A 115,343-nucleotide genomic window follows, 5' to 3' on the forward strand; every position below is an offset into this window, starting at 1 on the left:
AGGTCATTCCTGCGGTGTGGTCTCCTCGCGGATGACCTGCTGGGCCACCTTGAAGGCGCTGTTCGCGGCCGGTACGCCGCAGTAGACGGCCGCGTGGAGGAGCACCTCCTTGATCTCGACCGGCGTGAGGCCGTTGCGCAGAGCGGCCCGGGTGTGGAAGGCCAGCTCGTCGAGGTGGCCGCCCGCGACCAGGGCGGTGAGCGTGACGCAGCTGCGCGAACGCCGGTCGAGGCCGGGCCGGTCCCAGATCTCGCCCCAGGCATACCGGGTGACGAACTCCTGGAAGTCCCCGGAGAACTCGTCGGCCTGGGCCAGCGCCCGGTCCACATGCGCGTCCCCGAGCACCTCACGGCGGACCTTGATGCCCGCGTCGTACGGGTCGGGTCTGCCCAGCATCGGCTCGGGCTGCACGGCGGGGGCGATCTCGGCGACGGGGGACATCTGCGGCGGCGCGGCCAGGGCCGGGTTCGCCTGCGGCACCACGACCGCCATCTGCCCGGTGGACGAGTCGTAGGCGGGCTGCTGCCAGGCGGTGGAGAAGTGCCGTACGAGGAGGTCCGTGACCGCGGCGGGCTGCTCCACGGGGACCAGGTGCGAGGCGCCGGGCACGACGGCGAGGCGGGCGTCCGGTATCCCGGCGACCAGGGTGCGGGCCTCGGCGGGGCCGGTGACCTGGTCGTCGGAGCCGACCAGGACGAGCGTCGGCACCCCGATCCGGCCCAGCTCGGCACGGATGTCGAACGAGGCCAGCGCCTCGCACGCGGCGATGTAGCAGCCCGGGTCCGTGGTGCGCACCATCTGTACGGCCCACTCGGTGATCGCGGGCTGCGCCGCGGCGAACCCACTGGTGAACCAGCGCTCCGGAGACATCCGCGCGATGGGGTCGAGGCCGTTCGTCCTTACGATCACGCCGCGCTGCCGGAACTCGTCGGCCGTGCCGAAGCGAGGCGAGGCCGCGATCAGCGTGAGCGACGCGAGGCGCTCCGGGTGGCGCAGCGCGAGCTCGGCTCCGATGGCACCACCGAGCGCGCAGCCCGCGTATCCGAACCGGTGGACGCCCAGCCCGTCGAGCGTGACGAGCAGCCGCTCGGCCAGCTCGGTGACCGAACCGGCCGGGTGCGCGGGCGCGCCGCCGTGGCCGGGCAGGTCGAAGCGGAAGATCCGCCACTGCTTGGCCAGCTCCGGGACCTGCCGGTCCCACATGTGCCATGTCGTACCCAGTGAGGGGCCCAGGATCAGCACAGGTGCGTCTTCTGGCCCGTCAAAGCGGTATTGAAGGGTGTTGGTCGTACTCTCGCTCACCCGGCTCACGCTCCCACATCTCACGATTTCTCACACGCTTGGGCCGGATCCCCATGCAAGCCGTCCCACGTTATGGAAGCCTCGCGAAGATTCTCCGCACCGGGCTTCACACACCACCGCCGCGCTCCGGCACTCCGCCGTCGGCCAGGTACATCGGCCAGGCACATGAGTCTCGATGCGCGTGCATCGTACCGACGCATCCTGTTCACGCCGTTGACGAGCAGTGCGCCGCCTGCTCCACCCAGCCCGCTCTCCGTCGTCACAGGTCGGCCGGGGAGCCCAGGCCCGTGAGGGCGCCGACCGGGTCGAGGTCGGGGGTGCCTCGGGGCCACCAGTCGTCGTGGCCCGGTTCCGACTCGTAGGCGTACCAGAGGCCGTCGTGGCCCAGCCGGAGCTGTATGTGGCCGCGGGGGTGGGTGAGGTGGTTGTGCCAAGGGCGGAAGGCGGGGAAGTCGGCGGCCAGGAGCAGCGGGCGGGCCCGGTCGAAACGGCCCGCCGGCGGGTCCCAGGGCTCTTCGAGGACGGCGAGCCCTTCCAGTCCGCCCTGCCGCCACGCGGCGACGGCCCGCGCCAGCTCCGCCGGGGTGCGGCCGACGGCGGTGGCCAGGGACGCGTACAGGGCGCGGGTCGTGGCGGTGAGGCCGGAACCGGGGCGGATGGCCGCGAGGCGGACAGCGTCCTGCCAGAGGGTCAGCTCCGCCACGGGGTCACGGCCCGTCGTGAGCAACGCGTGCGCGCGGGCTGCCGCGTCGGTGGCCAACTGGTCCAGCGCGAACGGGTCCGGGCCGCCGGGGGACGCCGGGTAGGCCGGGGGCTGCCCTGGGTGCGCGGGCGGCGGCAACGGGGCCGGGAGCGGCGGCAGTGTGCGGGGCGCGAGGGCGTCGGCGGCTCGTACGCCGGGCAGTGCCGGTTCCCGCTCGGACCGGGCCGAGCGCGCCGCCAGGGTGGCGCTGCGCCGGGACAGCGCGTCCAGCAGCTCGCGTTCGCCCCGGCCGCGCGACAGGAGGAGGACGAAGGGGTCTTCGTCCAGCAGCCGCGCCGTCTGGTAGCAGAGCGCGGCCGCGTGTTTGCAGGGGTGGCCGGAATCGGGGCAACTGCACTGCGGTACGAGGTCGCCGGGGCCGGGGAGCAGACCCACTCCGCTGTCGGCGAGCGACTGGGGCAGGTCCTTGTCGAGCAACGCCGCGATGTGCCCCGGCCGTTCGGCCGCGGCGTCGAGGAACCGCTCCCAGTCGTCGTCCGAGAGCGTACGCATCCGGATCTGCACCCGGTACGGACGCGGTCGGCTGCCGTGCACGTAGGCGAGCACGAGCCCGGGCGTGACGGTGATGGCGTCCACGTGCCCCTCCCGCGCGTACGCCTTCCCCCGGCCGAGCCGTGCCGCGTCCAACGCCATCTCCTCCAACGCGGCCACCCACGCGTTCCCCCACCACGTCTCGGCGAATCCGCCCGTGCCGTGCGTGCCCTGCGGCCGCGCGGGCAGGGCGGGGAAAGTGCGCCGCAGCTCACCGTCGCGGCCCGGGGCGGCCATGGAGCGTGCGGGCACCGCGGTGCGGGGCTGTTCGGGAGCGGGGTGGAGGGCGGGGGCGACTTCGGAGGGAGATTCCGGTACGGAGGTGACGTCGGCATGGGGTGCGGGTGCGGGTGCGGGCGTGACACCAGGGTGGGGCGCGGGCGAGGCGTCGGCGTGAGTCGGGGGCGCGTTGTCCGAGCGGGTTACGGATGTGGGTGCGTGGGTGCCTTGAGAGTCACGGGCTGCCCTGGCCATGGCGGCTCGTACGGCGTCGGCGATCGATCCGCCGCCTGTCGACGACTCTGCCGCGCCGGAGGATGGCGCGGGCTCGCGCTCGGGCTGCGGCTCCGACTGGTGCTTCGGCCGGGTCTTCAGCGGGGTGTTCGACTGCGGCTCGACGGACGGCAGGTGCTCGTCGCCGGAGACCGGTTCGGCGTCGGGCTCGGTGGCGGCGGCGTCCACGTCCACGTCCATGTCCATGTCCGCGTCCACGGGCCCTGCTGTGACGGCCGGGAGCAGCCGACCGACGGACCGAGCCTCGGGGTCGGGAACCGTCCCTGGAGGTGTAGTGCCCGGCCCGGCGTCGGCCTCCCTTTCCAGCCGGGCCGACAGGTCGAAGGCGTCGCCCAACCGGTCGGCCAACTCCTGGACGTGGGCCGCCGCGCGGCGGTTCGCCATCGTCGAACGGGACCCAGGGGCCCCGGGGTCAGCACCGCCTTGTCGCCTCCGACCCGTAACTCCCTTGTCCCGGGCGGCGGTTCGCTCCTTCTCCGCCTGGACCCGCGCGGCACGCAACGCCTCGCGGGCCACGTCACCGGGGCGCGGTGATCCGGACCCCGCATGGGGTCGACCGGCCGCGGACGCCTCGGCCTCCGGCTCGGAGCCCTCGACTCCACCTGCGTCCGGTGCCCCATGCGCGTCCGGCATCCCACGCACGTCCGAAGTCCGCTGAGTGTCCGCCACACCCTGCCTGCCTGGCGTCCGTTGCGTTGCTGACGCATCCTGCGCGTCCGGCATCTCGTGCACGTCCGGAGTCCGCTGAGTGTCCGGCACGCCCTGCCTGCCCGGCGTCCGTTGCCTTCCCGGCGCATCCCACATGCCTGGCTTCCCCTGCATGCCCGACGCATCCTGCATGCCCGGCGCCTCCTGCGCCTCCTCCGCCCGCGGGGCAGTACCGCCACCCGTGCGACCGGCCGCCGCGCGCCGCAACGCCTCGCGTGCCTTATCACCCGGACGGGGCCCCTGCAGCGCGGTCCCCTCGGCGGCTCGCCCTGCCCTGCTGGGCCCCGTCGGACGCGCGTCCGCCGTCGTGGGGCGCCCCTCCCCCGCACCGGCCGCCGCCCCGCTGACGTCCCCCCGCCGTGCCGCCCGCAGCGCACGCCGGGCGGCGTCAGCGGGCCGGGACCCACCAGCCGGAGGCGTTTCGGACGCCAAGGGCATCTCACCTGCCGGGAACACCTCATCTGCCGAGGACGTCTCACCGACCGGAGCCGCCTCGGCGCCCGGCGACTCCCCCTGTTCTGGCCGATCCACCTGATCCGGACGGCCGGACCCCTCGGGCCGGTCGGACCCCTCCGGCCCCTCCGGCCGGTCAGGCCGGTCAGGCCGGTCAGGCCGGTCAGGCCGGTCAGGCCGGTCAGGCCGGTTCGTGGAAGACATCACGTCGGCCTCCTCAGCGAGACCAGGTCGGACAGTTCGCGGTCGGTCAGTTCCGTCAGGGATGCCTCGCCGGAGCCGAGGATCGCGTCGGCCAGGGCTCGCTTGGCGGCGAGCATCTCGGCGATGCGGTCCTCGACGGTGCCCTCGGTGATGAGGCGGTGGACCTGGACGGGCTGGGTCTGGCCGATGCGGTAGGCGCGGTCGGTGGCCTGCTCCTCCACCGCGGGGTTCCACCAACGGTCGAAGTGGACGACATGGCCCGCGCGCGTGAGGTTGAGGCCCGTACCGGCCGCCTTCAGCGAGAGGATCAGGACCGGTGTCGCTCCGCTCTGGAAGCGGTCCACCATGTGCTCGCGCTCAGCCACCGGCGTACCCCCGTGGAGGAGTTCGACGGGGACCGCGCGCGCCGCGAGGTGGTGGGTGATCAGCTTGGCCATCCCCACGTACTGCGTGAAGACGAGCGCCGAGCCGTCCTCGGCGAGCAGCGTGTCCAACAGCTCGTCCAGGAGGGCGAGTTTGCCGGAGCGGGCGGCCTGGCGGGAGGCCCCTCCGCCCCCGCCGGGGTGCCCGCCGGTGTCCTCCTTCAGGTACAGCGCGGGGTGGTCGCAGATCTGCTTGAGCGCGGTGAGGAGCTTGAGGACCAGGCCGCGCCGGGCGATGCCGTCGGTGGTCTCGATCGCGAGCATCGACTCGCGGACCACGGCTTCGTACAAGGAGGCCTGTTCGCGGGTGAGGGGGACGGGGTGGTCCGTCTCCGTCTTGGGAGGCAGTTCGGGGACGATGCCGGGGTCCGACTTCTTGCGGCGGAGGAGGAAGGGCCGGATCAGCCGGGCGAGGCGGGTCACGGCCTCCTCGTCCTCGCCGTTCTCCACCGCGCGCGCGTGCCGGGCGCGGAAGGACTTCAGCGGGCCGAGCAGTCCCGGAGTCGTCCAGTCGAGCAGCGCCCACAGTTCGGAGAGGTTGTTCTCCACCGGGGTGCCGCTCAGGGCGACCCTGGCCGGGGCGGTGATCGTCCGCAGGGCTTTGGCCGTCGCCGAGTACGGGTTCTTGACGTGCTGGGCCTCGTCCGCGACGACCATGCCCCACTTCTGCCGGGAGAGCTGCGGTGCCGTCGACCGCATCGTGCCGTACGTGGTGAGAACGAAACCACTGTCCGTGTTTTCCAGGAACTCCAGGGATCGGCCCGGTCCGTGATAGCGGCGCACGGGCACGCCCGGGGCGAACCGCTCGATCTCCCGCTGCCAGTTGCCGAGCAGCGAGGCGGGGCAGACGACGAGGGTCGGCTCGGGGCGCGCCCGCTTCAGGTGGAGGGCGATGAGGGTGACGGTTTTGCCGAGCCCCATGTCGTCGGCGAGGCAGCCGCCGAGGCCGAGTGAGGTCATGAGGTCGAGCCAGGCCAGCCCGCGGAGTTGGTAGTCGCGGAGGGTGGCCTTCAGGGCGGGCGGCGGTTCGGCGGGGCGCAGTCCTGCCGTGAGGCGGTCGCGCAGTGCGGCCAGCGCGCCGACGGGCACCGCCTCGACCGTCTCGCCGTCGACCTCCGCGGTCCCGGTGAGCGCCACGGAGAGGGCGTCCACCGGGTCGAGCAGACCCAGTTCGCGCTTGCGCGCCTTGCGGACGAGGGCCGGGTCCACGAGCACCCACTGGTCCCGCAGCCGTACGACAGGGCGGTGCGCCTCGGCGAGCGTGTCCATCTCGGCCTCGGAGAGCGGATCGCCGCCGAGCGCCAACTGCCAGCGGAACTGGAGCAGTTCCTCGCTCTCGAAGAAGCCGGTGCCGTCCGTGGCCGAGCCGGGCGCGGGACGGACGACCGCCGCCGCGCTGAGGTCCTGGGCGAGGTCGCGGGGCCAGTGCACGGCGACCCCGGCCGCGCCGAGGCGGGTCGCGGCGACGCCGAGCAGGTCCGACAACTCGTCCTCGGACAGCGCCAGTACGTCCGGCACGTCCTGTGCGGACAGCCGGTCCAGGGGCGGCCATACGCGGGCAGCGCGACGCACGGCCAGCGCCGCGTCGACACGGGCGCGCGGCCCGAACACCGCGTCGGAGGTGCCCGCCCACAGGGCCGCGGCGTCGATGACGAGGGTGGGGTCGGCGAGGCTGTGCACCTGGACGACGGCGGCGCCCGCGCGCCGCGCGCCCTCGCTGTCGTCGAAGAGCTCGTACGCGGACAGGTCCAGGCGCAGCGAGATCCGTACGCCCGCGTCCATGCCCGCGGCGACCTCCGCCGCCCAGTCCTGTGCGCCCGGCAGCCGCTGGGGCCCACTGGCCGCGAACGGTTTCCCGGTGGCGTACGGCGCGGCCGCGGTGCGGGGCAGTGCGTCGGCGACCGCGTCCAGAAAGGCGCGCATCAGTGCTTCCGGCTGGGGCACGTGAAGCGGGCCACGGCCCGGCAGCGGTACGGCGTGTCCCTCGTACGGAAGGGCCGCGGCCACCGCTCTCAGGTGGGCGATGTCGTCCGGGTCCAGAGGGCCGGCCCGCCACGCGTCGTATCCGTCGGGTGTCAGGCCGGGCAGCAGCCGCCCGCGCGCGACGAGGCGCAAGGCGTGCAGCGCGGCGGCGCCCCAGCACGCCGTGGCGGGATGCGCGGCGGGGTCCCGCCGGGCCCGCACCAGCAACGGCAGCGCTTGGACGACCGGCAAGGTCAGCGCGGGCGCCGATCCCCGTCGTACACCCGCGCCGTGTCGTCGTACGACCGTGAGCTCGGTGTCCGGTCCCGGGAGCGGTGTCTCCGCGTCCGGGTCCCAGAAGGCGATCCGGCCGTCGCGCGGCAGGGCGGCGGGCAGGAAGACGGCCGCCAGCCGCACGGACACCTCGGGCACATCGAGCACGTCGAGCACGTCGAGCACATCGGATGCGGCGGGTTCGGCGCCGAGAGCGGCACGCGTCTGTCCCACACTCATGCTCCCGGCCACCTCCCTCACGCCCGGTCCGCCCCGCCCTGGTCGGATCTCTCGTGCCCGCCCACCCTGGTCGGATCACGCGTCTTCGACTCTACGGGCCAGGTCTGACAATGCGGCTCGGCGGCGGAGCGTGGCAGGGCGGGGAGCGGATCAGGGTGTCGTTCTGGAGACCACGTAGACCATGGGGTGACCGGGCTTCGACCAGTTCACGACGATGTCCTGGGTGGGCGTCGGATTCTTGTGGGTGTGGCTGAGGCCCGACCAGGGACCGGAGCCGGTGAACTCCCAGCCGACGACCCGCCGGTCGCGGGCCCCGATGGCGATGTCGTCCTTCTTCAGGGCGCCACGGCGGGTGCCGATGGTCTTGAGGAACTTGTCGAGGCCCTCGTCGCTGGTGAGGAACTGGGCATAGAGACGGCTGGTCTTCCAGTTGTTCGTCTCGTAGTACGCGACCTCGGCCGAGGCCCCCGGGATGGGGATCCGGTAGAGGCGGCGCTGGACGCGGGAGGGCCAGCCCGGGGTGAGGCCGGTCGCCGAGTACTTCTCCTCCTTGTCCTTGCCGCTGTCGCGGCTCTGGTTGGCGGAGATCACTAGGTAGCCGGCCGGGACACCGATGAGCAGCCCGATGATCAGCAGCGTCAGGGCGCGGCGGCGGATCATGTGGCCGCGGTCCTCGGGCGGCGGCTCGTCCGGGGGCGAGGCCTGGCGCGGCAGTGAGGCCGTCACAGCGAATCCGGTGCGGAGCGGCGCGACTCGGCGTAGCGCTCGTACCGCTCGTAGCGCTCCACCCGGCGCCGGTTGGCGCGCCGGAAGCGGCGCGCGACGAGCCGGGCGAGGTCCGCGGCGCCGACCATGCCGGCCTCGGGGCCGAGCTGGGCGCGGGCGATCCGGGCCTCGGGGCGGTAGCCACGGCCGGTCAGGTGCCGTCGGAAGGCGTCGCGGGCCGGGCCGATCAGCAGGTCGTCGGCCGCGCTGACGCCGCCGCCGATGACGAAGCAGGAGGGGTCCAGGGCGGCCGCGAGGTTCGCGATGCCGACGCCGAGCCACTGGCCGATGTCCTGGAGGAGCTCGATGCACATGGCGTCGCCCTCGCGGGCCAGCTCGGTGATCATCGGGCCGGTGATCTCGGAGATGTCGCCCTTGACGTGCTCGATGATCCCGTACGCCACCGGGGAGTCGGCGGCGGCGAGCTCGCGGGCCTCGCGGACCAGTGCGTTGCCCGAGCTGTACTGCTCCCAGCAGCCGCGGTTGCCGCACGGGCAGCGGTGGCCGCCGGGCACGACCTGCATATGGCCGAACTCGCCGGCGACGCCGAACTTGCCGCGCTTGACCTGGCCGTCCTCCAGGATCGCGCCGCCGATGCCGGTGCCCAGCGTGATCATGACGAGGTGGTCCTCGCCGCGGCCGGCGCCGAAGCGCCACTCGGCCCAGGCCGCGGTGTTGGCGTCGTTGTCCACCAGGACGGGCACGGCGAGGCGGCCCGAGATGCGGTCCCGGAGGGGCTCGTTGCGCCACGACAGGTGGGGCGCGAAAAGGACGCGGTTGCGGTCCGCGTCGACCCAGCCGGCCGCGCCGATGCCGACCGCGTGCACGTCGTGCCGGTCGGAGAGGTCCAGGACCAGCTCGACGATGGTGTCCTCGACGACCCGGGGGCTCTTGGACTTGTCGGGGGTCTCGGTGCGGACCTTCTCCAGGATGTTGCCGTCCGCGTCGACGACGCCCGCCATCACCTTCGTACCGCCGATGTCGATACCGACGGTGGGAACACGCGGCGCCGTCAGGTGGGAGCGGCGCTCGCGCGTGCCCACGGTGCGCAGGACGGTGGCCCGGCGGGAGCCGATGGGGGCGCCCGCGGCTCTGGCGGAGCCGAGCGCCCTGGGGAGTGCGAGGTCGCGGTAGGTGCTCATCGCGCCGATTCTGCCGCACGTAGGGGTTTGGCTGCACGGCGGCGTCCCTCGCCGCGCCTGGAGCCGCCCTGGAATGCTGCCGGTCGTTCGCTGTCTGCGGGACCGCCGCGGCTGGTCGAGCCCACGATGGGGGTCCCCCCGCTCATGGGGGTCCCCCCGCTCGAGCGAAGCCGAGAGTGGGGGAGAAGCCGAGAGTGGGAGAGGAGCCGCGAAATGTGACCGCCCCGCGCCCCTGAAGGAGGCGCCCTGGTGTGCGGAGTTCTCCAGCTCGTGGCGCGAGTCTTCCGGCGCCGCGCCTCCCGCCATTCGGCGGGTGGAGTGGCACGACAGCATCGGAGTCGTACGAGGTCAGGGGCGTACGAGAAGACTGGAGTCGTACGAGGTCAGGGGCGTACGAGAAGTTGGAACTCGAAGGAGTAGCGCGAGGCGCGGTAGGTGTGGGTGCCGAATTCGACGGCGCGGCCCGTGTCGTCGAACGTGGTGCGCTGCATGGTGAGCAGCGGGGCCCCCTCGGGCTCGTCGAGGCGCTCGGCCTCCACGGCCGTGGCGGCGCGGGCACCGACGGACTGGCGGGCGCTGTGCAGGGTGATGCCCGCGGCGCGCATCAGCCGGTACAGACCCGTGGCCTCCAGCTGCGAGCTGTCCAGGTCGAGGAGCCCCGGCGGCAGGTAGTTGCAGAGGTACGCCATCGGCTCGCCGTGGGCCAGACGCAGCCGCTCCACCCGGTGCACCTCGCTGCCCTCGGCCACCGAGAGGGCGGCGGCGACCTCGGCCGACGCAGGGACGACGGTGTTGACGAGGACCCGGGTCGCCGGGCGCTGGCCGGCCGCCTCCAGATCGTCGTAGAGGCTGCTCAGCTCCAGCGGTCGCTTGACCTGGCTGTGCACGACCTGGGTACCGACGCCTCGACGGCGTACGAGGAGGCCCTTGTCCACCAGTGACTGGATGGCCTGGCGGACCGTGGGCCGGGACAGGCCGAGGCGTCCGGCGAGCTCGATCTCATTGCCCAGCAGGCTGCCCGGAGTCAGGGCACCGCGCTCGATCGCCGCTTCGAGCTGCTGGGCCAGCTGGTAGTACAGCGGCACCGGACTGTTCCGGTCGACGCTGAGCTGGAGTGGCACGGTCGGGTCCACGTCTGGTTTGGGCACGGGCCGAGCGTAGCTTCGGTGCATGTTGACGGGAAGTTGTGAAGTTCGATTGTCCGGACAAAGCGTTGACAGGGTGTATGGTCCGCCCTCAGTTTGGTCCCATGCGCATCGGACTCATCGGGACGGGTCGTATCGGTACATATCATGCGACCGCCCTCAGCCGGCACCGCGAGGTCGGCGGCTCTCTCATCGTCACGGACGCGGACACCGCGCGCGCCCGGCGACTCGCGGACCGCTTGGGCGCCACGGCGGCGCCCGGCGTGGACGAGATCTTCACCTGGGGTGTGGACGCCGTGGTGATCACGGCGGCCACCTCGGCACACAGCGAACTGATCGGTCGGGCGGCGCGGGCCGGGCTTCCGGTGTTCTGCGAGAAGCCCATCGCACTGACCCTGTCGGACACGTTAACGGCGATCGCGGAGGTCGAAGCAGCGGGAACGATCCTGCAGATGGGCTTCCAGCGGCGCTTCGACACCGGGTACACGGTCGCGCGGGAGGCGGTGCTCTCCGGCCGGCTCGGGCGGCTGCACACCGTGCGGGCGATGACGTCCGACCAGTCGCCGCCGTCGGTGGCGTACCTGCCGCTGTCCGGCGGGCTGTACCGGGACACGCTCGTGCACGACTTCGACATGCTGCGCTGGGTGACGGGCCGCGAGGTCACCGAAGTGAGCGCGATGGGCTCGGACGCCGGGCCCGCGATGTTCCGCGACGCGGGCGACATCGACACGGCCGCGGCCGTCCTCACCCTGGACGACGGCACGCTCGCGACGGCGACGGCGACCCGGCTGAACGGCGCCGGATACGACGTACGCATGGAGCTGGCCGGCGAGCTGGACCAGATCGGGGTGGGGCTCGACGACCGTACGCCGATCGCCTCCACGGAACCGGCCGGGCCGCCCGCCGCGACCAAGCCGTGGACCGGGTTCCTGGAGCGGTTCGGGCCCGCGTACGAGGCGGAGCTGCACGCGTTCGTCGAGGTGGTGCGCGGGGAGCGGGCCAATCCCTGCGACGGGCGCGAGGCGTTGCAGGCGCTGCGGATCGCCGAGGCGTGCGAGTTGTCCCGGCGCGAGCGCCGGTCCGTGCGTCTGGGGGAGATCGCGGGGGGTCGGGACTGAGGGGATTTCGCCCCCGCCGCCCCTACCCTCCCCCACTCTCGGCGTCGCTCGAGCGTGGGGACCCCCATCGTCCCCTGGGGGCTGCGCCCCCAGCCCCCTATCGGCCTGAACGGCCCCGTCCTCAAACGCCGGACCGGCCGAGTGGCGGGCTAGTGGCCGTCGTCCTCCAGGAGGCCGGCGTCGTACGTCAACAGGGCGATCTGCACACGGTTGTTGAGGTCGAGCTTGGCCAGGATCCGGGAGACGTGGGTCTTGACGGTGGCGACGCTCATGAACAGCCCGGTGGCGATCTCGGCGTTGGAACGGCCCCGCCCGACGGCGACGGCGACCTCGCGCTCGCGGTCGTTGAGCGTGGCGACGCGCGTACGGGCACTCGCGCGCCGGGTGTCGGCGGAGGTGCCCGCGGCGTGGGCCATCAACTGCCGGGTCACGGTGGGCGAGAGCACGGGATCGCCCGCGGCGACCCGGCGTACCGCGTCGAGGATCTCCACGGGCGGGGTGTCCTTGAGGACGAAGCCGGCCGCTCCGGCGCGCAGCGCCCGCAGCACCTGGTCGTCGGCGTGGAACGTGGTGAGCACGATGACCTGCGGGGCGTCCTCGCGGCTCCGGAGCCGTTCGGTGGCCGCGAGGCCGTCGACCGTGGGCATCCGGATGTCCATGAGCACGACGTCGGGGCGCGTGCGGTCGACCAGTTCCTCGACCGCGCTGCCGTCGGCGGCCTCGCCCACGATCTCCAGGTCGTCGGCGCCTCCCAGCATGAAGGAGAGACCGGCCCTGACCAGTGGGTCGTCGTCGACGAGGAGCAGGCGGATCGGAGTCATGGCCCTACCGTAGTGACAGCGCTCGACCGGGCCGCGCGCTTTAACCGGCTCACCGGGCTCATCCGGCTCTCCCGAGGAAAACGGCTCATTGCTCCACCGTCTCGGCGGCCGTGCGCCCGGCTCGCGCTCCGGCGTCGACCGAGGGCGCGCTCAGCCGACGCGCTCAGCCCCAGGGCAGCCACGCACGCACCTCGAATCCTCCATCGGCCGCGGCCCCGTGCGCGAGCTGTCCGCCCGCGAGCATGGCCCGTTCGGTGAGGCCGATGAGCCCTTGGCCGGAACCGGGGACGTGGGGCACGTCGCCCGGCGGCGCCGGGTTGCGTACGGAGATGGTGAGACCGTCGCCCTGCACCCCGGACACCTCGACCGTGACCTCAGCGCCCGGGGCGTGCTTGCGGGCGTTGGTCAGTCCCTCCTGGGCGATGCGGTAAGCGGTGCGGCCGACCGAGGAGGGGACCGTGGCGGCGTCCGTGACGCGGTTGTCCATCGTGACCTTCATGCCGGCCTCACGGCTCTCGGAGACCAGCCCCTCCAGGCCCGCGAGCGTCGGCTGCGGCCGCCCGGACTCGTCCGCGCCGTCGCCGGACGCCCGCAGTACGCCGATGATCTCCCGCAGATCCTGCAGGGCCTCGTGGGCGCTCTCCCGGATCACCCCGGCGGCCCGCGCCACGTCCTCCTGGGGCGCGTCCGGACGGAACTCCAGCGCCCCGGCGTGCACGCTGAGCAGGGTCAGCCGGTGGGCCAGGACGTCGTGCATCTCGCGTGCGATCGCCTCCCGGGCCAGCCGCTGGGCCTGCTCGGCCCGCAGCGCCGCCTCCGTCTCCGCCCGGCGGGCCCGGTCCCTCAGACTCAGCATGAGCTGACGCTTGGAGCGCGCGAGCATGCCCCAGCCGACCACCACGGCGGTCAGCAGCCAGCCGAGCGCGATGATCACGGGGTACGGGAGCTCGGGGTCGGGCCGCAGCCAGTAGAAGACGGGGAGCAGGGCGGCAGAGGCTCCGCCGGTCCAGGCGGCGTACTTGAAGGGCCGGTGCACGGCCAGTGTGAACAGGGCGACCAGGCCGGCGCCGCCCGCGGTGTTCGAGATGAAGCAGACCGGGACCATCGCCACGGCGAGGCCGACCGGCCAGCGCCGACGGAGCCAGACGGCCGCGCAGGCGAGGGCGCCGAGCCACTGGTCGGCCGCCGCGAGGGCGGGCGGGATGTTCGGGTCGCCGGACATCTCGTCGGCACCGATCAGCCCCACCCCGACGGCGATCAGGAAGCAGGCGAAGTCGACGACCCAGTCGCGGGCGGTGCGTTTCGGTCGCCCCTTGCGGCCGACCTGGTCGGGGTCGGGGTCGAGCTCGGCGGTGACGGCCGACGGGAGAAACCACCGGCGCCCTGAGTCGGGCGGGGGCTTCGGCAGCGGCGCGGCATCACTCACAGTCGACAAATCTACGCATCGCCGACCGCTCACACCGCCCCTTGGCGCCGATCACCGACCAAAGTCGCCGCGCGAACGACTTTGGACGCGAAACCGCCCGACCGATCAAGGACTTCCGCCACCCATACCTCGCCCCGCGGCCGATGAGAGTGGGGGGTCCGCGGGGCGAGGATCCTTGTATGAAGCAGGTGCTGGAGTTTCTCGGTGTGATCGCCCTCGTTCAGGGCGTGGCGGGCCTGGTGTACGAGTTCACCGGCTGGCTGCGCGGTTGGGGCCTCGTACAACGGCTCGACTTCCTCGACGGCCGCGAGATCTACGGGAGCATCGCGCTGCTGGTGCTGTCGTTCGCGCTGTTCGCGGCCGCCGAGAGCCGGAAGACCTGAAGAGCACACACCGGACTTCCGGCTTCCGGCAAACGTCTCGTACGTCTGCTACCTATGGTCAGCAGCTGTAGTTGACCAGCTTGAACGAGACGTAGTGGTCGGCGGTGTAGTAGTCCTCCTGGCTCCTGTTGCCCGTGACGATGCGACGCGCACCGCGCGTGGACGAACCAGGCGTGATCACCGTGTACTCGTGGTAGTAGCCGGTGCTCTGCGAGGGCAGGACGCCTTCCCTGTTCTGGAAGACCGTGCCGTCCTGGGAGAAGGGGTAGGGACCGCCCTGCTCGATGAGATCGAGCGTGTCGTGGGCCTGGGACGGCAGCGAGCCGTAGCAGATGTTGCCGACCGCGGTCACCGCCGCGTTCGCGGGGACCGTGGCGGCACCGCCGATGAGCAGGGCGGACGTGAGGGCGACCAGAGCGCCGATGCGAGTGGTGCGTGGGGGGAATCTCATGCCTCTAGCATGACGCGCGTAGACCATGGCATGTCAATGTCAAGGACGGTGATTTCGTCCCGCAAGTCGGATGAGTTTTCCGGGAGTTAACCTGCGCCACAACACCCCCGCACGGAGCGCCGCGGAGGCCTCGGCGCACTCGGCCTACGCGCTCCCCTCCGGCAGTTCGAACGTGCCGTACTCCGGCCGTCCGGCCAGGTCGTACGTGTGGATGGCGACACCCTTGCTGGTCACCCGCGCGCCTGCGTGCGTGAACGCGGTCGGCACGACGCCCTCGGCGAAGAGCCGGCGACCCGTGCCGAGAACGACCGGGAAGGACAGCAGGTGCACGGTGTCGACGAGGTCGAGCGCGAAGAGGGACTGAGCGAGGGCCGCGCTGCCGTGGACCTGGAGCTCGCCTTCGGTGTTCTCCTTGATCGCGGTGACCTCCTTGCCCAGATCGCCGCTGATCACCGTGGTGCCGGCCCATGCGGCCTCGGTGAAGCTCGACGAGGCGACGTACTTCGGCAGGGCGTTGAGCTTCCCCGCGACCGGGTTGGCCGGGTCGGTCACCTTCGGCCAGAACCCGGCGAAGATCTCGTACGTGTGGCGGCCGAGCAGGAAGGCGCCCGCGCGGTCGAAGACCTCGTTGACGAACTGTCCGAAGTCCTCGTCGTCGTACGGGAAACTCCAGCCGCCGTACTCGAAGCCGCCGCTGCGGTCCTCGTCGGGGCCGCCCGGGGCCTGGTGGACGCCGTCGAGGGTGACGAATGCGGTGAGGGTGAGCTTGCCCATGACGTGCCTTCTTTCGAACTTTCGAAGCGGGGTGTTCTGTCATCAGCTCAGACCCGTTGGGCGGCCGCAACTCATCGGTCCCGTCAAAAACGGCCCGGCCGTCGGGCCCGGCTCTCGCGACCTTGGTGTCCGTTCGCCGCCAGCGTTCGGGCGGCCCGGCCGCTGGGATGGGTTCATGACCTCACAAGCGACCATGAACGGAACAGTGGCCCTGGTGACCGGCGGCAGCCGCGGGATCGGTGCGGCGACGGCCGTGCGGCTCGCCCGCGAGGGCGCGGATGTCGCCCTGACCTACGTACGCGACAAGGAGGCCGCCTGCGGTGTCGTGGACCGGATCCGGTCCCTGGGGCGGCGGGCGCTCGCCCTCCGCGCGGACTCCGCCGACGCGGAGGAGGCCGCCGGCGCCGTGACTCGCGCGGCGGAGGGGCTCGGGCGTCTCGACATCCTCGTCAACAACGCGGGCGTCGGGCTGCTCGGCCCCCTCGACAGCCTCTCCCTCGCGGACGTCGACCGGGTTCTCGCCGTGAACGTACGCGGTGTCTTCCTCGCCTCCCAGGCGGCGGCCGCCCGTATGGAGCGGGGCGGGCGGATCATCACCATCGGTACGTGTATGACGCAGCGTGTGCCGGGGCCCGGCGGCACGCTGTATGCCACCGGGAAGTCGGCCCTGGTCGGGCTGACGAAGGCGTTGGCGAGGGAACTGGGTGAGCAGGGGATCACGGCGAACATCGTGCATCCGGGGCCGATCGACACGGATATGAATCCGGTGGGCGGGCCGTTTGCGGCTGGGCAGGCGGCGATGACCGCGGTGGGGCGGTTCGGGACGGCCGAGGAGGTGGCTTCGGCGGTGGCGTATCTGGCGGGGGTGGAGGCGGCGTATGTCACGGGGGCGGAGTTCTCGGTGGATGGGGGGCATGCGGCTTGACTCCGGCGGGGGTTGTTTCGCCCCCGCCGCCCCTACCCATTCCCGTCACTACTCGGGGGCGCTGCCCCCGAACCCCCGCTCCTCAAACGCCGGAGAGGCTGAAATACCCAGCCCGTCCGGCGGTTGAGGACGAGGCCGTTCAGGCCGATGAGCGGGGGTCTGGGGCGCAGCCCCCAGGGACGGGTAGGGGCGGCGGGGGCGAGTAACTCCCCGCCTCAGCCCCCGAGTTCCTGGTGGCGCGCAGCCAGCCTCGCCTCGCCCTCCCCCGTCAGGGAGCCGAACAGCCGCAGGCGGGAGATGCCCCCGTCCGGGAAGATGTCCACGCGCGCGTGCGTGCCGACGGACGGGGATGCCAGGACGAAACGGTGGTTCGTGTCGGGCTGGAGGCGGGTCCGGGGCAGGACCTCCGTCCACCCCTCGTCCACACCGTCCCCGACATCCCCTCCGTCCCCTCCGTCCCGCACCGAAACCGACGCCCACCCCGCCGAGTTGCCCTTCAGATACGCCGTATCGATCTCGACCGCACGGATCTCGGACTGCGCGACCAGCTGGTAGCGGATCCAGTCATGCCCCTGGTCACGCCGCCGCCGCGTCTCCCAGCCGTCGTCCATCTTGCGGGAGCGCCCCGGCTGGATGGTGTTGGTGGCGGGCGAGTAGAAGAGGTTGGACGCGTCCTCGACCTGTCCGCCGTTCTCCAGGGCGACCACGTCGAAGGTGCCGAGGACCGACAGCCACCGTGGGTCCGGTACGACCTCGCCGTACACCCGAAGGCGCGCGATGCCACCGTCCGGGTGCTGGTTGACGCGGAGGTGGGTGATGCGCTGCTCCAGGTCGACGGCGAAGCCGTTGGCCGCGTGGCCGCCGACCGCCGTGCGCGGTACGAGCGTCGTCCACTTCACGTCGTCCGCGAGGAGTTCCTCGGGCGACGGGGAGCCGGGGACCGAGGCACCCTCGACGGACACCGCCTGCGGGTAGTTGCCGCGGAAGTGGGCGGTGTCGACGACGATGCCCCGTACGACACCGGGCGCGCCGAGGCGTACGAGCGCCCAGTCGTGGTCGTCCGCCGTGGGCCACGGGTGCTCGGCGGAGGCACCCCGTCGGCGCCGGGTCTCCCAGCCGTCCATGATCTTGCCCTTGTGCCCGAAGTGCTCGGGGTCGAACTCGGCCCGCCCGGGCAGGAGCAGGTTCTCGCGCTGGGCGAAGAACTCGTCGTTGGCGGCGATGACCCCGGCACCGAGCTGCCGGTCGGCGAGGTTGGCGTACTGCGTGAAGGGGAAGTCGGCGCTGCGGTGGTCCGCGTACGGGTCGCCGCCTCCGTAGGGGTTCGCGTCGCCGGTGAAACGGGCCGGGGGGTTCTGGTGCTGCGCCGTCACAGTGATCAGGTCTGCCTTTCGGGAGTCGGCCGCCGCGGGTACGGGTGCGGAGTCGTGCGCGAATTTCGGGTACAGGTACCGGCCTTCCTTGAGGGGATGAACCAGGGACTTGAGCGGGAACCAGGGACTTGAGCGGACGGGAACCAGGGACTTGAGCGGATTGGCCTGAGCGGCTAACTACCCTCGCCTGGACAGGAGCTGCCCCCTCGGCTCGGCGAACTCACCCTCAGACACGATGCGTTCACCCCGCAGCCACGTGGACTTGACGACTCCCCGCAGGGTCCGGCCCGCGTACGCGGTGACCCGGTTTCGGTGCTGGAGCGCGGCGGGGTCGACGGTGAAGGTCTCGTCGGGCGCGAGGACCGCGAAGTCGGCGTCATGGCCGACCGCTATGGCGCCCTTGCGGTCGTCGAGTCCGACCAGCCGCGCCGTGCGCGAGGACATCCAGCGGACCACGTCCTCCAGGCCGTACCCGCGCCCCCGGGCCTCGGTCCAGACGGCGGACAGGCTGAGCTGGAGGCCGGAGATGCCGCCCCACGCGGTCGCGAAGTCGTCGGTCTTCAGGTCGGCCGTCGACGGGGAGTGGTCGGTGACCACGCAGTCGATCGTGCCGTCGGCCAGCGCCTGCCACAGCAGGTCCTGGTTGGCGGCCTCGCGGATGGGCGGGCAGCACTTGAACTCGCTTGCCCCGTCCGGGACTTCCTCGGCCGTCAGGGTCAGATAGTGGGGGCAGGTCTCGACCGTGACGCGTACGCCCTCGGCCTTGGCGGCGGCGATCAGCGGCAGCGCGTCGCTGGACGACAGATGCAGCACGTGGACGCGCGCGTTGAGGCGCTTGGCCTGGGCGATGAGGTTCGTGATGGCGGTGTCCTCGGCGTCGCGCGGTCGCGAGGCGAGGAAGTCCGCGTACCTCTGGCCGCTCTTCTGCGGCGCCGCCGCGAGGTGGTGCGGGTCCTCCGCGTGCACGATCAGCAGCCCGTCGAATCCGGCGATCTCCGCGAGGGACAGGGAGAGTTGCCCCTGATCCAGCTCGGGGAACTCGTCGACCCCGGAGGGCGACAGGAACGCCTTGAAGCCGAAGACGCCCGCGTCGTGCAGTGGCCGCAGGTCCTTGACGTTGTCGGGCAGGGCGCCGCCCCAGAAGCCGACGTCGATGTGCGCCTTGGAGCGGGCGACGTCCTTCTTGGTGCGGAGGTGGTCGACCGTCGTGGTCGGCGGGAGGGAGTTGAGGGGCATGTCGACCAGGGTCGTGATGCCGCCGGCCGCCGCGGCGCGCGTGGCGGTCCAGAAGCCCTCCCACTCCGTGCGGCCCGGGTCGTTGACGTGCACGTGGGTGTCGACGAGGCCAGGCAGCAGGACGTCGTCGCCGAGGTCCTCCAGCCGGGCCCCGGCAGGCACCTCGGCGTCGTGCGCGAGCACGGCCGTGATCTTCCCTCCGGAGACGGCGACCGAAGCGGCGCGCGTCCCTTCGGGAGTGATGACGCGCGTCGAGCGCAGGATCAGTTCGACCCATCCGTCGTCGGACACCCGGACCCCTCTCCATGCCGCACGTTTACTTCCACGTAACGGAATTCAACGTTCTGTTGAAAGAGTCTTCACTCCCTGCTCCATGCCGTCAAGAGTCGGCCTCTCCACCGCCTGCCGCGAGCGCACTCCCTGGACGTTTCCGTAAAGCGGAATTACACTTCCGCCACGCAGAACGTAATCACACCGAGCCGTGCAGTCAACCAACTGCCGGGTAGGCTGCCTCCCTGCCCGCCTGAAAGGACCGCCTCCGTGCCGACGTCCAGCGCCAGCACCACCGACGCCAAGCCGACCTCCTCCGCCGGCGGCGTCCAGTCTCTTGAGCGCGCCTTCGACCTGCTGGAGAGGATGGCGGACGCGGGCGGCGAGGTCGGGCTGAGCGAGCTCTCCGCGAGCAGCGGGCTGCCGCTGCCCACCATCCACCGTCTCATGCGCACGCTCGTGGCCTGCGGTTACGTACGCCAGCAGACCAATCGGCGGTATGCGCTCGGCCCGCGTCTGATCCGGCTCGGCGAGTCCGCGTCCCGGCTGCTCGGCACCTGGGCCCGCCCCTATCTGGCGCGTCTGGTCGAGGAGACCGGCGAGACGGCGAACATGGCGCTGCTCGACGGCGACGAGATCGTGTATGTGGCGCAGGTGCCGTCCAAGCACTCGATGCGGATGTTCACCGAGGTGGGCCGCCGGGTGCTGCCGCATTCCACGGGCGTCGGCAAGGCCCTGCTCGCGCACCTCCCGGCGGACGAGGTGCGCGCCCTCCTGTCCCGTACGGGCATGCCCGCCGCGACGGAGAAGACGATCACGACGCCGGACGAGTTCCTGGCCGCGCTCGACGAGGTACGGCTCGCGGGGTACGCGGTGGACGACAACGAGCAGGAGCTCGGGGTCCGCTGCCTCGCCGTCTCCGTGCCCAACTCCCCCACCGCCGCGGCGATTTCGATCTCCGGCCCGGCCGGCCGCGTCACGGAGTCGGCGACGGAACGGATCGTGCCCGTGCTCCAGCAGGTCGCGGTGGAGTTGTCGGAGGCCCTGGCGAGTTCGGGGTCGGCGACCTGAGTGGGCAAGGGAGTTGCCGGGCCGGTGCGCTCAGCGCCGCGGTGGCTCCCCGAAGAGTTCCACCGCGCTGCGTACGCCCGCGAGTCCGGCGGACAGCGCGCTGACCGAACCGATGGAACCGGCTATCAGGAGCAGTGAGCGGCGCAGGCGGGGCACCTCGGGCATCCCGGTGACGGCCATCGCGGCGAGTACCGCGAGTTCGTCCTCCGCTATGCCGCGGTCCGGGAACTCGGCCGGATGCGCGGCGAGTTCGCGACGCAGCTTGGACACCGCGGTCCGCAACTCCGCCACTCTCGGATCCTCGTCGCTGCCGGTCACTGGCCTCTGCCCCAAGCTCCGCAACACAGCTCTCCCCCCTCGCACGCCCTTGTGCGCGATTCGTCGTGCCTGCTCCGTGCTCTCGCCGCAAACATCCCATGGCATTGGTCAGGCGCCCAGGGACGCGGGCCAGTAAACGCCACCCGGTGCGGTGGGCGCCACTCCGAGGACCGAAATTCAGTCCTTGGACACCGGGAGGCCCCTACGGGTTTCAGGGCGTGTCCCGCCCGGGTCCGGTATGCAGGGGGAATGACGGAGAACAACGAGCAGGTCGCCGGGCTGCTGCTGGCCGCCGGCGGGGGGCGGCGCCTCGGCGGACGCCCCAAGGCGCTCCTCACCCACCGGGGACACCCTCTCGTCGAACACGCGGTCGGAACACTGCGGGCGGGCGGCTGTGCCCGGATCCATGTGGTGCTCGGCGCCGAGGCGGAGGCCGTGCGGGAGCGGGCCGTACTGCCCGGCTGCGTGCTCGTGGACAACCCCGACTGGACGCGGGGCATGGGCTCCTCGCTGCGGGCCGGTCTGGAGTCACTGGCCGGTACGGGCGTCCGGGCCGTGCTGGTGTCACTGGTGGACCAGCCGGGGATCGGGCCGGAGGCCGTGGCCCGCGTCCGCGCCGCGTACTCGTCGGACGAGTCGCTCGCGTCCGCCGCGTACGACGGGAAGCGGGGGCATCCGGTGCTCTTCGGCGCACGTCACTGGGCGGGGATCGCCGCCACCGCGACCGGCGACCGGGGAGCACGCGCCTACCTGAAGGCGCATGAGGACGAGATCGCGCTCGTCGAGTGCGGGGACGTGGCCCAGCCGTACGACATCGACACGGAAAGCGACCTGGTCCACCTTGAGTGAACGGGGTGGCACCGCGCGCCACGTTGCCTCGAAGTGGAGAATCTCGACGTCAACAAATTATTGAACTTCCACCATGAGGAAACTAGTATCCACTGTTCAGAAGCGTCTGGCTGTCCTCCGGGTCTCGTCGGCCGCTTCCGGTTCCGTCGGCACCCGGTGCCGCGGCGTACTCACGTCAGCTCGCTGAAGGAAGTGACAGTTCATGTCCGCACCAGCGCCGTCCCCGCTGGCCATCATCGACGCCGAGCCCCTGCCGCGGCAGGAGGAGGTCCTCACCGACGCGGCCCTCGCCTTCGTGGCCGAGCTGCACCGGCACTTCACGCCCCGGCGTGACGAGCTCCTCGCCCGCCGTGCCGAGCGCCGCGCCGAGATCGCCCGCACCTCCACCCTCGACTTCCTCCCGGAGACCGCCGCGATCCGCGCGGACGACTCCTGGCGGGTGGCCCCGTCGCCGGAGGCCCTGAACGACCGCCGCGTCGAGATCACCGGCCCCACCGACCGCAAGATGACCATCAACGCCCTCAACTCGGGTGCGAAGGTGTGGCTCGCGGACTTCGAGGACGCCTCAGCGCCCACCTGGGAGAACGTGGTCACCGGCCAGGTGAACATGGCCGACGCGTACACCCGCAGTATCGACTTCACGGACGAGCGCACCGGCAAGTCGTACGCCCTCAAGGCCCCCGAGGAGCTGGCGACGGTCGTGATGCGCCCGCGCGGCTGGCATCTGAACGAGCGTCACCTCGTCGACTCCGAGGGCACTCCGGTCCCGGGCGCCCTCGTCGACTTCGGCCTGTACTTCTTCCACAACGCCCAGCGCCTTCTCGACCTCGGCAAGGGCCCGTACTTCTATCTCCCGAAGACGGAGTCGCACTTGGAGGCCCGACTCTGGAACGACGTGTTCGTCTTCGCGCAGGACTACGTCGGCATCCCGCAGGGCACCGTCCGCGCGACCGTCCTGATCGAGACGATCACGGCGGCGTACGAGATGGAGGAGATCCTCTACGAACTCCGCGACCACGCCTCGGGGTTGAACGCGGGCCGCTGGGACTACCTCTTCTCCATCGTCAAGAACTTCCGTGACGGCGGGCAGAAGTTCGTCCTCCCGGACCGCAACGCGGTGACGATGACGGCCCCGTTCATGCGCGCGTACACCGAACTCCTCGTCCGCACCTGCCACAAGCGCGGCGCGCACGCGATCGGCGGCATGGCGGCGTTCATCCCCTCGCGGCGCGACGAAGAGGTCAACAAGGTCGCCTTCGAGAAGGTCAAGGCCGACAAGGACCGCGAGGCGGGCGACGGCTTCGACGGATCGTGGGTGGCCCACCCGGACCTCGTGCCGATCGCGATGGCGTCCTTCGACGCCGTGCTCGGCGACCGGCCGAACCAGAAGGACCGCCTGCGCGAGGACGTCGACGTCAAGGCCGCCGACCTCATCGCCGTCGACTCCCTCGACGCCAGGCCCACGTACGACGGACTGGTCAACGCCGTCCAGGTCGGCATCCGTTACATCGAGGCCTGGCTCCGCGGCCTCGGCGCGGTCGCCATCTTCAACCTCATGGAGGACGCGGCGACGGCGGAGATCTCCCGTTCGCAGATCTGGCAGTGGATCAACGCGGGCGTCGAGTTCGAGCACGCCGGGAACATGGTGAAGGCCACGCCCGAGCTGGCCCGCGAGATCGCGGCCCAGGAACTGGCCGACATCCGCGCCGAGATCGGCGAGGAGGCCTTCGCGGCCGGCCGCTGGCAGCAGGCCCACGACCTGCTGCTCACGGTCGCCCTCGACGAGGACTACGCGGACTTCCTGACCCTGCCGGCCTACGAGCAACTGGCCGGCTGAGCCGACCCAGCGGCAGACGCCTCACTTCTCCGAGTGGCCCAGGGACTTGTCCGGGGCCACTCGGTCGCGTACGAGGCGCTTGACGGCCGTCGGCTCCGGGAAGCCCTGCTCGCGGCGGTCCCAGACCACCTCGTCGTCGACCCGTACGACGAAGACGCCGCCGGTGCCGGGCTTGAGCGCGAGCTCCGTCAGCTCCTGCTCGAAGGTGGTGAGGAGTTCCTGGGCGAGCCAGGCGGCGCGGGGCAGCCAGCGGCACTGGGTGCAGTACTCGATCTGAACGCGGTGCGTGTTCTCGGTGGTCACGTTCTCAGTAGTCACGTGACCATTCTCGGCGGTCATCCGAGGTGTACCGACCCGTCGTGTTCCACCGCCGGTTTGCCGTGCAGGTCGGGGACCTGCTTGAGCCAGTTCGGCCGATCCCGCTGCCTCTTCGCCGCACGGTCCGCATCCTCCGCGGCGAGTTGTTCGCGGGTGGGGAAGTCCGTGGGGAGCCAGGCCGCGGAGGCTCTGGCACGGGCGAGGAGGTAGCCGACGTACGCCTCACGGGCCTCGTCCGGGGTGGCGAAACCGGGCTCGTCGGCGAGCCAGGCGTCGGGCACCTCCGCCGTGATCGCGCGCAGCAGTTCCTCCGTCACCCTGGGCGCGAGTTCGGCGTCCGCCGCGCGGGTGTCGGGGGTGTGGCCGCCGAGCGCGTGCCGCCGGAAGTCGTACGCCTTCTCCGGCTCCGACGCGTCCCAGCGGTGGTGGAAGACCAGGGCGGCGCCGTGGTCGATCAGCCACAGCCGCGGGGGTGCGACGCCGAGCGTGGGCCAGATCATCAGGTTCGAACTGTGCGTCGTGCGGTCCACGTTGACCGTGAGGGCGTCCAGCCAGATGATCCTGCCCGCCTCCAGCGGGTCGACGGGGAACGTCTTCGCGACCTGCGGAGTGAAGTCCTTGGCGCCGGACAAGTAGTCCATGCCGAGATTCAGTCCCGCGCTGGCCCTCAGCAGGTCCTGGACCTCCCAGTAGGGCTCGTGCCCGCCGATCGCCGGGTCGAAGTGCACCAGCACCAGCTCGGGGAACCGCAGCCCGAGAGCGCGCGCCAGCTCCCCCACGATCACCTCGGCGACCAGCACCTTGCGCCCCTGCGCGGAGCCCGTGAACTTGACGACGTACGTGCCGAGGTCGTCGGCCTCGACGACTCCGGGGACGGAACCGCCGGCCCGCAGGGGCTCGATGTAGCGGGTCGCAGCGACCTCTCTCAGCATTGCCTCGGGCCACCTCCCCTTCTGGAGTGAGCATAGTAACCAAGGGTGATCACCGGCGCGGACTGGTTTTCCTCAGTCGCGCTTGTGTGGGCCGCGGCCCGCGTCCGCTGTGATCCGGGCCGCGATCCGGGCGAAGTTGGCGGCGGATCGAGGCGCGCCCTCGCGGTGGACGACCGCCACCTCGCAGTCGTCCATGCCCTCGATGGGGATGTAGCGGACGCCTTGCCGGCTGTAGAGGCGGGCGACGGATTCGGGGACCACGGAGAGGCCGCGGCCGATGGCCACGGACTGCAGCTCGGCCTCGAAGGTGGCCGCTTCGTGGGTGATGTTCGCCGGGGTGCCGCGGTGGGAGGCGAGGATCCAGTAGTCGCGCCAGGCGTTGTCGCCGGGCGCCGCGACGATCGGCTCGGCCAGGAGTTGTCCGACGGTCACCCGAGGCAGTTGCGCGAAGGGGTGCAGCGTGGACACGCAGGCCATGCACCGCTCGCTGAGCAGGGTGGTGGTCACCGCGTCCGGCACTCCGTACAGCGGCGGCCGGACCAGGGCGACGTCGGTGTCCCCGGTGTCCAGACCGCCGTTGGGGGAGGCGAAGTCGTACTCGGTGATCTCAAGGGTGACGTCGGGGTAGCGGTCGGCGAACGCCCGCAGGATCGCGGGCACGTGATCGACGGCGGCCCCGATCAGGTAGCCGACGCGCAGCCGGCCGAGTTCACCGCTCGCCATCCGTGCGGACCGCTCCATCGCCGCGTCGAAGCGTTCGAGCACGGCCTGCGCCTCGATGAGGAAACGCTCGCCGTCCGGCGTGAGGGCGGTGGAACGGGTTGTCCGGGCGAAGAGGCGGAAGCCGAGCCCCGTCTCCAGCTGACGGATGGTGTGGCTCAGCGAAGGCTGCGCGATGTGCAACTGCTCGGCGGCCCGCGTGAAGTTCGCCGTCCGGGCGACGGCGACGAACGCACGCAGGTGCCGGAGCTCGACATTCATAGATGCCATCTATCAAGTCTACGGAATTTGGTCTTTCACATCAGCCCGGCCCCGCTCCTAGCCTGCCGAGACACAGCTCACACCGCGAGACGGAGATACCGTGACAGACACCCTCATCCACCAGGCACAGGCCCGCGCCCGGGGCCGGGAGGTCCTGCTGCACGAGCCCACGGGCGGCGATCCGGACAAGCTCACGCTCGTGAAGGCGCGCGGCTCGCTGGTGTGGGACGACGCGGGCAAGCAGTACATCGACTGCACCGCGCAGGCGTGGTCGAACAACCTCGGCGCCAATGACCCGCGCGTCATCGAGGCGGCGATCGAGCAGACCCGGCAGATCACCCATGCCCGGCCCACGTTCCACACCCCCGCCCTGCTGGAGCTCGCCGAACTGCTCGTGTCCATAGCCCCCGACGGTCTGGACCGCGTCGGCTTCACGCTGCACGGCTCGATGGCGGTGGAGATGGCGCTCAAGCTCGCCCTGCGCAACCGCCCGGACGCCCGGCACGTGGCCGTCCTGCACGACGCGTACCACGGCCGCTCGATCACCACCATGGCGGCGAGCTGGCCGCACCCGGGCAACGTCTTCGGAGTGCTCCAGCCGCAGTTCCTCCGGCTCCCGCGGCCCGACCTCTACCGTCCGCGCCCCGGCCTGACCGCTGACCAGGACACCGAGCTGTCGCTCCGGCTCGTCCGCGAGATCCTCACCAAGGGCACCGAAGGCCCCGTCGCCGCGCTGGTCTACGAGCCCATCCAGGGCAACGGCGGCCACAACGGCTTCTCCGAGCGCTGGCACCGCGGTATTCGCGAGATCTGCAACGAGCTCGGCATCATGCTGATCATCGACGAGGTGCAGACCGGCCTCGGCCGGACCGGCCGCATGTGGGCCAGCGACTACTACGGCATCGAGCCGGACGTCCTGGTCTTCGGCAAGGGCGTCGGCGGCGGCTTCCCGCTCGCCGGAGTACTGGCCAAGAACCGCTTCGCCGCCTTCCTCGCCGGTGACGACCAGCTCACCTTCGGCCAGTTCCCGATCTCCGTCGCCGCAGGCCTCGCAGCCGTGCGGGCGATCATCGACGACGGCCTGTGCGACCGCGCGGCCACGCACGGCGCGTACGCCACCGAGCGGCTGCGCGAGATGCAGACCCGCCACCCGCTCATCGGCGACGTACGCTCACCGGGACTGATGGTGTCGATCGAGCTGGTCCGCGACCGGATCACCAAGGAGCCGGCCACCACCGAGGCACATGCCGTGTTCGAGCTCGCACAGGAGCGCGGCGTCATCTTCGGCGAGAGCCGCTACGCCGGCCTCGGCAACCTGATCAAGGTCAAACCACCCCTCGACATCAGCCGGGACCACCTGGCCACCGCGCTCGACGTCCTCGACGAGGTGCTGACCGAGGTCGAGAAGACCACCGGGAACAAGACGGGAGAGCTGTCATGACCGCTGCCGAAGACCTGCCGGAGAGAACCACCGGCGCCGACACCGGTGTCGACTCCGACTCCGCCGACCTCGCGGCGCTGGGTTACGGGCAGCAGCTGAACCGGTCGATGAGTTCCTTCACCGCGTTCGCGCTCGCCTTCTCGATGGTCTCGATCAACACCGGCATCGTCACGCTGTTCACCGACCCGTTCTCGCGCGTCGGCGGCGCCGCGGTCCTGCTGTGGCTGCTCGTCCTGCCCATGGTGCTCACACTGGTCGCGGTCTACGCGCACCTGTCCGGGCGGATGCCGATCACCGGCTACGCCTACCAGTGGGCCAGCCGCCTGGTGGGGCCGCACTTCGGCTGGTTCACCGGCTGGATCGCGCTGGTCTCCTTCCTCGCGGGCACCGCCGGGACCGCCGCCGCGGTCGGCACGGTGTTCGCCCCGGAGATATGGGAGAACCCGACCACGCGCCAGATCCAGGCGCTGTCGATCGGCTGCACGCTCGTCGCCGCGGTGCTCAACATCATCGGGGTCAAGCTCGCGACCCGGATCAACAACATCGGTGCGTCGATCGAACTGATCGGCACGATCGTCCTGGTGCTGGCCCTGGCGGCGGGCGTCCTGGTGTTCTTCAAGGACACCCAGGGGCTGTCGATCCTCACCGACACCAAGCCGCTGACCGGGGAGCCGGTCACGCTGACGAGCGTCGCGCTGGCCGGTCTGCTGCCGGTCTACGTGCTGCTCGGGTGGGAGGGCGCGGCGGACCTCGCCGAGGAGACGGTCGACCCCCGCAAGGCGGCGCCGCGTGCCATGTTCCGCTCGGTCGTGGTCTCCGGGATCATCGGCTTCGTGGTCTTCGCCCTGCTGGCGCTGGCCATGCCGAGCAGTCCGGCGACGTTCCTGACAGGGTCGGAGAACCCGGTCCTGAAGCTCATCTCGGAGCAGATCGGGCCGTTCGCCCGGGCGCTGATGATCGTGGTGGCCTTCGCCTCCATCTTCGCCTGCCTCATCGCCAACATGGCGGTCGCGACCCGGATGGTGTTCGCGCTCTCCCGCGACAACATGCTCCCCGCGTCGAAGGGCCTGCAGAGGGTGGGGCGGCGCAGCAAGGCACCCGTCCCGGCCATCGTCGCCGTCACCGTGGTGGCCGTCGCGCTCAACCTGCTCAACTCCGGTCTCGTGGGCAAGATCTACGCGATGGTCGGGCTCACCTACTACCTGACCTACGCGCTGACGATGATCGCCACGGCGGTCGCCGAACGACGCGGCACCATTCCCGCCGCCACCGAGGGTGTCTTCGACCTCGGCCGCCGGCTGAACCCCGTCGTCGGGTTCGCACTTCTGTGGTGCGGGGTCGTCATCGCCGCGCTCACGTTCCCGGCGGAGAACAACCAGAACGCCGTGACGGTGTCGGTCGTCCTCGCCATCGGCTTCCTGTGGTGGGCGTTCGTCCTGCGGCGCCGCCTGAACACCGGTACCGCGGGGCCGCCGGGCACATCCCTGACGTCCCAGAGCGGGGAAGCACGCGAGAACGCCGAGGAGAGTTCCACTCCACCGCAGGCTCACTGAGCGGAGCTGTGCGCTCCAGGTGCGTACGTGCCGAGGGCGGGCATGGCGAGTCACCGCTCGGGGCGTCAGGCCCGTACAGGCAGAAGCGGTAGCTCCAGGCGGCCGGAAAGGGCGTCGACCGTGGTGCCGAAGGTCTCCCGGACTACGACGCCCTGCGGGGTGATGTCGAATACGGCCAGGTCGGTGTAGACGCGGTCGACGCAGCCCGGTGCGGTCAACGGGTAGGTGCACTCGGGAACCAGCTTGGGTGCACCGCTCTTGGTGAACAGCGTCATCATCACGAAGACCTGTCTGGCTCCGATCGCCAGGTCCATGGCTCCGCCGACGGCGGGGACGGCGTCGGGTGCGCCGGTGTGCCAGTTGGCCAGGTCGCCGGCCGCGGACACCTGGAAGCCTCCCAGGACGCAGATGTCCAGGTGTCCGCCGCGCATCATGGCGAACGAGTCGGCATGGTGGAAGTACGCCGCCCCGGGCAGTTCGGTGACGGGAACCTTGCCGGCGTTGGTGAGATCGGGGTCGATCTGGTCGCCCTGGGCGGCGGGTCCCATGTTGAGCATCCCGTTCTCGGTGTGGAGCACCACGCCGGCGCCGGCCGCCAAGTGGTCGGCGACAAGCGTCGGTTGGCCGATGCCGAGGTTGACGAAGGCTCCGGGCGGGATGTCGCGGGCCACGAGGGCGGCGATGTCGTGCTTGCTCAGCGGGGCTCGCTCGTTGTCGTCCGTCGCATGCCGGCACTCCTTCATGCGGTCACCTCCCGCACCACTCGGTCGACATAGATGCTCGGCGTCACCACGGTTTCCGGATCGATCATTCCGGTCTCCACGACCTCGTGGACCTGCGCGATGACGGTGGACGCGGCGGTGGCCATGACCGGCCCGAAGTTGCGGGCGGTCTTGCGGTAGACGAGGTTGCCCATGCGGTCGGCTCGATGAGCACCGATCAGCGCCACATCACCCCTGATCGGATACTCCAGCACGTACGCGCGGCCGTCGATCTCCCTGGTCTCCCTGCCCTCGGCCAGCAGTGTGCCGACCGCGGTGGGGCAGAAGAAGGCGCCGAGACCGGCCCCGGCCGCCCGGATCCGCTCGGCCAGGTTGCCCTGCGGCACCAGTTCAAGTTCGATCTTCCCGGCCCGGTACAGGCCGTCGAAGACATGGGAGTCGGCCTGTCGGGGGAAGGAACAGATCACTTTGCGCACCCGTCCCTCGGCCAGCAGCGCGGCGAGCCCCGTATCGCCGTTTCCGGCGTTGTTGGACACCACGGTCAGGTCCTTGGCGCCCTGGCGAATGAGCGCGTCGATGAGGTCGACCGGCATACCGGCCATCCCGAAGCCTCCGACGAGCACCGTCGAGCCGTCCTCGATCCCGGCCACCGCCTCATCGGCGTCCGTACACAGCTGCGTGATCACTGGCTGTTCTCCGTGACGTTCTCCAGGACCACGGCGAGCGCCTGACCCACTCCGATACAGATGGCCGCGACGCCCCACCGCCGGCCGGATTCCCGCAACCGGTGGGCCAGCGTGCCCAGCAGCCTGCCGCCGGAGGCCCCCAGCGGGTGGCCGATCGCGATGGCGCCGCCCTTGGCGTTGACCAGTGCGGGATCGATCTTCCAGGCGTCGACGCAGGCCAGTGCCTGTACGGCGAACGCCTCGTTGAGTTCGACCGCGGAGACGTCGGACCAGGAGATGCCCGCGCTCTTCAGGGCCCGGTTCGCCGCCTCCACCGGCGCGAATCCGAACATCTGCGGGTCGAGTGCGAACACCCCGCGCCCCGCTATACGAGCCAGCGGATCGGCCCCGATGCGCGCCGCGGCGGCCTGTGAGCCGAGCAGTACGGCCGAGGCGCCGTCGTTCAGCGGGGACGCGTTGCCGGCCGTGATCACACCGTCGGCACGGAACACCGGCTTGAGCCCCGCAAGCTTGTCGGCGGTGGATCCGGCCCGGATTCCCTCGTCCCGGGCGAGGGTGCCGCCCTTGTCGTCGACGACGACCGGCACCACCAGGTCGTCGTAGAAACCGGCCGTCCAGGCGGCGTCCGCGAGGTTGTGGGAACGGGCGGCGAACTCGTCCTGTCGCTCCCGGCGGATGGTGAACCGCTCGGCCAGCTGCTCATTGGCCTCGCCCAGGGAGACCGTCCACTCCTTCGGCATGCGCTCGTTGACCAGGCGCCAGCCGAGCGTGGTGGAGACGGCGGTCAGGTCCCCTGCCGGGAAGGCGCGGGTGGGCTTGGGCAGTACCCACGGAGCCCGAGTCATCGATTCCACGCCGCCGGTGAGCACGATGTCGGCGTCGCCGGTCTCGATGGCGCGGGAAGCGATCATGGCCGCGTCCAGGGAGGAACCGCACAGCCGGTTGACGGTTGTGGCGGGAACCGAGGTGGGCAGTCCGGCCAGGAGAACGGCCATCCGGCCGACGTTGCGATTGTCCTCACCCGCGCCGTTGGCGTTTCCCCAGACGACGTCGCCGATCTCGGCCGGGTCCAGCTCCGGCACCTTGGCCAGGGTCCCCGTGATGGCGAACGCCGCGAGGTCGTCGGGCCGCACGCCGGCGAGGGCGCCGGAGAACCGTCCGAAGGGTGTTCTTGCCGCTGCGTACAAGTAACTGTCGGTCACGCGATCACCGTAGGATCGCCCGACTTATCATGTCCAAGACCTTATCTGTATCCATTGATAAGGATCCTTTATAAAATTGCTCGCATGGAACTCCGTCAGGTGCGCTACTTCCTCGTTCTCTCGGAGGAGTGTCATTTCGGGCGCGCGGCCGCACGCCTGCACGTCGCTCAGCCCGCTCTGTCCCAGCAGATCAAGCAGTTGGAACACGAGCTGGGAACTCCCCTGTTCAACCGCACCACTCGGCAGGTCGAACTCACCGAGGCCGGCCGGCATCTGACCGGGTACGCCCGGACACTGATCGCCGAGGAAGAGCGGGCACGCGCCCATATGACGGAGCTGGCCACCGGCCTCGCGGGCCGGGTCTCCGTCGGTTTCATCGGCACCGCCACCTATGACGTGCTGCCCCGCGTCGCCCGCACCGCGCGAGCACGGCTGCCCCGTATTTCCCTGGACCTGCACGGTGAGCTGCTCACCCCGCAGCTCGCGGACGGTCTGCTCACCGGCGCCTACGACCTGGCGGTCTACCGCTTCGGCGGCACCGAGACGGAACAGGTGAGCATCACACCGCTGCGGACCGAGCCCCTGGTGGCGGTGCTGCCGGCGCACCATCCACTGGCCGCCCGCCCGCGGATCTCGCTGAAGGCGCTGGCCGACGAACCCTTCGTCATTCATCCCTCGCAGCCGCGGTCCGCCATGTACGACCGTGTTCTGGCCGCCTGCGACCGGGCCGGTTTCCAGCCCTCGTCCCTGGTCGAGGTCGGCGAGACCGCCACGCTCGTCGTCTTCGTGGCGGCCGGACACGGCGTCGCTCTCGTACCGCAGTCGGTGCGGAGCCTGCGCCTGGACGGCGTGACCTACGTACCGCTCATCGAGACCGAGTCCATCGATCTCGTCCTGGCCCGCCGGATGCGGCACAACTCACCGGCGACACTGCAGATCGCCTCGGTGATCGAGCAGTGTGTTCGCTGACTTCGGTCAGCACGAAGTGAGCATGGTGAGGGTCACGTGCGTGCGGAGTCCGTGGAGTCGGTGGGCTGCTCGGTCTTCGGTTCGGCGCCGGACGCGGCCGGGCGGCTTCGGCGGACCAGCCACAGGCCGATGAGGACACCGAGGGCGGCGAGTGCCGAGGCGCCGAGGAACGTGAGCTGGTAGCCCTCGTTGAGGGCGGCCCGGTGAGGGCCGTCCGCGGCCTCGGTGCGGGCGGTGGCCAGGGCGGCGAGGAGGGCGACTCCGAGGCCGGCGCCGATGCGTTGGGCGGTGTTGACGACCGCGGACATGACACCGGTCTCGTGCTCGGCCACGGCCTTCACGGCGGGCATCGTCGAGCCGACGAACACGGCCGGGAGACCGGCGGCGAAGATCAGGGCACCCGGCAGGTAGTCGGTGACGAAGGAGCCGTCGACCGGGAGCCGGCCGAGGAGCAGCAGCCCGACCGCCAGCAGCGCCATCCCGGCAGTGAGGACCACCCGGGGCCCCCACGTGGCCAGCGCCGACGGCAGGACCGCACGGGACACCAGGAGGTTCACCGCCGCGATCGGCAGGACGGCGAGGCCGCTCTCCAAGGGGCTGTAGCGGTGCACCTCCTGGAAGTACAGGGCGAGAAAGACGAAGGCCGGCACGTGTGCGGCACCGACGATGAAACTGGCCAGGGTCGATCCGGTGACATCGGGGTCGCGGAAGAACCGGAAGGGCAGCAGCGGGTCCGGCGACCGGGTCTCGATCCGTACGAAGGCGGTGCCCAGGGCGAGTCCGGCCGCACCGAGCAGAACGGTGAAGGGGTCCAGCTCCCCTTCGGCGGCGACCGTGATCGCGTACACGACGAGCAGCAGGGCGCTCGTCCCGGTGATGATGCCGGGCAGGTCAAGTCGTGCGCGGAAGTCCCCGACCGGGGCGTCGGCGGGCAGCAGACGGCCGCTCAGCAGCAGTCCGGCGATGCCGATCGGCACGTTGATCAGGAAGATCCAGTGCCAGCTGAGCAGTTCGACGATCAGGCCGCCCAGTACGACTCCTCCGGCGGCGCCCACCGCGCCCATCGCGCTCCACCATCCGAACGCCCGCCGGTTGGCGGCCGGTTCGACGAAGATCGCGGTGAGCAGGGCGAGTTCGGCGGGTACGAGAATCGCGGCGCCCACACCCTGCAGGGCGCGCGCGGTGATGAGCAGCCATGGCCACTCGGCCACTCCGGCCAGCAGTGAGGCGAGGGTGAAGACCGCGAGTCCCGCCCGGAACAGCCGACGCCGCCCCAGCACGTCCGTCGCCCGTCCGGCTCCCAGCTGGAAGCCGCCGAAGGTCACCTGGTAGGCGGTGCCGACCCAGGCGAGCCCCACCACGGTGAGCCCCAGCGTCGCCCCGATGGCGGGTAACGCCACGTTGACGATCGACACGTCGAGGAACACCACGAGTTCCACCGAGGTGAGCAGGAACAGCACACCCCTCTTGCCCTGGAGTGGCCCAGGCATGGCCGTCCCCTCTCCTGTCGAGAATCCGCTGTGTAAGCGAGTAAGACACTAGAGAATCTCACTAGAGTGAGCAACTATTGAAACATCGGGAGGCCGCCGACGCACCGACACAATCCAGACAGATTGGTCGCACTAGCAAATTACTTGACTAGATTCGAACACTAGAGTAGAGATTTATTCGCGCGTGTTGGCAGAACGATGATCCGCAATGCAGATGGGCTGTGCCCACAACGCACTGGAAATCATGCAAGGCGACACGACGGGGGGCCGTCTAAATGAGCCAGGACACAGAAATAGCTGGCCACTGTAGGAGCTTATTCAACGACTGCACACAGCGCCTCGGCCTGCTCGCCGCGCGCTGGAGCACCACCCGGACCCATGTGGCGATGGCCGTGGCCTGCACCGCTCTCTCCCGCCAGACGGCGGACGGCGTCACGCGGGTCGGTGTCCGGGGTGCGGCTCCGGTCCGGATGGCGTTCCCGCCCGAGTTACCCCTCCGCGAGGCCGCCCTCCGCATCGGCGGCCTCGTGGCGGGTGCCGGCACGATCTCGATCACCACGCCCAACGCCGAGTCCGACCTTCCCGAACGGATCGAACTGGAGGTCGCGGAGCGGGCGGACGGCGTCCTCACCCTCAACGGGACATGCGCGCAGCGGCAGATGGACCGCCTGGTCCACGCGCTGCGCCACGAGTACCGACCGGCGTCGACGGCGGGTGAGGTGCCGGTCGCCTGTCCCGCCGACGACGAGGACCTGCGCGCGTGGGCACAGAATCTCGCGCCCATCCCGGCCACCACGCTCGACCGCACCTTCGGCAGGATCGCGCGGGCTCGCCCCGGCAGAGTCGCCGTGCACGTGCCGGCCGGACCGGACGGGCCACCGGGGGTGCGGCGGCTCACCTACGGCGAGGCCGAGGCGGGCGCGGTGCGTCTCGCGTCCGCCCTGGTGCGCTCGGGCGTGCAACTCGGCGAACCCGTCGTGGTCGTGTGCGACGACCCGGTCCGTGCGGTCGTCGACCAGCTCGCGGTGTTCAAGGCGGGAGCGGTCTGTGTTCCGGTCGGCCGGGTCGCCGCCGAGCAGGCCCGGGAGATCGCCGCGCTCAGCGGGGCGCGCTGGGCGCTGTGCGGGAGCGGCTCGCGTCTCCCCTGGGAGCGGCACTGCCGTGTCCTGAGCCCACGGGACACGGTCCTCGCCGGGCTCTCGGGCCGGGCCAGGCCGGGTGAGGCGCCCGTCGAGGACTCCCTGCCCCGCTCCGACTTCACCGAGGCCGCCTACCTCCTCGTCGACCGTCGCGCCAGGCGTCCGGCCGAGGCCCGGTTGTCGGCCCACTCCGCATGGACCTCCGCGACCGCCTCCCGTGTGCGACGAGCCGGCCATGTGTCGACCGAGATCGTCTCGGGCGGCGACCTCGCCGGCGCCGCCGCCCTGTCCGCGATGTGGTGGGCGTTCGCCTGCGGGGCGCGCCTGACCTGGCTGGGCGACGGCGGGCCGCACGCCCTGGCCGGGGTCGCGCCGCGGGCCCCGGGAGCGCTCCCGGCGGACGTCCTGTTGACGACGGAGGGCTATCAGGAACTGCTCGACACGCTGGACACCGCGGCCGCCGCGCGTTCCCACGCGGGTCTGGGCACCGTGGTGGTGAGCGGGACTCCCTGCTCCGCGGATCTGGTCAAACAGCACTTCTCCCGGGTCGAGGGCACCCGGCTGATCTCCGAGTTCAGCGGGGACGGCGGGCCGCTGCCCTGGACCGCGCGCCGGCTGGGGCCCGCCGACGCGGAGTGCAGGCTGCTGCCGAACCTCGGCCGGCCCTCGCCGAACGTCCGGGTCCGCGTCCTCGACGAGGCGGGGCGGTCCCTGCCTCCCGGTCTGGTCGGCGAGATCTGCGCCGAGGGCGACGCGCTGCCGTACGAACTCCTGGTCCGCGACGGTGTGGTGGTGCGGACGTTCACCGACCACCTCCTGCGCTCCGGACGGCTGGGGCAGCTTCGGAGGGACGGCTCGCTGGAGCCGGCCGACGACGTCCCCAGCGGCTGAACACCGCGCCTCTTCCACCTGTCTCCCGAGTCGTGCGCGGCACCGGGTATTCCGGCGCGCACTTTTCGGGTGAATTCACCGCCCGCTTCACAGGTCCATTTTCACGGTGCTCCAAGGAATGTTTCCCGCGCGTTCGATCAAGCCTCGGAGCGTGCGGAAAACCAGTCGAAGGGTATTTCCTTGCAGACAAGTATCAGCGGTCAGCAAACATTTGCGCAAGCATCCGGCATCAAGATTCCTCAGCCGTCTCGTACCGGACGGGACGCCGGGCCGCTGGCCGGCTTCACCGTGCTGTACGCCGATCGCTCCCGAGGTCTGGACGTGGCTCTGCGGCATCTGTCCTGTCTGGGCGCCCGGGCGCTCCGGCGTCCGGGCGGTGTCGAACCCGGGACCCTGGACATCGTTCCCCCCGGCCGCTCCGGGCCCGCGCTCAGCTGTCACATCGGCTGGTCGTGCGGCGAGGCTCCGAACGTCGTCGCCGACGAGGTCTCCGTACAGGCCACGACCGGGGTGATGGCCGTGCACGGGCGGCGCGTCGGCGCACCCGCCCCGCTGCCCCTGGAGTACGTGTCCGCCTGCGCGGGTGTGCTCGCGGTCCACGGCGTGCTGGCCGCGCTCATCGCGCACGAGCGCGGCACCCCGCTGTCGCGCACCGGCACCTCGGTCACCCATGCCGCGCTGCTGACGGTCTCCCAGTATCTGGCCGCCGCCACGGCGGACGAGGACGAGGTGGTGCCCGCGGACGATGTCGAGGCGGGCCCGCCGTTCCGGAGCCGCGACGGTGTCTGGTTCGAGGCCGAGGCGCTCGACCCGCAGCCGTGGCGGGCCTTCTGGTCCGAACTCGGTGTTCCCCTCGAAGACGTCGGCCGGGGCTGGCAGCCCTTCGTCCTGCGCTACCCCAAGGCCGTCTCACCGCTGCCGCGCTCCCTGTCCGGTGCCCTCGCCGCCCGGGACTTCGCGGAGATCTCCGAGGTGGCCGCCCGCACCGGCATCAGCCTGTGCCGGGTCCGCACCGTGGCCGAACGCCGCACCGACCCGGGCGTCCTGGTCGACGGCACGGTCGCCGGCCCGTGGCGTCTGACCCCGTACGGCGACGTCCGGGATCTGCCCGCCCCCGTGTTCCGCGCGCCGTCGGCGGACCGTCCGCTGGAGGGGTTCGGCGTGGTGGAGGCGGGCCGTCGGATCCAGGCCCCGCTGGCCACCCACGTGCTGGGCCTGCTCGGTGCGGACGTGATTCGCGTCGAGCCGCCGGGCGGTGACCCGCTGCGCGGCATGCCCCCGATGACCGGCGACTGCTCGGCCCGCTTCCTCGCGCTCAACAAGGGCAAGCGCGTCCTGCAGGCCGATCTGAAGTCGCCTCAGGGCCGCGGTGATGTGCTGGACCTGGCGCGCGGGGCCGATGCCTTCCTTCACAACTGGGCACCGGGAAAGGCCGCCGCCTTCGGTCTCGACTCCGACGAGCTGTCCGCCGTCAACTCCCGGCTGGTCTACGCGTACGCCTCCGGATGGGGCGACGCGCTGGGCGAACGGCCGCCGCTGGGCACCGACTTCATGGCCCAGGCGCACTCCGGACTCGCGGACATGATGAGCGTCGACGGTGTTCCCCGCACCTCCCTGATGACCCTGATCGACGTCCTGGGCGGGCTGGTCTCGGCCGAGGGAGTGCTCGCCGGACTGCTGCTGCGCGAACGCACCGGCCGGGGCGTACGCGTCGACTCCTCCCTCCTCTCGGCCTCGACCGTCGTGCAGTACGAGGCCCTGGAGCAGGGCTTGGAGCCGCGTGTCTCCGGCTGCGCGAAACCCGAACTGCCGGACCTCACCGGCCCCTGGCCCACCGCCGACGGCCTGCTGGCGCTGTCGGTCGGCTCGCACACGGCGGTCGGCCGGCTGTGCGGGGTGCTCGGCCTCGACACGGGGCTTGCCCACGACGCGTTGCGGGCCGCGGTGGCCGCCCAGCTGACGGAACGTTCCGCCGGGGACTGGACCGCCCTGCTGACGGATGCCGGTGTCGGCGCCGCCGAGGTCCTCACCGATCTGCGCGACCTCGGCCGTTCCCCGGTCGCCCGCCACGCGCTCAGCCACGCCGAATGCACCTTCGTCACCGCCCCTTGGAGGTTCGAGGCATGAACACCACGTTCCACGACCTGGTCCCCGCCGAACTGCGTACCGAGTGGGCGAAGGCGGGACGCTGCCCCGGCAGGACGCTCTTCGAGTTGTTCGAGGAGCAGGCTGAGTCACACCCCTTGGCACCGGCGGTCCTCGACGGCGAGGGCGCGATCAGCTACGCCGAGCTGCGCCGCACCGCTCTCCGGCTGGCCCGCGCCCTCGCCGACGCCGGTACCCGCCCCGGCGACGTCGTCGCGGTCAACCTGGCGAACGGACGGCTGGCCTGCGCCGTGGACCTGGCCGTGGCCGCCCTGGGCGCGGTCTGCCTGCCGTACCCGGTGGGCCGGCGGCGCCAGGACACGCTTGCCATGCTGCGCCGCTCCCGGGCCGCCACCGCGGTGGTCACCCGGCACATCGGCGGCACGGACTACGGCACCATGCTGGACGAGCTGCGGCCCCAACTGCCCGATCTGCGCGAGGTGTTCGTGCTCGGCGAACCCCCGGCCGGGATGCGTTCGCTGGACGCGGCGCTGCGCGATCCGGCCGAGCCGTCTGGGCCGTCTGGGCCGTCTGGGCCGTCTGGGCCGTCTGGGCCGCCCGTGCCATGGGAGCCGGTGAGCCGCCCCGACCCCGACGCCGCCGCGCGCATCCTGGTCTCCTCCGGCTCGGAGGCCGAACCCAAGATGGTCGCCTACTCGCACAACGCCCTGGCGGGCGGGCGCGGCGAGTTCATGCGCTCACTGGTCCGCGGGGAGGCGCCGCCCCGCATCATGTTCCTGGTCCCGCTGGCCTCGTCGTTCGGATCGACCGGCACCTCGGTCACCCTCGCGGTGCTCGGCGGCACGCTGGTGGTGCTGCCCCGCTTCGACGCCGCCGAGGCGGTTGCCGCGATCGAACGGCACCGGCCCACCCACATCATGGGCGTGCCCACGATGTTCCAGGAGATGCTGGCCGATCCGCGGCTGCGGCCCGGCGCCTCCGGCCGGATCGACACGTCCTCGCTGACCGCCCTCGTCTGCGGCGGCGCGGGAGTGGACCCGCAGACCGTCGAGGACTGCGTGCGCGCCTTCGGCTGTGCCTTCGTGAACCTGTACGGATCCGCCGACGGCGTCAACTGCCACACCCAGATCGAGGACGACCTCACCACGGTGAAAACGACGGCGGGACGCCCCAATCCGGACGTGACCACGATCCGGATCACCCGGGACGACGGGGCGGAGGCCGCACCCGGTGAGGTCGGGGAGATCTGGTCCCGGGGGCCGATGAGCCCGCTGTGCTACGTCAACGCGCCCGAGCTGGACAGCCAGTACCGCACGCCGGACGGCTGGGTCCGCACCGGCGATCTGGGCCGGATCGACCCGTCGGGGCGGCTGAACATCACCGGCCGTATGAAGGAGATCATCATCCGCGCGGGACTGAACATCAGCCCCGCGGAGGTCGAGCAGATGGTCAACACGCACCCCGCCGTCAAGAGCGCCGTCTGCCTCGGCGTACCGGACCCCTCGCTCGGCGAGCGGGTCTGCGTATGGGCCGTGCCGCTGCCGGGACAGGAGGCGCCGGACCTGGCGGAGATACGGCGCTACCTCTACGAGGACCAGGGACTGGAGCGGGCCAAGCTCCCCGAACTGTTCCACGTCGTCGACGAGTTGCCGATCAGCCCGGCGGGCAAGGTCGACAAACACGCCCTGCGGGCCTCGGCGACCGCGACGGCCGCCGCCTCCTAAGGGGTCCTTGCACTATGCCCGCCCGGGTCGCGTGGTCTGGCGCTCATAGTGCAAGGACCCCTAAGCCGGTGCCGGGCCCTGTTTCCCTCGTCGGGGCCCGGCACCACTCCTCTCGCACCGTCCCGGCCGCTGCCTTTCGGCACCGCGGGCCCTCCGCTCGAAGGACAGGCTCACCATGAACACACCCACGATCGAGACACCGCCCCGGCCGTCCGTCGACCATGCCGCGGCCGACAACGCCGTCGTCGACAACTCCGCCGTCGACGACCCCTTCGCCCTCCCGGACCGACTCCTCGAACTGCGCGACCGCGTACGGGAGTTCATCCGCGGCGAGGTGATCCCCACCGAGCCCGCGCTGCTCGCCGGCGGTACCGGCGCGCAGACCGCCCTGCGCGACTTGCAGGACAAGGCCCGCGCCAACGGGCTGTGGGGGCTGTCCCATCCGGCCGAACTCGGCGGCCGGGACATGCCGCTGACCGACTACGTGCACCTCGGTGAGGCCGAGGGCGAATCGGAGTTCGGCCCGGCGGTGCTGGGGTCGGAGCACCTGCTGGACGCGCTCATGCTCAGCCGCCACGCCCGGCCCACGGTCCGCGACCGCTATCTGCCCGGCCTCCTCGACGGTCTGGTGACCCCCTGTTACGGCATGTCCGAGCCCGGCCGCTCGGGCTCGGACCCGTCCCTGATGACGACCAAGGCGCGACCGACCGCCGACGGCTGGATGATCCGGGGCAGCAAGTGGTTCAGCCGCGCCGCGCACGCCGACTTCATCACCGTCATGTGCCGTACGGAGCCCATGGGCATACCCAACTCGCAGGCGTTCACGATGTTCCTGGTGCCGACCGACACCCCCGGGTTCCGCACGGTACGGGAGCTGTCGGTCCTGGGCACGGACGGCGACCACCGTGAAGTGCGCCTCGACGATGTGCGGGTGCCGGACGAGTACATGATCGGGGAGCGCGGAGCCGGTTTCGCCGCGGCGGGTGAACGGCTCGACCTCGGGCGTACGCTGCGGGCGATCCAGTGGCTCGGCCAGTCACGGCGGGCCTTCGACCTGATGTGCCGACGCCTCCACCAGCGCACCGCGTTCCTGGAACCGCTGGCCGCCAAGCAGCTCATGCAGCAGCACGTGTTCGACTCGTACACCGACCTCCAGGCGGCGCGCTCCCAGGTGTTGCGGGCCGCGGCGGCGGTGCAGTCGGGCCGTCGCGCCTACGCGGACGTGGCGACCGCCAAGGTGCTGGCCTCGCGGGCCCTGTGCCAGGTGCTGGACCGCGCGGTGCAGGTCCACGGTGCGGAGGGGCTGATCGACGACACCCCGCTCAGCCGCATGTACCGGCGGGCGCGGGCCACCCGGATCTACGACGGGCCGGACGAACTGCATGTCCACACCGTGGCCAAGCGGCTGCTGAGGGCGTACGAGTCGGACCCCGAGGCGCAGCCCGACGTCTTCTGAGCCCCCGGTCCCGCGGCCGGTCCCGCGGCCGTCCGGACGGGTCCGGCGCTCGGCTTCTCCGCCCGGGTGGGGGCCGCAGGAACCGATCTTGCGGCCCCCACCACTGGTTCAATCACTCCCGCCGAGCCGTTTGAGGGCCGAGAGCAGGAAGTAGTCGCCCCAGATCAGTTCGTGGGCGACGGCCGTGCCGGACGCCATGTCGTAGCAGCCGTCCAGCAGCATCCCGGCCGGCGGGCCGCCCGGTGTCCCGGCGGCCCCGGTCGTCAGGTGACCGGAGACCAGCAGGCCGAGCAGCCGGACCGCCGCGGCCCGCAGCGCGTCGCCGCGCGGGCCCGGTACGAGTTCGGCCAGCCCCAGCATGGCCTCGGCCGCGATCGCCGCCGCGGAGGTGTCCCGTACGCCGTCGGGGTCGCCGAAGCTCCACGGCGGAACGGCGCTGCCCGTGCGGTCCAGCCAGAAGTCCGCGGCCAGCAGGGCCGCTTCCCGGTACCCGTCGTACCGGGCCGGGCCGTCACGGTCCACGGTGCGCGCGGCGGTGGTGAGCGCGAGCATGCCCCAGGCCTGGCCTCGTGCCCATGTCCCGGCGGGAGCCTCGCCGGGAGCACCGTCCAGCCGGGCGTACGCGCGTACCCCGCCGTCCGTCGCCAGACAGAGGTGGCGTACGGCGGACGCGTGGCGGCGAGCGGTGTCCTCCCAGGACGGCTGCCCGAACTCCCGGCCGGCCCAGGCGAGCAGGGCGACCACGGCGGCGGCCGAGTCCACGGTGAGTTCGTCGGCGCCCCGGTCGCCGCGGCCCAGCGCCGTGCCCGCCGGGACGACGCCGTACCGGGGGTGCGCGGCGGCGGCCAGGGCGGCCGCGCCCGCCGCCGCGACATCCGCCGCGGCGGAGTCGCCGCACCGCAGGTAGCCCTGGGCAGCGCCGTACCAGAAGGTGAGGGCACGCGTGTCGGTGTCGTCGTGGGTCCGGGCCCGGAGCCTGGCGGTGACGTCCTGCGCCTGCCGCAGGACGTCCGTCGGCTGCCGTCGCCGAACGGGGAGGCCGCTGCCGGTCTGTGGAAGGGGGCGTCGAAGGGGGCGACCGTTGCCGGTCCGCGGAAGGGCGCGCGCGTTGCCGGTCGCCTCCTCCTCGGTGGCGAGCCAGAGCAGTCCGGCCCAGAAGCCTCCGGTCCACGAGCCGCGCCGACTGGTCAACCAGCGGCCGTCGGCGGGATCCGCGTAGAGCGGGAAACGGTCCTCGACCTCGTCGGCGGTGGTGCGTATCCGCTGGAGCAGCAGGGCGATGGCGCCCTCGGTCGCGTGCGCGCGCGTGCTCGGCGTCATCCCACTCCTCGGTGATCAGCAAGGTCTGCGGTGATCAGCAGGGTCTGCGCGGCCGTGCCGAAGGCGCCCGCGTCGTCCATCAGTACGGTCTCGGCGACCCCCGTTCCCCCGGGCCCCGGGCGAGTGCGGGCGCGCAGCGCGATCCACTCCCCCGTCGGGGGACGCACGAGGTGGACGGTCAGATCGAGGTTGACGCAGTGGTACCGGTCCGGGGGCAGGACCGCGCCGATCCCGTGCGTGAGATCGGCCAGCGCGACGGCAGCGAGCCAGGGCGGTGCGGCGGCCCCGGCGACCCCGGTGCGCAGCCGGGCCCAGGCGCTTCCGCCGTGCGGGTTGGCCGGGTCGTCCACGACGACGACCTCCACCGCGTCGCGGTTGAAGGAGGGTTCGTCGCCGTAGGGGGCGTGCGTGAGCAGGCCGCCGGTGCGGTGCGGCATCGGGGGCTCCTGCGCGAGCCGGGGCAGCGCGGTCGCCGCGTCGCGTACGCCGAGGGCGCTCGCCCTGGCGATGTCGGTGCCGTCGGCGGTCAACAGGACGTCCACCAGGCCGAAGCTGCGGCCGGCGCGCACCGTACGGGTGGCCGCCGCGAGGGGCTGGGCGGGCTGCGGTCCCAGGAAGTCGACCGAGATCCGGGTCAGCGGCCGTTCGCCGAGTTCCCGCTGGGCGAGGTGCGCCAGCAGGGCGGCGACCGCTCCGCCGTGGAGAAGACCGGGACGCCAGGGGCCGGCGGCCACGGGCGAGGGCGCCCAGAGGCTGTCCGCCGCGCGGAACAGCGGTTCCGGCACGGTGAGTTGAGCGGCCGCCCGCTGCCCGCCCGCGGGTTCTTCCTCAGTCGTCACCGCCCTCGTCATTCCGCCACCGCCCGGCGCACCTGGAAGGCGCTCACGACGGAGACGAGGAAGGACAGGCCCGCCATGGCCCAGCCCGCCGGGTAGCCGGCCGACGTATCGGCCAGAAACCCGAAGCCGAGCGGTCCCACCACGAAACCGCCGAAGAAGCCCATCGACACCAGGGCGGAGGCATGGCCGGTGGCCCCGAAGGCCGGGCTGCGCACGACAGCGACCATCGAGACGGCGTTGGCCGCGACGGCGGAGCCGCCCAGGCCGATGGCGGCGACCCAGACCAGCCAGGTCAGCCGGGTGGCGGCGACCATGAGCGGTACGAAGCAGACCGCCACGGCCGCCAGTACCAGCAGCGGCACGGCGATGTCCGCGAGCCGGCCGCTCAGCCGGGTCCACACCACCCGGGCGACGATTCCCGCGCCGCCGACCACCGCGATGAGGGCACCCGCGATCCGCTCCCCCATGCCGAGTTCTTCATGGGCGTAGAGCGGCAGGTAGGTGTTGAGCGCGGCGAGTGCCGTGCCGATGCCGAGCGAGTAGACGATGAGCCATCCCGCGGCCCGGTTGGGGCGCTTGGGCAGTGTGAGGCGCGCCGGGCCGGTCGTCCGCGGCTGGTCGCGCGGCAGCATGAAGGCGGCAGCGGCGGCGGCGAGCGCGACGGGGACGACCAGGGCGAGGGTGCCGCGCCAGGACGTGGCCGCGGCCAGGGTGGGAACCAGCAGTCCGGCGGCGAAGGCGCCGAACTGCACACCGGACTGTTTGACGCCCACGGCGGCGGCCCGCCGCTCCGGGGGGAGATGGGCCGCGATGAGACGGTTGGTCGCGGGGTTGGCGAACGCCTGCGCCGCGCCGGCCAGTACGAGCCCGGCCGGCAGCCAGCCGTACCCGCCGCCCGCGGGCAGGACGACGAAGACCGCCGCCACCGTCACCAGGAGGATCAGCAGGGCGCGTCGGCCGCCGATCAGGTCGGTGAGGTGTCCGCTGAAGAGGGAGAGCAACGATGCCGTACCGAACGCCACGGCGGTCAGCGAGCCCAACTGCGAGCGCGATATGCCGAGTTCCGAAAGGAGCGTGGGCCCCAGGGCACCCAGGGCGAAGAGCACGAACATCGACAGACCCATGCTCGCCGTGAGCAGGGGTAGCAGAGCGCGTGGTGAGCGCTGCCCGCCGAGTCGATCGGCCTTGGCGCGTTCCTGCGTGTCCACGCTTGCCTCCATCATCAGAGAGCGCTATTTATTGTTTCACTCTAGATGGCAACTCTAGCAACTGAACGGTAGACGGACCATGGCAGGGAAACCAGGCGTAAGACGCCAACGCTCCAACGAGACGAGGGCCCGGCTGCTCGACGCCTCGCTGCGGCTGTTCGTCGAGCACGGCTACGACGGCACGACGATCGAGGCGATCGCCCGCGAGGCCGGGGTCGCGGTGCAGACGGTGTACTTCAAGTTCGGCACCAAGTTCACGATCCTCAAGGAGGTGTTGGACGTCCGGATCGCGGGCGACGAGCGGCCCATACCGACCATGGAGCGCGAGTGGTTCCGGGACGCGGTCGCGGCCGAGGACCCACGTGAACAGCTGCGCCACCAGGTGGCCGGGGCCCGGGAGATCTACGAACGGGTCGGCGCGATGCTGGAAGTGCTGCGCAACGCGGCCCTGAACAACGAAGAGATCACGCCGCTCTGGGAACGGAACAAGGAGCAACGCTTCGAGGTCCAGGCGCAGTTGGTGAAGGCCCTCGCCGAGAAGCAGCCGTTCCCGCCGGGCCTGTCCGCCGACCGCGCCGCGGACATCAGCTACACCCTGCTCGGCCCCGAGATCTACCACCTGCTGGTCACCGAGCGGGGCTGGAGTTCCCAGGAATGGGCCGACTGGGTGCACGACGGTCTCTGTCGTCATCTGGTCGGCGAGAGCTGAGCGTCCGACGGCGAATCGACACCGCTGACCATCGACGAGGCCCGGCCCGGACGCGTGGCAGGCGATGGCCGGGCCGGTCACCCACCTCACCACACGTCATGGGGGCACCCTTGAAGCACTCAGATCAGACGACACGCGCCGTGGCCGCCGAGCCCTTAGCGCCGCCTCCCGCGCAGCCACCTCCCGAGCGCGGACTCGCCTCACTCGCCCGGCGGCTGGTGCGCCGCAGGACCCCCGTCTTCCTGCTGATCGCGGCGGTCTCGCTTGCCGCCGCGCTGTTCGGAGCGGGAGCGGCGGGCGACCTGTCGAGCGGCGGCTACACGGCGAGCGACTCCGAGTCGGCGAAGGCCGAACAGTTGCTCGCCGACCGCTTCGGGACCGGCTCCCCCAACATGGTGCTGCTGGCCACCGGCGAGGGTCAGGTGGCGGACCCGGCGGCGGCCGAGGCGGGCACGGAACTGACCGGCCGGATCCGGGAGTTGGAGGGAGTGGGCTACGCGGAGTCGTACTGGACGTCCCAGGACCCCGCGCTGCGCTCGAAGGACGGCCGCTCCGCGCTGATCCTGGTGCGGCTGTCCGGCGACGAGAACGAGGCCACGCACCGGTCGGGTGAGCTGGCCGAGGAACTCTCGGGCAAGCAGGGCGAGTTCACGGTCACGGCCACCGGACGCGCTCCGATCAACGACGCGCTGGAGAAGCAGAGCGAGGAGGACCTGACCAAGGCCGAACTCATCGGCGCGCCGCTCACCCTGATCATCCTGCTGGCCGCCTTCGGCTCACTGGTGGCGGCTCTGCTGCCGCTGCTGGTGGGCGTCGTCTCGGTCGTCTGCACCCTGGCCGTCCTGCGTCTGCTGGCCGGCTTCACCGATGTCTCCCTGTTCGCGATGAACGTCACCACGGCGCTGGGCTTCGGACTCGCCGTCGACTACAGCCTGTTCATCGTGACCCGTTATCGCGAGGAGCTGGCGCGGGGCAGCGAGGTCGTCGAGGCCATCGCCCACAGTCTGCGTACCGCGGGACGGACCGTTCTGTTCTCCGCGCTCACGGTCGTGCTGTCCCTGGCCGCCCTGCTGGTGTTCCCGATCGCCTTCCTCCAGTCACTCGCCTACGCCGGTATCGCGGTGGTGAGCCTGGCCGCGGTCACCTCGCTGGTGATCCTGCCGCCGACGCTGGCCGTCATCGGCCGGCGGATCGACCGGCTCGACGTGTTCGCCGGGCTGCGGCGGCGCCTGCCGGGCGCGGCCACGGAGGGGGGCGGCGTCTGGCACGGGCTGGCCACCGGGGTGATGCGCCGTCCGGTGCTCGCCGGGGCCGGCGTGGCCGTGCTGCTGATCGCGCTCGCCCTGCCCTTCGCGCACGCCCGGTTCGGCCTCACGGACGACCGCATCCTCCCTCAAGGGGCTCCGGCGCAGACGGCGGCCGACACCATCCGTTCCGGCTTCGACGGTGCGGGCACGGCCCCGGTGACCGTGGTGCTGCCTGACCTGCCGGAGGACGGCCGGGACGCCGAACTGACCGACTACATGGCCGCGTTGTCCCGAACGGACGGCACCGTACGGGTGGACGGCCCCCTCGGCAGCTGGGCGACGGGACAGCAGGTCGCCGAACCCGGCCCCACCGCCGGGACGTTCGCCGACGCCCGGGGTGTCTGGCTGAACGTCGTGTCCGACACCAACCCCAACTCCGCCGCCGGCGAGCGGCACACCGAGGACGTCCGCGAAGTGCGGGCGCCCGCCGAGGCGTTGGTCGGCGGCGAGGCGGCCTCGCTGGTGGACACCAAGGACTCGCTCATGGAGCGCATCCCGTACGCCGTCGCGGTGATCGCCCTGAGCATGCTGATCCTGCTCTTCCTGTTCACCGGCAGCCTCGTGGTGCCGTTGCAGGCCCTGGTGCTCAACACCCTCAGCCTCACCGCCTCCTTCGGGGCGATGGTGTACGTGTTCCAGGACGGCCATCTCAAGTGGCTGGTCGGCGATTTCGTCCACACCGGGCAGCTGGAGGTCACCGTCCCGGTGCTGATGTTCTGCGTGGCCTTCGGCCTCTCCATGGACTACACCGTCTTCCTGCTGTCCCGGATCCGGGAGGAGTACCTCGCGACCGGCGACAACACGCGGGCCGTGGTCTTCGGCATCGACCACACCGGCCGTCTGATCACCGCCGCCGCGCTGGTCGTGGCGACCGTGCTGGGCGCCCTGGCGACGTCGGAGCTGAGCCTGCTCAAGCTGCTCGGCGCGGGGCTCGCGCTCGCGGTGCTGGTGGACGCGACCCTGGTGCGCGGCATCCTCGTACCGGCCGTGATGAAACTCTGCGGCCGGGCCAACTGGTGGGCCCCGGCTCCACTGCGCCGACTGCACGACAAGGTCGGCCTGCGCGACGGCTGACCGGTTCTCACCCACCTCACGCGCCACGGCCCCTCCTCCTCACCCGGCGGAGGGGCCGTCTTGTTTCCTTTTTTAGTAGATGTGGGAACTAGAGTGCGCATATAGTGAGGACGCGCGAACTGGGGGATCGGACTCGCGTCCGGTGCGCCGCGCTGCGGGGGGACAACGGGGAATCAACGGGGATTCGTGCTGGTCAGCCGCATTGGTGTGCGTTCGCGCGCTCGCTCCATGACCGGAACGGAGATCAGAAGTTGAATCCTGTCCACAGCATGGAAAGTCCACCTCAGCTCCTCGTCATGTCCGTGGGCAAGCGTCCTGGTTTCCACGCCGCGGTGCGCTGCGCACTGACCGACGTGGTGGCCGGTTCCGAACGCTTACTCTCCGAGACACCAAGTGCGGGTGAACCGCCCGCGGAGACCGATTCCGCCCCTGACCGAACGAGGCGTCCCGCCTACCAGAATCTGCTCGGCAAGGCACGGCGTTTCCTGGCCGGGGCGTTACCGCGGGCCGAGATCCGGCTCATCACCGCCGAGACCCTGCCGAAGGCCGCCGAGGTCTTCGGCGAGCGGACACACGGCGCCGCGACCGCGCCGCCTCTCCTGCTCGTCGACGCGGCGGGCGCGGGCCTCGGTGCCGCGCCGCTCGAAGCCACCGTCGCCGAAGCCGTGGACCGGCTGGCCGCCGTCCTCCCCCGCGTCCCGGGGGACCGGCCACCCGTGCCCCGGACAGCCGTGTACGCGGAGGGGCCGCCGCACTCCGTCCGCGTCGCCCAGGACCACGAAGTGCTCCAACTCCCTGACGAGCCCTGGGTGCTCACGGCCGACGTGGTCCGCCGGTTCACCGACCACGTCCAGCAGACCCACGGCAGCTCGGCCCTGCGCTCCGCCTCGCGCACCGGACCTCCGGCGCTGGCCCGGGCCCTGCACGGCTTCCTCACCGAACAGGCCGGTTCCGCCTGGGGGTTGCACTACTACACCGGCTCGGTCGTCTCGGGACTCATCGACGAGCTCGACCGGCTGGCCGCCGGACAGGGCAACCCCGTACTGCGGGGCCCGAGCGAACACAGCCTGGCCTGTGGTGCGCTGGCCCGCTGGCAGCTCGACGAGGCGCCGTACCTGATCATCGTCACCAGCGGGATGGTGGACGAGTTCCGGGGCACCCTGGCCAACCTGCGCCAGGCCGGGGCGCGCGGCTTCATCGTCTGTGCCGACTCCCCGCGCGAGGCGTGGTTCCCGTTCCAGGGCACGGTCCACGCGGCCGAGGACTCCCGGGCGGTGCTCACCGCACGCCGGATCCCCCATGTGTACCTGGCGGATCCCGCCACGCTCCAGGAGGATCTGTCGGCCGCGTTCACCGCCTACCACGAGAGCGAAGGACCGGTCGTCCTGCTCGCTACGCCGTCGGTACTCGCCTCCGCCGCGCCCCTGGCACCGGTTCCCGCCGGTCAGCGGCGGCCCCGGGCCGTACTGCGGGTCGCGGAGGACCAGCTCGCTCCGGTGACAGACCTCGTCAACTCCGGCCCCGCCAGGCTGCTGTGGCAGTGCGGCCGGCTCGACGGCGAGGAGTCCGGCCTCGTCCACGAGATCGCGGCGGGCGCGGGCATCGCGCTCGCCGACTCCCTCACCCGGCCCGGCAGCGTGGCGGCGTACCGCGACGGCCGCAAGGTCGACGAGTACCTGGGCAGCCTCGGGCTCTACGGCTACTCGGCCCGGGTGCACGGATTCCTGCACCACGGCGGACGGCTGCGCCCGCGCGAGGAACAGGCCCTGTTCTTCCTCAAGAGCCGTGTCAGTGAGGCGTCCACGCCGTTCTCACCACGCGCCCTGGCCCGGAACCTGCGCGTCGTCCAGATCACTCGCGAGGCCACGCACCTCGCCCCGTTCGCCGACCACCCGGTGCACGCCGAGGCCCGCGGCTTCCTGCGCGCGCTGCGCGAACGCCTCGCCGTCGAACCCGACGTGCTCGCCCGGCGCCGGACCGCCATCGCCGAGGCACAGCACAGCGCGGACGACGCCGTGCACGCCCTGCCCGTCCTGCCCATGTCCGCCAACTACTTCTTCCACCGACTCGGTGGCGTACTGGAACAGTTGATCACGCAGGAGGGCTACACATACACGGGGGTGTTCGACGTGGGGCGCGGGGGCTTCTCGGCGATCCGCAACCTCCCCCGGACCGGGCCGGGCTTCTCCGGGTGGTACGGGCGGGCCCTGATGGGCGACGCGCTCCAGGCGGTGCCCGCGGTGGCACTGACCCGGGACGACAACGTCCTCGCCTTCATCGGGGACGGCGCCTCGGCCCTCGTACCCGACATCGTCCCGTCGCTCGTCCAGCAGGTCTGTCTGCACGGGCGGCCGTTGCGCCGCAATCTGACCCTCTTCCGGCTCGTCGACGGCGGGCACTCGGTGATCCGCTCGTACCACGAGGGCCGCTCGGGCTCCGGTCTGAGCCGCCAGAACCAGGTGGTGCACCTGCTGGAACCGGAGCGGACCAGAAATTTCGGCGGCCTCACCGTCCGGCACCGGCACGTCCCGGACGTCCACCCGGACCAGCTGCGTGACTGGCTGACCCGGCCGGCCACCGTGAACGTCTGCTCCGTCCTGCTGTCCCACAACAACGAGGGCGACGGCCTGAGCCTGCTCTCCTCCCTGGGCTGGCAGCGCGACGAACTCTCCGCGCTCGCCCTGCCCTCGCGCCGGTCCGCCCGGTCCGCCCGGTCCTCCTCGGCGAGCGGCCGCGCCTGAATCCGGCGCCCGCGTTCCGGCTCGCCCTCTCCTCACCGCTCTTCCTCATCTGCTCTTCCTCACCTGCTCTTCCTTTCCGGAGGCACAGTCTTGTCCCGTTCGGCGATTCCGCCTGCCCAGTCCACGGCGGACACCTCTGCCCCGTCCGCGCCCGAAGCGGACTTACCGGCCACGCCGGTCCCCTTCGGCTTCCTCGCCCATCCCGTCAGCTCCGGACACCGCAACCAGGTCCGTGCCCTCGATCTGTTCGGCCGGATCCTGGACGAGCACCGCGGCACCGAGCGCGCACCGGGCGTCCGGCACAGCGTTCCCATGCCGCTGATCACCTCCGTCACCTCACCGACCGGCGCCCGATGTACCGGCGAGGTGCGCTATCTCCCGTACACCGCCGAGCAGTTGCTGCGCCGCCCCAACACGGCACGCGCGATGGTCGCCGCGGAGGCGGCCCGGCTGCGGGACGCCGGGGCCCGGCTGATCGGCCTCGGCGGCGCCACCTCGATCGTCGGCGACCGGGGGGTGTGGACGGAACGCCAGGTCGGTACGGCGGTGACCAGCGGCAACTCGCTGACGGTGTACGCCGCCCAGCAGGAACTGCTGCATGTCGTACGGCTGTTGGAGCTGACGCCGGAGTCGACCCGGGTGGCCGTGGTGGGCTACCCCGGTTCCATCGGCCTGGCGGTGGCGAAGCTGCTGCTGGCCGACGGCTTCCCGCTGGACCTGGTGTGCCGGCGCGGCAGGCGGGCCCCCTCGGCGCTGCTCACGCACCTCGCCGCCGAGGACCACGACCGGGTCCGGCTGGTCGACGAGGTCGCCCAATGCTCCCCGGAAACCCGCCTGTTCGTGACCGCGTCGTCGGCCGGCGGACTGGTGGACCCCGACCGGCTGCCGCCGGGCTCGGTGGTGGTCGACGTGGCACTGCCCCGCGACGTGACCGCGGCGCCGCGCGACAGCAGCGACGTACTCGTCATCGACGGCGGCCTGGTCAGCGGCTCCGCAGACGTCGTGATCGGGGACGGCGCCCTGCCCAGCCCCACCCAGCAGCTCAACGGCTGTCTCGCCGAGACGCTGGTGCTCGCCCTGGAGGGACACGCCCGGTCGTTCTCGCTCGGCCGGGAACTGGCCCTGGACCGGGTCCGCACGATCGGTGCCCTCGCGGCCCGGCACGGCTTCACGCCCGTCCCGCTCGCCTCCTTCGGCCGGCCGGTCGCCGACGAGGAGGTACTGCGCCTGGCCCGCCACCACCGCCCGGCCCGCACCACGGCGGCTCACACCCCGGCGGAACGGGCACCGGGGGTCACCGAGATGACCAAGCGACGGTTCCGGGAGCGGATCAACCCGCCCATGGCCCGGCTCTTCGAGGCCCACGGCCTGGACCGGGTCTTCACCACGGGCCGCGGCTGCACACTGACCACCGAGGACGGCACCGACTACCTGGACTTCGTCGCCGGGTACGGATGTCTCAACCTCGGCCACAACCACCCGGTGGTGACCGAGCGGCTGCGGAGCTTCCTGGACCGGGGCTCGCCGACCTTCGTGCAGTACGTCTCCATGCCCGAGCAGGCCGCCGAACTCGCCGAGCGGCTCAGCGAGTTGGCCCCCGGCCGGCCCGAGCGGGTGTTCTTCTCCAACTCCGGCACCGAGGCGGTGGAGGCCGCGCTCAAGGTGGCCCGCGCGGCCACCGGCCGCACCCGCCTCGTGTACGCCGACAACAGCTACCACGGCAAGACGCTGGGGGCGCTGTCCGTCACCGGCCGGGCGGCGCACCGGGAGCCGTTCGGCCCGCTGCTGCCCGACACGGCGGCGGTGCCGTACGGGGACCTGGACGCGCTGGCAGCCGTGCTCGACGGCGCGGCGGCCTTCATCGTCGAACCGGTGCAGGGCGAGGGCGGTGTCGTCCTGCCGCCGGCCGGCTATCTGAGGGCGGCGCGGGAGCTGTGCCGGCGGGCCGGGGCGGCCTTCGTGCTCGACGAGATCCAGACCGGACTCGGCCGCACCGGAGCGCTCTTCGCCGCCGAGCACGACGGCCTCGACCCGGATGTGCTGTGCGTGGCCAAGTCGCTCTCCGGAGGACTCGTGCCCATCGCGGCGACCCTGTGCCGGGCGGACCTGTGGGACGCGGCGTACGGCAGCACCAACCGTTCGATGCTGCACTCCTCGACCTTCGGCGGCGGCAACTTCGCGGCGGTGGCGGGCCTGGCCACCCTCGACGTACTCACCGCCGAGGGGCTGCCGGAGCACGCGCTGAAGGTCGGGGAGCATCTGCGCGGCTCCCTGCGCACGGTGTGCGAGTCGTACGGCTTCGTCAAGGACATCCGCGGCATCGGCCTGATGACCGCCATCGAGTTCGACGGCGACTTCTCCGGAGCGGTCTCCTCCGTCACGGACGAACTCCTGACCAGGCTCCCGGGCGACCTGCGCGCACTGGCCGACTGGCTGCCGGACGACCTGCGTACGGCACTGTCCCGGGCCGGCGACGCGATGGAATCCACCCTCGGCGACCTGATGTGCCTCCGCTTCGTGGCCTCGCTCGCCCGCGACCACCGCATCCTCACCTTCGTCACGGCCAACCGCACCCGGGTGATGCGCATCCAGCCGCCGCTGGTGCTCACCTTCGCCGAGGCCGACCGGTTCGTCGCGGACTTCGAGGCGGTCTGCCGCGAACTGGCGCTCCACGCGGACCTGGACGCCTGGCGCCCGCCGCAGGACTGAACCCCGAACCGCAGGCGCTTCGCCCCACTCCCCACTGCACGATGCCGGGCACCCGTGTCCGGCATGGACAACCGCAACAGAGAACACCGCACCGAAGCAGAGAACCCGACGCAGGAGGACACCCGCATGAACAGCACCACAGAGCAGCGACTCGTCGACGTCCTGGTGGACCGCCTGGGCCTGCAGCCCGACGAACTCACCCGCACCGCCCGCTTCAAGGACGACCTGGGGCTCGACTCACTCGACCTGGTCGAGCTGGTCTCGGCGATGGAGGACGAGCTCGGCGTGCCCGTGACCGACGAGGTGGCCCTGTCCCTCACCTCGCTCGGTGATGTCATCGCCTATGTGGACTCCCAGTGTCCCGTCGGCACGGAGCCCGCGATAACGGAGCCCGCGATAACGGAGCCCGCGATATGACCGGCCGTCGCGTGGTCGTGACCGGACTCGGCCCGGTGACCTCGCTGGGCGTCGGCGCCAAGGCGTTCCACGCCGGCCAGTTGGAGGGACGCGGCGCGGTACGGCCCATCAGCCGGTTCGACGCCTCCGACCTGCCGGTCCGGATCGCGGCGGAGGTGGACCTGCCCGACGAACTCCGCCTCGCCAGGCGCGACTTCATCGCCACCGACCGGGTCACCCACCTGGCCGCGGCAGCCGCGTCGCTGGCCCTGGCGGACGCCGGTCTGGATCTCGACGCGGCCGACCGGAACCGGATCGGTGTGGTGCTCGGCACCGGCTGCGGCGGCGCCGAGAGCATCCGGCACAACGGAACCGCCCTGGCACGCAAGGGGCCGGGAGGGGTCGGAGCACGCTTCATCCCGATGTCGATGTCGAACAGCTCGGCTTCCTGGATCGCCATCCGGTACGGCCTCGGCGGGCCCGTCACCACCACCGTGACGGCCTGCGCCAGCGGCGCCGACGCCCTGTTGACGGCGCACCAGATGATCGTCACGGGCGAGGCCGATGTCGTACTCGCGGGCGGTACCGAGGCTCCGGTCACCGACCTGGTCGTGAGCGGCTTCGCCAAGATGAAGGCGCTGTCCACCCGCAACGAGGAGCCCGAGCGGGCGAGTCGCCCCTTCGGCGCCGACCGCACCGGGTTCGTCCTCGGCGAGGGTGCCGCCGTTCTCGTACTGGAGGACGCGGATCACGCACGGGCCCGGGGCGCCGAGCCGCTGGCCGCACTCCTCGGCTACGGCCGCACCTGCGACGCGTACCACGTCGTGGCGCCCCGCCCGGACGGTGCCGCGGCCGCCCGGGCCGTGACGGGCGCGCTGCGCTCCGCCGGGCTCGCTCCCGAGGAGGTCTCCCACGTCAACGCGCACGGCACCGGAACCGTCCTCAACGACGCGGCGGAGGCCGCCGCCCTGACGACGGCCCTGGGCCCGGTCGCCGCCCGGATCCCGGTGACGGCCACCAAGTCGATGACCGGCCACACCCTCGGCGCGGCCGGCGCCATCGAGGCGGTGGCCGCCGTGCAGACCCTCGTGCACCAGGTGGTGCCGCCCACGGCGAACCTCGACGCCCCCGACCTGGCGCTCGGCCTCGACCTGGTCGCGGGCGAGCCGCTCGACACCCGGGTCTCGGCGGTGTTGTCCAACTCCTTCGCCTTCGGCGGCCACAACGTGGTGCTCGCGTTCGGGCGGCCCTGAGCCGGGCGCGCGTGACGCGGCACGTTCGGTGCGCTCCCGCCTCAAGCGCGAGCGGGGGCGCACCGGTGTTCGCGGAGCGCTGTCACCGCAGAGCACTGCCACCTCGGAGCACTGCCACCTCGGAGCACCGTCCCCGCGGAGCGCTGTCGCCTCGGAGCACCGTCCCCGCGGGTGTGCCGGAGGATCTAGCCATAGTGGCACTCTATAGTTAGGCTAACCTAATCTCTTACGAGGTGAGGTGTGCATGCCGGGCGGGGGAGCCTCCTTCCGCGGTGTCGGTTTCCGCGGTGTCAGTCATGTCGTGGGCGGCAGGGCCGTGTTCGAGCGCTTCGACCTCGATGTGCCACCGGGGTCGGTCCTCGCGGTGCTGGGCGCCTCGGGTGCGGGCAAGAGCACGCTGCTGCGCCTGGCCGCCGGAGTGCGCCGGCCGACGGCCGGGACGGTCAGCGCTCCCGGCCGGGTGGGCTACGCGTTCGCCGAGCCGCGGCTGCTGCCCTGGCGCTCCGCCCTGGAGAACGTCGTGTTCGCACTCGGCCGCCCCGCGCGTCCGGCGGACCTGGAGCGGGCCCGTGACCTGCTGGCGCGCCTTGGGCTGACCGACGTGGACCGGTCGTACCCGGCGGAGCTGTCCACCGGAATGCGCCAACGAGTGTCCCTGGCCAGGGCGTTGATGCCCGGCGCGCCTCTGCTGGTCCTGGACGAACCCACCTCCGCGCTCGACGTGCGGCTGCGCGCGGAGGTGCGCGACGTCCTGCTGGCCCTGGCCCGGGAGGCGGACTCGACCGTCCTGTGGGCCACGCACGATCCGTCCGAGGCGGCTCGGGCCGCGGACCGGGTGCTGGTGCTCACCCCCGCCGTGTCGCCCCGGCACACCTTCCTCCCCCTCGCACCACGCGCCCGCCGTGACGCGGAGGACGTCGACCGGGCGGCAAAGGCGATCACCGAAGCGCTCACCTCGCCGACCGGTCCCCACCGAGCATCACCCGCCCAGCAGTTGACGTCCGGACAGTTTGGAGAGCCCGCGTGAGATCCCCTGGCTTCGGCCGACGCCGTCTTCTTCCCCTGCTGGCAGCCGGGTCGCTCGCCGCGGTCGTCTCCCTCGCGGGATGCGCCGACAGCGGCGAGGGCAGCACGCGCGCCGACTCGGACTCCCCCGGCCTGCGCGTCGGGGTGGCCCCCAACGTCGTACTCGACGGGGCCACTTCAGGGCTCCGGACCGACAAGGAGCTGGCAGCGGAGGCCGGTTCGGTCAGCTTCGCCGAGCTGCGCGGCCCCGACGAGATCCGTACGCAACTGACCAGCGGCTCGGTCGATCTGCTCACCCTGCCCAGCAACATCGCGGCCAACCTGCACACTCGTGGCGTCGACGTACGCATCCTGGGAGTCGTCGACGGGCCGTCCGACGTGCTGCTCGGCCCGGAGAAAGCAGGCGTGTCCTGGTCCGCCCTGCGCGGCGCCACGGTCCATGTCCCCTTCAAGGGCGACGTGAACGACGTGGTGTTCCGTCAACTGGCGGCCAGGAACGGGCTGAAGGCCGGTGAGGACTTCGACATCACGTATCACCCCACCCTGCCCGATCTGCTGACCGCGGTGGGCTCAGGCAAGGCCGAGTACGCGCTGCTGCCCGAACACCAGGCCAGCCTGGCGGCCTCCGCCGCCGCCAGGTCCGGGGCACCGAAACGGCAGGTGCTGGAACTCGGCGAGCAGTGGCGCGACACCACCAGCCAGACCGGCTACCCCACCTACGCCATCGGCGTACGGGGCGCGTTCGCGGACGACCACCCCAAGCTCCTGGAGAAGATCAACCAGGCGCTCACCGCCTCGGCCAGGAACGCCTCCGCCGCACCGGACCGGGTCGCACCCCAGGTCGCCGAACGCACCGGGGCACCGCGAGCCCTGGTGGCCCAGTTGCTGACCCGGCTCTCCCCCGGCTACCGCACCGCGGACACCGCCCGCACCGAACTCGCCGCGCTCTTCGACGAACTCGCCGACACCTCACCGGACTTGATCGGAGGGAAGGCCCCGGATGCGAGTGTCTACGCCACGGCGAACGCGTGACGCGGGCCTCGTCCTCGCCGGCTGCGCCGTCCTGCTCGGCGCCTGGCAGTGGTGGTCGGTCGGCCGACCGGCGGTTCTGGTGCCCTCACCGTACGAAACCGGCCTGGCCCTCCGCCGTCTCGCCGACGAAGGGCTCCTGCTGACCGAGATCGGCCGCACTCTGGGCCGTACGGCACTGAGTTCCGCACTCGCCCTGCTCATCGGCGTCGTCTGGGGCCTGGCGAGCGGGTGGAGCGGGCCGGCCGACGGGCTGGGCCGCCCGCTGCGGGCCGTCCTGCTCGGCGTACCGCCGATCATCCCCGTCGTCATGGGCATGGTCTGGTGGGGCAGCGGTGCCGGCGTCCCGGTGTTCGTCGCCACGCTCGTCTCGGTCCCGGTCGTCGCTGTCGGCATCGCCGAGGCCGTACGGTCCCTGGACTCCGACCTGATGGAGATGGCGACCACGTTCCGGGTCGGCACACGCCAGCGGCTGCGGCATCTGGTGCTGCCCGCGCTGTCCGCCCCGCTGCTGGCCTCCGTCGCGCTGGTCGGCACGACCTCGCTGCGTACGACCGTGATGGCCGAGCTGCTCGCGGCCCACGACGGCGTGGGCGCGCGCATCGCGGAGGCCCGGACCAACCTCGCCACCGACGAGGTGTTCGCCTGGGCCGCCGTCACCGTCGCGGTCGCGCTCCTCGTCGAGCACCTGGTGGTCGGGCCTCTGCGCTCGCGGGCCCGCAGGTGGCAGAGCGTCCCGGCGGACACGCCGACGGATGCCGGACTCAGTCCCAACGTGCTGGAGAGGACAATCCGGTGAGCCCCGTGCAAGCGGATCCCCCGAGCGACGAGACCACGTCTCTTCCCGTTGCCGTTGCCGTTCCCGTTGCCGTTCCGGTTCCGGTGCTCGTCGTCGGTGCGGGACCGACGGGTCTCGCCCTGAACCTGCTGCTGGAGCGGTTCGGTATCGCCTCTCTCATGGTCGAGCGGCGGACCGTTCCGTCGACGCTGCCGAAGGCCCGTGCCGTGAACACCCGCACCATGGAGGTCTTCCGGCAGCTCGGCGTCGCCGACGAGATCACGGGCGCCGCGCTGGGACAGGAGAGCACGGGCCTGCGATTCGCCTTCGCGCGCACGCTCGTCTCCCTCGACGAGCCCGACACCCTGCTGGCCCGCAGCGTGGTCGCCGGACGGCGGGCCGCCCACAGCCCGGAAGCCACAGTGGTCTGTCCCCAGGACTCCGTCGAGGACATCCTGCGCCGGAGGATTCCGTCCGGCCGCGTCCAGTACGGCGTCGCGCTCACCCGCCTGGAACAGGACGACGAGCACGTGACCGCGACGCTCACCGCTCCGGACGGCACCTCGCGTCTGTTGCGATGCCGGTACGTCGTCGGGTGCGACGGCGCGCGCAGCGCGGTGCGGGAGGCGCTGGGTGTGGCCCTGCGCGGCGGCGGTCCGACGGCGGAGAACCGGCACATCCTGTTCGAGGCCCGCCTCGACCCACTGCTGGGCGACCGCCGGGCGAGCATCACCTTCCTGCACGCCGACGGCGTACGCGGCTACCTCCAGCCCGCCCGGCAGCCGGACCGCTGGACCTTCAACCACGTGCTGGGCGAGGGCAGTTCGGCCTCCCCTCGATCGGCGGAGGCGGTCGTCCGGACCGTCATCGGCCGAACCGAGGTGCCGCTGACGGTACTTGAGGAGGGCAGTTGGACCAGCCGCAGCCAGGTCGCGGAGCGGCTGTCCGCCGGCCGGGTACTCCTCGCGGGCGACGCGGCGCATCTGGTGACGCCGTTCAGCGGATCCGGCCTCAACCTCGGAGTCCAGGACGCACACAACCTCGCCTGGAAGCTCGCGGCGGTACTGCGCGGATGGGCGGGGCCCGGTCTCCTGGACAGCTACGACACCGAACGCCGCCCGGTCGCGGAATGGACCGCGCGCGAGGACCGCGCCAACAACGCCGATGCCCTCGACACCGGCACCTGGGACCGCTGGCGCACGGAACTGCCCAAACGCCGGGTCAAGGACGGCTTGATCCTGGGCTTCCACTACGAGCGCGGCGCCCTGATCCCCGAGGGCAGCCCGCCGCCGACCACCGCCGACCCGTACACGCACTACGAACCCACAGCCCGTCCCGGACACCGCGCCCCGCACCACCCGATGGGTCCCGACGGCGGGCGGACCTCCCTCCTCGACCTCTTCGGCCCGGGGCTGACCCTGCTCACGGGCCCGGAGGGCACGACGTGGGCGGGGGCCGCCGCCCAGGTCGCCGCGCGCCTCGGCATCCCGCTCAAGGCACATGTGCTGGGCCGGGACCCTCAGGGGATCGACCCGGCCTGGCCCGACCTCTACGGAATCACCGGTGGCGGTGCCGTTCTGGTCCGTCCCGACGGCCACACGGCCTGGCGCGAGCCCGGTGCCCGCCCACGGGAGCAGGCCGTCGAAACCCTCGACCGGACGCTGCGCACCATCCTGTACAGGGTGGTTCACGGGGCGGGCGGCTGACCCACGGCTGACCCACGGCCGTGGATCCGTCGGCCGGGTTCAGCCGGCCGCCAAGTCCTCCGTCCGCAAGGGGTTCGGGACCGGCAGATAGCGTGCGTCGGCGCCGTCCGCGCCGGTCCAGCGCAGCAGCAGGTTCGTCTTGCCGGGCAGGGTCGGGGCCCTGAGCAGTTCGGCCACCTCGGGCAACTCGGCGTCGCACCGCGCGAGTTCTCGTCGTACGGCGTCCCAGACCCGCACGTCCGGGTACCGCTCCCGCAGTGCCTCCGCGATCTCCAGCAGGTTGTTGACGACCAGGCAGTACACCAGCCGCTCCCACCCGGCCGCCCGCTCCACCTCGGGCAGCAGTTTCACGCCCTCCGCGTCGCGGAACAGTGCCTGCACCGGCATACCGGCGGCGTCCACGGCGACCACCGTGTTCTGCAGATGTGCTTCGACGACGACCCCGTGCCGGGCGAACAACTCCAGGACGGGCGGGACGACTTGACGCAGATACGCCGACCACCAGGCGGCCGGGTCGGCGAGGGTACCGAGGGGGCCGAGGGGCCCGAGGGTGCCAAGCGGGCCGCCCTCGAAGGCCCGGCATTCCGTCAGCGCGGCCGCCAGCAGCGGAGTCGCGCCGGGGGTCAGGTGTGCGCGCAGCCCGTCGCGTACGAGGACGGCGAGCTCCTCGAAGGCGAAGTCCGCGGTGCGGTAGCCGCGGTCGCTCAGCCAGGCAGCGGGGGCGCCCACGGCCGTGAAGGCCCTCGTCACCGCCGCGTCCGTGCGGCGGAGCCGGAGGAGGTCGTGGCGCCAGAGGCGGCGGATGTCGTTGGTGATGCGGACGTCGAGGCTGAACTTCACGAAGAGGTCGGTGTCGGGGACGTACACCGTGCGGATGGCCGCCGTCGGCCAGGCCGTCCACGAGGAGGGGCCCAGCCGTACGAGGCGGCCGTCCGCGAAGGCCTCGCGGATCTCCGGGCGGGCGTCGACGAGGTCGAGCTGCCAGGGGTGGGCGGGCAGCAGGCGGTAGCCGGGCGGGGCCTCGCCGAGGGCGTCGAGCGCCGCCGTGTCACCGTCCTCCATACAGGCGTCCTCGCGCAGCCCGAGGAGGACCAGCGGGAAGCGGGTGTACGCCTCGGGGGCGTACGGCAGCCAGCCGGTGACCGGGCCGCCGCCGCGGGCCTTGGGGGCGGGGTGGTAGGGATGTCCGGTGATCAGGGACTGTTCGGAACGCCGGTACGGGTCGTCGGGCGGGGTCGCCGCCGCCCTGGCTGTCAGGATCGCCGCCACCGCGTCCCGGCTGTCGATCATCTCGGCGGGCAGTTCGGGGTTGGACAGGCCGGTGTGCCCGCGGAGTACCTCGGCGGTGAGTTTGACCAGTTCGGCGTGGCTGAGGCGCTGCCAGGCACCGGCGGCGTACACCTCCGGCTCGGTGGGGCGGCGTCCGTCGCGTACCCGCAGGAGCCGTCCCTCGCCCGGCAGCCGGTACACGCGCCGGTCACCGGACTCCCCGGGCCCAGGTACGGGCTCGCCGGACCCCGGTAGGGCCTCGCCGACCTCCCTCAGCAGACAATTGAGCAGCGGCGCCGACGCGTACGCATCGGCGACTTCAGCGAGGCCGTCCCTGGAGCACGAGGAGCGCGAGGGGTGCATGGGGTGATGCAAGGGGTGCATAGGTGGCATGGGTGGCATGGGGTGCATGAGGTCCACGCGATCCGTTCGTTGCGTACCGTGCCCTGGTGCTCAGTATGTCCGGCGTCATGTCCGGACGTCCGGCGTCGCACCCGGCCGCGACGCCGTCCCACACCCTAGGAGCCCCCCGTGCATCCTCCCCGCACCCCGGCCGAGACCGAGGCCGTTCTCGCCGCCGAGCTGCGCACCGCACGCCCCGCCCTGCTGTCGCCGTACGCGGCAGGACTCCCCGGGGCGCGCGCGGCCGTGCTGACCCGGCTGTGGCGTGGGCTCGCCCATGAGCCGCTGCCGTGGGTCACCCGCCGGGAGCGGGCGGGGCACGACGGGCTCGTTCTCCGGCTGGCCGACGGGCGCCGTCTGCGCGGTCCGGCCTCGGACGCGTACGCGACGGCCGCCACCGTCACGGAGGTCGAGCTGGACGGGACGGCGTACGACCATCCGGCCGGACTCATGACGGCACTCGGACTGCCGCACGCTCACGCCTTCGCCGCCGAACTCGACCACAGCGTCGCCTCGTTGGCCCTCTCCCGCGCCAACCAGCCCGCGATGGCCTCTCCTTGTACGTCGCGGGAGTGGGAGCAGCGGGTCGTGGACGGGCATCCGTTCCACCCCAACTGCCGTTCACGGCCGGGCTTTTCGGTGGCCGAGCAGCTGGCGTACGCGCCGGAGCACCGGGCGGAGGTCGAGCTCGGGATGGTGGCCGTGCCGGAGGACACCTGCCTGGTGCGGGGCGCGTGGCCGTACCGGGAGGCGGGGCGCGTGCTGATCCCCGTACACCCGTGGCAGGCGCGGCACATGCTGAAGGACGAGCGGGCGGTCGGGGAGGGCGTGGCCGAGGAGAGCATGGCGGCACATCCCCTGATGTCCCTGCGGACCCTTGCCCTGCCCGACGGACCCCACGTCAAGACGGCGCTCAGCGCCCGGCTCACCTCCTCCGTGCGGGACATCTCGGTGTACTCGATCGAGTCGGCGACGGCCGTCTCGGCGTTCATGGAGGCCATGGCCGAGCGCATGGACGGGCTGCTCCACATCACCCGGACCCTCGGCGCGGTCACCGCCAACACCCCTGATCTGGCAGCGGTGTTGCGCGAGTCCCCGGACGCGTACGCGGGTGCGGGCGAGCGAGTCGTCCCCGTGGCCGCCCTCGCCTCGACCGTGCTGCCCCGGTCCCCGGCCTGGCTGGCCGAGTTCAGCCGGCTCGCACTGACCGTCGGGCTGCGCCTGCTCGACCTGGGTGTGGCCCTGGAGGCGCACGGCCAGAACCTGCTGGTGGTGCTCTCGCCCGCGGGCGTCCCGCTGCGGCTCGTCTACCGCGATCTGGCCGACATCCGGATCAGCCCGGCGCGGCTGGCCCGCCACGGCATTCCGGCCCCGGACCTGACGGGCCGCATCGTCACGGACGACGAGTCCGTCCTGCGCAGCAAGCTCTTCGGCTCGCTCATAGCGGGCGCGCTGGCGGCGACGGCGGGTTCGGCGACAGCGCTGCGCGCGGCGCTGACCACGGCCGTACGGGATCTGCCGCGCGGCCCGGATCTCACGGCGCTGCTCGAAGAGCCGCTGCCGGCCAAGGCGTTGACGACGATGCGGCTGTCGCCCGAGCGGCCGGGCGACATCTGGGCACGCCTGCCGAACCCGCTCGTCGACCAGGACCCCGCCCCGGGCCGAGACCCGGACCCTGTCCCCCGGCCCTCGTTTTGATGCGTGACGCCATTGATCAATAGGATCCGGCGATGATCACAAGAAAACGGCTGGCGGTGGGCGCCTGCGCCCTGCTCGCCGCCCTGACGGCCGGGATCGCCCTCCCGGCCGGAGCCTTCGCCGGCGAACCCACGGGGGACGACGCGCCCAAGGTCGACCTCGTCCTCGACGTCAGCGGTTCGATGCGCGCGCGGGACATCGACGGCCAGACACGGATGGCCGCGGCGAAGCAGGCCTTCAACGAGGTCCTCGACGCGACACCCGAGGAGGTCCGACTCGGCATTCGGACACTCGGCGCCAACTACCCGGGCGACGACCGCAAGACGGGCTGCAAGGACACCGAACAGCTGTACCCCGTCGGGCCGTTGGACCGCACCGAGGCGAAGACCGCCGTCGCGACCCTCGCACCCACCGGCTGGACCCCGATCGGCCCGGCGCTCCTCAAGGCGGCCGACGACCTGGAGGGCGGCGAGGGCTCCCGCCGTATCGTGCTCATCAGCGACGGCGAGGACACCTGCGCCCCACTGGACCCGTGCGAGGTGGCGCGGGAGATCGCCGCCAAGGGGATCGGCCTCACCATCGACACGCTCGGTCTGGTGCCTAACACCAAACTGCGGCAGCAGCTGAGCTGCATCGCGGAGGCGACCGGCGGTACGTACACGACGATCGAGCACACCGACGAACTCACCGACAAGGTCAACCAGTTGGTGGACCGGGCCGCCGACCCGGTGGTCACGCCGGTCGCCGTGACCGGCGCGGACACGTGTGCGCAGGCCCGCACACTCAAGTCCGGGCTCTACACCGACCGCGAGGAGTTCGGGCAGCACCGCTGGTACCGCGTGGACGTCCCGGCGGGCTCCGAGCTGCGCGCGTCGGTGAGCGTCGCGGCCGACCGCCAGGTCGGCCCGGACTACGGGGTGTCGCTGCGGGCGGTGACCGCGAGCGGCCGGGAGATCGTGCGCGGCGAGTCGACGGGCACGGGCCGCACCGACGTCATGTCGACAGGGCTGCGCTATCCCAAGGCAGAGAGCGAGGACGACGACTCGGACGGCGGATCGGGTTCCGACGACGGGTCCACGTCCGAGGTCGTGTGCCTTCAGGTCGCCAACTCCTTCTCGGCGGCCTCGGGCGTCAAGACCACGCCCGGTCTGCCGCTCGAACTGACCGTCGACGTCGTCGACGGTCCCGACACGTCGAGCGACGTGGCCTCCTTCGGCCTCGGTCGCGGCTGGTGGCTGCTCGGCGCTCTGGTGCTCACCGGCTTCCTCGCGGGTGTGCTGTGGGGCTGGATCTCGCGCTGGCGGATCGCGGTCTGGAGGACCAACTGATGCGTACCACCCGTGTGTTGAAGACCGGCCGTGTATCGAGGATCAGCCGTCTGTTGAGGACCAGCCGTCTGTTGAGGACCATCCCTGCGGTCGGTGCGGGTCTGCTGGTGCTGGGGACCGCCGTGTCGCCCGCCGTCGCCGACTCCTCCCCCTCCGCGAGCCCGTCGGACGACAGCGCCGCGCCCACCTCGGCCGGTACGTCCTTCCGTACGGCGGCCGAGGTCGACCAGGGTCAGCGGGCCACCGCGAGCGCGTCCATGGGCGACTACCTGTACTGGTCGTTCCCGGCCGACGCCGGACAGCGGCCCACCGTGCGGGTCACGGTGAAGCTGCCCGACGCGCACGCCGCCGCGGCCTGGCAGCTCGACGTGTACGACGGGCTGCGGCGCCGCCAGGCCTGCCAGTACGGCGCGCAGACGCGGACGGCCGCCCCCGACACGGCGTCCGTGGACCTGTCCTGCACGCTGCGTACGGTCCGCGCCTGGTCCGAGCCGTGGGCCAACGACCCGCTGCCGGGCACGTACTACGTCCGGCTGACCACCGCCGACCTCAAGACGGCCGACCTCGGACTGCCGGTGAGCGCCGAGGTGCGGGCCGACTCGGAGGACGTGGGCGGAGCGGCCGCGGTGGACGGCTCGCTGGCCGAGCCGCTGGTGCCCGGGATCGCGGTGACGGCCAAGGACAGTGACGAATCCGGCGACGAGGACTCCGAGACGTCGGTCGCCGCGCTGTCCAGCATCGAGCCCGACGACGGCTGGGCCTCCGGCTGGTGGTCCGACCGCTGGGTGTGGACCGCGGTGGGCGGGGTGCTGGCGGCGCTCGCGGGGGTCGGCGGGTATGCGCTGACCCGCGGAGCGGGACGGCTACGGCAGGTTCCGCCGGGAGCCTGACCATTCCGCGTACGGGCCGTTCGATGGCTGCGGGCCGTCGTGGCCGGTCACGCGGTTCCCGCCTACGGGGCGCTCATCCCCTTCGCAGGACCGGCCCGTCGCGCCAACTCCACGGTGCGGCGGGCCTCTTGGTGTCCCGGGAGCGGGGCTCAGGACTCCCGTAGGGCCTTGGCCAGGGGGCCGTCGCCCGTTACCGCGATCTGTCCGTCCTGTACCGCGTCGAGCAGGGTCAGGTCTCCTCTGCCAATCGCCGCGCACGCCTCGGCGGCGAGCGAGAGCCAGGCGTCCGGTTCCTCGGGGGCCGGTCCCTCCCCGTAGACCGGACCCTCCTCCGCACCGATCCGTACGTAGAACTCCCCTTCGTCCAGGCGGACTTGGACGACGCCGTCGCCAAGTCCCGCCAGGGACCGCAGCAACGGCAGAGCGAACCAGTGCGCGCGTACCGCGTCGGTGGGCCGCCGCTCCGCCAGCAGGGGTGCGCCCCACTCGCCGAGTGCCTGTAGGACGGGCAGCAACTCCCGCCCCCGGCCGGTGAGTTCGTACACGTACGCCGCTCCCGGCGGTGGCAGCCGTCGCCGGGTCGCAAGGCCGTCCCGTTCCATGTCCTTGAGCCGGGAGGCGAGGACGTCCGTGCTCACACCGGGCAGATCCGCGTGCAGGTCGGTGTAGCGGCGCGGACCGGCCAGCAACTCGCGGACGATCAGGAGGGTCCAGCGATCACCGAGGGCATCGAGGGCCCGGGCAGCGGAACAGTACTGGTCGTAGCTTCGGCGAGGTGACATGCGACGCAGTGTAGACAACTTGTTGGACTTTCCAAGCTCACACTTGGTAAAACCAAGCAACACACGAAACCGGAGGGGCGAGCGCGCATGGAGTTCCGGCAGTCGAACAAGCTCAGCGAGGTCTGTTACGAGATCCGGGGCCCGGTGATCGAGCACGCCGACGCGCTGGAGAAGGCAGGCCACAGTGTGCTGCGCCTGAACACCGGCAACCCCGCGCTCTTCGGCTTCGAGGCGCCGGAGGAGATCCTCCAGGACATGATCCGGATGCTGCCCCAGGCACACGGGTACACGGACTCGCGCGGGATCCTCTCGGCCCGTCGGGCCGTGGCGGGGCGCTACCAGACGCTGGGCCTGGAGGTCGGCGTCGACGACGTCTTCCTCGGCAACGGCATCTCCGAGCTGATCTCGATGGCCGTGCAGGCGCTGGTGGAGGACGGCGACGAGGTCCTCATCCCGGCCCCCGACTTCCCCCTCTGGACGGCCGTCACGACCCTCGCGGGCGGCAAGGCGGTGCACTACCTCTGCGACGAACAGGCCGACTGGTACCCGGACTTGGACGACATGGCCTCGAAGATCACGGACCGCACCAAGGCCGTGGTCATCATCAACCCGAACAATCCCACCGGCGCGGTCTACCCCAAGGAGATCATCGAGGGCATCCTCGACCTCGCGCGCCGGCACGGCCTGATGGTGTTCGCGGACGAGATCTACGACCAGATCCTGTACGACGACGCCGTGCACCACTCGGCCGCCGCGCTCGCCCCCGACCTGGTGGTCCTCACCTTCTGCGGCCTCTCGAAGACGTATCGCGTGGCGGGTTTCCGCTCCGGCTGGCTGGTGGTCACGGGCCCGCGCCAGCACGCGAAGAACTACCTGGAGGGCCTCACCACGCTGGCCTCCATGCGGCTGTGCGCCAACGCCCCGGCCCAGTACGCGATTCAGGCCGCGCTCGGCGGCCGTCAGTCCATCTACGACCTCACGGCGCCCGGCGGCAGGCTGCACGAACAGCGCAACCGGGCCTGGGAGAAGCTCAACGACATCCCCGGTGTGTCGTGCGTCAAACCGCAGGGCGCGCTGTACGCGTTCCCGCGCATCGACCCCGAGGTGCACAAGATCTACGACGACGAGAAGTTCGTCCTGGACCTGCTGCTCCGCGAGAAGATCCAGGTCGTCCAGGGCACCGGCTTCAACTGGCCCCGCCCCGACCACTTCCGCATCCTCACCCTCCCGCACGCCGACGACCTGGACGCGGCGATCAGCAGGATCGGCCGGTTCCTGAGCGGGTACCGGCAGTAGACGGTGTCCTTGGCATCCCCTTGACGTGCGGTTGGCGTGCGCTGCGCGTGCGGTTGGCGTGGGGTCGCGGTCGGGGCGATGTCAGACCCGGGTCGTAGTCTTCGAATGGGCCCGCTGATCGCCTTGATCCACGAGGGGGCTCACTCGTGGACAGACCAGACACGGGAAGGAGCGCGCCATGACACGACCGCCGACCGCCGCACAGCGGCGTGTCATCGACGCGGCCGATCCCGTGACCGGGCGGCTCAGGGGTACGGAGAGCCAGCTCGCGGCGCTGGTGAAGCGAGGGCTCGCCTTCCGGCATCCGCGTCCGCCGCGCGACCACTTCCTGACGCCCGCCGGGCATCGGCTTCGCGAGGAGACGACCACGGTGGCGGCGAATACTCCGGAAGCCGCCGAGCCCACCCGGCAGTCCGCCCCGGAGTCCTCCGGGGTGTTCGCCGCACGGGTCGGCGGCGAGGAGGGCGCCGACGCCGGCCCCTCGCGCATACGTGAGGTGCACAGCGCCTGGCAGGGGCTGCTGGAGCTGCGCCGCATGACCAATCCCCACGGGGTGGTGGACCGACCTTGCGCATGGGAGCGTACGCATCTGGTGCAGGCCGCCGCGCTCGCACTGGAGGCGGCGGGGCACCGGCCGGCGGACGCGGGCACCGAGGGGGACGCGTACGGGTACCGGGTGCGCGCGACACCCCAGCCGGAGGCCGTCGCCGTGCGCGAGCCGGACGCCGGGGCCCTGCGCGAGTGCGCGGCGACATTGGAGAAGGCAGGCTGGCAAGTGGGCGAACACACGGAGCCGCGCACCGGCGTGCGCTATCTGCTGGCTTCGCCCAGACGGACGTGATCGAAGTCGAAGGGGAAGTCGTGGCCGAACCGTTTTCCGTGCCGGTGACCGTGCGCGGGTACGAGACCGACGTCCAGGGGCATCTGAACCAGGCCGTGTACATGAACTACGCGGAGCACGCCCGCTGGTCGTTGCTGCAGGCCGCCGGAATCACCCAGGCCGGTCTGGCGGCCAAGGGGGTGGGCCCGGTGTCACTGGAGATGACCATCCGCTACCGGCGGGAGCTGCGGGCCGGCGACGAGGTCGAGGTGACCTGCGTTTTCCTCTGGGGCGAGGGCAAGACGTTCCGGATCGAGCAGACGATCCGCAAGTCCGACGGCACGGTCGCCGCCGAGATCACGGGGGTCGCCGGCGTGCTGGACCTCAAGGAGCGCAAACTGGTCGCGGACCCGAGGGACTACTTCCGCGCACTGGCCTCGGACCCACGGGCGTTCGGCCTCTGACCCGGTCGCCCGGAAGCGTGACGGTTCACCGTCAGCCCTCCCCTACTTCGCGCGGGTGGGCGACGACTTCACCGCCGTGGGCACCCGTCATGGGCGGAGGATGTCAACTCCTGTCTTCTTCGGCCGGCTGTCTCCATGTCGCGCGGAAGCTGTGCCAAAGGGCCCGGCCGTCTCCGAAGAACGGCAGGAGGAACACGATGTGCGCGAAGTACCACCAGGCCAAGGACCGGTCGAGGCCGGAAAGCCACAGAAGGGCACCCACCGCGACACAGGCAGACGGCCCGGCCAGGGCCACCACGGCCGTCTGCCGTGCGGCCATGGTCCCTTCCGGGACCACCGACGTGCGCCACGCTGTCCGCTCGATCGCAATGTGAGTGACCGTGTGGATCCGCTTGAGGACGAGGACGTGTGCCGACTCGTGCAGGGCAAACGAGGCCACCAGGCCCACGGCGGCCGGTTTGACCAGCAGCACCCACGCCAGAGAGGCCGGTACCGGATCACCGGAGCGCGCCATCCAGACCAGAGCCACAGCCAGGAGGACGCCGGCGAGCGCCAGCAGTGGCCACACCTGGGCAGCCACTGCCCAGACGACGCTGCGAACCTTCAGGTCAACTGCCCGACTCGTTGAGGAGCTGCTCACGGCGCTGCTTCAACCCCCGGTAGATGGCTTGGATCATCACCAAGACGGCGGTGAGCACGAGGAACAGGACGACGAGCGGGACCGGGTTCTCGACGCCCGTGGTGATACCCGTTGCCCCGTTGTCCTTCTCCACCGTCTCGAAGATCATCGACCCGAAGAACGCTGTCCGTGCGCCGACCTCGTCACCGCCCGTTGAGAACATGAGGGCGAGCAGGGTCACCACCACGGTTACCAGCGTCAGCAGCGCGGCCCCTATGGCGGACTTCACTACCGAGCGTGCCTTGAACATTCCTTCTCCTCGACTCGCTTGTGTGGATTCCTTGTATCGCGTACCAGACGAACGCGACGGCCGCCCCGGCAAGGCAGCTCATCACCGCCCAGGGCGGGAGACTGAGCAGGCCCAGCCCGATCATTGACAGGCCCATGACGATGATGACCACGGACAGCCCCAGGAACACGGAGAACGGATTGTCCTTCTCTGCCGGGAACACGATGCTGATGCACGTGGTCATGACCGCTCCGCCCAGGCAGGACGCCAACGCCGCCCCGCTGGAGAGGAACCGGCCCGGGTGGATCGCAACCGTGATCGCGAGAGCGGGCACGGCGAACACGGCGAGCAGGACCAGTTGCGCCCTGATGAGCCGTACGTAGACCCGCCAGGCCGGTTCCTGCGCGCCGGGCAGCACCCGCAACTGCTGGGTGGCGGTGAACTGGTACAGGCCGCCGAAGGACAGGGCGGCGAGGCCCCACATGGGGTTCACCGAGGGTTTGGCCAGCAGCAGGTAGGCGAACACGGCCAGCGCCATCGCGGCGGCGGCCACGGTCTGCGCGCTGCGCAGCAGACACCAGTCGTACGGCCCCAGAACGTGGCGCAGTCGCACGCTTCCGGGGAGTTTCAGGTAGCGGGACTGGCGTATGTGCTGGTTCGGGGCGAGCGCGAAGGCCAGGGCCATGAGCACGGCCGACAATGCCACCGCGGCGGCCAGGGCGAGCCAGGGCCCGTGTACGTTCCAAGCCCAGGACACCGATGTGACCCACGTGTACTCGGTCCGCTTGCTCAGGTACGCGCCGGAGATGTCCTGGATCATCGATGTCATCTGCGCCGAGTAGTACGTCAGCACCGCGAACAGGGCCAGCACGTTGAGGATGCCCGCCATCCGGCTGAGCCCTATCAGCATCCACAGCCGGGTCAGCAGCTGGTACAGGACGGACAGCGACAGGTAGGTCAGGGCAACCGGCAGGATGACTGATGCGGTGATGTAGCCGGTTGCCGACGGGCCGAGGAGGATCAGCGCGCTGACAGAGAGGGAGACGAGGCCGGCGGCAGTCACGATGGCGGTCATCGCCGCTTCGTACATGAGGAACGCCATCGAGCGTTCCCGGTTGGTGACCGGCAGCTGGTAGCTGAGCTGCAGCATCCCCTCGGCGTTGATGAACAACACCTTCACCAGCAGGAACGCGATCTGCACCCATAGCAGGAGGGACACCGTCGAGGTGTCGAACAGCAGCCGCCACACGGCCGCTTCGTCGGCCAGGGGCCGCAGGAAGAGGTAGGAGGCGGTACACATGGCGCCCAGGAGCAGAACGGCCGCCACCATGACGAACACTCTGACCGGGGCGGACTTCAGGACTCCGGCCCGCAGCACCCGACGGCGGAAGAAGACGAGGAGCATCCGGGCCAGGACGGCGGAATGCCTCAGCCGTACCGCCGTCACCGCTGGGACGTTTCGAGGTAGTCGAACACCATCGCGGCCACCGATCCGTGTTCTTCGACCAGATCCTTCGTCGGCTCGTCATACACCACGTGGCCCAGGTCGAGAAAGATGGTCCTGTCGGCCAGACGCTCCAGCACGGCGAAGTCGTGCGTGCACAGCAGAATCGAGCGGCCCTCGTCGCGGACCCGCCTGAATTCCTTCTCGGCGAGGTGCAGTGCTTCGAGGTCGATGCCGTTGAGGGTCTCGTCAATGATGGTCAACGGCGGGCGGACAACGAGCGCAGACACCAGCTGCGTCTTCTTGCGCATGCCGTGCGAGTAGTCCTCGATGAGGTCGTCGTAGCGGCCCTCCATGGAGAACTTGCGGAACAGGCCGAGGGCTTCACCGTGGTCGGCGTCGAGGCCGAACAGTTTGCCCATCATGGAGATGTATTCGCGGGCGGTGAGGAACTCGGGAAGGTAGTCGTTGCTGGAAAGGTACATGCCCAACTGCTTCGCCTCGGGCCGGGCGTGCTCATGGCCGCCGATCAGAATGGACCCGGACTGAAGGCGTACGAGGTCGAATATGTTCCTGATCAGCGTGGATTTTCCAGAGCCGTTGGGGCCTACGAGACCGACGATCGTGCCTTCCTCCACCGTGAAGGACACGTCCGACAGGACGTTGACAATGCCGTCATAGGAGTAGCTGACGTCGTTGACATTCAGGAGAGACACTATCTCGTTGATCCTTTACCGAGTCCGTCGACCAGGGCGGTGCCCAGGAAGCCCCGGTTACTACCGGGGAGCTTCCTGGGCACCCTGCAAAAACAGCGGTCAGACCGCTAGACGCATTCGGCGCTGACCTTCAGGCCGAAGTTCTTGAAGGACCAGTTGCCACTGAACCTCTTGCCCTTGTACACCACGCACCAGATGACCAGCCCGGCGAAGATGGTGGCGCCGAGACCGAGGATGACAGCGGTGAATATCAGGAACCAGGCGTCGTAGCGGACGAGCCCCTTGTCGATCTTCGTTCTGATCGACGCGATGGCACGCGCCGGCGCTGTGGTCGCCGCCACGTAGGCGCCGATCGACGCGGAGGTGTACGCGCTGACCGCCTTCGCCTCTACCGGCTCGGCGGCGGTTTCGGGTTCCCGTACCAGAGTTGACACAGACACGATTTCTCTCCCCTGCGGTTGATGTCGACCCGAAGATGTCATGCCCCTGGCAGTCGCAACTAGTGTCCGAAAGGACACCCTGCGGTCGCTACCTGTGGTTCGCGAAGATCGCGATGATGGCCGCTTCCGTCCGCGACGTGATCTCCAGTTTCAAGAGGACGCTGGCGACATGCTTCTTCACCGTCCGTTCGGTGATGCAGAAACGGCCGGCTATTACCGCGTTCGGCTGGCAGCCACCCAGCGCGGTGAGAACCTCGCGCTCACGCTCCGTCAGAAGAGACAGGTTTGCGTCACGCACCCATGGCGGCACACTGAAGCCTCCACAGCAGACGTGAATCTCTTCGTGATCATCATTTCTGTCTGATGGCAGTCTCAATTCCGATCCCCCGTGCGACGGTCACCCGCCCGTTCGTTCGGCTGCACCTGACCCGGACGGCTGGTCAGGGCCGCTGGTCGCAGCAGTGACCGTAAGTGCGGCGCAGACGCCGGGGCAAGAGACGACGTTGAGTAGCGGAAATTGCCCCCTCTGGTTTTCAGCCACCGCGGAGTCGTGGACGGGCTGAATGCCCGTGCGCCTCTCGTGTGCAGTCCCGTGAAACGGAATGGCTGAGGGCCGTGGTGCGCATGTCACCGGCGGACGAAACGCGATGGGCGCCCGCCACCGACGACGTGTCCGGACTAGCGGCGCAGTGAGGCCAAGCCGCCTCTGCACGTCCGAAGAACGCGGCGGTCTTCCGGAACTCCGCCGACCGCAGGGACCGCCTCCGACGAAGGTAGTAAACAAGCCATTTCAGATAGCCCTCGGAAGTTCCGTGCGAACGCCACGGCTCCGTCTCAAGCGGCTGTCCTCAGCCATCCCATGGCTTCTTGCTCGGGCGGTTCCAGGTCCAACGCCATGTGCCGAAGCGGCGGATCTTGCCAGTGACGTACGAGGGACAGTCGCCAGGTCCACCGGGTCGACCTCCGCCACGACCCCCACTTGCGGTTGCAACACTAAGCCCTGACGTCGAACTGCGCCCACGCCGCCTTCCCGACGGAACGCCCCTCCACTCCGTACGGGTGTCGGTGACCTCGATGCGTACGGCCCCGTCCGCGAGGAGCAGCAGCCCGGCCTGTTCAGCACCACGCAGATGGTGGGCAGTGCCCTTGGCCTCGCCGCCCTCAGGACCCTCGCGGCGAGCCGCACGGCCGGCTCGTGGACGGCGGCTCGTGGACGGCGGCTCGTGGACGGCGGCTCGTGGACGGCGGCACGGCACTCGCCACGGCGACGCCGACGGCTACCGGCTGGCTGGCGTTCGCCGCCGGTACGGGGATCACGCTGGCGGAGCCGGCACCCGCGACGGCGGAACTCCGGCCGGGGCGCGAGTCGTCAAGGGAGTAGTGGGGGTGTCCGGAGAGCGCGGCTGTGGGGAACGTTCCCCACAGCCGCGCTCCCGCGCGTCAGCTCTCGCCGAACGCCGCCCGGTGGTCCACCGCCCACTCCCGGTACGTGCGCGGCGGCCGGCCCAGCACCTGCCGCACCTCCTCCGTGACGACGGCGTTGCGACCACCGCGTACGTACGCGCTGCCGGCCAGCACGCCCTCCGCGTACGCCGCGTCCATGCCCCATTCGGCCAGCCGGGCTCGGGACTCGTCCGGAGTGAGGTCCAGGGTGGCGATCGGGCGGCCGAGGACCTCGGCGAGGATGGCGGCCTGGTCGGGGACGCTGATCGTCTCGGGTCCGGTGAGCGTGTAGGTGTGGCCCGCGTGCCGTGCGGAGAGCAGGGCCTCCACGGCGACCTCGGCAACGTCGCGCGGGTCGATGACGCCCTGCATGCCGTCACCGGTCATGTTCGGTACGGGCTCGTCCGCCCGGATGGCTTCGGCCCAGCTCAGGGTGTTCGAGGCGAAGGACGACGGGCGCAGGACCGTCCACTCCAACCCGCTTTCCCGTACGGCCTGTTCGCCCGGCAGGTGCCAGGAGCCGACCCTGCCGACGGCGGGGTCGCCGGTGCCGATCGCCGACAGTTTCACGACGCGGCGTACGCCTGCCGCGCGAGCCTGCTCGACCAGGGCGCGGTCGCGGTCCGTGTCGTCCGGGCCCAGGACGCCGACGAGGAACACGGCCGAGACGCCGGACATGGCCGCGTCCACGGACGCGGGGTCGAGGTAGTCCCCTCGCACCACTTCGGCCCCTGTCCCGTCGGGCAGTTGCGCCCGGGCCCGCGCTTTGGACGGGTCGCGGGTCAGTGCGCGGACCTTCTCCCCGCGCCGTGCGAGCTGTCGTACGACGTCGCTGCCGATGGTGCCCGTGGCACCGGTGATGAGGATCATGGATACGAGCGTGCCGGGCGGGCGACCGGCGGCTCTAGGAAATTCCGGCACGGTTCGGCGGCCCGTGCGGCCGTCCGGCGCGTCTACCGTGGACGAGTGACCAAGAACGTTGCCGAGCGCATGCTTCCCGCCCCCGACGCGTTGCGGCCGTGGATCGACGGCATCGAGATCGGGGTGGCGGTCGGCGGCGATGGCGCGTCGCGTGAGCCGTTCACCCGTGTCCCGGACACCGCGACGAAGGTGGTCGTCCGGGTCGAGGAGAACGGTCACCGGGACACGCTCGTCGTCGGGCCGCGCACCCGGGCCACGTATCACAGGAGCAAGCGGCTCGCGTCGTGTGTGCAGGTGCGGCTCGGGCCGGGTATGGCGCGGCCGTTGCTCGGTGTCGCGGCGGTCGATCTCGTGGGGCGGGTGGTGAGGCTCGGGGATCTTCCCGGTACCTATGCCCGGCAACTCGCGGACGAGTTGCGGTGGTTGGAGCCCGAGGATGCGATGGGCCGGCTGACGGAGGTGTTGCCGGGGCGGCTTGCGGCCGACGACGACGGGGCGGGGCGCTCGCGGCGGGAGGTTTTGCGGGCTGCCGTCGAGGCGTTGTCGACGGATGCGGGGCATGTTCCTTCCCAGGTGCGGGAGTTGGCGCGTCGGTTGGCTGTGAGTGAGCGGCAGTTGCGGAATCTGTTTGCGGAGGGGGTTGGGGTCTCTCCCAAGCACTTCGCGCGGATCGGGCGGGTGCGGCATGTGCTGGCGCACGCTGCTACGACGGGGTGGGCCGAGCTTGCCGCGTCCACCGGCTACTACGACCAGTCCCACATGACGGCCGACTTCCGCACCCTGATGGGCGTCCCGCCCCGCTCCTTCTTCACCGGCCACCTCCCGACGGCCCAGCCTTGCCAGTCCCTGACCCGGGTGTGACCTGGGGGAAGGTTTTCGCCCCCTCGGCCCGTTCACCACCGGTTCTCCCCCATGTGGCCCAACCACCGTGCCCAAATCCCCCACCGCGGGTATCCCTCCCACTGCACCCGCACCCGCACCCACCGCCCGAACCCGGAGACCCACCCATGCCGCTCGCCCGCCGCGTGTTTCTCCTCTCCCTCGCCGGCGCGGCCGGTACCGTCGCTTGTTCTCACGCACCCGCACCCATGGACGGCACCCCGCCCAAGGAGGCACCCGTGACCGAGGCGGCGGCAACGAGGGCGGCCCGGCGGCTCCTCCCCCGTCACTGGCGGCAACTCCGATTCGAGGCGACGGGCGAGGCGGATGCCTTCCAGGTCTCCGGCCGCACCGGCCGCATCACCATCACCGGCAACACCCCCGCCAACCAACTCACCGGCCTCCGCTGGTACTTGAAGCACATCACGCACGCAAACATCAGCTGGGCGGGCGAACAGCTCAACCTCCCGGCAGATCTGCCCGGCCTCGCCGCCCCGGTCACCCGGACGGCCAACGTCCCGCACCGCTTCGCCCTCAACGACACGAACGACGGCTACACGAACGCGTACAACGACTGGAGGTACTGGGAGCGCGAGCTCGACGTGCTGGCGCTGCACGGCTACAACGAGGTGCTGGTGTACACGGGCGCGGACGCGCTCTACCACCGGGTGTTCCGCGGGTTCGGGTACACGGACGAAGAGCTGCGGACGTGGATCGCGGGACCCGCCCACCAGCCGTGGTGGCTGATGCAGAACCTCGCCGCCTTCCCGGATCCCGTGTCGCGGCAGCTCCTCGACGCCCGCGCCGCGCTCGGGCGTCGAATCACCGACCGGGTACGGGAGTTGGGCATGACGCCCGTGTTCCCGGGCTACTTCGGCACGGTCCCGCCGAGCTTCGCCGACCGGAACGAAGGGGCGCGCACCATCCCTCAGGGCACCTGGATGGGACTCCCGCGCCCCGACTGGCTGGACCCGCGCACCGACCACTTCGCACGCGTCGCGGCGGCCTTCTACCGCGTCCAGGACGAGATGTTCGGCGGCCGCTCGACGCTCTACAAGATGGACCTGCTGCACGAGGGCGGCGACCCTGGCGACGTGCCGGTCGCCGACGCGGCGAAGGGTGTCGAGAAGGCGCTGCTCACCGCGCACCCGGAGGCGATCTGGGTCATCCTCGGCTGGCAGCGGAACCCGCCGAGGACAATCGTCGACGCCGTCGACAAGTCCCACATGCTCGTCGTCGACGGACTCTCCGACCGCTTCCCGCCGGTCACGGACCGCGAGGCCGACTGGGGCAACACCCCGTACGCCTTCGGCTCCATCTGGAACTTCGGCGGCCACACGGCCCTCGGCGCCAACACCCCTGACTGGGCAGCGCTGTTCAACAAGTGGCGTACCAAGCAGGGCAGCACCCTGCGCGGCGTCGCCCTGCTTCCCGAGGCCGCCGACAACAACCCCGCCGCCTTCGACCTCTTCTCCGAACTCGCCTGGGAAGACGGCGAGTTGGACCTCACGACCTGGTTCAGGGAGTGGGCCCTCGCCCGCTACGGCGCTCACGACCCGCACGCCGAGGCCGCCTGGGACATCCTTCGCCGCACCGCGTACGGCACGACACGCGCCGACTCGTGGAGCGAGGGCGCCGACGGACTGTTCGGCGCCCGCCCCTCGCTCACGGCGAAGTCGGCCGCGAAGTGGTCGCCCAAGCAACTCCGGTACAACGCCGAGGAGTTCGAGCCCGCGCTCGACGAACTCCTGCGGGTGCGCGCGGGCCTCCGGAAGTCCTCCGCGTACCGCAGCGACCTCCTCGACGTGGCCCGCCAGGCCGTCTCCAACCGCAGCCGCGTCCTGATGCCCCGCATCAGAATGGCGTACGAGGCCGGTGACGTGCCCGGCTTCGACAAGGCCACCGGCGACTGGCTCGCCCTGATGGACGTTCTGGAGACCCTGATGGCCACCGACTCCCGGCATCTGCTGGGGCGTTGGGTCGCCGACGCCCGGGCCTGGGGTGCGGACGCGGCCGAGCGGGACCGGCTGGCGTACGACAATCTGTCGCTGCTGACGGTGTGGGGCACCCGGCAGGGCGCGGACGCCGGGCTGCGCGACTACGCCAACCGGGAGTGGGCGGGCCTGGTCGGCGGGCTCTACCGGCTGCGGTGGTCGACGTACTTCGACGAACTGCGGGCGGCGACGGCGGAAGGGCGCAAGCCGAAGGCCATCGACTGGTTCGCGCTGGAGGACCGCTGGACGCGCGACCCCGGGAAGCTCGCGACCAAGCCCACCGGTGACACGTACGGCGCCGCCGTCCGCGTACGAGAGCTGCTGACCTCGACCCGGTAGCCAATCGCCAACCACCAACCACAGGTCACAGGTCACAGGTCACAGGTCACCAACTACAGATCACCAACCGCAGATCGGCGATCACCGATCGCCGATCGCGAGCAAGATCCTCCGCCTCATCTGCTCCACCCCTCCCCACCGAACTCACCACCAACTCCTCCTTGACGGGTATACGTCACGCCCATTCTCTGGTAGGAAACTTTCCTAACAGTACGGCTGAACGACTCCCACCCCCATGGAGGTCCCGTGCACACCCCCCACATAAGCTCCTCGCGGCGGACAGTTCTCGCGCTGATCGGAGCATCGCTGGTGTCAGGTTCCGTCTTCGCCGCCCGCCCCGCGAGCGCCGCGCCCACCGGCCTCGACGACCCGGCGAAGAAGGAAATCGCCATGAAGCTGGTCTCCAGCGCGGAGAACTCCTCGCTGGACTGGAGGGCGCAGTACCGGTACATCGAGGACATCGGCGACGGCCGCGGCTACACGGCCGGGATCATCGGTTTCTGCTCCGGTACGGGCGACATGCTCGACCTCGTCGAGCTGTACGCGCAGCGCAGGCCGGGCAACGTACTGGCCGGATATCTGCCGGCCCTGCGTCGCGTCAACGGCACCGACTCCCACGAGGGCCTCGACCCGGGCTACCCGGACGCCTGGCGCCAGGCCGCCCAGGACTCGGCGTTCCAGGAGGCCCAGAACTATGAGCGGGACCGCGTCTACTTCAACCCCGCGGTACAGCGCGGCCAGGCGGACGGCATCGGAACGCTCGGCCAGTTCGCGTACTACGACGCCATCGTGATGCACGGTGACGGCGGCGACAGTACGAGTTTCAGCAGCATCCGCGGTCGGGCGCTCAACCAGGCCAGGCCCCCGGCGCAGGGCGGCGACGAGGTGACGTACCTGAACGCGTTCCTCGACGCCCGGGTGTGGGCCATGAAGCAGGAGGAGGCCCACGAGGACACCAGCCGCGTGGACACCGCCCAGCGCGTCTTCCTCAGGAACCGCAACCTGAACCTGGACCCGCCTCTGGACTGGCAGGTGTACGGGGACAGCTACCACATCGGCTGACCGGCCGACGGAACACACCGGCGGACCGGAGGACCTACTGACCACCGGACCACCGGACCGGCTGACCACCGGGCCGGTGCCCGTCACGGCAAGGAGCGTGGCGGGGGACCGTTCCGGGGCGCGGGCACGTTTGTGCGCGCGCCCCGGAGACGGTCGCCGTGGACCCCGCTCGGGTTCACGGCCACCGGCCGAGGGCCGTCCCCCTCAGCCGGAGATCTTCAGGTGTCAGGTGTCAGGTGTCAGGCCTGCGCGGCGATCCGCGCGAGGCGCTGGGCCTCGTCCCGCGTGGAGCGGGCGATGGCGTCCTCGTCGACGTGCAGCAGACGACCGTTCTCGACGATCTGCTCGCCGTTGACGAAGGAGGCGGTGACCGGCGCCGCGGCGCCGAAGACGAGCGCGGTGACCGGGTCGGCGATCGACGCGTGGGCCAGGGTGTCCAGCTTCCACAGCACGAGGTCGGCGAGCTTGCCGGCCTCAAGGGAGCCGATCTCCCCTGCCCTGCCGACGACTTGGGCACCGCCGTACGTACCGAGCCGCAGCGCCTGACGGGCGTTCAGCGCGGCCTCACGATGGGCGCCGAGGCGGTTGATGAGCAGGGCGTTGCGCAGTTCGGTGTGGAGTTCGCCCGACTCGTTCGAGGCGGTGCCGTCGACACCGAGTCCGACCGGAACGCCGGCCGCCAGCATGTCGGGGACACGCGCGATCCCGGCCGCCAGACGGGCGTTGGACGAGGGGCAGTGGGCCACACCGGTCCTCGTGCGGGCGAAGGCGGCGATGTCGGAGTCGTTCATGTGGACGCAGTGCGCCATCCACACGTCCTCGCCGAGCCAGCCGGTCGACTCGAAGTAGTCGGTCGGGCCCATCCCGAACAGCTCCTTGCAGAACTGCTCCTCCTCGACCGTCTCCGAGCCGTGCGTGTGCAGGCGTACGCCCTTGCGACGCGCCAACTCGGCGCCCTGCTTGAGGAGTTCGGTCGACACCGAGAAGGGCGAACAGGGGGCCACGGCCACCTGCGTCATCGCGCCGAAGGACGCGTCGTGGTGCTCGTCGACCGTCGCCTCGGTGGCGGCGAGGGCCCCTTCGAGGGTCTCGACCGCGAAGTCCGGCGGCAGCCCGCCGTCCTTCTCGCTGCGGTCCATGGAACCGCGGGCGAGGGTGAAGCGGACGCCCATCTCACGCGCGGCCCGGATGATCGAGCCGGACAGGTCGCCGGACCCCCGCGGGAACACGTAGTGGTGGTCCATGGCGGTGGTGACTCCGCCGCGGGCCATCATGCCGAGCGAGCCCTGGGCGGCCGCGTACGTCATGCGCTCGTCGATGCGCGCCCAGGTCGGGTACAGGGCGACGAGCCAGTTGAAGAGGTTGTGGTCCGTGGCGAGGCCGCGGGTGATCCACTGGTAGAAGTGGTGGTGCGTGTTGACCAGGCCCGGGGTCACGAGATGGCCGGTCGCGTCGATACGGCGTACGACGTTGTCCAGGCCCTCCGGGGCCCTGCCCGTGCCGAGCGACTCGATGCGGTTGCCCGCCAGGACCAGGTGGCCGGACGCGTACTCGGTGTCGTCGGCGTCCACGGTCGCGATCGCACAGTTCTCGATGACGATGCGCCGGTCTGCTGCCATGGTTCGTCCTTCTTCGCTGAGGAATCGCTGAGTTGGAGTGGGGGCACGGCAGGACCCGGGGACTTGAGTACCGCGGCCCGCACGATCGGGCGGGCCACGGGTGCCGCAAAAGGAGCCGGTCGAAAGGGAGTTGCTCAAGGGAGTTACTCGAGGGAGTTGCTCAGAGGTTGGTGAGGTCCACCGGGATCTTCGGCTCGCGGCCGTCCCGCAGCACGGTCGCCTCGATCAGACCGTAGGCCCGGTCGGCGGCGAGGTAGACCTCATTCTCGTTCTTCAGCCCGAACGGCTCCAAGTCCACCAGGAAATGGTGCTTATTGGGGAGCGAGAAGCGGACCTCGTCGATCTCCCCGCGGTTCTCGATGATCCGCGAACCCATTTGGTACAGGGTCTGTTGAAGCGACAGCGAGTACGTCTCGGCGAAGGCCTGGAGCATGTGCTTCTTCACCTGCTCGTAGGACGTATCCCAGTTGGGCATCTCCTCTTCGTCGTCGGTCCAGTTGAAGCGCCAGCGGGCGGAGACCTGGGTGGCGAGAATGCGGTCGTACGCCTCGGGGAGCGTCGTGTACTTGTCCTTGACGTAGCCCCAGAATTCGGAGTCGGTCGAGTTCATCACGACGAGATCCTTGAGACCGGAGACGACCTCCCACGACGAGCCGTCGTACGTGACCTGCGTGACGCGGGTCTCCTGGCCCTGGCGGACGAAGGAGTGCGCCCCCTTGCCGGAGTGCTCGATGCGCTCCCAGGCGTATTCCTCGATGCGGATCCGGGCCTGGTGGATCGGTTCCTGACTCGTCACGAAGTGCCGGGCCAGGTGAATGCCGAATTGCTCGGCGGACTCGATGCCGTGCTCCTTGGCGAAGGCGTACACCGTGTTCTTGGTGGTGTCCGTCGGCAGGACGTTCGCGTTGGAGCCGGAGTAGTGGACCTCGTCCATGTCGCCGCTCAGCGACACGGACACGTTGAGGTCCTTGATGTGGTGGGTGGCGCCGTCCCGCGTGATCTTGACGACTCGGTTCTCGGCCTTGCCGTACTGGTTCTGACCCAGAATCGTAGGCATGTGTCTGCTAGCTCCCTCGGTATACGGAGTAGCCGAACGGGTTGAGCAGCAGCGGTACGTGGTAGTGCTCGCCGGGCTGGACGGCGAAGGTGATCGCCACCTCCGGAAAGAACACCACGGGTCCGCTGTCCCGATTCGCGGGGGCGTCCTGCTGCGCATCGGCTTGCTTCTTCTCGAAATACGGCTCTACGGCGAAGTCGAGCCGTACCTGTGTCGTGTCCTCCGGCAGGGCCGGAAGGTCCTTGCACCGCCCGTCCGCGTCGGTCGCGGAGCCGCCGAGTGCCTGCCAGTCCGCCGTACGGCCACCGCGGGCGGCCAGTTGTACGGCGACGCCCACGGCGGGGCGGCCGACGCTGGTGTCCAGGATGTGCGTGGACACGGAGGCCGCGGACACGGCGGCGGTCTCGGTGCTCATGCTGGTGCGTCCTCTTCGACGAGTCGGGTGAGCCGGATGAGGTTGATCTTCCCCAGCTCGGTACGGACGATCTCGCGCTCCCGCCCCGGCGCGTTGCCGATCCGTTCCTTGACCGCGTCACGCATCTGCTCGCCGGTGCGACCGGTCGCGCAGATCAGGAAGACATGGCCGAACTTCTCCTGGTACGCCAGGTTCAGTTCGAGCATCTCCGCCTTGAGTTCCTCGGAGGCGTCGGCCATGCCGCGCTGCTCGCGCGAGGAGGTCGGGTCCCCGGGCTTGGGGCGTCCGATCGGCGGGTGGCCGGCCATCGCCTCCTCCAGATCCGAGGTGGTCAGCTCGGCCATGGCGGCGTCACTGGCGGTGAAGAGGTCGTTTGCGGTGGCATACGGGCGGGCGGCGAGCAGCCGCTTCACCCAGGCGGTGGAGGCACACGCCTCGTGGAGGGCGGCGAAGGCTGCCTGCTCCTCCAGTACGTTGAACCGGGCCAGACCCGGGGGCATGGAAGTCGACGTCACGGGAGCCTCCACGGCCGCGAAGGGCCTTCGTACTGAACGGGCTGCGGACAGCTAACGCCTTCCGGCAACGCGCCGTCAACACTTTGTTGAAAATTCGGGGTGGCGAGACCCGGCCTCAGCCCTCGTCCTCGCAGCTCAGGCCCCCCGCTTGCGGCTCAGGCCTCTTTCTCGCGATTCAGGTAGTTGTAGACCGTGAACCGGCTGACGCCGAGCGCGCTCGCCACGGTCTCCACGCCGTGCCGCACGGAGAAGGCGCCGCGCGCCTCAAGTATCCGTACGACCTCCTGCTTGGCCTTGCGGTCCAGCTCGGCCAGCGGCTTGCCGCGTTTGCGCTCCAGGGCGGCCAGGATGTGGTCCAGCGAGTCGGCGAGCTGCGGCAGACGTACGGCGACGACGTCGGTGCCCTGCCAGGCGAGCACGACATCGTCGGGGCCGGCCTCGTTCGGCGGGAGCATTTCTCCGCCCATGGCGTCGACCAGCGGCTTCACGGCCGTGATGAAGGGCTCGTCCCCGTTGCCGGTCACTTGTCCGCACCCTCCCCGACCACGTTCACCTGGAGTGAGATCCGGGTGGCGCCGGCCTCCAGGGTCCTGCGCAGGAGCGCGTCCACGGCGGCGAGCACGGCGTCGGAGCCGCCCTCCGCCGTGTTGCCGAACGGCCCGACGTCCACCGCGTCCAGCTGCGCCGCCTCGATGACCTCACGGGCGACCAGCGCGTGTGCGGGCGCCTCGTCGAGGTCGAAGGGCTCGGTCGTGAACTCCACTCGCAATCGCACTGCGCCCCAAACACCCTTCTGACCTGCGCATTTACCCAGATCTTCCCTCGCGAGGGCATACACCGCAAGCCGATCGATCGCACTGCGGCGGAGCCGGTCGGCCTGCCACGAGGCGACCCTAGCCGACTCGGGAACCTCCGCGCCCTGCACGTACCCAAGCCGCCCATGCCGCACGACTCAGGGCTTCGGGAGTCACGACACAGCATGGCCCGCAGACAGAAAACCAGCCTGCCGGCAGCCGCCCGCGTGCGCAGCCAACGAGCCACGTGAGCTGCATAAACGCGGCCCGGCCGACCGGGTGGCGGGTCGCTCCGGACGGCGGTGATCCACCATCGTCGTCAGGTGGCGGCAGCGGCGGGCGGACGGCGGCGGCCGGACCCGAGTGCCGAACTCGTTACCGAAGAACTTCGGGCCGACCTCTTGCGCGTCGACAGAGCCGGGGCCGATATTTCGTGCAACGCCAACCAATCAACACGAGTTGAAGGACTGGCATGGTAACTCGCCGCGACGTAGCGCGACTGGCAGGCACCTCGGACGCCTTGGTCAGCTACGTACTCAACGGCGGCCCGCGCAGGGTCGCGCCCCATACCCGCGAGCGGATCCTCGCGGCCATCGACGAGCTCGGCTACCGCCCCAACGCGGTGGCCCGGTCGCTGAAGACCTCCCGCACGATGACCCTCGGGCTCGTCGTACCCGACAACTCCAACCCGTTCTTCGCCGAGCTGGCCCGCGTGATCGAGGACGTCGGCTTCGCCTCCGGCTACACGATGCTGCTGGGCAACGCGATGGGTGACGACGCCCGCGAGGCGACGTACATCCGGACCCTGCTCGACCGGCAGGTCGACGGACTCATCGTCGTACCGGCACACGGCCCGCGCGGCTGGATCACCGAGTTGACCGACCAGGCCGTGCCTCGACTCGTGCTCGACCGTGAGCTGGAACTGCCGGGTGCGACGCAGGTCCTCACCGACAACGAGGACGGCGGATACCGGGCCACCACCCATCTGCTCGGCCACGGCAGGCAGCGGATCGGCTGCGTCGCCGGGCTCGAAGGCATTCACCCGACGGTCGACCGGGTCGCGGGCTGGCGCCGTGCCCTCACCGACGCCGGAGTGGATCCGGCCGCCGCGTCCTTGACACACGTGCCCTTCGGGCGGGCCGACGGTTATCGTGCCGGCCGGCGCATGCTCGCGGGCGCGCAGCGTCCGGACGCCCTTTTCGTCGCCAGCGACGAGCAGGCCATCGGCGTACTGCGGGCCGCCGCCGAACTGGGCGTGCTGGTACCCGACGACGTGGCGGTCTGCGCTTTCGACGGCATCGAGGGCAGCGCGTACACGGTGCCCGCGCTGACGACGATGCGGCAGCCCTTCGACGAGCTCGGTCGCTCGGCCGTCGAATGGTTGCTGGCCAAGATCGCCGACCCGGCGCTGCCGGCGGAGCGCATCACCCATCCCACCACGCTCGTCGCACGCGGCTCCTGTGGCTGTCCCGATCCGGCCGGCGGCGACTCGACGATCGGCTAGCCCCTACAGACGGCTGACCCGGTGGCGGGCAGCATCCTCGACTTGGATCTCAGGATCCGGGCATCCCTGCGCGGTTCCCACACCTCCGCACTGGGCTGACCAGTCATTTTCCCAGGTGTGGCCTTCAGCGACTCGGTCGCTCACGGCGATCCTCCGGTGCTCACCGCGATCCTCCCGGCCAACTCTCACCCCACCGAGCTGACACAAGCCTGCTCTGAAACCAGTTCTGAAGCCAGTTCTGAGACCTGTTCTGACGCAATGACGCGAAGAAAGGCACACCCATGCACAACCACGCTGTGCGCAGAGCCCGTTCCGCCGCCGTCGCCGCCACCTCCGTGGCCCTGCTGGTCGCGATGACCGGCTGCGGCCGAGGCGAGGAGAGTTCCGGTAGCGAGAGCAAGGACGAGGTCCGTATCGCCATCGTCACCCGCAACTTCACCAACCCCTACTGGGCGGCGCTGCGCGACGGCGCGCTGGCCGAGGGCAAGAAACAGGGCGTCAAGGTCGAGGTCCAGGCCGGCGCGTCGGAGACCGACAGCACCGGGGAGAACGCCAAGCTGTCGACCCTGGCGGGGCAGAACTACAACTGCTTCGGCGTGGTGCCGGTGAACGCCACCAACGTGATCACCCCGCTGGTCCCGGTGGCGAAGAAGAAGATCCCGATACTGAACCTGGACACCCAGATCGACGCGGCCGCCTCGAAGCAGGCCGGGGTGTCCTACGCGTCGTTCATCGGCTCGGACAACCTGTCCGCGGGGCAACAGGCCGGGAAGGCGCTGCTGGAGAAGATGGGCGGCAAGGGCGACGTGGCCATCCTGCAAGGCATCGCCGGAGAGCAGAACGGCATCAACCGCCAGAAGGGCTTCTCGGAGGAAGTGGCGGGCAAGCTGAACATCGTGGCCACCCAGCCGGCCGACTACGACCAGGCCAAGGGGCAGACGGTCACCGAGGGCATCCTCAAGGCGCACCCGAAGATCACCGGGATCTTCGCCGCCAACGACACCATGGGGCTGGGCGCCGCGCAGGCGGTGCGCAACGCCGGGCTGACGGGCAAGGTCTCCATCATCTCGGTGGACGGCATCACCGCCGCGCTGGAGGCGGTGAAGGCGGGCACGCTCAGCGGCACCATCTCGCAATACCCCTACGCCGAGGGCCAGTTGGCCGTCCAGGCCTGCATCAACCTGGTCCGCGACATGAAGGTGCCCACCCGGATCGTCGCCCCGATCGCGCTGATCGACGCCGGCAACGCGGCCAAGGCGATCAGCTCCTTCCCACAGCCGTTCGTGCCGTTCGCCAACCCGCTGACCGCGGCCGGGAAGTGAGCTGACCATGGCAGACACCCAGGCGCCGGGGCGGCTCGGCGTACACCTCTCGGTCGCGGCAGCGGCGCGGTTCGCTGCCCCGATCGGGCTGGGCGTGGTGTTCATCGTGTTCTTCATCGCCACTCCCGACTTCCTCACCACGGACAACATCAGCGACCTGCTGGTGTCGGCGGCGATCCTGCTGGTGCTTGCCATGGGACAGCAACTGGTGGTCACCGTTGCGGGCATCGACCTGTCGGTGGGGTCCAACCTGCCCTGGGCGGCGGCGGTGCTCGGATACGCCTACACCCACGGCTGGGGGCTGCCCGCCTCGGTGTCGCTGGCGCTGCTGGCCGCGCTGACGGTGGGCGTGGTGAACGGCCTGCTGGTGGCTCGGCTGAACATGACCGACTTCATCGTCACACTGGGCTCGCTGTCCGTGGTCAGCGGCCTGACCCTCCTGCTCACCAGCGGCAACACCGTCCCGGTGAACTCGGGGTTCCTGCGCGGCCTGGCGATCAACGGGATCGGTCCGGTGCGCTGGTTCTGGGTGCTGGCCTTTCTGGTCGCCGTGCTGGTGGGCTTCCTGCTGTACCGCACCCGCACCGGCACCTACCTGCTGTCCACCGGCGGCAACATCGACGCCGCGCGGGGGGCCGGTATCCACGTCGACCGCATCCGGCTGCTCGCCTACGCCAGCTCCGGGCTGGCCTGCGGGATCGCGGCCGTGCTGTTCGTGGCCCGCACCGGCGGCGCCGACCCCAGCCTGCAGACCGATCTGCTGCTCAGCTCCATCGCCGCGGTGGTGCTCGGCGGGTCCAGCCTGTTCGGCGGGAAGGCCTCCGTACTCGGCACGGTGGCCGGCGCGTTGCTGCTGCAGAGCCTGATCAACGGCTTCACGCTGGTCGGCATCTCGCAGTACTACCAGCCCATCGCGGTCGGCGGCGTGGTGCTCGGTGCGGCCTTCATCTCCCGGTTCCAGAAGTAGAGGCGATCATGACGGACACTCCGGCCCGCCCTGTGGGCAAACCTGCCGCCTCGGACCCGGTCGGCTCGCCGCTCGTGGAGATCACCGGGTTGTGCAAGTCCTTCGGCGCTGTGCGCGCGCTGCAGGGCGTGGACCTGACACTGGCAGCCGGCCAGGTCACCGCGCTGCTGGGCGACAACGGGGCGGGCAAGTCCACCCTGGTGCGCTGCCTGACCGGTGTACACCCGCCGGACACCGGCGAGATCCGGTTCCGCGGCGAGCCGATCCAGCTCGGTTCGCCGGACGACGCCCGGCGGCTGGGCATCGAGACGGTGTACCAGACCCTGGGGCTGGTCGAGGACCTGCCGGTATGGCAGAACCTGTACCTGAACCGGGAGTTGACCAGCGGGTTCGGTCCGTTCCGGGTACTGGACAAGAAATCCATGATCTCCCGGAGCCGGGACATCCTGTCCCGGCTGGACGTGAACGTGCCGAACGTGCGGGCCACGGTCCGGCGGATGTCCGGCGGCCAGCGGCAGAGCATCGCCATCGCCCGGGCGGCCAACTGGGGCGAGACTCTGGTGATCATGGACGAGCCGACCGCCGCGCTGGGCGTGCGGGAGACGGCGGCCGTGGAGGAGCTGATCCACCGGCTCCGCGACGCGTCGGTGACCGTGCTGCTGATCAGCCACGACATGACGCAGGTGCTGCGGGTGGCGGACACCGCGTACGTGCTGCGCCGAGGGCGGTGCGCCGCCCGGCGGACCGTCACCGACACCACGGGCGACGAGTTGGTGGGGCTGATCACCGGGGCCGTCGAAGGAGACGGGCATGTCTGAGCCCGGCTCGCCGCTCGTCGTGGTCATCGGCTCGGTGAACATCGACCACGTCGTGGTGGCCGACGCCTTCCCGTCTCCCGGACAGACCGTTCTCGGTCGGACCGCGCGGATCACGCTCGGCGGCAAGGGAGCCAACCAGGCGGTCGCGGCCGCGTCCGGCGGGGTGCGCACCGCGATGATCGCCCGGGTCGGCGACGACGTCGAGGCGGACAAGGCCCGTGCCGGGCTGGTCGCCGAGGGGGTGGACGTGCACGCGGTGACCACGGTGCCCGGCGCGGAGACCGGCACCGCGTGGATCACCGTGGCGGCCGGTGACAACACCATCATCGTGGTCTCCGGGGCCAACCATCAGTGGCCGTCCGAGGGCGATCCCACCGACGGCGCCGGCGCGGAGGCGGCGGTCGTGCTGGCCCAGTTGGAGATCCCGCTGGACGTGGTACAGCGCGCGGCGGCCGCCTGCCGGGGCCGGTTCCTGCTCAACGCCGCCCCGGCCGCCGAGCTGCCGGACGAGCTGATCTCCCGCTGCGACGTGCTCATCGTGAACGAGCACGAGCAGGCGGCGGTCTCCGGGCAGCCCGACGCGGAGTCCGCGAAGGAGCCGGCCGCCGTCCGGAAGGCGCACGCCGCGCTGCGTGCCCGAGGCGCCAAGGCGGTCGTCACCACACTGGGAGAGGCGGGCGCGATCATCACCGATACGGACGGCACCAGCACCGAACTCCCGGCCGTCCCCGCCGCCGTCGTGGACACCACTGGCGCCGGCGACGCGTTCACCGGGGTGTTCGCCGCCCGACTGGCCGCCGGTGACTCGCTCTTGGCGGCAGCCCGGCTGGGCATCGCGGCCGGCTCCCTGGCGGTGCGGGTGCCCGGTGCCCGACACCACCACGCCGACCTGGACACCCTGCGCGCCATCGCCTCCACCATGGGAAAGGACTGAACCCGTGCAACGCACCGGCATCATCCACCGCGAACTGGCCGGCCTGATCGCCGGTCTGCGGCACACCGACACCTTCGTGATCAGCGACTCCGGGCTTCCCCTGGCGCCGGGTACCCCTACCGTGGATCTCGGCTACCGCTACGGCCGGCCCCCGTTCCTGGACGTCGCCGAGGCGGTGCTCGCACAGATCGTGGTCGAGCACAGCTGGGTGACCGATCAGATCCGCGAGATCAACCCCACCGTCTACACCGCGCTGTGCTCCTTCGGGCTTGAACCCGAACCCCTGGACCATGACGAGTTCAAGGCCAGGGTCCGGGACGCCAAGTTCGCCGTGCGCACGGGTGAGGACACCTTCTTCGCCAACGTGCTCTGCCGCGCCGGCGTCCCGTTCGCCCGGTGACTGGCAGGGCCCCCGATGCTGCCGGTAAGCGCCCTGCACGGACGTCGGGCAGCCCCGCCGGTCACGGCCTGCCCTTGCGCAGGAAACTCCGCAGCCGCCGCTCCGGCCAGGTGTTGATCACGTCGTCCTTCGTCAGCCAGCCGCGCTGGGCGGTGCCGATGCCGTAGCGCATGACGGCGAGGTGCGGGACGGCGTGGGCGTCGCTGTTCACGGCGAACCGCACGCCGTACCGCCGGGCCCGCAGGATGTCCTCGTCGCGCAGGTCGAGGCGGTCCGGGTGGGCGTTGATCTCCAGCGCCGTGCCGGTACGGGCACAGGCGGCGAAGACCGCGTCGAGGTCGGCGTCGATGCCGGGCCGCCTGCCGATGAGGCGGGTCGTGGGGTGGCCGATCAGGTGAACGTAGGGGTTCTCGCAGGCCCTTACGATGCGGCGGGTGAGGGCGTCGCGCCCCTGGTTGAAGTGTGAGTGCACGGAGGCCACGCACAGGTCGAAGCCGGCGAGGAACTCCGCGGGCCAGTCCACCTGGCCGTCCGGGCCGATGTTCAGCTCGGCGCCGTGCAGCAGCCGCAGCCCGCCGCGCCGGCCCCGGGTGGGATACGTGCCGTCCAGCTCGCGCACCCGCTCCCGCTGGGCCAGCATCCGCTCGTCGGTCATGCGCTGCATGGCCATGTCCGGGCCGTGGTCGGTGATCGCGTAGTAGGCGTAGCCGCGCGCGGCGGCCGCCTCGGCCATCTCCTCCAGCGGGGCGAGCCCGTCGGTGAGGTCGGTGTGGGTGTGCAGATCGCCCCGGATGTCGGCCTCCGTCACCAGGTCGGGCAGCTCGCCGCGCAGCCCGGCCTCGATCTCCCCGCGGTCCTCGCGCAGCGTCGGCGGGATCCACGGCAGGCCGAGCCGGGCGTACACCTCGTCCTCCGTCTCGGAGACGATCCTCTTGCCGCTCTCGACGTCGAAGATCCCGTACTCGGAGAGCTTCAGCTTCTGGTGTACGGCCAGTTCGCGGGTGCGGATGTTGTGGGCCTTGGAGCCGGTGAAGTACTGCAGTGCCGCGCCCCAGGAGTCCAGCGGTACGACGCGCAGATCGACGGAAAGCCCCTTGGATGTGCGCACGGACGTCTTCTTCTCGCCGCGCGCGATGACCTCCGTGACGTACGGCAGCTCGGTGAACGCCCGCATGATCGGTGCCGGCTTCTTCGCTGCAGCGAGGATGTCGATGTCGCCGATCGTCTCCCGGACCCGGCGCAGCGACCCGGCGTACGCGCACCGCAGGCAGCCGGTGACCTGGGACAACGCGGCGACGATGGCGTCGGCGAGGTCGCCGGCGACGTCGAGCTGGACGCGGTCGCCGGCGGACCGCAGGAGCTCGATGCCGTGGAGGATGTTCTCCTCCGTCCTCGGCCCGAAGCCCTTCAGGTCGCGGAGCCGTTCCTCGTGGATGGCGTCGGCCAGTTCCTCGACCGACGAGATGCCCAGTTCCTCGTACACCGTCAGCGCCTTCTTCGGGCCGAGGGTGGGGATGGCCGTCAGGCGCCGGACCCCGGCAGGGATCTTCGCCCGCAGCTCTTCGACGGCGGACACGCTGCCGCTGTCGAAGTATTCGAGGACCTTCTGGGCGATCGACTTTCCGACGTTCGGGATCTCCTGGAGACCTTTGAGGTCGAGCGTGGAGACGTCGGCGTGGTGGCCGCCGACCGCTCGGGCAGCCTTCTCGTAGACACGTGCCTTGAACGCGTCTCCGCCGGTGATCGAGATCAGGTCCGCGTACTCCCGCAGCAGCGCGGCGACCTCGTCGTTGGACCGTGCCACATCTTCAGGGTAGGCACGCCCCTCGCGCATCGCGTGCGGAGGCGGATGTGCGGAGGCGGCTGTGCGGGGGCGAATGTGCGCGGGCACTCTTGACAGGCCTCCCCGACCACAGGCAGCCTTCCATTAGACAGAAATAAACTTCCACCATGCGGAATCTGCACGGAATACGACCACTAGCACGGAAAGGAGCGCCGACCCACATGCCAGGTTTCTCGATGGATGCGGCCGCAGAGCAGCGCTTCAACGTCAACCTGTCGATCCTCTTCACTGAGCTCCCGCCCCTGGAGCGCCCCGCGGCCGCCGCGGCGGCGGGCTTCACCGCGGTCGAGCTGTGGTGGCCCTGGGTCGACTCCCCCACGCCCGGGCGCGCCGAACGCGACGCGCTGAAGAAGGCGATCGAGGACGCGGGCGTCCGGCTCACGGGCCTGAACTTCTACGCCGGGCAGCTGCCGGGCCCGGACCGGGGCGCGCTGTCGATCCCCGGCGAGGAGTCGGCGAGGTTCCGCGCGAACATCGACGTGGCCGCGGAGTTCGCGGGGTCGCTCGGCTGCGGGGCCCTCAACGCCCTGTACGGCAACCGCGTCGAGGGCGTGGACCCGGCCGAGCAGGACGAACTCGCCCTGGAGAACCTGGTGTTGGCGGCCCACGCGGCCGACCGCATCGGTGCGGTCCTGCTGATCGAGACCCTCAACAAGCCCGAGTCGCCGCTCTATCCGCTGGTGACCGCCCCGGCCGGGATCGCGGTGGTCGACAAGGTCAACGAGGCGACCGGCCTCGGCAACGCCAAGTTCCTGATGGACCTCTACCACCTGTCCATGAACGGCGAGGACCTGCCGTCGGTGATCGAGCGGTACGCAGCGAAGACCGGCCACGTGCAGATCGCCGACAACCCGGGCCGCGGTGCACCCGGAACCGGCTCGCTCCCCCTGGAAGAGCTGCTCGGCCGGCTCCGCAAGCAGGGGTACGAGGGCTGGATCGGCCTGGAGTACAAGCCGGGCGACCGCCCCAGCTCCGAGGCCTTCGAGTGGCTCCCCGCCGAGGCCCGCGCGGCGCGCTGAGCGCCAACTCATCCACGTACCAAAGCCTGTCGACGTACCAAGGCTTTCAGAGAGGCACCCTCATGAGCGGCACACTCGCAGACTCCTCCCGCCCGACCCGCCCTGCGGTCGCGTGGATCGGGCTCGGCATCATGGGCTCCCCCATGGCGGAGAACCTGATCAAGGCCGGTTACGACGTCACCGGGTTCACCCTGGAACAGGACAAGCTGGACCGGCTGACCGCCGCCGGCGGTACCGCGGCCGGCTCGATCGCCGAGGCCGTGCGGGACGCCGACGTGGTGATCACGATGGTGCCCGCCTCTCCGCAGGTCGAGGCGATCGCGTACGGACCCGACGGCATCCTGGAGAACGCGCGGCCCGGCGCGCTCCTGATCGACATGTCCTCCATCACCCCGCAGACCTCCGTGGACCTGGCCAAGGCCGCGAAAGACAAAGGCATACGGGTCCTGGACGCACCGGTGTCCGGCGGCGAGGCCGGGGCGGTCGAGGCCGTGCTGTCCATCATGGTCGGCGGCGAGCAGGCCGACTTCGACCAGGCCGAGCCGATCTTCGAGGCGCTCGGCAGGACCATCGTGCTGTGCGGCCCGCACGGCTCCGGTCAGACCGTGAAGGCCGCGAACCAGCTGATCGTCGCCGTGAACATCCAGGCGTGCGCCGAGGCCGTGGTCTTCCTGGAGAAGTCGGGCGTCGATCTGAAGGCGGCCCTCGACGTCCTGAACGGCGGCCTCGCCGGCTCCACGGTCCTGACGCGCAAGAAGGACAACTTCCTCAGTCGCGACTTCAAGCCGGGCTTCCGGATCGACCTGCACCACAAGGACATGGGCATCGTCACGGACGCCGCCCGCAACGTCGGCGCCGCGCTGCCCGTCGGCGCCGTGGTCGCCCAGCTCGTCGCCTCACTGCGGACCCAGGGTGACGGCGGCCTCGACCACTCCGCCCTGCTGCGCGCGGTCGAGCGCCTCTCCGGCGCGCGGGTCTGACACCCCGGCACCCACCAGACCCCACACAGACCTCCGGGCGGCGCCACCGCTGACACCTGTCCTGTCGCGCCCAAGCGGTAGCGCCGCCCGGAACTCGCCCGTGAAGCCCGTGGACCCGGATGAGAGGTCGCCCGCGGGTGGCGCGGGTCGGCCGAGGACCGCGGCGGTACGTGAGCCAGTGCGGTGGTGAAGGTCCCGGAGCCCCTTTCTCGACCTGCGGGAAGGGCGGCCCCGGCCCGTCACGGCCGCCGCGGTCCCGGCCGAAACCATGAGAAACCATGAGAAGCCATGAGTGAGACGGCGAAGAGCGCCGGGTAGGGACGACGGACGGTCAGTCCCGTATCCGGTGCTCTTCGTCGTCTCCGCGTATCCCCGCCGCCTTCGGGGTGCGGATTCCGCGGCCGCGCAGCAGCCTGGACCCATGGACTCCCCCAGCATCGTCGTGCACCCTCCGGCGCTGGACGGCTCGCGCCGGGTCACCTCGGGCAGCGAAACCCTCGGCATCGCGTACCACCTCGATGACGTCGTCGAGATCCTGCGCCTCGCGGACCTCGACGAGATCGAGGTGGAGGAGCACGACATCATCGACTGGCAGGGCGGCGGTCCCGACGACTGGCCCGGCTTGTCGGAGCACCACTCGGCCGAATGAGGCGGCGCGAATCCGAGCGCGGCCGGGCGGGGGCGGGCGGGGCGGCGCGAATCCGATACGTACGTACGCGTGCGTACGCCGGCTACGGAACCCTCAAATCAACCTCTGAACATGGCCCCGGGGGCTTCAACTCCCCGTGCTTCAGGGCACATTCTCAGCACATGGGGCCCGCCGGCACGGGGGCGGCGGGCCTCATACGAAGGACAGCGGGCTTGGCCGGAATCGGAGGTGAGACGCATGAGCAGAATAATGACGACGCTTCGGCAAGAGCAGTTCGCTGTGCTGTCGCTGCTCCGGGGCGTCGCCCATTCCGGCGGGTCCGGCCGGTCCGGCACGGCACGGCAGACGTCGGGGGCGTCCGAAGCACGGGGGAAGCACGGGGGCGGGAGCGGCCGGTTCGGTTCGGGAGGCGGCGGGGGCTGCTCGAACTGAAGACGCCGCGAGGCCCCCGCCCTGGATGGTCAGGACGGGGGCCTCGGCCCTGGCCGGTCAGCCGGTCAGCCGGTCAGTTGATCACTCGGCCAGTTGGCGACTTGGTCAGTTGGTGACTTGGTCAGTTGGTCAGACCTTCAGGGGCTTGATGGACGTGGGCGCATGGCCCGGCTCTGTCGCGGTCTCCTCGAACTCCACGACGTTGCTGATGTCATTCGTCGTGGACATCGAGATGTTGGTGACGCGCTCCAGGATCGCCTCGACGACGACCGGCACCCGGAACTCGACGGCGAGCTTCTTCGCCTGCTCGAAGGCGGCGCCCAGTTCGCTCGGGTCGGTGACCCGGATCGCCTTGCAGCCGAGGCCCTCGACGACCTTGACGTGGTCGACGCCGTAGACCCCCAACTCGGGCGAGTTGAGGTTCTCGAACTCCAGGTTGACCTGGAAGTCGATGTCGAACGCCCGCTGCGCCTGCCGGATCAGCCCCAGATAGGAGTTGTTCACCAGCACATGGACGTACGGGATCCGGTGCTGGGCCCCGACCGCCAGTTCCTCGATCATGAACTGGAAGTCGTAGTCGCCGGAGAGCGCGACCACCTGCGCCTCCGGGTCGGCCTTGGCGACACCCAGCGCGGCCGGGACGGTCCAGCCGAGGGGGCCCGCCTGGCCGCAGTTGATCCAGTGCCGCGGCCGGTAGACGTGCAGCATCTGGGCGCCGGCGATCTGTGAGAGGCCGATGGTGGTGACGTACCGGGTCTCGGGGCCGAAGGCCCTGTTCATCTCCTCGTAGACGCGCTGCGGCTTGATGGGGATGTCGTCGAAGTGCGTACGTCGCTGGAGGGTCGCCTTCTTCTCCTGGGCGGCCCGGGCCCACGCGGAGCGGTCGGGCAGCCTGCCCGCGGCCTTCAACGCCCCTGCCACCTCGACGAACAGCTCAAGCGCGGCCTTGGCGTCGGCGGCGATCCCGTAGTCCGGAGCGAAGATCTTGCCGATCTGAGTGGGCTCGATGTCCACGTGCACGAACGTCCGGCCCGCCGTGTAGACGTCCAGCCTGCCGGTGTGGCGGTTGGCCCAGCGGTTGCCGATACCGAGGACGAAGTCGGACTCCAGGAAGGTCGCGTTGCCGTAGCGGTGCGAGGTCTGCAGGCCGACCATGCCGGCGTTCAGCTCGTGGTCGTCGGGGACGATGCCCCAGCCCATGAGGGTGGGGACGACCGGAGTACCGGTCAACTCGGCGAATTCCACGAGGAGTTCGGACGCGTCGGCGTTGATGATGCCGCCACCGGCGACGATCAGCGGGCGCTCGGACTCGTTCAGGAGCGCGATCGCCTTCTCGACCTGGGCGCGGGTCGCGGACGGCTTGTAGACCGGCAGCGGCTCGTACGTCTCCGGGTCGAACTCGATCTCCGTCAACTGGACGTCGACGGGAAGGTCGATGAGGACCGGGCCCGGACGGGCGGACCGCATCAGATGGAAAGCCTGCTGGAAGACGCCGGGGACCTGGGCGGCCTCCAGCACGGTGACCGCCATCTTGGCGACCGGCCTGGCGATGGACGCGATGTCGACGGCCTGGAAGTCCTCCTTGTGGATCACGGCGGTCGGAGCCTGGCCCGTGACGCACAGGATCGGGATGGAGTCGCCGGTCGCGGAGTACAGGCCGGTGATCATGTCGGTGCCGGCGGGTCCGGACGTACCGATACACACACCGATGTTGCCGGGGGCGGTACGGGTGTAGCCCTCCGCCATGTGGGAGGCGCCCTCGACATGGCGGGCGAGGGTGTGACTGATTCCTCCGGAGGCCTTGAGCGCCGCGTAGAAGGGGTTGATCGCCGCGCCCGGCACACCGAACGCGCTGGTGACGCCCTCACGCTTGAGGATCTCAACTGCCGCGCGGGCAGCGGTCATACGAGCCATTGCGTACTCCTGCTTCGGCCGTCGGATTCGGGCTCCCGTCGCGCCCCGCGGCGAGCTTCAAATTCCGCATGATGGAAACTAACTTCTACTATCTGGAAGCAATGTAAGTGGGGGGTCAGGAGGCGTCAAGGGCCGGAGGGCGGTCGACGGGCGGTCGACGGGCGGTGGGCGGTCGACGGGCGGTGGGCAGGCGGCCGGCGCCCGGTCGGCAGACACGGGAATCACGGAACGTCGGATCGTTTCGCTGCCGGAGGAAGGGGTTCCGGAGGACGATGGAGGAACTGTCCCGCTGTGGCGTTGTCGCAACGTCGCGTCATGGCGCTATGGCGTTGTGGTGTCGCGGTGTTCTGGAGAGGGTCATGGCCGAGAGCGTGCCGGTGAGGTGTCCGGCCTGTCGGCGCAAGCATGTCTATGCGGCGCCGTCGTACCCATGCGTGTGCGGTGCGCCGGTCGCACCCGACCTCGACCGGAGTGCGCTCCCGGAGCCCGTCACGCACCACACATGGGACGAGGGCTGGGTGACAATCCGCTGCGAGGCCTGCGGCCGGGCGGACCACTGGCCCCGGCCGGAGCTGGGGTGCCCCTGCGGGGTGGTGTTACGGGTGCCGGTGACGGAACCCGGAGCGGACACCGCAGACGACGAACCGCATTCCTCCGGCGCGGGCACCGGCACCTACACCGGCGAGGAACCACAAGGTTCGCGCGAGGGCTCGCATCAAGGCGAGCACGAGGGCTCACGTGGGGGCTCGCACGCCGGCTCCCATGAGGGTGAGGGCTCAAGCGAACACTCCGACCGCCCGTCCCGGAAGCCCCGGGCCGACCGTCTCCCGGCCGCCGCCATCCCCCTCCCCCGTACCGCCCCGTCTCCCCGCCCCGCGTTCCAGCCGGTGATCATCCGCACGGCCCGGGACGCCGTGACCGCCGCCGCGCTGTATCTGCGCTGGCTCGGGTACCGGGACATCCGGCGCGCCGACCAGCGGCCGCCCTCCGGGATAGGCCTGGCGGCCCGCGGGATCGTGGCCCAGGTCGACCCGACCGTGCGACCGACTTCGCTGCGGGACGTGGAGTGCCTGTGGCTGACGGCGATGACGGAGTCGGCGGGCTGCGTCTACTTCTCGCTGGCCGGCTACGAGGATGACGCCCGCGTCTGCGCCGACTCCCTCGGCATCCCCCTGTTCGTACTGGACCTCACCGGCACCCCGCAACCGGTGAACAGCCTCGCCGACGACCTGATAGCCACGGGCGCCTGATTACCCCAACTCCGTGCACGACACGACCACATACTTGCCGTCATGCGCATCCGACCAGCCACTCCCGCCGACCTCCCTCTTCTGCAGGACATCGAACGGGCCGCGGGCGAACCCTTCCGCGCCCTGGGCATGACGGAGATCGCCGACGACGAGCCGCCCTCGCTCGATCTCCTGGACCGCTTCCGGAGGGCGGGGCACGCCTGGATCGCGGAAGCCGAAGCCGAAGCCGAAGCCGAAGGCGAAGCCGACAAGGCCGAGGCCAACGAAGCCGACGGCGACGAAGCCGAGCGTGACGACGACACCGCCCGCCCCGTCGCCTACCTGATCGGCGAACCCGTGGACGGCGCCTTCCACATCGAGCAGGTCTCCGTCCACCCGGACGCCGCGCACCGGGGCGTGGGCCGAACCCTGATCGCTTACGCCGCCGAGCGCGCACGCGGCCAGGGCCTGACCGGTCTCACCCTGACCACCTTCGCGGAGGTCCCCTGGAACGCGCCCTACTACGAGCGCATCGGCTTCCGCGTCCTGGCCGAGTCCGAACTCACCCCGGGCCTGCGGAAGATCCGCGCCACCGAGGCCGAACACGGCCTCGACCGCTGGCCCCGGGTCTGCATGCGCACGGAAAGTTGGACTTGAACAATCAAGAGATAACTTGCGTCAGCCCACCCATATTCCCATGAAACTCAGTGATGTTCCTCGCCTTGCGGGCGCGCATGACATGAATGTTAAAGTCATCGCACGAGCTGGCACTGAAGCCCCAGCCCGACCGCACCGCCCCCTCCCGGGGACGCGTCATCGAGGAGATCGTCATGAAGTTCTGGCAGCGCATCGCCCTGGGGACAGCCCTTACCGCCACCGTCGGCGGCCTGACCGCCGCGGGGGCCACGGCGAACGGCAATCCGTCCGGCAGTCGGGCCGAGGGGCTGGCCGCGGCGGCAGCGTCCCATTGGAACGAGCCCGCGAAGGTCGCGGCGAACAAGCGAGTGGTGAAGGCGTTCATGCAGGACGTCCTCAACGAGCACAACGGGAGTCACGCCACCCGGTACCTGACCAAGGACATGCAGTGGCACGGCGGGACGGTCGGTACCGTGGCCGGCCGGGACAACGTCGCCGGGCTGATGACGACCGTGGTGACCTCGATCCCCGACCTGCACGCCGAGGTGAAGGACATCTTCGGCCGGGGCGACGAAGTCGTCGTCCGTGTGGTGGTCACCGGTACACAGAAGGGCCCTCTGCTGGGCATACCCGCCAGCGGGCGCAAGGTCCGGTGGGACGCGATCGACCTCTACAAGCTGCGCGACGGCAAGATCAGCGAGGAGTGGGCCTCCGAGGACTTCACCGCGTTCCTCAACGACACCGGCACCTACAAGGCGCCTTGGATTCAGTGACCGAAAGCGCCTTGAGTTCAGTGATCCGAGCCGCTCTTGATTCAGTGACATGAACCCGACACCGGTTGGCGCGCCCGCGCCGACCGGTGTCGCTCAGCGTGCAGGCGAGTCGATGCGCTGGAGGATGCGCTCGGCGTCCTGGCCGAGGCGGCGCAGCCGTTCGGCCGAGAGGTTGTCCACCACCAAGTGACGTACGTGGGCGACATGCGCGGGTGCGGCCGACTCCAGCTTGCGCACCCCGTCGGCCAGCAGGATGGCGTTGGTGAAGCGCCCGTCCGTGGGATCGGGCTCGCGCCGGACGTAACCCCGGCTCTCCAGCCGCTTGACCAGGTGCGACAGGCGGGAGAGCGAGGAGCTGAGGCGCTCGGCCAGTTCGCTCATCCGCATCGTCGACTCGGGCGCGTCAGCCAGGATCGCCATGGACATGTACTCGGCCATGCTCAGGTCCGCATCGCGCTGCAGTTGCGCGTCAAGGGCCCAGGGCAGCCGGGTGAACAGCCCGACCACCGACAACCAGGAACTCAATTCACCCGGGCCGAGCCACAGGTCCGCGTGCTCATCGGCCGCCCCCGACCGGTCCGTATCGCTCATCGTGGCAGCGTATCAGCCGGATCCGCGCGCCCCAACGACTAGTCACTTCAATAGTCAAGGAGCCGGTCGGGAAGCATCCCCCGAACTTGGCCGTCAGCCCCGCAAGTTGGGAGCGCAGGATTCCTACGGGACGGGCACGTGACTTGACTGCTCAAGCTAGCCGGGCGGCAGCGCGTCGTGACGTCGGAGGTCACCGAGGGCGCGACGTGGCAGCGGTTCCGAGAGGCGCACGGGTCGCTGCGCACACCGGCCCCGCTCGTCATGAACCCGGCGCCGCGGGCGGACACCCTGGCGGCCTGCGTCACGCCAGCCGCCCCGAGGTCCACCCTCGCTGTCATCACCGGTGTCGCCACCGCCGCGGCCCCAAAGGTCCGTACCTCTCCACGCGCCCTATGCACGCACGGGCAGCCTGAAATCCCGTATGCCGAATCCCTGTTATTTCCCTCACGGCGCAACCTTCCTAAATTCAGGGGGCTCTTTAGCTTAATATTGATCCGAACACGACATGAGGGGAGCGGTGCGCGTGCGGCGGGATTTCGAGGAGCCTGTCAGACCCCGTTCCGAGCAGGTCGTCGGGCGGGACGAGGTGCTCGGACGAGCACGTGAGCAGCTCACCCGAGGCGGCAGCCTTCTCGTGCACGGTCCGCCCGGAATAGGAAAGTCGACCGTCCTGCGGGCAATGGCTGCGGAATACGCCGAATCCGCCCGGACTGTGTTGCGTTGTTCCGCGACCGAGTCCGAATCCCATCTCCCGTTCCTCGCCCTCGTCGATCTGCTGGGCCTGGTCGCCGACGAGGTCGCCGACGCGCTGCCCGCCCCGCAGCAGGCCGCGCTCGAAGCGGCGCTCACCGGCCGCGCCGAATCGTCCCTGCACCAGGACGGTCTCGCGCTGCGTCTCGCGGTGCTGTCGGTCCTGCGCGCGCTGGCGGCCAAAGGCCCCGTCCTCCTGGTCACCGACGACCTGCAGTGGCTGGACGCTCCCAGCGCCGAGCTGCTCGGTTTCGCGGCCCGCCGCCTCGGCGGGATGCCGGTGCGGATGCTCGGCGCGGTGCGCACCGGCACCGAACCGAAGGAGCAGGAACACGACCCATATCTACGCGCGTATCCGCCGGAGGCACTGGCCCTGCGGCTGACCCCGCTGTCCCGCCCGCAGGTGTCCGAGCTGTTGATCGCCCGCGGTTACACCGGCCTGCGCCGCTCGACGCTCCGGGACATCCACCACACCAGCGGCGGCAACCCGCTGTTCGCGCTGGAGCTCGCCCGCGCCCTGGCCGAGAGCCCGACGCCGCCCCGCCCCGGCGAGCCGCTGCCAGTGCCGACCTCGCTGCGGGCCCTCGTCCTCAGCCGCCTGGACCTGCTGTCCGCCGAGGCCCGGCAGACTTTGCTGGTCGCGAGCGCGGGAGCCCGCCCCACACAGACGCTGCTGGGCGCCGCGGGCCGTACGGACGCGGAGTCGGAGATCGCGCTCGCGGCCTCGCTCGGCCTGGTGACGGCCCACGCTCCGGACGCCCAGGGCCCGGACGGGCAGGAGGGCGCGGTCCGTTTCGCTCACCCGCTCGTCTCGGCCGCGCTGTACGCGCAGGCGACGCCACAGGAGCGGCGGGCCGCCCACGCCGCGCTGTCCACGGTGGCCTCCGATCCGATCGAACGGGCCCGCCATCTCGCACTGGCCACCACCGGCACCGACGAGCAGGTCGCCGTGCGGCTCTCCGAGGCGGCGGCGCTGGCCCGGGACCGTGGCGCGCCCTCGGTCGCGGCCCAGCTCGGGCTGCTCGCCGCCCGGCACACCCCGCCGGACAGCCTGCCCGGCGCGGACGAACGGCGGCTGAGGTCCGCCGAGGACGCGCTGACCTCGGGCGAGATCGACCTCGCCCGCGAGGTGGCCCGCGACGTCCTGGACCGGGCGACCGACCCGGCGGTCCGGGTACGGGCCTGGATGGTGGTGATCGACTCGGCGGGGCAGGCGATGGCCGACGTGGAGGCCGTGTTCCCGCAGGCCCTCGCCGACGCGGGCGAGGACCCGCGGCTGCTCTGCCTGGTCCACTACCAACTGGCGTGGCGGGGGCTGCTCGTGGAGGGCGAGATGGCCAAGGGCCGTGAGGAGGCCGCACAGGCGGCCCGGCTCGCCGCCACCGCCGGCGACCGGAGCACCGAGCTGATGGCCCTGTCCTTCCAGGCCCAGATGGAGACCCTGATGGGTCACCCCGCGGCCCCGGAGACCCTGGAGAAGGCCCTCGCGGAACCGCAGGTCCTACGGGTGGCCTGCGATCACAACGGCGCGGGTGCCACCCGGTTCCGCTGGCAGATCATGAGCGACCAGCTCACCGACGCCCGTACGACGATCACCCGGCTCCTCGGCGAGGTACGGCGGCGCGGCATGGTCGAGAGCGAGGTGCACTTCCTGCGCGGACTCGCCGAGACCGAACTGCGTTCCGGGCACTGCGCCCGCGCCCTCGACCTCGCCCACGAGAGCCTGCGGCTCGCCCGGGACACCGGCATCGGCGAGGCCGCGGGCAACATGTTCACCTCGCTCGCCGAGGCCGCGGGCGGGGATGTACACCGGGCCCTCGTACTGGCCGACGACGCGGTGCGCCGCGCCGAGGACGACGGCGACCTGATCTACCTCTCGCGCGCCCTGGGTGCGCTGGGCCATGCCCAGCTCGTGGCAGGCGACGCCGCCGGGACGGTCCAGTCACTGCGCAGGGCACGGGAGTTGGAGCAGGGGCTCGGCATCTTCGACCCCGCGCGGGGCCGTTGGCACGGCGACCTCGCCGAGGCGCTCGTCCTGGTCGGCGAACCGGCCGAGGCACAGGACGTCATCACCGCGACACGCGAACACGCGGTACGGCTCCGGCGGGCGAGCGTCCTCGCCGTACTGGACCGGGCCGAGGCCCTGGTGAAGGCGACGGCCGGTCAATACGAGGCGGCGGCACAGCAGTTGACCTCGGCGCAGGACCGTCTGGCGCAGCTCGGGTACGGGCTGGAGGAGGCGCGGGCGGCCCTCGCGCTCGCCCGGCTGCGGGCGGAACAGTCGGGGCGGGGCTCGTACGACGAGGCGGCGCGGCTGTTCCGACGCTGCAAGGCGGTGCCGTGGCTGCGGCAGCTGGAAACGGCCGCCGCCGTGATCACTCCCGCTCCCGCCCCGGCCACGCCTGCCGCGGCGGGGGCGCCGGAGTCCGTCCTGCCGCACCTCGACCGGCTGGCCTCCACGGAACGCCAGGTCGCGGCGCTCGTCCTGGAGGGCGCCACGAATCGCGAGATCGCCGGACGCCTGTTCATCAGCGTGAAGACGGTCGAGGCGACGCTCACACGGGTGTACCGAAAACTGGGAATCCGGTCACGGGTCGACATCGTGCGGTTGGCTGCGGGGCAGCGCCGAGGGGAGTGAACTCCCGGTTCCCGCAAGGGGGTTGGGCGGGCTCCGGGTGAGGTGGGCGGTCGGGACCGGGGGTCGGCCAGGGCCGGGAGGATCAGCCCGGGAGCGGGATCGGGATCGGGCGCAGGCGCGGCTCGGGCTCGGGTGCAGGCGCGGCTCGGGCTCGGGTGCAGGCGCGGCTCGGGCTCGGGCTCGGGCTCGGTGGTCGAGTGCGCCGGGCGTTGAGGGCTGATGTCCGGGTGGGCTCGGCGGCGAGCCTTGCGGCCGGGCGGGCTGGGCCATGAGGGCCTCGTGGCCGGGTTCACCGGGCGGTGAGGGCTGGCGGCCGGGGTCGTCGGCATTGGTCGGGGCCCGGTGAACGGTGGCCCGAGCCGGTGACGGGTGTCCGTCGGGAGGCAGGCGACCACCGCGAACTCTTCGCCGGAGCCCCCGGCCAACTGCCCCCGACCCGGGGCCCCAACCCACAATCCGCAACCCCAACCCACGGGCCCCAACCCGCAACTCCAACCCACGGGCCCGAACCCGCAACCCACACCTCCCCCTCCCAACCTGCAGGGCACCGACCCCGCCCCGGAGGACAGACAGGCCACGATCGAGGGTTTTCCCTCGTCAACTCCCGCAGGGAGTTCCCTCATTGGGAAGAACGCGGGTCCGCTTCTAGCGTGGGACCCGCCCCGCAGGCCGTCCCTCCGCCCCCCACAGTGCATTCCCCCCACCGGCACTCCTGAGGAGATCCATGTTCGGGCTCAACCTTGCCAAGAAGGCCGCCGCCGTCACCGTGGCCGTCGCCGCCGCCGCGACGACCTGTCTGCTCGGCGCGACCACCGCGAGCGCCGCTCCCCAGCCCATCGTCGGAGGCACGACGACCACGGCGGCCGCGTACCCGTACGTCATGCAGATCACCGACGCCTCGCAGAGCCAGTTCTGCGGCGGCACCCTGGTGTCGGCGACCAAGGTCGTCACCGCCGCCCACTGCATGGTCGGCGAGACCACGAGCAGCGTCAGAGTCGTCGGCGGCCGCACCTACCGCAACGGCACCAACGGCACGGTCAGCCAGGTCAGCAAGATATGGATCAACCCGAGCTACGTGGACGCCGAGCAGGGTGACGACGTCGCCGTCCTGACCCTGTCGACGTCGATGCCGTACACGCCCATCAGCTACGTCTCCTCCTCCGAGACCAGCGTGTACGCGGCCGGCGCCACCGCCCGCATCCTCGGCTGGGGCACCACCAGCTCGGGCGGCTCCTCCTCCAACCAGCTGCGTACGGCCACGGTCCCGACCGTGTCGAACGCCACCTGCTCCTCGGCGTACGGCTCGTCGTACATCTCCTCCGACATGGTCTGCGCCGGTTACACCTCCGGCGGCGTGGACACCTGCCAGGGCGACAGCGGCGGCCCGCTCATCATCGGCGGCAAGCTCGCCGGCATCACCTCGTGGGGCTACGGCTGCGCGGACGCCGAGTACCCCGGCGTCTACACCCGCCTGACCACCTTCTCCAGCCTGGTGACGACGCAGGTCAACTCCTAGCACTCCCGGAACGTCCTTCCGTCCCTTCCGTTCCTTCCGTCCCAAGTACTCCTGAGTGCGACGTACGACTCAGGTAGCGCCAGGGGGCGTTGCGGGCCTCCACGAGCGGCCCGCAACGCCCCCTTTCCATGTGCCGCGGCCCTTCCATGTGCCGCGGCCTTTCCATGCGCGCCTCGACTCCGCTCCGCGGTCAGCCCCGTACGGCGGTCCCGGACCGGACGGTCCCGAACCGGATGTCGTAAGAGGGCGCCTCGCTCAGCACCGACAGCATGCGCGTCGCTTCCTCGACCACGTCGTCCCGCTGCCGCTTGCCGAGCGTGCCGAAGGGCTCGATGGTGATCACGGCCTCGTCGCGGGACTCGTCCAGCCGCCACACACCTTCCACGAAGCCGTCGACGAGAAGCGTGCGGTGGGCCTGATTCCCTTGCCAGGTACGGCCCTTGTACGCGGCGGACACCACGCGCGAGCGGTCGGCGTGCGAGAGGAGCAGGTTGTCGAACTCGGGCAGCAGGCGCGGCGGGGCCGGTGTGTCCGCGTCCGGGCGGGGCGCGTCGGGCAGGTCGAAGAGCTCGACGCCGTGCTCGTCGCGGAAGGTGACCAGTTGGGGCCGGAGCCGTTCGAAGACCTCGCGCAGGCGGGTCAGTCCGGCCCAGGTCTGCATGTCCCTGACGGAGGCGGGGCCGAAGGCGGCGAGATAGCGCAGGACGGTGGCGTCGGGGGCGGGCGCCGGTTCGCTGGGCCGGCCGAGCCAGTGCTCGGCGGTGGTGAGCGCGACCTGCCCGCTGCGGCCCCACAGACCGCGCGGGGTGACCTGGACGAGGGGCAGCCGGCAGCGGGCCGCGATGGAGAGGGCCAGCGGGTCGGCGTCCGGCCACTCGACGAGCAGTGCTTCACGCAACTGCTTCAGCGTGCGCGGCTCGGTCTCGACGAGCTCCCGGCTGATCGCGGTGAGCCGGTCGAGGTCGACGCCGACGAGTCCGTGGCGGAAGCCGTACAGCTCCCGCTCGCGCGCGGCCTGCACGAGCGGCCGCAGCGTGAGGCAGTCGTCGGCGGTGTGGGTGTGGATGGTGGAGCGCATGGTCACGATGCGTACGACCTCGCGCGTGTCCATGGCGGCCGAGAGTTCCGCGGGCGTGAATCCGTCCAGGCGGGCGGCGAGCGCGTAGTACGGGGGTTTCACGTTCTGCGCCTGGAGGCCGACGAGGTGTTCGACGGCGTCCGTCGCGGACAGGGTGGCCCGGCGCAGGAGCAGTTGCCGGTCGAGGGTCGCGCGGTTCAGCTCACGGACGCTCAGCACGGGGGCGGTCGAGGTCGTCTTCGTCATGCCCCGCACGCTAGCGAGACTTGCGGACAAGTTCTGTCCGCAACCCTTGCCGATCCCCTACCCCGCGCACCCGCTCACGCCATTTGACCCGTATATCCTGCTCGGTGATCGCCAAGACGGACGTTCGACACGTTCGACAGATGTGACCCATCGGCATCAGCAGGGAGGCTGCCGCGATGTCAGACCGCCGAGCCCGCCGCCCCGTGCCCCCATCCGGGGGCGGCCGGAAGCCTGTGTGGCGGCGCGCCGTGGCTCCGACGGCGCCACCGCCCGCGGATCCCCCGGCGCCAAGTCCGGCCCCCACCGAGCCGGCCCCCGCGGAGTCCGGCAGCGTCGTACAGGCGGCGCTCTACCGCGACGGGGTGCGTGTCGCGACCCCCGCCTCCCTCGCGGACACGTTCCGGGAGCTGCGCGAGCAGCAGGACGGCATGGCGTGGATCGGCCTGGCCCGCCCGACGGAGGAGGAAATCCTTTCCCTGGCGGCCGAGTTCGACCTCCACCCGCTGGCGGTCGAGGACGCGATGGAGGCCCATCAGCGACCGAAGCTGGAGCGCTACGGCGATACGCTCTTCGTCGTTCTGCGCGCCGCCCGGTACCTCGACGCATCGGAGGAGGTCGACTTCGGCGAGCTGCACGTCTTCATCGGCCCGGACTTCCTGATCACGGTCCGGCACGGCGCGGCCCCCGACCTCTCGGCCGTGCGCCACCGCATGGAGGAGACGCCGGAGCTGCTGAAACTCGGCCCCGAGGCGGTGCTGTACGCGATCCTCGACGCGGTCGTGGACGGTTACGCCCCGGTCGTCGCCGGTGTCCAGAACGACATCGACGAGATCGAGACCGAGGTCTTCGGCGGCGACCCCTGGGTCTCCCGCCGCATCTACGAACTCTCGCGCGAGATGGTCGAGTTCCAGCGCGCCACCCGTCCTCTGGTCGGCATGCTGCACGCCCTGATGGCCGGCTTCGCGAAGTACGGCACCGACGAGGAACTCCAGCGCTACCTCCGCGACGTCGCCGACCACGTCACCCACACCAGCGAACGCGTGGACGGCTTCCGCCAGGCCCTCACGGACATCCTCACGGTGAACGCGACCCTGGTCACCCAACAGCAGAACGCGGAGATGCGAGCACTGGCCGAGGCAGGCTTCGAACAGAACGAGGAGATCAAGAAGATCTCGTCGTGGGCGGCGATCCTGTTCGCACCGACGCTGGTCGGCACGATCTACGGCATGAACTTCGAGAACATGCCGGAACTGGGCTGGCGCTTCGGCTACCCCTTCGCGATCGGCTTGATGGGCATGGTCTGCGCCAGCTTGTACGTCATCTTCAAGCGACGGGACTGGCTCTGAGTAATGCGGACGTCTTCGGCCCAGGCACCGACCTCGGGGAGGTCGACCTGCTCACCCTGCGCAGGTCGACCTGCTCACCCTGCGCCCAGGCGTCGTAGCAGTAAGCCTGGGCCAGCTCGCCTTCGCGAGGGTCGCGTGCAACCCAGGCGATGGACGCCACCGGAGCCCACAGGACATGATGAAACGGCAACGGAACTCCTCGGGAACAACCTGTCTTGGACGACTGCCTATACCAACGAGCTCCGTTGCCCCACGCCGAAATTTTTCAACGGGCTTGCGTGACCAGCGAAACGCTACCTATCTGGCCTTGGGGAAAGCCCCTGCGCGCCTGCCCCGACGGCGTGGCCGACTCTGTGGTAGCACCCGGGGAGTTCCGTCACATTCCGCTTCTCCGGCCGACGGGACGCCGATGTGTGCCGTCAGCGGCGGACCAGATCAAACTGAAGGTAGTCGAGGTTCCAGTTCTGGTAGACATCTGCCGGGAGACTCACGCGGACCGTGTGGCGTCCTGCGGTGAGACGTTGGGTCACGCCGCTCGGCTGGAGTACCTCCTTGTTGTGGCTGGTGGTGTTGAGCACGGCGACACGCTTGCTCTGGGGGCCGCCGTCGAAGGAGAGCGTGTAGTGACCTGCGGGGGAGTAAGGGGAGGACACCCGGGCCGAGACCGCGTAAATTCCGGTGCGCGGAACCGCCATCTCATAGCTGAGCCACTCACCGCCGCGCATCCAGGAGACCCGGACATTGCCGTCGGCGTCGCTGATGTCGACGCCCTCACCCGGGCGCATAGGCAGATCCCCGACGTTGGCCGCGTCGTTGTCGTGGTAGCCGACGCCCTCACCGGGCCGGAAGTCCTCGGCCTGCACCCTCACGGCTCCACGCGGAAGGGGGTCACCCTCCCCGGTGCGCAGCCAGGACTCCAGTTTCTCCACGTCGTCGGTCTGGAAGATGGACGTGTTGAAGCCGCGCACCAGACCTTCCCAGCCGCGCAGGGGATCGACGAGTGACGCCTCATCGGTCATCCGGTCCGCCAGGCCGTTCCACATCGTGTTGCTCCACACCCGGCTGCGCTTGGCCACGGCGTCAAGGAAGGGCTTGCGGGCCGAGGCTTCGGCGATACTGGCGAAGTTGACTTCGTAGGCGACCGGTTGGTCGTCACCGAACTGGGTGAAGTGGCTGAGGTTGGCGTCCCCGATCATGTGCATGTAGACGGCGCCCTTGTGGGTGTCAAGGAAGTCCTTGACCTCCTCGACCGGGGCGTTGCTCTTGTAGAGGCCGTTGCGGACGGTGCCGGTCTTCGTCAGGATTTTCCAGATCTCCTCACGGAACGGCCAGCCCTTGTCGAGGTTGACCAACCCGCGGTCCTTGACGAACGTCATGGTCTCTTCGAGCGTCGGGATCCGCTCGTCGGTGACTGAGGCCTGGTTACCGCCCAGACCCTCCTTGAGCCGGAGATCCTTGATCTGGGCGAACGTCAGATCGGCGATCCTGCCACTGCCATTGGTTGTGCGGTCCACCGACTCGTCATGCATCAGGACGGGCACACCGTCCTTGGTGAGCCGGACGTCGATCTCGGCGATCTCGGCCCCCTGTTCGAACGCGGCCCGGATCGCGGGCATGGAGTTCTCAGGGGCGTATCGCCACTGACCGCGGTGGGCGACAGTCAGGATCTTGGCGTTGCCGCTGTGGTCAAGCAGATCGCGGTAAGCGCGTTCGGCCGGGGTACGACCGCCTTGACCGCGACCGCCGAAGACGTACGAGTCGTCGCTGCCCCCGCGAGCAGTACTGGCGCCTTGGTCGGCGATGAGATCGATCTTGGCCGGATCTTCGCCGTTCGAAAGGCCTGCGCCGACGACCGCGCCGGTCAGAGTGAGGGCGAGGGCAAGGGCGGTGGCGAGGTGCACACTGCGACCGAAAACAAGTCTTGTCATGCCGGAAACGCAACAGGGGTGTTGTAGATCTCCCGAGCCATGTGCGTGACCGGGCGTCGTCCATAGGATGAATGTGCGAGATCCCGCGAGTTCCCCTGAGCCGGCCTGCATCTTCGTCTGGAAGCACCGGTTGCGGACCCCTGGACGAGTCGTTCCGTCGCACACCGCAGTACGGTCGTCGATACGACGGCCCACGAACGGATGATCTCACCAGTCCTGCACGGTCTCCATTCGACGGGGATCCGCGTGTCAGCCGAGCGGCCACCGAGCCACTGCCGCTATCACGCTTCTACGCGATCGCAGGCGTGTGGTGAAAACCGCGCGCCGACCCGTATGAATGTCTCGCACACAACCCGATGGCGCGAGCGGCGGCTGCCCCCGGTGAGCCAAGCGATGTCCTCATCGCCCTGTTCAAAGCGATTGACGGGTTCGCGGGTCAGCCCCACGCCTATACGCATTCGGATGCAGCCACAGCCGATCCGACTGGCCCCTGCCGGTTCAGGCCAGGCCGAATTTCTCGGCGTGGATCTGTCGTGCGGGGACCCGCAGGTCTCGTAGGCCGGCGAGTACGGCTTTGGTCATGGCGGGCGGGCCGCAGACGTACACGTCGCGTTCGGTGATGTCGGGGACCAGCCGGTGCAGGCTGTCCGGGCCGAAGGTCGGGGTGCCGCCCTCGCCGGTTCTGCCGGTGAGCAGGTGCAGCCGTCCGCCCCGTAGCGCGACCAGGTGGCGCACCTCGTTCAGCAGGACGGCGTCGGTCTCGCTGCGTACCCGGTACAGCACGACGACGTCACCGGTCGCCTCTTCCTCCAGCATGGCCCGCACGGGCGTGATCCCCACACCCCCGGCGATCAGCAGGGTGCCGGGCCGGGTCCGGTGCAGCGAGGTGAACGCCCCGTACGGTCCTTCGACGAACGCGCGGCTGCCGACCGGGACGTTCCGCAGGCCGGCGCTGGTGCTGCCCGCCGCCTTCGCCGTGAGGCGCAGCCCCTGGCCGCCCGGCGCCGCCGACAGGGAGAAGGGGTTGGCCAGCCACCAGTTGTTGTGTCCGGGGAACCGCCAGATGCAGAACTGCCCTGCCCTGGCCGGGAGTTTGTCGAGGTGTCGGCCGGTGACGTACACGGAGACCACGTTGTCCGACTCCGGTACCACGGCCGCGACGCGGAACCGGTGGTACGCGTTGCGCCACAGCGGCATGGCGACACGGCCGGTCAGCAGGGCGCCGAAGGCGAACAGCCACAGGAGCCACCAGTAGGCCGTGGCGAACGCGGAGGACGCGAACGTCGTGGTCTCCTGCAGCTGGTGGACGAACGACAGGCCCAGGGCCACGTAAAGCAGCAGGTGCAGACCGTGCCAGACCTCGTACGGCAGTCGCCGCCGCAGGGGCCGGGTGGACATCACGGCGATCACGACGATGACGGCCGCGGCGAGCATGCCCAGCAGGGAGGCCGGCACCCCGCTGAGCGCGACGAACGTCTTCACCATGGACGCGTCGTCGAGGTTCGCATAGCCGAGCACCACCAGCGTGGCGTGCGTGAGGACGGTCCACAGCAGCAAGAAGCCGACCCAGCGGTGCCACACCGTGAGCCGGTCCATCCCGATGCGCCGGTCCAGCCAGGGCAGCCGGGCCACCAGCAGCAGTTGGAACAGCATCAACAGGGCCGCGTGCAGTCCGAAGAACTTGGCGACCGTGAGCACCCCGTTCTTGCCCGAACCGGCGCCCAGGAACAGCGCCTCGACGACCACCACATTGACGATGACGAAACTCCACATCGCCCAGCGCGCCGCATCCACCGGAAGCACCGTGCCTCTGCGCCGCACCGTGTTACTCGCCACCGCCATGCTTTCCTCGCATCCCCCGTGGCCACCGCACTCGCGACCCGCAAGCACTGACCTCATGAAGACCGGGTAATTCGCCCGATACACGACCCGATCAGACAGGAATACGGAGCGCAGGCCCGATCGGTTCACGCCAAAACCGTCGAATCCAACCGCCGTTCGGTGTTCGGTGCGTCCTGCGACCCAGGGTTCCGCAATGGTTCACGTCGCCGCGTGGTGCAGCGCTCACCAGTGTGGCCAGCGCCCGCGACCACCAGTTCAGCGTCGTGGCGGACGCCCTTGAAGCCGTCGTGGTGTGGTTGCGAGTTGGTGCGTGATGGCGGGTGAGGCGTCGTGCCTGGCCGGTGGCCTGATCCGACTGTGGCGATCACGGTCAATCGGGCGGTGCTGGCGCATCGGCTGTTCACGGGGATCTCTCAGCGTCATCTCGCCCACTTGGTCGAGGAGTTGGCAGTGCCGTGGCAAGCCGCGACACACCGCCTCGGCCGCCTGGGCCGCCTGGGCCGCCTGGGCCGCCTGGGAAGAATGAAACGCGCCCCGCTACGGACGGCCTCCCCCACTGCGAGCGTGCGGCGTTGATCATTCCTTCCGCGCGCCATGGTGGGAAGCTTTGACGGGCGCTGCTGAGGACGGGTCACCAAGGGATTCCTCTCCGGCGCAGGTGGCGCAGCGGTGCGCAGGCCGGGCACAGCTCACACCAGTGCGCCTGCGGCACCTGCGCCCGCCCGCACGGCGGCAAAGTGGCGGCAGGACAGCCGTAAGGCTGCCCGTGACCTGGCGCGTTGCGGCATCGGCCAGCGACCGCCGACCGCCGACCGCCGACCGCCGACCGCCGACCGCCGCTACACGATGCTCAGTGGCGCGGGCAGCGGGAAGACCAACTTGCCGCCGCGGGACAGGAACTCGCCTTCCCGCTCAATGAATCCGTCCCGGTAGACCCATGGGAGCACCAGCAGCTGGTCGGGACGTTGTGCGAGGGCCTCCCTCTCGGAGACGATGGGAATGAGGGTGCCGGGGGTGAATCGGCCGGCCTTCTCCGGGCTGACCTCTCCGATGCACGGCAGACTCTCCTCTCCGATGCCGCAATACTGGAGAATCACGTTTCCCTTGGTCGATGCGCCGTAGCCCAAGGTCAGCTTGCCGTCTTTGCGCGAGGTGTCGAGGAAGTCGCGTAGGCCGTCGCGGTGTTCGCGAACACGCCCGGCGAAGGACTCGTAGGGCGCCATGGTGTCGAGCCCCAGTCCGGTCTCCCGGGCACGCAAGCGGTTCAGCGCCGCCTCGTCACGCCGATGCCCGGAGCCCCGCTTGGCGAGCGTGACGCAGAGGCTGCCGCCGTAGACGTCGGTAATCTCCGCTCTCACGATGTCGAGGCCGACGCGCTCGGCCATCCACTCGATCTGACGAAACGCGTAGTACTCCAGGTGCTCGTGGCATATCACGTCATAGGCGGTCGCCTCGAGCATTGCCGGAAGATAGCTCATCTCCAGCATCCACACACCGTCGTCAGCGAGTGTTCCCTTCACCTCTTCCATGAACCCGAGCGGGTCGGGCAGGTCGTAGAACATGGCTATCGAGGTGATGACCTTGGCCCGGCGGGAGCCGTAGTGCGCGGCGAAGACTTCCCGAGAGAAAAAGTCTGGGATCAGGTCGATGTGTTCAGGATAGAACTCTCGCCATTTTTCGCCGGTCGGATCCACTCCAACGAGAGTGGGGCCGTTCGCCGGATACCCGGACAGCAGGGTCCCATCGTTGCTTCCGATGTCCAGGACCAGGTCATCGGGTCCGATGTCGACAAGTCTGGTGAGTTCGTCGACCTTACTACGGAGATGATTGATCATGAATGGGCGGATGCCGGAGCGGTAACCGTACTGAAGGCCGTACATAAGCTTGAGATCGGCGGTGTTCCGGAGCTGGACGAGACCGCATCCGTCCGGCGAGCACTTGACCAGCTCGAGTGGGGCGGTCGGCACAACTTCCGTGCGACTGTGAGGGAATACGCCGGTCAGTGCCTGTTCTCCCAGATCCAGCACCTGAAGCAGTGTGCGATTGCCGCACACACGGCACGCCGCGATGGTCATGAGTCCTTACCTTTCTTCGTGGGCTCGTCCTGGTCGTGCGTAGAGTGGGGAGGCGCAGAGGTGTCGGTGTGGGTTGCCTGCGTCAGCCGCTTGTGGCTCTGAAGGATTGACCCCTACGTGCTGGAGCTGGAGCTGGTAGCCGAGGTGGTTGAGCCGGCTGACCAGGCCTCTGATGGTTCGGGTCTTGCCAATGCGTTCGAGGAAGTCGCCGCCGACGTCGGCGCACTCGGTGTCGCAGGTGAACATGTGCCAAATCGAGACGATGACCGAGTGCCTTGGACGCCTTCGCCTCCCGCGCAGACGCATAACGCACTCACCGCGCGTCACCAACCCCGCTTGACAACTTCATTGGGAATCCTCCACAAGCTGCCGGGCGGCCCGGTAGGGGCGGATACGGATGGCGAGCTGTCGACGTCGCCAAGTCTGCTGAAGGTGGGGCATCCTCCCAGCCTCCCAACGGGGCATCGCATGACAGGTCCGGCTTCAGCGCAAAGACCCCTTCGTGAATGACCAGATTTCGTGAATCACATAGTCGATCATCTCCTCGGTCACGCCGGGGTAAATCCCGATCCATAGCGTGTCACTAGCGACCTTGTCGCTATTGGACAAACTGCCGGATATTCGGTAGTCGACGCGTCCATAAGCGGGATGACGGGTGAGGTTGCCGCTGAATAGTAGCCGGGTGCTGATACGTTTTGATTCCAAATGGAGTTGCAATTCCCGGCGAGAGTACGCCGCTGAATCTTGAACCGTCAGCACAAACCCGAACCAGCTTGGATCACTGTTCGGTGCAGGTTCGGGCAATATAAGACCTGGAGCATCCTGCAGCCCCGATCTCATGCGGAGCCAATTCTTGCGTCGACTGTCACAGAATTCAGGCAACCGCTCCAACTGAGACAGCCCCAATGCCGCCTGCAGATCAGTCGCCTTAAGGTTGTATCCCACATGGGAGAAAATGTATTTATGGTCATAGCCATAGGGAAGCGTGCCGAGCTGCCAGCCGAAACGCTTCTTGCACCGATCGTCTTCTCCCGGTTCACACCAGCAGTCCCGCCCCCAGTCCCGATAGGACTCGACAAGGCGCGCGAGTTCCATGCTGTTCGTCAGGACGCAGCCGCCCTCACCCATCGTGAGATGGTGAGCCGGGTAGAAGCTGACTGTGCTGAGGTGCCCGAAGGTTCCCGTTTTTTTGCCGCGGTAGGTGGAGCCGACGGCGTCGCAGTTGTCCTCCACGAACCACAGCCCGTGCCGGTCGGCCAACTCCCGGATCTCGGCGGCCTCGAAGGGGTTGCCCAGCGCGTGCGCGATCATTATCGCCCTCGTCTTGGGGCCGATCGCCGCCTCCACCAGCTCCGCGGTGGTGTTGTAGGTGCTCAGGTCGATATCGACGAAGACCGGCACCAGTCCGTTCTGGATGATCGGGTTGACAGTGGTCGGGAAGCCTGCCGCTACCGTGATCACTTCGTCGCCCCGGCGCAGCCCGCGGTCGCCCAACTCCGGTGCGGTCAGCGCCGACAGCGCCAGCAGGTTGGCCGAGGACCCGGAGTTGGTCAGATGAGCCTTGCGCAGTCCGAGATAGCCGGCCAGGGCCCGCTCGAATCGAATGGCATAGCTCCCGGATGCGATGCGCAGGTCCAGGGCCGCTTCGACCAGTGCTATCCGGTCCGCCGCCGTCAGTACGGCGCCCGAGGCCAGCACCCGGCTCTCGCCGGCCACCCATGTGGATGCCGCCGACTCGGCCTCGTGGTGGTACTCGCTGACCAGCGCGAGAATCTCGTCCTTGAGATTGTCGTTCATCGGGTACCTTCCGCGGGGCAGCCAGCAATGGGTTGGGCCTGGCCCTCTCCGGCTGTCCGCCAGATCCAGCGCAGGGTCTCCGGTAGCGTTCGAGCAGCCGACCAGTCCAGGTGACGCCGAGCCAGAGTCGGATCCGCGATCTGCCAGCCGGCGGCCAGAGACCGCCCGCCGCCCTCGGGCGCCGGGAGCACGTCGATCGCAAACTCGACTCCGCTGGCCAACGCGAGCCCGCGGACCAACTCGTAGGCACTGGCGGCCCGCCCGGTGCCGATATTGAGCACCGGTACGCCCGAGAGCCGCCGCGAGACGGTCGAGCGGAGGACCGCCTCCGCCACATCACGGGCATCGGCGTAGTCGCGGTGCTGACTCAAGTCGAACAGGGTGAGCCGCGCCGGGTGTCCGTCCCGCCGCGCTCGGGTGAGCGTCTGCAGGGTCCTGCCGAGCAGGCTCACAGGCGACATGTTCGATCCGATGGCGTTGAAGATGCGGAGGACCACGATGTCCAGCGACGCCTCTCGGGCGACCTCGAAGATCCTCCGGGTGCCCCGCAACTTGGTTCGCCCGTACTCCGACCGCGGCGCCTCCGGGCAACCCTCGTCGGTCGCGTGTGGGCGGGGCAATGGCCCGTACTCCAGCGATGAGCCGAGGTGCACCAACCGGGCGGTGCTGCCGAGGTCGGCCATCGCCAGCGCCAGTTGCTCCGGGAGTTCGGCATTGGCTGCCTGCAGCAAAGAGGCGTCGTTCCGCCAGATCTCACCGACGGTGTTGACCACGGCATCCGGGGTGAACCGGTTGATCATCGAGGCGAACTGAGCCCGCCGCGGAGCGCTGCCGTCCAGCTCGACCACCCTGCACCCGGCCGACAGAGCGGCCGGCCGCCTGGTCACCACAGTGACTTCCATGCCCGCCGTGGACAGCCTGTTGAGGACATGCCGACCGAGGAATCCGGTGCCACCGATCAGGAGGACTTTGGTTCGCGGGGTTCCGACGAGGGACTCCGAGGTCATCGGTACCCCCACTGTCGCCGTCTGCCACAGTCACGTGTTGATCGGTGAGGACAGGTTGATCGTGCTCGGCGGCCCGTCGTCGAGGGCTCGAAGGTGCGCGTTCGGCGCGAGGAATCGACTGACGTTCCGCTCGCGGAAACCACCGACATCTTCACCATCCCCCTCGGCTTGAAATGGCGCACACTAAGGGACCTCGATCCGTATTGCGGTTTGTTCCACGTCGTCAATCAGTCGAGCCTGGAGGCGGCTCGCCGCTGATTGATCGAGCGTTTTCGATCCCGTCAGCACCGCATTCGCGAAGTACCGCACGATGTTGCCGAACTGGTCGTCCATCGGGAGCGTGACCTCCTCACGGTGGTCCTGCCGCTCGATGTACAGCACCGGCTGAAACGACGGCGGCGGTGTGAACGCCCGGTCGAGCCGCAGCAGGCCTCGGCTACCGGCGAACGCGCAGCCGGTCCGATAGGAGTGCTCCATTCCGAAGACCAGGTCGGCCGTCGCTCCCCCGGGCGTGCACGCGAGGATGCGTCCGGACACCACGGCACCCGTGCGGGCGCGAACCCGCAGGACGGCATGGACCACTTCAAGGGCGGAGCCGAGGTAGTGCAGGGCGGCGCGGATCGGATAGATGCCC

At 70.6% G+C, this 115,343-nt stretch carries 96 protein-coding genes and 1 pseudogene (1 of these 97 only partly in view); 49 read left to right on the plus strand and 48 right to left on the minus strand.

Features of this window, described 5'->3' with window-relative positions:
- Positions 1 to 3: 3 nt before the first annotated feature.
- From pcaC to OHA11_RS07750, 6 genes are all read right to left on the minus strand, one after another.
- Positions 4 to 1,302, minus strand: coding sequence for a 4-carboxymuconolactone decarboxylase (gene pcaC / locus OHA11_RS07725; RefSeq protein WP_266493317.1), 1,299 nt, complete (start codon positions 1,300 to 1,302; stop codon positions 4 to 6).
- A gap of 259 nt (positions 1,303 to 1,561) precedes the next feature.
- Complete coding sequence (locus OHA11_RS07730; RefSeq protein ID WP_266493319.1) at positions 1,562 to 3,493, minus strand: SWIM zinc finger family protein; 1,932 nt, start codon at positions 3,491 to 3,493, stop codon at positions 1,562 to 1,564.
- A 980-nt stretch (positions 3,494 to 4,473) separates the two neighbouring features.
- Positions 4,474 to 7,371, minus strand: coding sequence for a DEAD/DEAH box helicase (locus OHA11_RS07735; protein ID WP_266493321.1), 2,898 nt, complete (start codon positions 7,369 to 7,371; stop codon positions 4,474 to 4,476).
- A 150-nt stretch (positions 7,372 to 7,521) separates the two neighbouring features.
- A complete protein-coding gene (locus OHA11_RS07740) occupies positions 7,522 to 8,097 on the minus strand; it encodes a sugar kinase (protein WP_266493323.1) in 576 nt (191 codons plus the stop codon).
- Positions 8,094 to 9,278, minus strand: a complete 1,185-nt coding sequence (locus OHA11_RS07745) for an ROK family glucokinase (protein WP_266493325.1) — start codon at positions 9,276 to 9,278, stop codon at positions 8,094 to 8,096. Before OHA11_RS07745 ends, OHA11_RS07740 begins: the two co-directional genes overlap by 4 nt.
- Before the next feature lie 383 nt (positions 9,279 to 9,661).
- Complete coding sequence (locus OHA11_RS07750) at positions 9,662 to 10,399, minus strand: GntR family transcriptional regulator (RefSeq protein ID WP_266507033.1); 738 nt, start codon at positions 10,397 to 10,399, stop codon at positions 9,662 to 9,664.
- A gap of 128 nt (positions 10,400 to 10,527) precedes the next feature.
- On the opposite strand from OHA11_RS07750, the gene OHA11_RS07755 reads away from it, so the two are divergent.
- The gene (locus OHA11_RS07755) at positions 10,528 to 11,541 is read left to right on the plus strand and encodes a Gfo/Idh/MocA family oxidoreductase (protein ID WP_266493326.1); all 1,014 of its coding nucleotides are present in this window, start codon (positions 10,528 to 10,530) and stop codon (positions 11,539 to 11,541) included.
- A gap of 149 nt (positions 11,542 to 11,690) precedes the next feature.
- Here OHA11_RS07755 and OHA11_RS07760 read toward each other — a convergent pair whose 3' ends face one another.
- A complete protein-coding gene (locus tag OHA11_RS07760) occupies positions 11,691 to 12,362 on the minus strand; it encodes a response regulator transcription factor (RefSeq protein ID WP_266493328.1) in 672 nt (223 codons plus the stop codon).
- A gap of 163 nt (positions 12,363 to 12,525) precedes the next feature.
- Positions 12,526 to 13,788: a sensor histidine kinase gene (locus tag OHA11_RS07765; protein ID WP_266493330.1), complete on the minus strand. Its 1,263-nt coding sequence runs from the start codon at positions 13,786 to 13,788 to the stop codon at positions 12,526 to 12,528.
- Positions 13,789 to 13,967: 179 nt separating this feature from the next.
- Here OHA11_RS07765 and OHA11_RS07770 point away from each other — a divergent pair, with 179 nt between their 5' ends.
- Positions 13,968 to 14,171: a hypothetical protein gene (locus OHA11_RS07770; RefSeq protein WP_266493331.1), complete on the plus strand. Its 204-nt coding sequence runs from the start codon at positions 13,968 to 13,970 to the stop codon at positions 14,169 to 14,171.
- 58 nt (positions 14,172 to 14,229) lie between these two features.
- Here the strand turns inward: OHA11_RS07770 and OHA11_RS07775 are convergent, their stop codons facing one another.
- Positions 14,230 to 14,622, minus strand: a complete 393-nt coding sequence (locus OHA11_RS07775; RefSeq protein ID WP_266493334.1) for a ribonuclease domain-containing protein — start codon at positions 14,620 to 14,622, stop codon at positions 14,230 to 14,232.
- Positions 14,623 to 14,766: 144 nt separating this feature from the next.
- Complete coding sequence (locus OHA11_RS07780) at positions 14,767 to 15,396, minus strand: dihydrofolate reductase family protein (RefSeq protein WP_266493337.1); 630 nt, start codon at positions 15,394 to 15,396, stop codon at positions 14,767 to 14,769.
- A gap of 175 nt (positions 15,397 to 15,571) precedes the next feature.
- Between OHA11_RS07780 and OHA11_RS07785 the strand changes: the two genes are divergently transcribed.
- Complete coding sequence (locus OHA11_RS07785) at positions 15,572 to 16,321, plus strand: SDR family oxidoreductase (protein ID WP_266493338.1); 750 nt, start codon at positions 15,572 to 15,574, stop codon at positions 16,319 to 16,321.
- Positions 16,322 to 16,536: 215 nt separating this feature from the next.
- On the opposite strand, the gene alc is transcribed toward OHA11_RS07785, so the two are convergent.
- The gene (alc, locus tag OHA11_RS07790) at positions 16,537 to 17,694 is read right to left on the minus strand and encodes an allantoicase (protein ID WP_266493340.1); all 1,158 of its coding nucleotides are present in this window, start codon (positions 17,692 to 17,694) and stop codon (positions 16,537 to 16,539) included.
- Between the two features lie 177 nt (positions 17,695 to 17,871).
- Positions 17,872 to 19,221, minus strand: coding sequence for an allantoinase AllB (allB, locus tag OHA11_RS07795; RefSeq protein WP_266493343.1), 1,350 nt, complete (start codon positions 19,219 to 19,221; stop codon positions 17,872 to 17,874).
- A 249-nt stretch (positions 19,222 to 19,470) separates the two neighbouring features.
- On the opposite strand from allB, the gene OHA11_RS07800 reads away from it, so the two are divergent.
- On the plus strand, positions 19,471 to 20,271 hold the full coding sequence (locus OHA11_RS07800; RefSeq protein WP_266493346.1) for an IclR family transcriptional regulator: 801 nt from the start codon (positions 19,471 to 19,473) through the stop codon (positions 20,269 to 20,271).
- 30 nt (positions 20,272 to 20,301) lie between these two features.
- On the opposite strand, the gene OHA11_RS07805 is transcribed toward OHA11_RS07800, so the two are convergent.
- Positions 20,302 to 20,616 carry a DUF5955 family protein gene (locus tag OHA11_RS07805; protein ID WP_266493349.1) on the minus strand — a complete coding sequence of 105 codons (315 nt, stop codon included), beginning with the start codon at positions 20,614 to 20,616 and terminating at the stop codon, positions 20,302 to 20,304.
- 222 nt (positions 20,617 to 20,838) lie between these two features.
- Between OHA11_RS07805 and OHA11_RS07810 the strand changes: the two genes are divergently transcribed.
- Positions 20,839 to 21,438: an NTP transferase domain-containing protein gene (locus tag OHA11_RS07810; protein WP_266493352.1), complete on the plus strand. Its 600-nt coding sequence runs from the start codon at positions 20,839 to 20,841 to the stop codon at positions 21,436 to 21,438.
- A 202-nt stretch (positions 21,439 to 21,640) separates the two neighbouring features.
- Positions 21,641 to 23,275, plus strand: coding sequence for a malate synthase A (gene aceB, locus OHA11_RS07815; RefSeq protein ID WP_266493355.1), 1,635 nt, complete (start codon positions 21,641 to 21,643; stop codon positions 23,273 to 23,275).
- Between the two features lie 21 nt (positions 23,276 to 23,296).
- Here aceB and OHA11_RS07820 read toward each other — a convergent pair whose 3' ends face one another.
- The 3 genes from OHA11_RS07820 to OHA11_RS07830 all read right to left on the minus strand — a co-directional run bounded on the left by OHA11_RS07820 (position 23,297) and on the right by OHA11_RS07830 (position 25,515).
- The gene (locus tag OHA11_RS07820) at positions 23,297 to 23,593 is read right to left on the minus strand and encodes a SelT/SelW/SelH family protein (RefSeq protein ID WP_266493358.1); all 297 of its coding nucleotides are present in this window, start codon (positions 23,591 to 23,593) and stop codon (positions 23,297 to 23,299) included.
- Between the two features lie 17 nt (positions 23,594 to 23,610).
- Complete coding sequence (locus OHA11_RS07825; protein ID WP_266493361.1) at positions 23,611 to 24,525, minus strand: HipA family kinase; 915 nt, start codon at positions 24,523 to 24,525, stop codon at positions 23,611 to 23,613.
- Between the two features lie 72 nt (positions 24,526 to 24,597).
- Complete coding sequence (locus OHA11_RS07830) at positions 24,598 to 25,515, minus strand: LysR family transcriptional regulator (RefSeq protein ID WP_266493363.1); 918 nt, start codon at positions 25,513 to 25,515, stop codon at positions 24,598 to 24,600.
- A gap of 91 nt (positions 25,516 to 25,606) precedes the next feature.
- Between OHA11_RS07830 and OHA11_RS07835 the strand changes: the two genes are divergently transcribed.
- Both OHA11_RS07835 and OHA11_RS07840 read left to right on the plus strand, forming a co-directional pair.
- The gene (locus OHA11_RS07835; protein ID WP_266493366.1) at positions 25,607 to 26,947 is read left to right on the plus strand and encodes an aspartate aminotransferase family protein; all 1,341 of its coding nucleotides are present in this window, start codon (positions 25,607 to 25,609) and stop codon (positions 26,945 to 26,947) included.
- Positions 26,944 to 28,500 (plus strand): APC family permease, encoded by a 1,557-nt coding sequence (locus OHA11_RS07840; protein ID WP_266493369.1) that lies wholly within the window; start codon positions 26,944 to 26,946, stop codon positions 28,498 to 28,500. The genes OHA11_RS07835 and OHA11_RS07840 overlap by 4 nt, the downstream gene beginning before the upstream one ends.
- A 65-nt stretch (positions 28,501 to 28,565) precedes the next feature.
- On the opposite strand, the gene OHA11_RS07845 is transcribed toward OHA11_RS07840, so the two are convergent.
- From OHA11_RS07845 to OHA11_RS07855, 3 genes are read right to left on the minus strand one after another with little or no spacing between them, the layout of a single operon-like run.
- The gene (locus OHA11_RS07845; RefSeq protein WP_266493372.1) at positions 28,566 to 29,243 is read right to left on the minus strand and encodes a 3-oxoacid CoA-transferase subunit B; all 678 of its coding nucleotides are present in this window, start codon (positions 29,241 to 29,243) and stop codon (positions 28,566 to 28,568) included.
- A complete protein-coding gene (locus tag OHA11_RS07850; RefSeq protein ID WP_266493375.1) occupies positions 29,240 to 29,908 on the minus strand; it encodes a 3-oxoacid CoA-transferase subunit A in 669 nt (222 codons plus the stop codon). The genes OHA11_RS07845 and OHA11_RS07850 overlap by 4 nt, the downstream gene beginning before the upstream one ends.
- A complete protein-coding gene (locus OHA11_RS07855; RefSeq protein ID WP_266493377.1) occupies positions 29,905 to 31,110 on the minus strand; it encodes a thiolase family protein in 1,206 nt (401 codons plus the stop codon). The genes OHA11_RS07850 and OHA11_RS07855 overlap by 4 nt, the downstream gene beginning before the upstream one ends.
- A gap of 84 nt (positions 31,111 to 31,194) precedes the next feature.
- On the opposite strand from OHA11_RS07855, the gene OHA11_RS07860 reads away from it, so the two are divergent.
- Complete coding sequence (locus OHA11_RS07860; RefSeq protein ID WP_266493378.1) at positions 31,195 to 32,079, plus strand: LysR substrate-binding domain-containing protein; 885 nt, start codon at positions 31,195 to 31,197, stop codon at positions 32,077 to 32,079.
- A gap of 32 nt (positions 32,080 to 32,111) precedes the next feature.
- Here OHA11_RS07860 and OHA11_RS07865 read toward each other — a convergent pair whose 3' ends face one another.
- A complete protein-coding gene (locus OHA11_RS07865) occupies positions 32,112 to 33,569 on the minus strand; it encodes an MFS transporter (protein WP_266493379.1) in 1,458 nt (485 codons plus the stop codon).
- A gap of 386 nt (positions 33,570 to 33,955) precedes the next feature.
- Between OHA11_RS07865 and OHA11_RS07870 the strand changes: the two genes are divergently transcribed.
- The 4 genes from OHA11_RS07870 to OHA11_RS07885 all read left to right on the plus strand — a co-directional run bounded on the left by OHA11_RS07870 (position 33,956) and on the right by OHA11_RS07885 (position 40,885).
- A complete protein-coding gene (locus OHA11_RS07870; protein WP_266493381.1) occupies positions 33,956 to 35,599 on the plus strand; it encodes an AMP-binding protein in 1,644 nt (547 codons plus the stop codon).
- Between the two features lie 180 nt (positions 35,600 to 35,779).
- Positions 35,780 to 37,726 (plus strand): CoA transferase, encoded by a 1,947-nt coding sequence (locus tag OHA11_RS07875; protein WP_266493382.1) that lies wholly within the window; start codon positions 35,780 to 35,782, stop codon positions 37,724 to 37,726.
- Complete coding sequence (locus OHA11_RS07880; RefSeq protein ID WP_266493384.1) at positions 37,723 to 39,429, plus strand: class I adenylate-forming enzyme family protein; 1,707 nt, start codon at positions 37,723 to 37,725, stop codon at positions 39,427 to 39,429. The genes OHA11_RS07875 and OHA11_RS07880 overlap by 4 nt, the downstream gene beginning before the upstream one ends.
- Before the next feature lie 175 nt (positions 39,430 to 39,604).
- Positions 39,605 to 40,885 (plus strand): acyl-CoA dehydrogenase family protein, encoded by a 1,281-nt coding sequence (locus OHA11_RS07885; protein ID WP_266493386.1) that lies wholly within the window; start codon positions 39,605 to 39,607, stop codon positions 40,883 to 40,885.
- Between the two features lie 108 nt (positions 40,886 to 40,993).
- Here the strand turns inward: OHA11_RS07885 and OHA11_RS07890 are convergent, their stop codons facing one another.
- Genes OHA11_RS07890 through OHA11_RS07900 form a run of 3 tightly spaced genes read right to left on the minus strand, consistent with a single transcriptional unit; the run spans position 40,994 to position 44,252 of the window.
- Positions 40,994 to 42,205 carry a sugar ABC transporter permease gene (locus tag OHA11_RS07890; protein WP_266493388.1) on the minus strand — a complete coding sequence of 404 codons (1,212 nt, stop codon included), beginning with the start codon at positions 42,203 to 42,205 and terminating at the stop codon, positions 40,994 to 40,996.
- On the minus strand, positions 42,202 to 43,044 hold the full coding sequence (locus OHA11_RS07895) for a thioesterase family protein (protein ID WP_266493391.1): 843 nt from the start codon (positions 43,042 to 43,044) through the stop codon (positions 42,202 to 42,204). The genes OHA11_RS07890 and OHA11_RS07895 overlap by 4 nt, the downstream gene beginning before the upstream one ends.
- Before the next feature lie 8 nt (positions 43,045 to 43,052).
- The gene (locus OHA11_RS07900; RefSeq protein WP_266493394.1) at positions 43,053 to 44,252 is read right to left on the minus strand and encodes an MFS transporter; all 1,200 of its coding nucleotides are present in this window, start codon (positions 44,250 to 44,252) and stop codon (positions 43,053 to 43,055) included.
- A 79-nt stretch (positions 44,253 to 44,331) separates the two neighbouring features.
- Here OHA11_RS07900 and OHA11_RS07905 point away from each other — a divergent pair, with 79 nt between their 5' ends.
- The 10 genes from OHA11_RS07905 to OHA11_RS07950 all read left to right on the plus strand — a co-directional run bounded on the left by OHA11_RS07905 (position 44,332) and on the right by OHA11_RS07950 (position 58,980).
- A complete protein-coding gene (locus OHA11_RS07905; protein WP_266493397.1) occupies positions 44,332 to 44,961 on the plus strand; it encodes a TetR/AcrR family transcriptional regulator in 630 nt (209 codons plus the stop codon).
- A gap of 110 nt (positions 44,962 to 45,071) precedes the next feature.
- A complete protein-coding gene (locus OHA11_RS07910) occupies positions 45,072 to 47,342 on the plus strand; it encodes an MMPL family transporter (protein WP_266493399.1) in 2,271 nt (756 codons plus the stop codon).
- Positions 47,343 to 47,611: 269 nt separating this feature from the next.
- The gene (locus OHA11_RS07915) at positions 47,612 to 50,083 is read left to right on the plus strand and encodes a hypothetical protein (protein WP_266493402.1); all 2,472 of its coding nucleotides are present in this window, start codon (positions 47,612 to 47,614) and stop codon (positions 50,081 to 50,083) included.
- 90 nt (positions 50,084 to 50,173) lie between these two features.
- Positions 50,174 to 52,792 (plus strand): aminotransferase class III-fold pyridoxal phosphate-dependent enzyme, encoded by a 2,619-nt coding sequence (locus OHA11_RS07920; protein ID WP_266493405.1) that lies wholly within the window; start codon positions 50,174 to 50,176, stop codon positions 52,790 to 52,792.
- A 126-nt stretch (positions 52,793 to 52,918) separates the two neighbouring features.
- Entirely contained in the window at positions 52,919 to 53,209 is a 291-nt protein-coding gene (locus tag OHA11_RS07925; RefSeq protein ID WP_266493407.1) for an acyl carrier protein, read from the plus strand.
- Positions 53,206 to 54,441: a beta-ketoacyl synthase gene (locus tag OHA11_RS07930; RefSeq protein ID WP_266493408.1), complete on the plus strand. Its 1,236-nt coding sequence runs from the start codon at positions 53,206 to 53,208 to the stop codon at positions 54,439 to 54,441. Before OHA11_RS07925 ends, OHA11_RS07930 begins: the two co-directional genes overlap by 4 nt.
- A gap of 244 nt (positions 54,442 to 54,685) precedes the next feature.
- On the plus strand, positions 54,686 to 55,468 hold the full coding sequence (locus OHA11_RS07935; RefSeq protein WP_266493411.1) for an ABC transporter ATP-binding protein: 783 nt from the start codon (positions 54,686 to 54,688) through the stop codon (positions 55,466 to 55,468).
- Complete coding sequence (locus OHA11_RS07940) at positions 55,465 to 56,499, plus strand: ABC transporter substrate-binding protein (protein ID WP_266493414.1); 1,035 nt, start codon at positions 55,465 to 55,467, stop codon at positions 56,497 to 56,499. Before OHA11_RS07935 ends, OHA11_RS07940 begins: the two co-directional genes overlap by 4 nt.
- Positions 56,474 to 57,295 (plus strand): ABC transporter permease, encoded by an 822-nt coding sequence (locus OHA11_RS07945; protein ID WP_266493416.1) that lies wholly within the window; start codon positions 56,474 to 56,476, stop codon positions 57,293 to 57,295. Before OHA11_RS07940 ends, OHA11_RS07945 begins: the two co-directional genes overlap by 26 nt.
- Entirely contained in the window at positions 57,292 to 58,980 is a 1,689-nt protein-coding gene (locus tag OHA11_RS07950; protein WP_266493418.1) for an FAD-dependent monooxygenase, read from the plus strand. The genes OHA11_RS07945 and OHA11_RS07950 overlap by 4 nt, the downstream gene beginning before the upstream one ends.
- A 39-nt stretch (positions 58,981 to 59,019) precedes the next feature.
- Here the strand turns inward: OHA11_RS07950 and OHA11_RS07955 are convergent, their stop codons facing one another.
- On the minus strand, positions 59,020 to 60,612 hold the full coding sequence (locus OHA11_RS07955; protein WP_266493421.1) for an IucA/IucC family siderophore biosynthesis protein: 1,593 nt from the start codon (positions 60,610 to 60,612) through the stop codon (positions 59,020 to 59,022).
- A 168-nt stretch (positions 60,613 to 60,780) separates the two neighbouring features.
- Between OHA11_RS07955 and OHA11_RS07960 the strand changes: the two genes are divergently transcribed.
- From OHA11_RS07960 to OHA11_RS07970, 3 genes are read left to right on the plus strand one after another with little or no spacing between them, the layout of a single operon-like run.
- Positions 60,781 to 62,349 carry an IucA/IucC family protein gene (locus tag OHA11_RS07960; protein WP_266493423.1) on the plus strand — a complete coding sequence of 523 codons (1,569 nt, stop codon included), beginning with the start codon at positions 60,781 to 60,783 and terminating at the stop codon, positions 62,347 to 62,349.
- A gap of 32 nt (positions 62,350 to 62,381) precedes the next feature.
- Positions 62,382 to 63,677 carry a VWA domain-containing protein gene (locus tag OHA11_RS07965; protein ID WP_266493426.1) on the plus strand — a complete coding sequence of 432 codons (1,296 nt, stop codon included), beginning with the start codon at positions 62,382 to 62,384 and terminating at the stop codon, positions 63,675 to 63,677.
- A complete protein-coding gene (locus OHA11_RS07970; protein ID WP_266493428.1) occupies positions 63,677 to 64,567 on the plus strand; it encodes a hypothetical protein in 891 nt (296 codons plus the stop codon). Before OHA11_RS07965 ends, OHA11_RS07970 begins: the two co-directional genes overlap by 1 nt.
- A 149-nt stretch (positions 64,568 to 64,716) precedes the next feature.
- Here OHA11_RS07970 and OHA11_RS07975 read toward each other — a convergent pair whose 3' ends face one another.
- Positions 64,717 to 65,349 (minus strand): helix-turn-helix domain-containing protein, encoded by a 633-nt coding sequence (locus tag OHA11_RS07975; RefSeq protein ID WP_266493430.1) that lies wholly within the window; start codon positions 65,347 to 65,349, stop codon positions 64,717 to 64,719.
- An 87-nt stretch (positions 65,350 to 65,436) separates the two neighbouring features.
- Between OHA11_RS07975 and OHA11_RS07980 the strand changes: the two genes are divergently transcribed.
- From OHA11_RS07980 to OHA11_RS07990, 3 genes are all read left to right on the plus strand, one after another.
- The gene (locus OHA11_RS07980) at positions 65,437 to 66,645 is read left to right on the plus strand and encodes a pyridoxal phosphate-dependent aminotransferase (protein ID WP_266493432.1); all 1,209 of its coding nucleotides are present in this window, start codon (positions 65,437 to 65,439) and stop codon (positions 66,643 to 66,645) included.
- 178 nt (positions 66,646 to 66,823) lie between these two features.
- A complete protein-coding gene (locus OHA11_RS07985; protein WP_266493435.1) occupies positions 66,824 to 67,486 on the plus strand; it encodes a hypothetical protein in 663 nt (220 codons plus the stop codon).
- A gap of 20 nt (positions 67,487 to 67,506) precedes the next feature.
- Positions 67,507 to 67,929 (plus strand): thioesterase family protein, encoded by a 423-nt coding sequence (locus OHA11_RS07990; protein WP_266493437.1) that lies wholly within the window; start codon positions 67,507 to 67,509, stop codon positions 67,927 to 67,929.
- 103 nt (positions 67,930 to 68,032) lie between these two features.
- Here the strand turns inward: OHA11_RS07990 and OHA11_RS07995 are convergent, their stop codons facing one another.
- The 6 genes from OHA11_RS07995 to OHA11_RS08020 form a co-directional block, all read right to left on the minus strand.
- A complete protein-coding gene (locus OHA11_RS07995) occupies positions 68,033 to 68,509 on the minus strand; it encodes a hypothetical protein (protein ID WP_266493440.1) in 477 nt (158 codons plus the stop codon).
- Positions 68,510 to 68,537: 28 nt separating this feature from the next.
- On the minus strand, positions 68,538 to 68,795 hold the full coding sequence (locus OHA11_RS08000) for a hypothetical protein (RefSeq protein WP_266493442.1): 258 nt from the start codon (positions 68,793 to 68,795) through the stop codon (positions 68,538 to 68,540).
- Positions 68,752 to 70,284 (minus strand): hypothetical protein, encoded by a 1,533-nt coding sequence (locus OHA11_RS08005; RefSeq protein WP_266493445.1) that lies wholly within the window; start codon positions 70,282 to 70,284, stop codon positions 68,752 to 68,754. The genes OHA11_RS08000 and OHA11_RS08005 overlap by 44 nt, the downstream gene beginning before the upstream one ends.
- Positions 70,281 to 70,997 (minus strand): ABC transporter ATP-binding protein, encoded by a 717-nt coding sequence (locus tag OHA11_RS08010; protein WP_266493446.1) that lies wholly within the window; start codon positions 70,995 to 70,997, stop codon positions 70,281 to 70,283. Before OHA11_RS08010 ends, OHA11_RS08005 begins: the two co-directional genes overlap by 4 nt.
- 107 nt (positions 70,998 to 71,104) lie before the next feature.
- Positions 71,105 to 71,437, minus strand: a complete 333-nt coding sequence (locus OHA11_RS08015; RefSeq protein WP_266493448.1) for a hypothetical protein — start codon at positions 71,435 to 71,437, stop codon at positions 71,105 to 71,107.
- 88 nt (positions 71,438 to 71,525) lie between these two features.
- The gene (locus tag OHA11_RS08020; protein WP_266493450.1) at positions 71,526 to 71,735 is read right to left on the minus strand and encodes a response regulator transcription factor; all 210 of its coding nucleotides are present in this window, start codon (positions 71,733 to 71,735) and stop codon (positions 71,526 to 71,528) included.
- Between the two features lie 897 nt (positions 71,736 to 72,632).
- Between OHA11_RS08020 and OHA11_RS08025 the strand changes: the two genes are divergently transcribed.
- Positions 72,633 to 72,818, plus strand: a complete 186-nt coding sequence (locus tag OHA11_RS08025; protein ID WP_266493451.1) for a hypothetical protein — start codon at positions 72,633 to 72,635, stop codon at positions 72,816 to 72,818.
- A gap of 59 nt (positions 72,819 to 72,877) precedes the next feature.
- Here OHA11_RS08025 and OHA11_RS08030 read toward each other — a convergent pair whose 3' ends face one another.
- Positions 72,878 to 73,750 (minus strand): SDR family oxidoreductase, encoded by an 873-nt coding sequence (locus OHA11_RS08030; RefSeq protein ID WP_266493453.1) that lies wholly within the window; start codon positions 73,748 to 73,750, stop codon positions 72,878 to 72,880.
- Between the two features lie 96 nt (positions 73,751 to 73,846).
- Here OHA11_RS08030 and OHA11_RS08035 point away from each other — a divergent pair, with 96 nt between their 5' ends.
- The 3 genes from OHA11_RS08035 to OHA11_RS08045 all read left to right on the plus strand — a co-directional run bounded on the left by OHA11_RS08035 (position 73,847) and on the right by OHA11_RS08045 (position 78,075).
- A complete protein-coding gene (locus OHA11_RS08035) occupies positions 73,847 to 74,662 on the plus strand; it encodes a helix-turn-helix domain-containing protein (RefSeq protein WP_266493455.1) in 816 nt (271 codons plus the stop codon).
- A 146-nt stretch (positions 74,663 to 74,808) separates the two neighbouring features.
- Positions 74,809 to 77,013, plus strand: coding sequence for an alpha-N-acetylglucosaminidase (locus tag OHA11_RS08040; RefSeq protein WP_266493456.1), 2,205 nt, complete (start codon positions 74,809 to 74,811; stop codon positions 77,011 to 77,013).
- Positions 77,014 to 77,259: 246 nt separating this feature from the next.
- Positions 77,260 to 78,075, plus strand: a complete 816-nt coding sequence (locus tag OHA11_RS08045; protein ID WP_266493459.1) for a chitosanase — start codon at positions 77,260 to 77,262, stop codon at positions 78,073 to 78,075.
- A 239-nt stretch (positions 78,076 to 78,314) separates the two neighbouring features.
- Here OHA11_RS08045 and OHA11_RS08050 read toward each other — a convergent pair whose 3' ends face one another.
- The 6 genes from OHA11_RS08050 to OHA11_RS08075 form a co-directional block, all read right to left on the minus strand.
- On the minus strand, positions 78,315 to 79,694 hold the full coding sequence (locus OHA11_RS08050; RefSeq protein ID WP_266493460.1) for an 8-oxoguanine deaminase: 1,380 nt from the start codon (positions 79,692 to 79,694) through the stop codon (positions 78,315 to 78,317).
- Between the two features lie 160 nt (positions 79,695 to 79,854).
- A complete protein-coding gene (gene pucL, locus OHA11_RS08055) occupies positions 79,855 to 80,751 on the minus strand; it encodes a factor-independent urate hydroxylase (protein ID WP_266493462.1) in 897 nt (298 codons plus the stop codon).
- A gap of 7 nt (positions 80,752 to 80,758) precedes the next feature.
- Positions 80,759 to 81,166: a hydroxyisourate hydrolase gene (gene uraH, locus OHA11_RS08060; RefSeq protein ID WP_266493464.1), complete on the minus strand. Its 408-nt coding sequence runs from the start codon at positions 81,164 to 81,166 to the stop codon at positions 80,759 to 80,761.
- Positions 81,163 to 81,681 (minus strand): 2-oxo-4-hydroxy-4-carboxy-5-ureidoimidazoline decarboxylase, encoded by a 519-nt coding sequence (gene uraD, locus OHA11_RS08065; protein WP_266493467.1) that lies wholly within the window; start codon positions 81,679 to 81,681, stop codon positions 81,163 to 81,165. The genes uraH and uraD overlap by 4 nt, the downstream gene beginning before the upstream one ends.
- A 155-nt stretch (positions 81,682 to 81,836) precedes the next feature.
- Positions 81,837 to 82,205 carry a helix-turn-helix domain-containing protein gene (locus OHA11_RS08070; protein ID WP_266493469.1) on the minus strand — a complete coding sequence of 123 codons (369 nt, stop codon included), beginning with the start codon at positions 82,203 to 82,205 and terminating at the stop codon, positions 81,837 to 81,839.
- Complete coding sequence (locus OHA11_RS08075) at positions 82,202 to 82,456, minus strand: hypothetical protein (protein WP_266493471.1); 255 nt, start codon at positions 82,454 to 82,456, stop codon at positions 82,202 to 82,204. The genes OHA11_RS08070 and OHA11_RS08075 overlap by 4 nt, the downstream gene beginning before the upstream one ends.
- Positions 82,457 to 82,947: 491 nt before the next feature.
- On the opposite strand from OHA11_RS08075, the gene OHA11_RS08080 reads away from it, so the two are divergent.
- The 6 genes from OHA11_RS08080 (at position 82,948) to rbsD (ending at position 88,420) form a co-directional block, all read left to right on the plus strand.
- Positions 82,948 to 83,979: a LacI family DNA-binding transcriptional regulator gene (locus tag OHA11_RS08080; RefSeq protein WP_266493474.1), complete on the plus strand. Its 1,032-nt coding sequence runs from the start codon at positions 82,948 to 82,950 to the stop codon at positions 83,977 to 83,979.
- Between the two features lie 281 nt (positions 83,980 to 84,260).
- Positions 84,261 to 85,301, plus strand: coding sequence for a substrate-binding domain-containing protein (locus OHA11_RS08085; RefSeq protein ID WP_266493476.1), 1,041 nt, complete (start codon positions 84,261 to 84,263; stop codon positions 85,299 to 85,301).
- Between the two features lie 7 nt (positions 85,302 to 85,308).
- The gene (locus OHA11_RS08090; RefSeq protein ID WP_266493479.1) at positions 85,309 to 86,268 is read left to right on the plus strand and encodes an ABC transporter permease; all 960 of its coding nucleotides are present in this window, start codon (positions 85,309 to 85,311) and stop codon (positions 86,266 to 86,268) included.
- 8 nt (positions 86,269 to 86,276) lie between these two features.
- A complete protein-coding gene (locus OHA11_RS08095) occupies positions 86,277 to 87,086 on the plus strand; it encodes an ATP-binding cassette domain-containing protein (RefSeq protein ID WP_266493482.1) in 810 nt (269 codons plus the stop codon).
- Positions 87,079 to 88,020: a ribokinase gene (locus tag OHA11_RS08100; RefSeq protein ID WP_266493485.1), complete on the plus strand. Its 942-nt coding sequence runs from the start codon at positions 87,079 to 87,081 to the stop codon at positions 88,018 to 88,020. Before OHA11_RS08095 ends, OHA11_RS08100 begins: the two co-directional genes overlap by 8 nt.
- A 4-nt stretch (positions 88,021 to 88,024) precedes the next feature.
- Positions 88,025 to 88,420: a D-ribose pyranase gene (gene rbsD / locus OHA11_RS08105; RefSeq protein WP_266493488.1), complete on the plus strand. Its 396-nt coding sequence runs from the start codon at positions 88,025 to 88,027 to the stop codon at positions 88,418 to 88,420.
- 61 nt (positions 88,421 to 88,481) lie between these two features.
- Here rbsD and polX read toward each other — a convergent pair whose 3' ends face one another.
- The gene (gene polX, locus OHA11_RS08110; RefSeq protein ID WP_266493491.1) at positions 88,482 to 90,224 is read right to left on the minus strand and encodes a DNA polymerase/3'-5' exonuclease PolX; all 1,743 of its coding nucleotides are present in this window, start codon (positions 90,222 to 90,224) and stop codon (positions 88,482 to 88,484) included.
- Positions 90,225 to 90,424: 200 nt separating this feature from the next.
- On the opposite strand from polX, the gene OHA11_RS08115 reads away from it, so the two are divergent.
- From OHA11_RS08115 to OHA11_RS08125, 3 genes are all read left to right on the plus strand, one after another.
- The gene (locus OHA11_RS08115) at positions 90,425 to 91,282 is read left to right on the plus strand and encodes a TIM barrel protein (RefSeq protein ID WP_266493493.1); all 858 of its coding nucleotides are present in this window, start codon (positions 90,425 to 90,427) and stop codon (positions 91,280 to 91,282) included.
- A 62-nt stretch (positions 91,283 to 91,344) separates the two neighbouring features.
- The gene (locus tag OHA11_RS08120; protein ID WP_266493496.1) at positions 91,345 to 92,262 is read left to right on the plus strand and encodes a 2-hydroxy-3-oxopropionate reductase; all 918 of its coding nucleotides are present in this window, start codon (positions 91,345 to 91,347) and stop codon (positions 92,260 to 92,262) included.
- A gap of 421 nt (positions 92,263 to 92,683) precedes the next feature.
- The gene (locus tag OHA11_RS08125; RefSeq protein ID WP_266493499.1) at positions 92,684 to 92,911 is read left to right on the plus strand and encodes a hypothetical protein; all 228 of its coding nucleotides are present in this window, start codon (positions 92,684 to 92,686) and stop codon (positions 92,909 to 92,911) included.
- 561 nt (positions 92,912 to 93,472) lie between these two features.
- On the opposite strand, the gene gcl is transcribed toward OHA11_RS08125, so the two are convergent.
- A complete protein-coding gene (gcl, locus tag OHA11_RS08130; RefSeq protein WP_266493502.1) occupies positions 93,473 to 95,257 on the minus strand; it encodes a glyoxylate carboligase in 1,785 nt (594 codons plus the stop codon).
- Between the two features lie 359 nt (positions 95,258 to 95,616).
- Here gcl and OHA11_RS08135 point away from each other — a divergent pair, with 359 nt between their 5' ends.
- The 3 genes from OHA11_RS08135 (at position 95,617) to OHA11_RS08145 (ending at position 97,895) form a co-directional block, all read left to right on the plus strand.
- Positions 95,617 to 96,507, plus strand: coding sequence for a hypothetical protein (locus OHA11_RS08135; RefSeq protein WP_266493504.1), 891 nt, complete (start codon positions 95,617 to 95,619; stop codon positions 96,505 to 96,507).
- A gap of 42 nt (positions 96,508 to 96,549) precedes the next feature.
- Positions 96,550 to 97,143 carry a GNAT family N-acetyltransferase gene (locus OHA11_RS08140; protein ID WP_266493506.1) on the plus strand — a complete coding sequence of 198 codons (594 nt, stop codon included), beginning with the start codon at positions 96,550 to 96,552 and terminating at the stop codon, positions 97,141 to 97,143.
- Between the two features lie 86 nt (positions 97,144 to 97,229).
- Positions 97,230 to 97,895, plus strand: coding sequence for an ester cyclase (locus OHA11_RS08145; protein WP_266493508.1), 666 nt, complete (start codon positions 97,230 to 97,232; stop codon positions 97,893 to 97,895).
- Positions 97,896 to 97,988: 93 nt separating this feature from the next.
- Here the strand turns inward: OHA11_RS08145 and OHA11_RS08150 are convergent, their stop codons facing one another.
- Positions 97,989 to 98,486 carry a MarR family winged helix-turn-helix transcriptional regulator gene (locus tag OHA11_RS08150; RefSeq protein ID WP_266493509.1) on the minus strand — a complete coding sequence of 166 codons (498 nt, stop codon included), beginning with the start codon at positions 98,484 to 98,486 and terminating at the stop codon, positions 97,989 to 97,991.
- A gap of 523 nt (positions 98,487 to 99,009) precedes the next feature.
- Between OHA11_RS08150 and OHA11_RS08155 the strand changes: the two genes are divergently transcribed.
- Together OHA11_RS08155 and OHA11_RS08160 are read left to right on the plus strand one after the other, a co-directional pair.
- Positions 99,010 to 101,874 (plus strand): LuxR family transcriptional regulator, encoded by a 2,865-nt coding sequence (locus tag OHA11_RS08155; RefSeq protein WP_266493511.1) that lies wholly within the window; start codon positions 99,010 to 99,012, stop codon positions 101,872 to 101,874.
- 724 nt (positions 101,875 to 102,598) lie between these two features.
- A complete protein-coding gene (locus OHA11_RS08160) occupies positions 102,599 to 103,390 on the plus strand; it encodes a trypsin-like serine protease (protein ID WP_266493513.1) in 792 nt (263 codons plus the stop codon).
- A 190-nt stretch (positions 103,391 to 103,580) separates the two neighbouring features.
- Here OHA11_RS08160 and OHA11_RS08165 read toward each other — a convergent pair whose 3' ends face one another.
- A complete protein-coding gene (locus OHA11_RS08165) occupies positions 103,581 to 104,714 on the minus strand; it encodes a winged helix DNA-binding domain-containing protein (protein WP_266493516.1) in 1,134 nt (377 codons plus the stop codon).
- A 176-nt stretch (positions 104,715 to 104,890) separates the two neighbouring features.
- Here OHA11_RS08165 and OHA11_RS08170 point away from each other — a divergent pair, with 176 nt between their 5' ends.
- On the plus strand, positions 104,891 to 106,060 hold the full coding sequence (locus OHA11_RS08170; protein ID WP_266493517.1) for a magnesium and cobalt transport protein CorA: 1,170 nt from the start codon (positions 104,891 to 104,893) through the stop codon (positions 106,058 to 106,060).
- A gap of 419 nt (positions 106,061 to 106,479) precedes the next feature.
- On the opposite strand, the gene OHA11_RS08175 is transcribed toward OHA11_RS08170, so the two are convergent.
- A complete protein-coding gene (locus tag OHA11_RS08175) occupies positions 106,480 to 107,988 on the minus strand; it encodes a glycerophosphodiester phosphodiesterase family protein (RefSeq protein ID WP_266493519.1) in 1,509 nt (502 codons plus the stop codon).
- Between the two features lie 498 nt (positions 107,989 to 108,486).
- A complete protein-coding gene (locus OHA11_RS08180) occupies positions 108,487 to 109,830 on the minus strand; it encodes a ferredoxin reductase family protein (protein ID WP_266493522.1) in 1,344 nt (447 codons plus the stop codon).
- A gap of 357 nt (positions 109,831 to 110,187) precedes the next feature.
- On the opposite strand from OHA11_RS08180, the pseudogene OHA11_RS48310 reads away from it, so the two are divergent.
- A pseudogene (locus tag OHA11_RS48310) lies at positions 110,188 to 110,295 on the plus strand (IS5/IS1182 family transposase); the annotation flags it as partial.
- A 374-nt stretch (positions 110,296 to 110,669) separates the two neighbouring features.
- Here OHA11_RS48310 and OHA11_RS08185 read toward each other — a convergent pair.
- The 4 genes from OHA11_RS08185 to OHA11_RS08200 form a co-directional block, all read right to left on the minus strand.
- The gene (locus OHA11_RS08185) at positions 110,670 to 111,905 is read right to left on the minus strand and encodes a class I SAM-dependent methyltransferase (RefSeq protein WP_266493525.1); all 1,236 of its coding nucleotides are present in this window, start codon (positions 111,903 to 111,905) and stop codon (positions 110,670 to 110,672) included.
- 483 nt (positions 111,906 to 112,388) lie between these two features.
- Positions 112,389 to 113,702 carry a lipopolysaccharide biosynthesis protein RfbH gene (gene rfbH / locus OHA11_RS08190; RefSeq protein ID WP_266493527.1) on the minus strand — a complete coding sequence of 438 codons (1,314 nt, stop codon included), beginning with the start codon at positions 113,700 to 113,702 and terminating at the stop codon, positions 112,389 to 112,391.
- A complete protein-coding gene (locus tag OHA11_RS08195; protein ID WP_266493528.1) occupies positions 113,699 to 114,709 on the minus strand; it encodes an NAD(P)-dependent oxidoreductase in 1,011 nt (336 codons plus the stop codon). The genes rfbH and OHA11_RS08195 overlap by 4 nt, the downstream gene beginning before the upstream one ends.
- 183 nt (positions 114,710 to 114,892) lie before the next feature.
- Positions 114,893 to 115,343, minus strand: the final stretch of a protein-coding gene (locus tag OHA11_RS08200; protein WP_266493531.1) for a Gfo/Idh/MocA family protein. It continues 542 nt past the right edge of the window; 451 of the gene's 993 nt are visible here — the last part of the coding sequence; its start codon lies off the right edge, out of view — the gene reads right to left on this strand; its stop codon occupies positions 114,893 to 114,895.

The organism is Streptomyces sp. NBC_00878, from assembly GCF_026341515.1.
Taxonomy (GTDB): Bacteria; Actinomycetota; Actinomycetes; order Streptomycetales; family Streptomycetaceae; genus Streptomyces.

Bases quoted from the DNA above. Each gene is read 5' to 3' on its own strand.
- OHA11_RS08175 (WP_266493519.1), bottom strand. From the start codon at position 107,988: ATGACAAGACTTGTTTTCGGTCGCAGTGTGCACCTCGCCACCGCCCTT.
- OHA11_RS07770 (WP_266493331.1), top strand. From the start codon at position 13,968: ATGAAGCAGGTGCTGGAGTTTCTCGGTGTGATCGCCCTCGTTCAGGGC.
- OHA11_RS07830 (WP_266493363.1), bottom strand. From the start codon at position 25,515: ATGGCATCTATGAATGTCGAGCTCCGGCACCTGCGTGCGTTCGTCGCC.
- OHA11_RS08115 (WP_266493493.1), top strand. From the start codon at position 90,425: ATGCCAGGTTTCTCGATGGATGCGGCCGCAGAGCAGCGCTTCAACGTC.
- OHA11_RS08090 (WP_266493479.1), top strand. From the start codon at position 85,309: ATGGCAGACACCCAGGCGCCGGGGCGGCTCGGCGTACACCTCTCGGTC.
- OHA11_RS08145 (WP_266493508.1), top strand. From the start codon at position 97,230: ATGTTAAAGTCATCGCACGAGCTGGCACTGAAGCCCCAGCCCGACCGC.
- OHA11_RS07735 (WP_266493321.1), bottom strand. From the start codon at position 7,371: ATGAGTGTGGGACAGACGCGTGCCGCTCTCGGCGCCGAACCCGCCGCA.
- OHA11_RS07860 (WP_266493378.1), top strand. From the start codon at position 31,195: ATGGAACTCCGTCAGGTGCGCTACTTCCTCGTTCTCTCGGAGGAGTGT.
- OHA11_RS07810 (WP_266493352.1), top strand. From the start codon at position 20,839: ATGACGGAGAACAACGAGCAGGTCGCCGGGCTGCTGCTGGCCGCCGGC.
- OHA11_RS08120 (WP_266493496.1), top strand. From the start codon at position 91,345: ATGAGCGGCACACTCGCAGACTCCTCCCGCCCGACCCGCCCTGCGGTC.
- OHA11_RS08170 (WP_266493517.1), top strand. From the start codon at position 104,891: ATGTCAGACCGCCGAGCCCGCCGCCCCGTGCCCCCATCCGGGGGCGGC.
- OHA11_RS07825 (WP_266493361.1), bottom strand. From the start codon at position 24,525: ATGCTGAGAGAGGTCGCTGCGACCCGCTACATCGAGCCCCTGCGGGCC.
- OHA11_RS08095 (WP_266493482.1), top strand. From the start codon at position 86,277: ATGACGGACACTCCGGCCCGCCCTGTGGGCAAACCTGCCGCCTCGGAC.
- pucL (WP_266493462.1), bottom strand. From the start codon at position 80,751: ATGCCTACGATTCTGGGTCAGAACCAGTACGGCAAGGCCGAGAACCGA.
- aceB (WP_266493355.1), top strand. From the start codon at position 21,641: ATGTCCGCACCAGCGCCGTCCCCGCTGGCCATCATCGACGCCGAGCCC.
- OHA11_RS08135 (WP_266493504.1), top strand. From the start codon at position 95,617: ATGGCCGAGAGCGTGCCGGTGAGGTGTCCGGCCTGTCGGCGCAAGCAT.
- OHA11_RS07905 (WP_266493397.1), top strand. From the start codon at position 44,332: ATGGCAGGGAAACCAGGCGTAAGACGCCAACGCTCCAACGAGACGAGG.
- OHA11_RS07930 (WP_266493408.1), top strand. From the start codon at position 53,206: ATGACCGGCCGTCGCGTGGTCGTGACCGGACTCGGCCCGGTGACCTCG.
- OHA11_RS08100 (WP_266493485.1), top strand. From the start codon at position 87,079: ATGTCTGAGCCCGGCTCGCCGCTCGTCGTGGTCATCGGCTCGGTGAAC.
- OHA11_RS07935 (WP_266493411.1), top strand. From the start codon at position 54,686: ATGCCGGGCGGGGGAGCCTCCTTCCGCGGTGTCGGTTTCCGCGGTGTC.
- uraH (WP_266493464.1), bottom strand. From the start codon at position 81,166: ATGAGCACCGAGACCGCCGCCGTGTCCGCGGCCTCCGTGTCCACGCAC.
- OHA11_RS08080 (WP_266493474.1), top strand. From the start codon at position 82,948: ATGGTAACTCGCCGCGACGTAGCGCGACTGGCAGGCACCTCGGACGCC.
- OHA11_RS07845 (WP_266493372.1), bottom strand. From the start codon at position 29,243: ATGAAGGAGTGCCGGCATGCGACGGACGACAACGAGCGAGCCCCGCTG.
- OHA11_RS07925 (WP_266493407.1), top strand. From the start codon at position 52,919: ATGAACAGCACCACAGAGCAGCGACTCGTCGACGTCCTGGTGGACCGC.
- OHA11_RS08050 (WP_266493460.1), bottom strand. From the start codon at position 79,694: ATGGCAGCAGACCGGCGCATCGTCATCGAGAACTGTGCGATCGCGACC.
- gcl (WP_266493502.1), bottom strand. From the start codon at position 95,257: ATGGCTCGTATGACCGCTGCCCGCGCGGCAGTTGAGATCCTCAAGCGT.
- OHA11_RS08180 (WP_266493522.1), bottom strand. From the start codon at position 109,830: ATGGCGGTGGCGAGTAACACGGTGCGGCGCAGAGGCACGGTGCTTCCG.
- OHA11_RS07885 (WP_266493386.1), top strand. From the start codon at position 39,605: ATGAACACACCCACGATCGAGACACCGCCCCGGCCGTCCGTCGACCAT.
- OHA11_RS07730 (WP_266493319.1), bottom strand. From the start codon at position 3,493: ATGGCGAACCGCCGCGCGGCGGCCCACGTCCAGGAGTTGGCCGACCGG.
- OHA11_RS07780 (WP_266493337.1), bottom strand. From the start codon at position 15,396: ATGGGCAAGCTCACCCTCACCGCATTCGTCACCCTCGACGGCGTCCAC.
- OHA11_RS07915 (WP_266493402.1), top strand. From the start codon at position 47,612: ATGGAAAGTCCACCTCAGCTCCTCGTCATGTCCGTGGGCAAGCGTCCT.
- OHA11_RS07870 (WP_266493381.1), top strand. From the start codon at position 33,956: ATGGCCGTGGCCTGCACCGCTCTCTCCCGCCAGACGGCGGACGGCGTC.
- OHA11_RS08185 (WP_266493525.1), bottom strand. From the start codon at position 111,905: ATGACCATCGCGGCGTGCCGTGTGTGCGGCAATCGCACACTGCTTCAG.
- OHA11_RS08085 (WP_266493476.1), top strand. From the start codon at position 84,261: ATGCACAACCACGCTGTGCGCAGAGCCCGTTCCGCCGCCGTCGCCGCC.
- OHA11_RS07775 (WP_266493334.1), bottom strand. From the start codon at position 14,622: ATGAGATTCCCCCCACGCACCACTCGCATCGGCGCTCTGGTCGCCCTC.
- OHA11_RS07985 (WP_266493435.1), top strand. From the start codon at position 66,824: ATGACACGACCGCCGACCGCCGCACAGCGGCGTGTCATCGACGCGGCC.
- OHA11_RS08140 (WP_266493506.1), top strand. From the start codon at position 96,550: ATGCGCATCCGACCAGCCACTCCCGCCGACCTCCCTCTTCTGCAGGAC.
- rfbH (WP_266493527.1), bottom strand. From the start codon at position 113,702: ATGAACGACAATCTCAAGGACGAGATTCTCGCGCTGGTCAGCGAGTAC.
- OHA11_RS08195 (WP_266493528.1), bottom strand. From the start codon at position 114,709: ATGACCTCGGAGTCCCTCGTCGGAACCCCGCGAACCAAAGTCCTCCTG.
- OHA11_RS08150 (WP_266493509.1), bottom strand. From the start codon at position 98,486: ATGAGCGATACGGACCGGTCGGGGGCGGCCGATGAGCACGCGGACCTG.
- OHA11_RS07865 (WP_266493379.1), bottom strand. From the start codon at position 33,569: ATGCCTGGGCCACTCCAGGGCAAGAGGGGTGTGCTGTTCCTGCTCACC.
- OHA11_RS07785 (WP_266493338.1), top strand. From the start codon at position 15,572: ATGACCTCACAAGCGACCATGAACGGAACAGTGGCCCTGGTGACCGGC.
- OHA11_RS07840 (WP_266493369.1), top strand. From the start codon at position 26,944: ATGACCGCTGCCGAAGACCTGCCGGAGAGAACCACCGGCGCCGACACC.
- OHA11_RS07755 (WP_266493326.1), top strand. From the start codon at position 10,528: ATGCGCATCGGACTCATCGGGACGGGTCGTATCGGTACATATCATGCG.
- OHA11_RS08165 (WP_266493516.1), bottom strand. From the start codon at position 104,714: ATGACGAAGACGACCTCGACCGCCCCCGTGCTGAGCGTCCGTGAGCTG.
- OHA11_RS07965 (WP_266493426.1), top strand. From the start codon at position 62,382: ATGATCACAAGAAAACGGCTGGCGGTGGGCGCCTGCGCCCTGCTCGCC.
- OHA11_RS08040 (WP_266493456.1), top strand. From the start codon at position 74,809: ATGCCGCTCGCCCGCCGCGTGTTTCTCCTCTCCCTCGCCGGCGCGGCC.
- OHA11_RS07955 (WP_266493421.1), bottom strand. From the start codon at position 60,612: ATGCACCCCTCGCGCTCCTCGTGCTCCAGGGACGGCCTCGCTGAAGTC.
- OHA11_RS08030 (WP_266493453.1), bottom strand. From the start codon at position 73,750: ATGATCCTCATCACCGGTGCCACGGGCACCATCGGCAGCGACGTCGTA.
- OHA11_RS07890 (WP_266493388.1), bottom strand. From the start codon at position 42,205: ATGACGCCGAGCACGCGCGCGCACGCGACCGAGGGCGCCATCGCCCTG.
- OHA11_RS07970 (WP_266493428.1), top strand. From the start codon at position 63,677: ATGCGTACCACCCGTGTGTTGAAGACCGGCCGTGTATCGAGGATCAGC.
- OHA11_RS07880 (WP_266493384.1), top strand. From the start codon at position 37,723: ATGAACACCACGTTCCACGACCTGGTCCCCGCCGAACTGCGTACCGAG.
- OHA11_RS07760 (WP_266493328.1), bottom strand. From the start codon at position 12,362: ATGACTCCGATCCGCCTGCTCCTCGTCGACGACGACCCACTGGTCAGG.
- OHA11_RS07975 (WP_266493430.1), bottom strand. From the start codon at position 65,349: ATGTCACCTCGCCGAAGCTACGACCAGTACTGTTCCGCTGCCCGGGCC.
- OHA11_RS08125 (WP_266493499.1), top strand. From the start codon at position 92,684: ATGGACTCCCCCAGCATCGTCGTGCACCCTCCGGCGCTGGACGGCTCG.
- OHA11_RS08160 (WP_266493513.1), top strand. From the start codon at position 102,599: ATGTTCGGGCTCAACCTTGCCAAGAAGGCCGCCGCCGTCACCGTGGCC.
- OHA11_RS07980 (WP_266493432.1), top strand. From the start codon at position 65,437: ATGGAGTTCCGGCAGTCGAACAAGCTCAGCGAGGTCTGTTACGAGATC.
- OHA11_RS07745 (WP_266493325.1), bottom strand. From the start codon at position 9,278: ATGAGCACCTACCGCGACCTCGCACTCCCCAGGGCGCTCGGCTCCGCC.